Below are 112,129 nucleotides of genomic sequence, written 5' to 3'. Positions count from 1 at the left end.
GACGAGGGGGAAGTCGCCGGGCGAGTGGCCGCCCTCCTCCAGGGCGGCGAGCCCGGTGAGCGCGGCGTGGAAGTGGGTGCCGAGGGCGGTGATGTCGTCCTCGGTGAACCTGCCCTCGGCCCAGGAGACGGTGGTGACGAGCCGGTAGGCGCCGTCCTCGCCGGGTTCGGCGATCGCGTTGAACTCCAGGGCGCGCGGCAGCCGCATCCCCGGGTCCCGCTTCTCCCCCAACTGCCCGGTGCTGCTGGTCAGTTGCCAGTCGCCCGGGGTGCCCGCGTCGAAGCGGCCCAGGTAGTTGAAGAGGACCTGCGGGGCGGGGGCGGCGGGCAGGGCTCCGGTCAGATGGCACAGGACGCCGTAGGAGAGGCCGTTGCGGGGCACCGCGGCGAGCTGGTCCTTGACCGCCTTGAGGGCGGCGGCCAGCTGTCCGGGGTCGGTCGGGTCGGTGGCCGCTCCGGGGTCCACGGTGACCGGGAACAGGGTGGTGAACCAGCCGACCGTACGGGAGAGTTCGGGCTCGAATCCGGCGGCGTCGGCCACATGGCGGGCCTCGCGGCCGTGCCCCTCCAGCTCGATGCGGGCGAAGCTCTGGCCCTGGCCCAGGTCGCGGCGGAAGCGGGCGAGGGCGACGGCGAGGGCGGTCAGCAGTACGTCGTTGACGCCCGCGTGGAACGCCGCGGGGACGGGGCCGAGCAGGGCGGCGGTCGCCCCGGGGTCCAGGGTGAGGGTGCGGACGCGTTCCCGGGCCACGGTGTCGGCGGCCTCGGGCGCACGGCGGGCGAGGGGGGCGTCGGGGCCGGGCTGCGGGGTGTCGTAGTACGCGCGGTCGGCCTCGAATCCGGCCCGCTCCAGCAGCTGGGTCCAGCGGCGGAACGACGTTCCCGTGGGCGGGAGTTCGACGGCGGCGCCCTCGGCGTACTGGCGCCACGCGGTGGCCAGGTCGTCCATCAGGATGCGCCAGGACACCCCGTCGACCACCACATGGTGGGCGACCAGGACCAGTTGGCGTTCGGCGCGGCGCCACACGGCGCGCAGCATGGCACCGGCGTCCGGGTCGAGGCCGCCGGTGGCGAGCGCGACGCAGTCGGCGGCCGGGAGGTCGCTCTCCTGCCAGACGGGGTCGGCCGCCCGGGTGGGTCCGGGGATGTCGAAGCCCCAGTGCTCCCCGCGGACCAGCCGGGCGCGCAGCATGGGGTGCCGGTCCAGTACGGCGGCGAGGATCGCGTCCAGCGCCTGTCCGGTCAGCTCCGCCGGGGTGTTGAGGACGACCGACTGGACGAATCCGTCGATCGCGTCGGTGGTCTTGCCGAGCCACCGCACGATCGGCAGTCCGGCGACGGGCCCGGTGGCGAGGTCGCCGTGGTCGACGGCGGCGCTCTCCTCGCGGCTCGCCACCGCGGCGAGCGCCCCGAGGCGGCTGTGGGCGAAGATCTGCCGCGCGGTGACATGGAGGCCCCGCTCGCGCAGGGCGCTGAGCAGCGAGATGGCCAGGATGCTGTCGCCGCCGAGCTGGAAGAAGTCCTGGTCGGTGCCGGTCCGTTCCAGTCGGAGCACCTTCGCGGCGGCGGCGCACACCAGCCGCTCCTCCTCGGTGGCGGGCTCCGCCGCGCCGTCCGTGGCGATCACGGGTTCGGGCAGGGCGCCCCGGTCGAGCTTGCCGTTCGCGGTGAGCGGGAACTCGGTGAGGACCACGAGGTGGGCGGGGACCATGTACTCGACCAGGTGCCCGGCGGCCCACTCCTTGACGGCCTCGGCCCGCAGCCCCTCGTGGCCGGCGGCCGGGATCACGTAGCCGATCAGATAGGTGCCGCCCGCCGTGTTCTTCCTGGCGACGACGCAGCTGTGCCGTACGCCGGGGTGTTCGGCGAGGGACGCCTCGACGTCCTCGGTCTCCAGCCGCATGCCGCGGATCTTGATCTGGTTGTCGGCGCGGCCGAGGAAGTCCAGGGTGCCGTCCGGGGCGAAGCGGGCCAGGTCGCCGGTGCGGTAGAGCCGGGAGCCGTCGTCGGCGAAGGGGTTGGCGACGAACCGGGAGGCGGTCAGGGCGGGGGCGTTGACGTAGCCGCGGCCCAGCAGGAGGCCGCCCGCGTACAGTTCGCCGCCGACGCCGACCGGCACCGGGCGCAGTTCGTCGTCCAGGACGTACAGCTGGGTGTTGGGGTTGGCCCGGCCGATCGAGGTGGAGAGGCGTTCGGCCTCGCCCCGGTAGATGACGTGGGAGACGCCGATGGTCGTCTCGGCCGGCCCGTAGCCGTGGTAGAGCGGGATGTCGAGCCGGGCGCGGAACCGCTCGTACAGCTCGGGGGTGAGCACCTCGCCGCCGCACCAGACGTGCCGCAGGCTGTCCAGGCGGCCGGAGTCGCCGGCGATCTCCAGCAGGACGTCCAGCATGGAGGAGACCAGATAGGTGAAGGTGACGCGGTGTTCGGCGATCACGCCGAGGAGGTGGTGCGGGTCGCGTTCGCCGCCGGGGCGCAGGATCACCAGCCGGCCGCCGGAGACCAGCGGCAGGAAGATCTCGTTGATGGAGATGTCGAAGGAGAGCGGCGCCTTGAAGAGCGAGGCGTCGTCGTGGCCGAAGTGCAGGATCTCCTCGACCTGCCACAGGAGGCGTTCGCTGATCGCCTCGTGGCGGATCATGGCGCCCTTGGGGCGGCCGGTCGAGCCGGAGGTGAAGATCACGTAGGCCAGGGCGGTGCCGGGGACGGTGATGCCCGGCGCCCGGTCCGGCAGGTCCCCGTAGGCCCAGTCGTCGAGGTCGACGGCGACCGTCTCCGGCTCCCCGTCCGGGTGCTCGCCGGTCCTGCCGAGCTGGAGCGCGACCCCGGCGTCCTCGACGACGACGGCGCGCCGGGTGGCGGGCCACTGCGGGTCGAGCGGCACGAAGGCGCATTCGGCCTGGAGCACGGCGAGGAGCCCGATCACCATCTCGGCCGACCGGCCGAGCGAGATGCCGACGACCCGCTCGGCGGTGAGGCCGCGCCCGGTCAGATGGTGGGCCAGCTGGGCGGAGTACGCGGCGACCTGCCGGTACGTCAGGACGCGGTGCTCGTCGATCACCGCGACGGCGTCCGGCCGGGAGCGGGCCTGCTCGCGGAACATCTCCATGAGGGTCGGGCGGGGCCTCTCGGCCCGGTTGTCGTTCCACCGGGCCAGGGCTTCGAGCCGGGCCGCCGCGTCGGACGGGGCGATGGTGCCGAGGGGGCGGTCGGGGAAGTCGGCCAGGTCGTCAAGGGCGAGCTGCGCATCGGCGGCCGAGACGCCCTCGGGAGCGGTGACGGGGAGGCCGTCCGCCCCGGCCGGCCAGTCGTCCCCGTCGGACGGCCCATCGCCCGCGGCGTTCTTGTCGACCTGTCGGAGGAGGTCGGGGAAGAGGGTGCCCGGGGTGAGGTCCATGCCGTCGGGGCCGAGGCCGGTCGCCCAGTACGACAGCCCGATGGCACAGGCGGTGGCGACGGTCCGGTCGCCGTAGTCGCCGGTGCGGCGGCGCAGGCCGGCCAGGCGGGCGGGGGAGAGCAGTACGCGCGGGGCGCTCGGTTCCGTCATCGAAGACTCAGCATCCTTCCGAGGTATGCAAGTTAGCCTAGCCTAACTAAGGCTTACCTAACTACCTTCTCGCCAGGCCCGCCACAGGCGCGCGTACCGGCCGTCGAGCGCCACCAACTCCGCGTGCGTGCCCTCCTCCACGACCCGCCCCGCGTCCAGCACGGCGATCCGGTCCGCCGCCATGGCCTGGGTCAGCCGGTGCGCGACGAAGAGCGTCGTCCGGCCCTCGCAGGCGGCCAGCACCGCCCGTTCCAGCTCGGCCGCGCCCTCGCTGCCCGCCTCGGCGGTCGACTCGTCGAGCACCACCACGGGCGAGCGGCCCAGCACCAGCCGGGCCAGCGCGATCTGGGCGACCTTGGTGACGTCGAGGCGCTCACCGCCCTCGCCGACGGCGGTGCGCACCCCGTCCGGCAGCGACTCCGCCCAGCCCCCGGCACCCACCGTGCGCAGCGCGGCCAGCAGTTCGGCGTCGTCCGCGCCGGGGGCGGCCAGCCGCAGGTCCTCGGCGAGCGGCCCGGAGAACACATGCGTCTCCTGCGTCAGGATGGTCACCAGGGAGCGCGCGGCTGCCTCGTCCAGATCGGCGAGGTCGTGCGGCCCGATCCGGACCGATCCGGACCCCGGCCTTCCGATCCCGGCGATCAGCGCGGCCAGCGTCGACTTCCCGGCCCCGGTCGCCCCGACCAGGGCGAGCGAGCCGCCGGCCGGGATGGACAGGTCGACGTCCCGCAGAACGGGCTCCTCGGTGCCGGGGTAACGGAACGTCAGCCCGCGCACCTCCACCGGGAGGGGGCCGTCGTCGCCCCGCGCGGCGGAGGCGTCGCCCACCAGCCGCTCCTCGGCGGGCTCCCCCACCACCCCGACCAGCCGGGTCAGGCTCGCACCGGATTTCTGCGCCTCGTCGAAGGTGAACATGATGGCGCCCAGCGGGGTGAACAGCCGGTGGAACATCAGCGGGGCGGCCGAGACCTCGCCCAGACTCGCGGCCCCGGCCTCCAGCAGGACGTACCCGACGACGACGATCAGGGTCAGGCCGATGAACTCGGCGCGGTTCTCCCGGCCCACGAACCGGCCGAAGAACCGGAACACCTCGACGCCCAGTTCCCGCACCCGCCACGACTCCCGGTCGACCTTCCCCCGGAAGTCCTCCTCCAGCCGGTAGGCCCGGACGGTGTCGATCCCGTTCAATCCGCTGATCAGGGCCTGCGCCCGGTCGGCCTGGGCGACCCGCTGGCGGCGGTAGAGCGGTGCGGAGCGGGGCAGGTACCAGCGCAGGGCCAGCGCGTACGCGGGCAGCGCCCCGGCACCGGCGAGCCCCAGGCGCCAGTCCAGGCCGAACATTCCGGCCGTGGCGATGACCACCAGCACCCCCGCCGAGAACACCGTGGGGATGGCGGCCCGGATGCCCTTGGAGATCACCGCCACGTCGTCGCCGACCCGGGAGAGCACATCGCCCCGGCCGACCTCCTCGACGCGGGCGCTCGGCATGCCCAGCACCGCGCGGACGGCGCCCTCCCGCAGCCGGGCGAGCAGATCGGCACCCAGCCGCCCGATGAGATACGTGGACGCGGCGGTGACCACCGCGCCGAGCAGCGCGGCGGCCACCATCAGCCCGCCGATCCCGACCAGCACCGAGGACGGCTCACCCTCGGACACCCCGTCCACCACCCGGCTCAGCAGCAGCACCGGGAGGATCTGGAGCGCGGCACCGACGACCGTGGTGAGGACGGTGGCGGCCGTGAGCCAGGGGGCGCGGCGGCAGTGCGCCGCGACCCATCCGACGGCCTCGCGCCCCGTCGCCGTACGCAGGGTCGCCGGGGCGGGGACGGAAACGGGGGCGGGGACGGTACTCACACGCGAACCGAATCTCTGCGGGGACGGGAGGGTCCGAACGGCACGGCTACGAGGCCGACTTGACGAGTTCGTCGATCGCGTACGGCAGGGACAGCAGGGTTCCCTGGGACATCGCCGCGCCGACCGCCGGGCCCTCGCTGTCCAGCAGGTAGGAGACCTTGCCCTTCTTGACCGCGGACAGGTTGGCGAACAGCTCGAACTTCTTCAGCGCCTCGGTGTCGGCCTTGTCGTTGACGACGAAGATCCGGTCGACGTCGACCAGGTCGACCCGCTCCGGGGAGAGCGTGGTGTAGAACTTCCCGCCGGCCACCTCGTCGATCTTGGTCTGGTAGGCGAAGCCGGTGCCCGTCACCAACCGTCCCCGTACGTCGGTGGAGGTGAACGGCGCGACGGAGTCCTTGTACCAGGACAGGACGACGGCGGTCTGCTTCGCGAACTCCGGATGGGCCTTCTTCGCCGCGTCGAGCTTGCCCTGGATACCTTCGACCAGCTTCTCGCCCTCGGCCTCCTTGCCGAGCGCCTTGGCGATGTGCACCGCGTTGTCCTGCCACGGGGCGCTGAAGGGCTCCTTCTCCCCCTTGGTGCGGCCGACGGTCGGGGCGATCTTCGAGAGCTTGTCGTAGGCCGCCCGGTCGATCTCGGAGTAGACCGCGATGATCAGGTCCGGCCGGAGGGAGGCGATCTTCTCGTAGTTGGGGCCCGCGTCGCCGTTGCTCATGACGACCTCGGGGCGGGTGTCGCCCCACTTGTCCTTCACCCAGGGCCACTGGGTGTTGATGTCGGGGGATTTGCCCGCCGGGTTCGGGTACTGGTCGACCATGCCGACCGGCTTGACGCCGAGCGCCAGGATGGCCTGGTCGTCCGTGTAGCCGACCGAGACGACGCGCTTGGGCGCCTTGGTGATCTCCGTGGACCCGAACGCGTGCTCCACCGTGACCGGGAAGGCGCCGGTGGAGGCGGCCGGGGCGTCCTCGCCCTTCGACTCCGCCGTGTCGGAGCCGCAGCCCGTCAGGAGGCCGACGCCGAGCGCCGCGGCGGAGAGTACCGCCGCCGTCCGCCGCCAGGACCGCACACGCGTCGTTCGATGGAGAAGCATCCGGAATCCCTTGCTTTCATTCGGCCTGCCGCGCCTCACAACGAGGGCGGCCAGACCCTGTCCCACTTTAAGTGAGGGTAGCCTATCCTAAGTTCTTAATTCTCTTCCGCCGGACCCGAGTTGGGGCCCGTACGGCACCGTGGCGCGTGACGACCGGTCAGGGTCCGGTGTGCGTGCGGCCGATCGGCACGACGAGCGGCCGGCCGCCCACCGGGTCGTCGATCACCGCGGCGTTGAGCCCGAAGGCCTCCCGCAGCAGCTCGACGGTGACCACCTCGCGCGGGTGCCCCTGCGCGAGCACGGAGCCCGCCCGCATCACGACGAGGTGGTCGCTGTAGCGGGCGGCCAGATTGAGGTCGTGCAGCACCATGACCACGGTGCGGCCCGACTCGTGCAGGTCGTCCACCAGATCGAGTACGTCGACGGCGTGGGCGAGGTCCAGATAGGTGGTCGGCTCGTCCAGCAGCAGCAGGTCGGTCCCCTGCGCCAGGGTCATGGAGATCCAGACGCGTTGGCGCTGCCCGCCGGAGAGCGAGTCCACCGGGCGGTCGGCGAGGTCCGAGACCCCGGTCATGGCCAACGCGCGCGCCACCACTCCGGCGTCGTCCGACGACCACTGCCGCAGCCAGCTCTGGTGCGGATGGCGCCCCCGGGCGACCAGGTCGGCGACGGTCAGCCCCTCCGGCGCGAGCGGCGACTGCGGGAGCAGCCCGAGTTTCCTGGCCACGTCCCTGGTCCGGAGGCCGGCGATGTCCTCGCCGTCCAGCACGACCGTCCCGCCGTCCGGCCTGAGCAGTCGGCTCAGGGTGCGCAACAGGGTCGACTTCCCACAGCCGTTGGGGCCGATGATCGTGGTGATCACCCCGGTGGGGACCTCCACGTCCAGCCCCTCGATGACGGTGCGCCCGCCGTACCCGACGGTGACGCCCCGGGCCGCCAGTCGTGGCGCCGCGCTCCGCCGGTCCGCCGTTCCGGCCGGGGTGATGAACCGAGTGGCCACAGGGCCTCCTTGTCCGAGTCTTGTCCTCATGCCCGTGCGGCCTGTCTCAGGTTGGCCCGTACCAGCAGCCACACCAGGAACGGTCCGCCGATCGCCGCGGTCACCACACCGACCGGGAGGGAGACCGGCAGCGCGGTACGGGCGATCAGGTCCGAACCGGTCAGCAGCACCGCCCCCACCAGCCCGGAGGCCACCAACGGCGGGGTCGGGAACCGGGCCAGACGCATCGCCACCTGCGGCGCCACCAGCGCCACGAACGGCACGGGGCCCGCCGCGCTCACCGCCACCGCGGCCAGCAGCACCGCGCACAGCAGCAGGACCGCCCGCACCCTGCCGTACTGGACGCCCAGCCCGGCGGCGATGTCGTCGCCCAGGTGCATCGGCTTGAACGGGAACGCGGCCAGCGCCACCACCACGATCAGTCCGAGCACGCACCAGGCCGCCACCCGCACGGACTCCCACGACCGGCCGTCCAGCGAACCGACCAGCCACGCCTGGGCCCTGGCCACGTCCCGGATGTCGGCCGAGACCAGCAGCCAGGCCGTGACCGCCTCCATCACCGCGCTCACCGAGATGCCGATGAGGACGAGCCGGAAGCCGTCGATCCCGCGCCGCCAGGCCAGGAAGTACACCAGCAGCCCGGTGGCGAGACCGCCCGCCAGCGCGGCCAGCGGCAGCCCCACCGAACCGAGCACCGCCGTCGCGGCCCCGCCCGACACCGTCACCAGGAACACCGCGACCGCGCCCGCTCCCCCGGTGATGCCGAGGACGTCCGGGCTGGCCAGCGGATTGCGCGCAACGGACTGGGTGATCGCCCCGGAGATCCCGAGCGCGACCCCCACCACCAGCCCGGCCAGCGCCCGCGGCATCCGCAGGTCCATGACCACGAACGCGTCGACCGGATCGCCCCGGCCGAGCACCGTGGAGATCACCCGGGACAGTCCGATCGGGAAGTCCCCGACACCGATGGAGAGGCAGAAGAGCAGAAAGGCCCCCGCCGCCAGCACCAGGGTGACCAGGACGAGCCACGGCCGCCACACGAACGACACCCGGCCGAGCCGCACGCCCGCCGCCATCGGCGGGGTCGCCCGCGCCGCGTCCGTACGCCCCGTCCCGTTCATGGATTCCGTCGCGTTCATGCGTTCCTGAACTTTCCGCGCCACACCAGGACCGCGAAGAACGGGGCTCCGAGCAGGGCGACCACGATGCCCGCGTCCAGCTCGCCGGGACGCACCACGATCCGGCCCACGATGTCGCAGACCAGCAGGACGACCGCGCCGAGCAGACCGGCGTACGGGACCAGCCAGCGGTAGTCCGGGCCGGTCAGGTAACGGGCCAGATGGGCCACCATCAGGCCGAGGAAGGCGATCGGGCCGCAGGCGGCGGTGGCCGCGCCCGCGAGCAGGGTGACGGCGGCGATGCCGAGGGTCCGGCTGCGCGCGATGTTCACGCCCAGCCCGCGGGCCACGTCGTCGCCCAGGTTGAGCAGGTTGAGGGAGGGCAGGACGAACAGCGCGAGCACCAGCCCCACCGCGACGAAGAGCCCCACCGGCCCGATGACGTCGAAGCCGACCCCGGCGACCGAACCCGCGTTCCAGAACCGCAGCGCGTTCATCGACTTCTGGCTGGAGAGCGCCACGGCCGTGGTCATCGCCGCGAGGAAGACCGTGACCCCCTGCCCGGCCAGGGCCAGGGTCAGCGGATTGCCCGCGCCCCGGCCGATGCTGGCGAGTCCGAAGACGGCGACCCCGCAGAGCGCCGCCCCGGCGAAGGCGAACCAGACGTACTGGAACGGGTCGGCGAAGCCGAACACGGCGATCACCGACACCACCGCGAACGACGCCCCCGCGTTCACCCCCACCAGCCCGGTGTCGGCGATCGGGTTGCGGGTGAAGCCCTGGATCAGCGCGCCGCCCACGCCCAGCGCGACGCCGGCCACGACCGCGAGCACCGTCCGGGGCACCCGGACGGTCTCCACGATGAGCCGGATCTCGGTGAGCCGGTGGTCGGCCCCGGGGTCGGCGGACAGCCCGTGCCAGACCTCGGCGGGGGTCAGCGCCCGGGCACCGACGGCCAGGGACACCGCCGCCGCGACGGCCAGGACCGCCAGCAGCGCGGCGAGCCCGGCCCCCCGCCGGTGGCGGGGGGCCGAGGCGGGCCCGTTCGTCGGGCGCTCGACTGCGATGGTGCGCATCTCGGCGGTCGTTATCCCTTGGTTCCGGTGCCCTCGGCGACCGGACGGGCCGCCCCGGAGACGGATGTGACGCCCCGTTCGAGCAGCGAGTCCAGGATCTCGCCGACCCGGACCGCGGTGTTGGAGAGCAGGGAGGTGGTGATGCCGTGGGTGTGCTCCGTACCGCCCTGGAGATAGATCCCGCAGCGCAGCGCCGGGTCGGTGGAGACCCGGTAGTCGCGCTCGACGCGGACCCGGCCCTCGTCGTCGCGCAGGCAGAGGTCGGCGACCTCGCCGAGCAGGCCGAGCGGGTCGGCGGGGCGGTAGCCGGTGGCGAACACCACGACGTCGGCGTCCAGTCGGGTCTCCTCTCCGGTGACGAGCGAGACCACGTCGGCCCGGACCCCGTCGGGCGTCTCCTCGACGCCGCTGACCCGGGACACGTTGAGGAAGCGCAGCCGCTCGGTGCCGAGGACCTTCTCCTGGTACATCTGCCGGTACAGGTCGTCGATCAGGTCGATGTCCACCACGGAGTAGTTGGTGTTGCCGTGGTAGGCCATCAGCCGGCTCTTCACGCTGTCGGGCGCGGCGAAGTAGTCGTCGACCGCGCCCGGGTCGAAGATCCGGTTGGCGAAGGCGCTGTCGTCGGCGGGGCTGTAGCCGTAGCGGGAGAAGACCGCGCAGACCTCGGCCCGGGGGAAGCGCCGGTGCAGATACGCGACGTTCTCGGCGGCGCTCTGTCCGGCGCCCACGACGACGAAGCGGGTGGGCGCGGGCGAGGCGGACTCCAGGGCGTCGACCTTGCGCAGCAGGTCGGAGTTGTGCCAGACCCGCTCGCCGCGTTCGACGCCGGGCGGCATGACGGGGCGCAGCCCGGTGCCGACGACGAGGTTGCGGGCCCGGTGGACCGACAGCCCCTCGGCCGAACGGACCGTCACATCCAGGTACTCGACGGCGTCCTCGCGGACGACGGGGGTGACGGCGACGACCTCGTGACCGTAGGAGACCATGCTGTCGACCTTGGCCGCGGCCCACTCGAAGTAGTCGTGGAACTCCACGCGCAGCGGGAAGAGGTTCTTGTGGTTGATGAAGTCGATCAGCCGGCCCTTGCTCTGGAGGTAGCAGAGGAAGCTGAACTCGCTGGCCGGGTTCCGGAGCGTCACCAGGTCCTTGAGGAACGAGACTTGCATCGTGGCGTCGTCGATGAGCATGCCGCGGTGCCAGCCGAAGCTCGGCTGTTGCTCGAAGAAGCGGGCGGTGACCGGCCCCTGGCCGCCGGCGCGTGCGTTGTGCTCGCTCAGCGCAATCGCCATGGCCACGTTGGACGGGCCGAAACCGATGCCCATCAGATCGTGGACCACTGGTGTGTCGCCAGGAAGAACCGGTGACATGTCACTCCCATCGTGCGGGGAAGCCGCCTGTCGGGCGTCGGGGAACGTACGAAGGGTGGGCACGGCGACAACGCCGCCCACCAAGAACTTAGGTGAGCCTAAGCTAATCCTGACCGCCTGTCGATAGGGGAGCCCTCCCCGGGCATCGACATCGCGTCAACTGGGGCCCGAAATACCCCTGTTGCAAACTAAGGTAAGCCTTGCTTTACTTACGGCGCTTTGGTTACGGCACCGCGATCGCGGCCGAACCGCCCCTGCCCTGAGGAGGAACCCCATGCGGGTCGTCATGTTCGGTTACCAGACCTGGGGGCACCGCACCCTGCAAGCCCTCCTGGACTCCGAACACCAGGTGGTCCTGGTGGTGACGCACCCCAAGAGCGAGCACGCGTACGAGAAGATCTGGAGCGACTCGGTCGCCGACCTCGCCGAGGCCCACGGCGTCCCGGTGCTGATCCGCAACCGGCCGGACGACGAGGAGCTGTTCGAGCGGCTCAAGGAGGCCGATCCGGACATCATCGTGGCCAACAACTGGCGGACCTGGATCCCGCCGCGGATCTACGGACTGCCCCGCCACGGCACGCTCAACGTCCACGACTCGCTGCTGCCGAAGTACGCCGGGTTCTCCCCGCTGATCTGGGCACTGATCAACGGAGAGACCGAAGTGGGCGTGACCGCGCACCTGATGGACGAGGAACTGGACGCCGGCGACATCGTCCGGCAGGAGTCCGTCCCGGTCGGCCCGGCGGACACCGCCACCGACCTCTTCCACAAGACCGTCGACCTGATCGCGCCCGTCACCATCGGCGCGCTCGGCCTCATCGCCTCCGGGCGGACGGAATTCACCAAGCAGGACCGCTCGCAGGCCAGCTTCTTCCACAAGCGGTCCACCGAGGACATCCGCATCGACTGGAACTGGCCCGCCGAGGACCTCGAACGGCTCGTCCGCGCCCAGTCCGAGCCGTACCCCAGCGCCTTCACCCACCACCGGGGCAAGCGGCTGGAGATCCTCGCCGCGGTGGTCTCGCAGAACCGGTACGGCGGCACCCCCGGACGGATCTTCTACCGCGAGGGCGAGGGCGTGGTGATCGTCGCAGGGGCGGACGCCCGTACCGGACGCAACCACGGCCTGGCCGTCACCCGGGTGCGCACCGAGGACGGCCGCGAGCTGCCGGCCGCCGAGTACTTCACCGCCATGGGCGGCTATCTGACCGCCCGGCCCTGACGCCCTCCCCCTCGGGGCCCGCCCGGCCGGGGCACCCGGTCAGGGCGTGGCCGCGGAGACCACGTAGACGACCGGGTTCATCGGGTCGGTCATGTTGACCATGATGTCCTGGGTGGGCCGCGGCTTCCCGTTCACATGCCGGGTGCCCGCCCACTCGGTCCCGGCGGGGAACGACCAGTCCGCGATCTTCAGGTCGCGGGGACCGATGGTCTCCTTGCCGGGCTCCAGGTTCGAGCGCCCGCTGCCCAGCCGGCCCAGGAAGCGGTCCAGCCCGGCGGAGGTGGTCCGGAACTCCACGTACAGCCGGCTGGTCTTCCAGTTGTTGGTCTCGTAGTACCGCACGTCCAGGGAGTTGCCCGGCATCGGCAGCTCGTAGATCCGGCGCTGCATCCGCGAGGGCCAGCCCTCCCGCAGCCCCTGCGCGGAGGCCTCGGCCTCCTTGTTCGCTCCGGAGCGGCGGCTCTGGCCGGCGGAGATCAGCAGATAGCCGGCCGGGACGCCGATGAGCAGCACGATGATCGTCGCCGTGATCAGCCGGCGACGGATCGTCCGGCGCCGGTCCTGCGGCGGCCGGCCGTCGTCGGGCGGCGTCGACTGGCGCGGCAGGACGGGGTGCTCGGCTGCGGTCATGTCTCTCGGGGTCCCTAGGAGGTGCGGGTGGAGCGGGTGGAACGGATGGTGTTCGCGGCCTGGTCGTAGATCTGGGCGTAGCGCTCGTAGCGCTCCACCCGGCGCCGGTTGGCCCGGCGGAATCTGCGGGCCACCAGCCGGGCCAGGTCCGCGGCGCCGACCATACCGGCCTCGGGGCCGAGCTGGGCACGGGCGATCCGGGCCTCCGGCCGGTAGCCGCGGCCGGTGAGGTGGCGCCTGAAGGCGTCCCGGGCCGGGCCGATGAGCAGGTCGTCGGCGGCGCTGACCCCGCCCCCGATGACGAAGCAGGAGGGGTCGAGCGCGGCGGCCAGGTTGGCGATGCCCACGCCGAGCCACTGCCCGATGTCCTGGAGCAGCTCGACGCACATCGCGTCGCCCTCACGGGCCAGTTCGGTGATCAGGGGGCCGGTGATGTCCGGGACGTTGCCCTTCACCCGCTCGATGATGCCGTGCGCCACCGGGGAGTCCGCCGCGGCCAGCTCCCTGGCCTCCCGGACCAGTGCGTTGCCCGAGCTGTACTGCTCCCAGCAGCCCCGGTTGCCGCAGGGGCAGCGGTGCCCGCCGGGCACCACCTGCATGTGGCCGAACTCACCGGCCACCCCGTACTTGCCCCGCTTGACCTGGCCGTCCTCCAGGATCGCGCCGCCGATGCCGGTGCCGAGCGTGATCATGACGAGATGGTCCTCGCCGCGGCCCGCCCCGAACCGCCACTCCGCCCAGGCGGCGGTGTTGGCGTCGTTGTCGACCATGACGGGGACCGCGAGCCGGGAGGCGAGGGCGTCGCGCAGCGGCTCGTCGCGCCAGGCGAGGTGCGGGGCGAAGAGCACCTTGGAGCGGTCGGCGTCGACCCAGCCGGCCGCGCCGATCCCGACGGCGTGCACGTCGTGCCGGTCGGAGAGGTCCAGGACCAGCTCGACGATGGTGTCCTCGACGACCTTGGGGCTCTTGGACTTGTCCGGCGTCTCGGTGCGCAGCTTCTCCAGGATGGTGCCGTCGGCGTCGACGACGCCCGCCATCACCTTCGTACCGCCGATGTCGATGCCGACGGTGGGGACCCGCGGTGCCGTGAGGTGCGAGCGCCGCTCCCGGGTGCCCACGGTCCGCAGGACGGTGGCGCGGGCGGAGCCGCGGTGGGTGAAGTCGCGGTACGTGCTCATCGTCCCTGCGGGGTGTTGGGGAGCCGGGGGCGGTGCTCCCGGCGGCGGACTGCGCCCGTCGGGCTCGATTCTGCCACTGCCCAGGGACCGGGGCGGGCGGACCCGTGCGTACGGGGCCGCCCGCGGGTCCTCGCTACGCCGCGTCGTCCGGGCCGGGGCCGGTGGCCCGTTCCAGCTCGTGGCTGAGCTCCTCCAGCTCGCTGCCGCCCGCCATCTGGCGGGTCAGCTCGTCCAGCGTGATGGACTCCTTGGTGTGGCTGCCGGACATCGCGCCCCGCTTCAGCAGCACGAACCGGTCACCGACGAGATACGCGTGGTGCGGGTTGTGCGTGATGAGGACCACTCCGAGACCGGCGTCCCGGGCGGCCGCGACGTACTTCAGCACCACCCCGGACTGCTTGACGCCGAGCGCGGCGGTCGGCTCGTCCAGGACGAGGACCTTGGCGCCGAAGTGGACGGCCCGGGCGATGGCGACGCACTGGCGCTCGCCGCCGGACAGGGTGCCGATCGGCTGGTCGACGTCGCGCAGGTCGATGCCCATGCGCAGCAGCGCGGAACGGGTCGTCTCGCGCATCAGGCGGACGTCGAGGCGCTTGAAGGGGCCGGCGCCCAGCGTCGGCTCGGAGCCCAGGAAGAAGTTGCGCCAGACCGGCATCAGCGGGACCACGGCCAGGTCCTGGTAGACCGTGGCGATGCCGCGGTCCAGGGCGTCGCGCGGGTTGACCAGGGTGGTCTCCTCGCCGTCGATCAGGAAGCTCCCGGCGTCGTGCCGGTGCAGCCCCGCGATGATCTTGATGAGGGTGGACTTGCCCGCGCCGTTGTCGCCGAGGACGCAGGTGATCTCGCCCGCGTGGACCTCCAGCGAGACGTCGGTCAGCGCCTTGATGGAGCCGTAGAACTTGGACACGTGGTCGAGTTCGACCAGCGCCCGGCGGGGCTCCGGCGCCGCCGCCCCGGCCGGTTCCGTGGGGGCCGTCATGTCGTCGCCTCCGCGCGCTTGCGTACCCATGCGTTGAGCAGGGTGGCCAGGAGCAGCATGGCTCCGAGGAAGAACTTGAACCAGTCCGGGTTCCACTCCGCGTACACGATGCCCTTGCTGGTCATGCCGAAGATGACGGCACCGACCGCGGAGCCGATCGCGGAGCCGTAGCCGCCGGTGATCAGGCAGCCGCCGATGACGGCCGCGATGATGTAGATCAGCTCGTTGCCGACGCCCTCGCCGGACTGCACCACGTCGAAGGAGAACAGCAGGTGCTGCCCGGAGACCCAGGCGGCGAAGGCGACCCCCAGGTAGAGCCCGATCTTGGTACGGATCACCGGGACGCCGACCGCGCGGGCCGCGTCGGCCTCGCCGCCGACCGCGAAGATCCAGTTGCCGAAGCGGGTACGGAGCAGGATCCAGGTGGCGATCGCGACCAGCACCGCCCACCACAGGATGGTGACCTTGAACTCGACGCCGCCGATCGTCCACTGCGAGGCGAAGACCTTGCGGGCCGATTCGAAGCCCTCCATGTCGCCGATGCCCTTGGTGGACACGGTCCCGCTGATCAGTTTGGTGAAGCCCAGATTGAGCCCGGTCAGCATCAGGAAGGTGCCGAGCGTGATGATGAAGCTGGGCAGTTTCGTACGGGTCAGCATGAAGCCGTTGAAGGCTCCGACGGCCAGGGTGACCAGCAGCGACACGAAGACGCCGACCCAGACGTTGGCGGTCATCTGGTAGCTGAACATCGACGAGACCAGCGCGGAGCTGGTGACCAGCACACCGGCGGAGAGGTCGAACTCGCCGCCGATCATCAGCAGCGCCACCGGCGCGGCCATGATCCCGATCGTCGAGGCCGCGTAGAGCACCGTGCCCATGCTGGAGGCGCGCAGGAAGCTGTCGGCGACGATCGAGAAGAAGATGAAGACGGCGGCGGCGCCGACCACCGAGCCGAGCTCGGGACGGCCGAGGAGTCTGCGCAGCGTCGAGGTGCGCAGCAGCCGCTCGTCGGCCCCGGCCGGGGCGGACGGTCCGGCGGCCGCGCTCATCGGGTACCCCGCTTCGTGTACGGGGCCAGCGCGGCGGCGTCCTTCTCGGTGATGATCTGCGGCCCGGTGAGGACCGGGCGGCCGCCGCCGAGCACGTTGCCGTTGTAGCGGTAGAGCCAGATCAGGTCGACCGCCTCGTAGCCCTGGAGGTAGGGCTGCTGGTCGACGGCGAAGCCCAGGGTCTTGTCCTGGAGGGCCGTGGCGACCTTGGCGTTCAGGTCGAAGGTGTCGATCTCGGCGGAGCTGCCCGCGGTCTTCTTCGCCTTGACGGCGGCGTCCGCGAAGGGGGCGCCGAGGGTGACGACCGCGTCGATGCTCTTGTCGGCCTGGAGCTTGGCCTCGATGGACGCCTGGACGTCGGGCATGTTGGTGCCCTCGACGTACAGGTTCTGCATCTGGCCGTCGAAGGTCTTCTTCGCCCCGGCGCAGCGCTGCTCGTGGCCGACGTTGCCCTGCTCGTGCAGGATGCACAGCGCCTTCTTGCGGCCGCGGGCGTTCAGCTCCTCGCCGACCGCCTCGCCCGCGATGGACTCGTCCTGGCCGATGTGGGTGAGCGCGCCGAACCGCTTGGACTCCTCGGAGCCCGAGTTCACAGTGATCACCGGGATTCCGGCCCGGACGGCCTTGGCCACGACGTCCTTCATGGCGTCGGGCTTGGCGAGGCTGACGATCAGCCCGTCGACCTTCTGGTCGATGGCGGCCTGCACCAGCTGGGCCTGCTGCTGCGCCTCGTCGTTGTGCGAGTACAGGAACTTGATGTTGTCCTTGTCGGCCGCCTGCTGGGCGCCGCGCTGGACGATGTCCCAGAAGGTGTCGCCGTCGCCCGAGTGGGTGACCATGGCGACGGTCCAGCGGGGTGTGTCCACCGCGGGCCGGCCCTTGGCGGCCGCGGCCGCGCGTTCTTCCGCCCGCTTGCCGCCGGTGCTGCTGCATCCCATGAGGGAAACCCCGAGCACCGCCGCGAGCACGGCGCCCATCGCACGTACCCCTGTCCGAACCCTTGCCACGACGCCGTGCCCTTCTTGTGCTGCTCATTGTGCTGCTTCACGGGCCGGGAGTGATGTGCGCACACCGGGCCCGGCTGGCCAAGTATCCCCGAGCGGTCGGCGCCGCCGCCCGGCAGGGGCGGGGCGCGTGTGTCGCCGCCGTGGTACGGGGAGGGTCGCCGCCTTTCTCTCCCGGCCGCCGGAGTGCGACCGGTGGAGTCTTAACGGTGCGCGGACCGGACGTCAACGGGGCGGGACGGGGCGGTGTCGGGCCGGGTCAGCGGACGAGCAGCTGGAAGTCGAAGGTGTGGCGCGAGGCCCGGTAGAGGTGGGAGCCGTGCTCGACCACCCGTCCGGTGTCGTCGAAGGTGGTGCGCTCCATGGTCAGCAGGGCCGCCCCCGCCGGTTCGGCGAGCCCGGCCGCCTCCGCTTCGGTGGCGAGCCGGGCGCCGACGGTCTGGCGGGCGCTGTGCAGGGTGATGCCCGCACCGCGCAGGATCCGGTAGAGGCCGGTGGCCTCCAGACGGCCGGTGTCCAGATCGGCGATCCCGGCCGGCAGGTGGTTGCGGAGCAGGGCCAGCGGCTCGCCGTGCGCGTACCGCAGCCGCTCGACGCGGTGGACGTCGGCGCCCTCGGCGATGCCGAGCGCGGCGGCGGTGGCGGGGCCGGCGGGCTCGACGGTGTTGCGCAGGACCCGGGTGGCGGGGTGTGCGCCCGCCGCCTCCAGGTCGTCGTAGAGGCTGCTCAGTTCGAGCGGGCGGCGGACCGTGCTGTGCACGACCTGGGTGCCCACGCCCCGGCGGCGGACCATCAGCCCCTTGTCGACCAGGGACTGGATGGCCTGGCGGACCGTGGGCCGCGACAGCCCCAGCCGGGACGCGAGCTCGATCTCGTTGCCGAGCAGGCTGCCGGGGGCGAGCCTGCCCTGCTCGACGGCGGCCTCCAGCTGCTGGGCCAGCTGGAAGTAGAGGGGGATCGGGCTGGTGCGGTCCACGCCGAGTTCGAGTGCTGCGGGGTCGGTGGTGGGTTTGGGCACGCGTGGAGGGTATCCCCCGTGCCCGGGCCCCGGTAGTCCGGTCGTCCGGTTGCCCTGTCGTCGTGTTGCCCTGTTGTCCGGTTGTCCGGACAGCAGGCCGCCAGCGAACCCATGTTTGTCCTGACATTTGATTGACAGGGCAGAGGGCGGACGGCACGTTGGGTCCATGCGCATCGGACTCATCGGCACCGGCCGGATCGGCTCCTTCCACGCGGGCGTGCTGGCCCGCCACCCCGAGGTGGACGCCCTGGTGGTGGCGGACACCGACCGGGACCGCGCCGCTCTCCTGGCGCGGCGCACCGGCGCGCGGGCCGTCCCGGACGCGGCCGGGGTGTTCGCCGCGGGGGTGGACGCCGTGGTGATCGCCTCGGCCACCGCGGCGCACGCGGAGCTGATCGGCCGGGCCGCGCGGGCCGGGCTCCCGGCGTTCTGCGAGAAGCCGATCGCCCTGGACCTGCCGGGGACGCTGGACGCGCTGCGCGCGGTGGGCCGGGCCGGGACCGTGCTCCAGCTCGGCTTCATGCGCCGGTTCGACGCCGGGTACGGGGCCGCCCGCGCCGCCGTGCGCTCCGGTGCGCTGGGGCGGCTGCACACGGTGCGGACGGTGACGATGGACCCGGCCCCGCCGCCCGCCGCCTACCTGCCGCTCTCCGGCGGGCTGTACCGGGACTGCCTGGTCCACGACTTCGACATGGTGCGGTGGGTCACCGGCCGCGAGGTGACCGAGGTGTACGCGGTCGGCTCGGACGCCGGGCCCGCGATGTTCCGGACGGTCGGTGACGTGGACACGGCGGCGGTGCTGCTGACCCTCGACGACGGCACCCTCGCCACCGCGTCGGCCACCCGCTGCAACGGGGCGGGGTACGACGTCCGCATGGAGCTGGCGGGTGAGCGGGACCAGATCACCGTCGGCCTGGACGCCCGCACCCCGCTCACCTCCGCCGAGCCGCACGGCCCGTCCGCCCCGGCCGGGCCCTGGCCCGGGTTCCTGGAGCGGTTCGCCCCGGCGTACGAGGCCGAGCTGGACGCGTTCGTCCGGGTGGCGCGGGGCGAGCTGCCCAATCCGTGCGACGGCCGGGAGGCGTGGCGGGCACTGCTGATCGCGGAGGCGTGCGAGCTGTCGCGCCGCGAGCGGCGCCCGGTCACCGTCGAGGAGGTCGCCAAGGAGGCCGGGGGCGACCCCGGCCACGACCCGTCCGCCACGCCCTGAGCCCCGGCCGCACCTCCCCCGGTCAGGCCGGCAGGACGGTGCCCTGCGCGACGGCGCAGAGCCGTTCCTCCCCGTCCTCGGCGACGGCGAACAGCTCGCAGCGGACCACCGCCTGACGGCGTCCGGTGTGCGCGACCTCGGCCCGGGCCACCAGGGTGGCGCCGGTGCCGGGCCGGACGTACTGGATGGAGAACCCGCCGGTCAGCACCTGCGGGCCCAGGGTCGTACCGGCGGCGAAGGTGATCGCGTTGTCGGCCGCGTAGGCGAGGACCCCGCCGTGCAGGAAGCCGTTCTGCTGCTGGAGCTCGGGGCGGATGTCCACTTCGAGGGTGGCCGCGCCGTTCCCAAAGGCGGTGAGCCGGGCGCCCAGGAGGCCGCTGAACGGCTGGCTGTCGAGCACCTTCTGGGCCGCTGTCAGGTCGAGTCCGGTCATGTGTCGCTGCTCCTCGTTCCGTTGTCCTGTCCGTATGTCGTCCGCGCTCTCCCGCGCTCCCCCGCTCACCAGCGGACGGGCAGTCCGCGCGCGCCGCGGATCAGCATGCCCGGGATCCACTCCGGCTTCCGGTCCGCCTCCGTGTCCAGGGCCAGGCCGGGGCACCGCTCCAACAGGCTGCCGATCGCGATCCGGCCCTCCATCCGGGCCAGCGGCGCGCCCACGCAGAAGTGGAGGCCGTGCCCGAAGGCCAGGTGGCCCTGGGGCTCGCGGCGGATGTCGAAGGTGTCGGGCTCCGGATAGCGGGCGCCGTCCCGGTCGGCGCCCGCCAGCGAGACCAGCACCGGGGCGCCCGCCGGGATGGTCCGCCGCCCCATCGGGATGTTCTCGCGGGCGAACCGGAACGTGGTGTTCTCCACCGGGCCGTCGTAACGGAGCATCTCCTCGACGGCCCCGCCGATCAGCTCCGGGTCGTCCTGGAGGGCGGCGAGCTGGTCGGGGTGGTCGAGCAGGGCCCGTACCCCGTTGGCGATCAGGTTGACCGTGGTCTCGTGGCCGGCCACCAGCAACAGGAAGGCCATGCCCATGAGTTCGTCGAAGGAGAGCCGGTCGCCGTCCTCGTCGCGCGTCCTGACCAGGGCGCTCATCAGGTCGTCGCCGGGTGCGGCGCGCTTCTCCTCGATCAGCTCGCGCAGGTACACGCCCATGACGCGCACCGACTCGGTCTCCTGCTCCGGGGAGGTGGGGCTGACGACCCCGTTCGACAGCCGGCGGAACCGCTCGCGGTCCAGGTCCGGGACGCCTATCAGTTCGCAGATGACGGTCATCGGCAGCGGGAAGGCGAGGGCGTCGACGAGATCGGCGCGCCCGGCGGGCACCATCGCGTCGAGGAGCCCGTCGGTGATCCCCTGGACGCGCGGGCGCAACGACTCGACCCGCCGGGCGGTGAACTCCCGGGCGACGAGCTTGCGCAGCCGGGTGTGGTGCGGCGGGTCCAGCTCCAGCATGTTCAGGAAGACCGAATCGCCCTCGGGCGCGCCCGGCAGTCCGCGCCAGTCCTTGGTGAACCTGGGGTCGGTGAGGGCGGCGCGGGCCTCGTCGTACCCCACCACCAGCCAGACGAGGTCGAATTCGTCGGTGCGGACGGTGTGCACCGGTCCGGTGGCACGCAGCTTCCCGTAGTACGGGTACGGGTTCGCGGTGAATTCCGCCACCCCGCGCAGATCGACGTCGGCCTGACCACTGGCTTCGAACATGGGATCGCCCCTCCCGGTCGTGCGGCCCGTTTCCCGCGGGCCGGCCTCCTCACCCTATGCCGGTGGCGGTGTGCCGTCCTCGTCCAGGAGCCCCGCGTCGTGCACCAACAGAGCGATCTGGACACGGTTGTTGAAGCCGCACCGGGCGAGGATCCGGGAGACCTGGGTCTTCACGGTCGCCACGCTGAGGTAGAGGGCGGCGGCGATCTCGGCGTTGGAGCGGCCGCGTGCGACGGAGAGGGCGACCTCGCGTTCCCGCCCGGCCAGTTGGGCGAGGCGCCGCCGGGCCGCGCCGGCGCGCTCGTCGCGGCCGCGGGGGCCGGTCCCGGCGGCGCGGTCCATCAGCTGCCGGGTCACCGCGGGCGAGAGCACCGGGTCCCCGGCGGCGACCCGTCGTACCGCGTCGACGATCCGTTCCGCCGGGGTGTCCTTCAGGACGAATCCGGCCGCCCCGGCGCGGATCGCGCGCAGCACCTGTTCGTCGGCGTGGAAGGTGGTGAGGACGATGACCTCGGGGGCGTCGGGACGGGCGCGCAGCCGTTCGGTCGCGGTGAGCCCGTCCATGGCGGGCATCCGGAGGTCCATCAGGACCACGTCGGGGCGGAGCCGGTCGGCCAGCGCGGCGACCTCCGTGCCGTCCGCCCCCTCCCCGACGATCTCGATGTCGTCGGCGCCGCCGAGCATGAGGGCGAGTCCGGCCCGGACGAGCGGGTCGTCGTCGACGACGAGCAGCCGAATCCGCCGCGGGCCGGGCCCGTTCGGAGTGGGGGTGGTCATGTCCGCAACCGTATCGGGGCCCGGACGCGGCGGGCGCCGGGAGGCCGGGGTCCGGGCGCTCAGGTTGGCCACGGCAGTACGGCGCGGACGTGGAAGCCGCCGTCCGGCAGCGGCCCGTGCTCCAGTTTGCCGCCGGCCAGCGTGGCACGTTCGGTGAGGCCGATGAGGCCCTGGCCGGAGCCGGGGACCGGTCTGAACGGTTCGGTGGGCGCCGGGTTGCGCACCTCGATGGTGAGGCCCTCGCCCGGGGCGCCGGTGACGCTGACGGTGACCTCGGTGCCGGGGGCGTGCTTGCGGGCGTTGGTGAGGGTCTCCTGGGCGATGCGGTAGACGGTGCGGCCGGTGGCGGCGGGGGCCGAGGCGGGGTCGTCGACCCGGTTGTCGAGCACGACCGCCATGCCGGCCAGCCGGGACTCGGCGACCAGTTCGTCGAGGGTGGCGAGGGTGGGCTGCGGCCGGTCGCCGTCGCTCTCGCCGGGGCTGCGCAGCACGCCGATGATCTCGCGCAGGTCCTGGAGCGCCTCGTGCGCGCTGTCCCGGATGACCCCGGCGGCGCGGGCGATCTCGGCCCGGGGCGCGTCGGGGCGGAATTCGAGGGCGCCCGCGTGGACGCTGAGCAGGGTCAGCCGGTGGGCGAGGACGTCGTGCATCTCGCGGGCGATGGCCTCGCGGGCCAGCCGCTGGGCCTGTTCGGCGCGGAGTTCCGCCTCGGTCTCGGCCCGGCGGGCCCGCTCGCGCAGGGAGACGACGAGCTGGCGCCGGGACCGTACGGCCATCCCCCAGCTGATCACCAGCAGCGTCAGCAGCACCCCGATGATCGTGTCCACGAGGGAGGAGCTTTCCGGGTCGGGGCGCAGATACGGCTGTACGGGGGTGAGGACCAGGGCCAGCGCCCCGATGGCCGCGACCGGCCGGAAGGGCCGGTGCACCGCCAGCCCGAAGAGCGCGACGAGCATCGCCCCCGCCGCGGTGGGCTCGACCGTGGCGAGCAGCACCAGCCCCAGGGCCACGCCCACCGGCCACCGTCGCCGCACCCAGAGCACGGCGCAGGCCAGCACCCCGAGCACGACGTCGACGAGGAGGACGAGGTCGGAGGTGCTCCGGTCGGCTTCGATGGCCGCCGCGGCGATCAGGCCGATCCCGGCGGCGCAGAGGAAGGCGGTCGTGTCGACGATCCAGTCCCGCACCGTGCGGCGGGAGCGGCCGCGCCGGTCGCCGGACAGCTCGGGGTCGGCCATCGCCGACGGCAGCAGCCAGCGGTATTCCGTACGCGTCATGCCATAAAACTACCCAGGCCGGGCGGTGGGTCGGGCCGTACGGACGCGCCGGGAGACCAAAGTCGCGCGGGTGGAGACCTTCGGCCCTTCTCCGCGCCCGCCGTGCGGTTGGACGGCGGGCGCGGAGGGGAGGGCCGGTGCGCGGTCAGTGGCCGCGTGCGAGGAGCCGGCCGGTGGGAGCGCCGACTTCGCCGTCGGCCGCGATCCGTTCGCCGCGCAGCCAGGTCGAGCGGACGACGCCGTACAGGGTCTTCCCGGCGTAGGCGGTGACCTGGTTGCGGTGGAAGAGTTCGGCCGGGTCGACGGTGAAGGTCGCGTCGGGGGCCAGCACCGCGAAGTCGGCGTCGCGGCCGGCCTCGATGGCGCCCTTCCGGTCGAGTCCGGCCAGTGCGGCGGGGGCGGCCGACATCCAGCGGGCGACGTCGTCGAGCGAGTGGCCCCGCCTGCGGGCCTCGGTCCAGATGGCGGGCAGCCCGAGCTGGAGGGAGGAGATCCCGCCCCAGGCGGAGGCGAAGTCGGGGGTCTTGAGGTCGGTGGTGCAGGGCGAGTGGTCGGAGACGACGCAGTCGATCGTGCCGTCCGCCAATCCCTGCCACAGCGCGTCCTGGTTGGCCGCCTCCCGGATCGGCGGACAGCACTTGAACTCGGTGGCGCCGTCCGGGACCTCCTCGGCGGTGAGGGTGAGGAAGTGCGGGCAGGACTCGACCGTGATCCGTACGCCCTCGCGCCGGGCCGCGGCGATCATCGGCAGGGCGTCACTGGAGGACAGGTGGAGCACATGGACCCGGGCGTTCAGCCGCCGGGCGTGCGCGATCAGTCCCTCGATCGCGGTGTTCTCGGCGTCGCGCGGCCGGGAGGCGAGGAAGTCGGCGTACGCGGGGCCGCCGCGCTGCGGGGCGGCGGCCAGGTGGTGCGGGTCCTCGGCGTGCACGATCAGCAGGCCGCCGAATCCGGTGATCTCCGCCATGGACCGGGCCAGCTGCTCCTGGTCGAGTTCGGGGAACTCGTCGACGCCGGAGGGCGACAGGAAGCACTTGAAGCCGAACACCCCGGCCTCGTACAGCGGCCGCAGGTCCTTGACGTTGGTGGGGATCGCACCGCCCCAGAAGCCGGTGTCGATGTGCGCCTTCGGGGCGGCGACCTGCTGCTTGGTGCGCAGGTGGTCGACGGTGGTGGTCGGCGGCAGCGAGTTGAGCGGCATGTCGAGCAGGGTGGTGATGCCGCCCGCCGCCGCCGCGCGGGTGGCGGTGAAGAAGCCCTCCCACTCGGTGCGGCCCGGGTCGTTCACATGGACGTGGGTGTCGACGAGCCCGGGCAGCAGCACGTCGTCGCCGAAGTCCTCCAGCCGGGCCCCGGCCGGCACTTCGGCGTCGTACGGCAGGACCGCGTCGATCCTGCCGCCGGCGACGGCGACCGCGGCGGCGCGCGTCCCGTCCGGGGTGACGACACGCGTCGAGCGCAGTACCAGGTTCACGTCCGCACCGGACATCCGTGCTCCTCACTTCGGGCTTCGAACGCTGAAGAATTCAACGAACTGTTGAAGGAGTTTTCACTCGGGGCGCGGCCTCGTCAAGACCCTGCCGCGCCCGACCGGGGGCCGGACGGACACCCTCCATCCGCATCTGTATATTTCCACAAAGTAGAAGTCAACTTTCGCACCATGGAACGTAGCATGGGACCAGCAGGGCTCCGCCCCCTGGCCCCGCCCTCGGCCGACACCGGGACAAACGGTCTCTGACCGGCCAGGACGCCGGGCCCGGAGCAGTGCGTCGACCGGGAACCGCCCGGTAGGCTGCTGCGGGTGTCCGACCCTTGGGCGCGACGCCGCGGCAGGTGGTCGGACACTCCTGAGTGCCTCGCCGGGCGGGGCACCCGCTCATCCGCCTCGAAAGGACCGTTGACGTGCCGCCGTCCCACGCCAGCACAGCCGACTCCAAGCCCGCCGCTCCGAGCGGTGGTGTGCAGTCCCTTGAGCGCGCCTTCGACCTTCTGGAGCGGATGGCGGACGCGGGGGGCGAGGTCGGGCTGAGCGAGCTCTCCGCGAGCAGCGGGCTCCCGCTGCCGACCATCCACCGCCTGATGCGCACGCTGGTGCTCTGCGGATACGTGCGCCAGCAGCCCAACCGGCGCTACGCGCTGGGCCCCCGGCTGATCCGGCTCGGCGAGTCCGCGTCCCGGCTGCTGGGCACCTGGGCCCGGCCGTATCTGGCGCGGCTGGTCGAGGAGACCGGCGAGACCGCGAACATGGCGCTGCTCGACGGCGACGAGATCGTGTACGTGGCCCAGGTCCCGTCCAAGCACTCGATGCGGATGTTCACCGAGGTGGGCCGCCGGGTGCTGCCGCACTCCACCGGGGTCGGCAAGGCGCTGCTGGCGCACACGCCCCCGGAGGAGGTGCGCGCCCTGCTGGCCCGTACCGGCATGCCCGCCGCCACCGAGAAGACGATCACCACGCCCGAGGGCTTCCTCGACGCGCTGGAGCACGTCCGCCGGGTCGGTTACGCGGTCGACGACAACGAGCAGGAGATCGGGGTCCGCTGTCTGGCGGTCCCCGTGCCGGACTCCCCCACCTCGGCGGCGATCTCGATCTCCGGTCCGGCGGGCCGGGTGACGGAGGCGGCCACCGAGCGGATCGTCCCGATCCTCCAGCAGGCGGCGCGGGACCTCTCCGAGGCGCTGGCGAGCAGCGGCACCAACGGCTGAGTACGCGGGAGGGGGCGGCCGCCCGGGCCGCCCCCTCCTCCGTTCCCCGCCGGGTCAGACCGGCTCGGGCACGGTCAGCCGCCCGTCGTCCATCCGCACCGTGCGGTCCACCCGGTCCAGATGGGTCCGGTCGTGGGTGACCAGCACCGTCGCCGTGGACCGCTCCCGGACCAGCCGTACCAGCAGGTCCAGCACGGCGGCGCCCCGCTCGTGGTCGAGCGCGCTGGTCGGCTCGTCCACCAGCAGCACCCCGGGTTCGTTCATCAGGGCCCGCGCGATGTTGATCCGCTGCCGCTGCCCGCCCGAGAGCTGGTGCGGCCTGCGCCCGGCCTGGTCCGCGAGGCCCACCGCGTCCAGCAGTTCCAGCGCCCGCTCGCGGGAACGGCGTACCGCGCCGCCCGAGAGGTGGGTCATCACCTGGAGTTGCTCGGCGGCCGTGAGCGAGGGCAGCAGATTGGGCTGCTGGAAGACGATCCCGATGTGCGCGCGGCGCAGCTCCGCCTGCCCGGCCCGGTCCAGGCCGGAGGTGTCCCGGCCCGCGACCACCACCCGCCCGGAGTCCGGGGTGACCAGGGTCGCCGCCACCGCGAGCAGGCTGGACTTGCCGGAGCCGGACGGTCCGACCACCGCGGTGAGCGTGCCCGCGGGCACCTCCAGGGAGACCCGGTCGAGGGCGGTGAGCCGGCCGTCGCCGTCGGGATAGGTGAGGGTGACGTCGGAGAGGGTGAGGGTCATCGGGCACTCCCGAGTGCGGTGAGCGGGTCGACGGCGGTGATCCGCCGGATGGACAGGGCCGCCCCGAGCGCGCCGAGGACGATCATCACGGCGGCCGGGACCAGCACGGTCGCCGCGTCGAGGACGAACGGCACGGCGCCGCCGCTGATCAGGGCACCGATCCCGGCGGCGAGCGCGGTGCCCGCGCCGGTGCCGAGGGCGAGCATCACGACCGCCTGCCCGAGCGCGTCGCGCAGCAGGTAGCGGGTGGAGGCGCCGAGCGCCTTCAGGACGGCGACGTCGCCGCTGCGCTGGATCGTCCAGACGGTGAAGAAGGCGCCGATGACCAGGGCGGAGATGGCGAAGAGGAAGCCGCGCATCAGCTGGAGCGAGCCGTTCTCGGCCTGGTAGGAGCCGATGGCGGTGAGGGAGTCGTCCCGCGAGAGGGTGCTGGTCCCGGCCGCCTTGTCGCCCGCGGCGAGATCGGCGCCGTCGGTGGTCAGGGCGATCACGGTGGCGTGCCGGCCCCGGCCGTCGTCGCCCGCGAGGTGCTGCCAGTCGTCGAGCGAGGTCCACACGACCGAGGTGTGGCTGTAGGAGGCGTCGCCCGCGACGGCGGCGACGGTGACGGTGGTGGAGCCGAGCCGCACCCGGTCGCCGGGGGCGGCCGCCAGGTCCTCGGCGGCCTGCTCGGAGAGGACCACCCGCCCGGTGGCGACCCGGGTACCGGGCGGTGTGAGGCCCCCGTCCGGCTCGACCCCGAACGCGGAGACCGCCGAGGTGTGCCCGCCCCCGGCGGCGGCGTTGAGCGTACGGATGCCGAGCGGCTGGGCTGCCTCCACCCCCGGGCGCTCCGCCCAGCTCCGCCAGGCGCGCTCCTCGACGACCGAGTCGGTGAACGACACCGAGCGGCCGTCCGGCGGGGCGGCGAAGGCGAGGTGGTCGGCGGACAGCCCGGTGACGGCCGAGGTGTTCTCCCGGGCCAGCCCAGCGGTGAGTCCGGACAACAGCCCCACGAGCAGCGTGATCAGCACCACGACCGTGCCCATGAGCGCGAACCGGCCCTTGGCGAAACGGAGATCTCTCCATGCGACGAACATGGCTCCAGCCTCGCCGTCCGGGCCTCCGGAGACATCGCACCCGGGTGGGGCCCGACATCAACCTTTCGATTGACCGGCCCCCGTCTCCCCGCGTCTACGCTGGACGCACCATGGATCCCCGCCCCCACCCCCCGGTCGCCACCGCGCTGCGGCTCTGCCTGCACGCGCTGCTTATCGGGCTGCTGGCGCTCGTGGTCGTACGGGCCGTCGGCGACGGGGTGCCCCGGGCCGGTGCCGTCGTCACGGTCGCCGGTCTGATGGCCGCCGTGTACGCGGCGGGCGCGCTGCTGCCCGCCGTGCAGCCGCACACCAGGACGGCGGCGGTGTGGCTGGCGGCGCTGGGCGCGGTGTGGCTGGCGCTGCTCGTGCTGTCGCCGGACGCGCTGTGGGTGGCCTTCCCGCTCTACTTCCTGCAACTGCACCTGCTGCCGAACCGCTGGGGACTGCCCGCCGTCGCGGTCAGCGCGGCCGCCGCCATCGCCTGCTTCCTCTGGCACGGCCAGGCCGTCAACCCGGGCACCTTCATCGGACCGCTGCTCGGCGCGGCGGTCGCGGTGGCGACGGTCCTCGGCTACGAGGCGCTGTTCCGGGAGAGCGAACGGCGCCGGCGGCTCATCGAGGAGCTGATGTCGACCCGGGCGGAGCTGGCCGAGGCGGAGCGCACCGCGGGCACCCTCGCCGAGCGCGAGCGGCTGGCCCGCGAGATCCACGACACCCTCGCCCAGGGCCTGTCCAGCATCCAGCTGCTGCTGCGGGCCGCCGAGCGCACCCTGCCCGACGACGCCCCCGCCACCGCGCACGTGCGCCGGGCCCGCGAGGCCGCCCAGGAGAACCTGGCCGAGGCCCGCCGCTTCGTGCGCGCCCTGTCCCCGCCGGACCTGGCGAACGGCTCGCTGGCCGCCGCGCTGGAGCGCCTGACCGCCCGGACGACGGGCCCGGACCTCACCGTGCAGTTCGCGGTGAGCGGCACACCGGTGGAGCTGCCGACCCCGTACGAGGTGGCGCTGCTGCGCACCGCGCAGTCGGCGCTGGCCAACACGGTGCGGCACGCCGGGGCCCGGCGCGCGGAGATCACCCTGAGCTTCATGGACACCTCGGTCTCGCTGGACGTGGTGGACGACGGCCGGGGGTTCACCCCGGGGCTCGTCCCCGCCCCGGCGGACCGGGACACCGGGGGCTTCGGCCTGCCCGCGATGCGGGCCAGGGCCCGTTCGCTCGGCGGCACGCTCAGTGTCGAGTCGGCCCCCGGGCAGGGCACCGCGCTCGCCCTCACCCTTCCGCTCCCCCTCACCGACGGCCGGCCAGGACAGGACGCCGCATGAACACCTCCGACGACACCTCCCCGGTCCGGCTGCTGCTCGCCGACGACCACCCGGTGGTACGGGCCGGGCTGCGGGCCGTGCTCGACGCCGAGCCCGGCTTCCTCGTGGCCGGTGAGGCGGCCACCGCCGAACGGGCCGTCGAGATGGCGGCGGGCGGCGGCTACGACGTGGTCCTGATGGACCTCCAGTTCGGCGCGGGCATGCACGGCTCGCAGGCCACCGCGGAAATCACGGCCCGCCCGGACGCGCCCCGGGTGCTGATCCTCACCACGTACGACTCGGACGCCGACATCCTGGCGGCGGTCGAGGCCGGTGCCGCGGGCTATCTGCTGAAGGACGCCCCGCCGGAGGAACTGGCGGCGGCGGTCCGTACCGCCGCGGCGGGCCGCTCGGCGCTCGCCCCGGCCGTCGCGCACCGGCTGATGGACCGGATGCGCACCCCCGCGGAGGCGCTGACCAGGCGTGAGCTGGAGGTGCTGCAACTCGTCGGCGAGGGGCTGTCGAACCTGCAGATCAGCAAGCGGCTCTTCCTCAGCCAGGCGACGGTGAAGTCCCATCTGGTGCACATCTACGCCAAGCTGGGCGTGGACTCCCGCACCTCGGCGGTGGCGGCGGCGACGGCCCGTCGGCTCATCCGCCGCTGACCCCGCCGCACCCCGCCGGTCAGCGGCGCGGCGGCTCCCCGAAGAGGTCGACCGCGACCCGCACGTCCCGGAGCGCGGCGGCCAGCGCGCTCACCGACCCGATCGAGCCCGCGATGAGCAGCAGGGAGCAGCGCATCCGCGCGATCTCGGGGACGCCCTGCGCCGTCATCGCGTCCAGTGCCGCCAGCTCGTCCTCGGCGATGCTCCGGTCCGGGAACTCGGCGGGGTGGCCGGCCAGGGCTCGGCGGAGCCGGGAGACGGCCGTACGCAGCTCGCTCACCCTCGGATCGTCGACACTGCCGGTGACCCGCTTCTGTCCCACGCTTCGCAACAAAGCACTCCCCCTTGCACGTCTTTGTGCCGGTGATCCGACCGGCCCACGCAGCATGGTCAAGTATCCGGGTGTGCGCGCAAGTTAACGCCATGCCAGGTACCGTGCGCCACTCCACTGACGGAATTCGGGGTCTCCCGTAAGGGTGATCTCCATGTCGTCCGGTGGACACCGACCCGGTCCGCCCGGTTCCCCGCTTGCTCGCGCGAAGGGTGTGCGAGGGGTGTCGAAGCACGCGCGAGGGGTGCGCGGCCGGGTACGGGTGGGGTATCCAGACCGCATGACTGCGACAACGACACCGCCGCGCGTGGCCGGGCTGCTGCTCGCCGCGGGCGGCGGGCGGCGCCTCGGCGGGCGCCCCAAGGCCCTGCTGGAACACCGCGGCCGTCCCCTGGTGGAGCACGCGGTACGGGTGCTCCGGGACGGCGGCTGCGACCCGGTGCGGGTGGTCCTGGGCGCCGCGGCGGACACGGTGCTGGAACGGGCGGATCTCGGCGGCTGCGCGGTGACGGTGAATCCCGGGTGGGCCGAGGGGATGGGCTCCTCGCTGCGCGCCGGACTGGCCGCGCTGGCCGGCTCGGGGGCGGACGCGGCACTCGTCCTCCTGGTCGACCAGCCGGGGATCGGGGCCGGGGCGGTGGCCCGGGTGCGGGCGGCGTACCGCTCCCGGAGCGGGATCGCGGCGGCGGCGTACGGGGGTGAGCGCGGCCATCCGGTGCTGTTCGGGGCGGAGCTGTGGCCGGACGTCGCGGCGGGGGCGGTGGGCGACCAGGGCGCCCGGGGGTTCCTTCGGGCGCACCGCGATGCGATCACGCTCGTCGAGTGTTCCGATGTGGCCGAGGCGTACGACATCGACACGGTGGCGGATCTGGACCGCCTTCGGTGAGGGAACACCTCCTGTGACGGTCCCGGCACTCCGGGCCGTCACGGGGCCACTTCTGTCGACCCGGAGAATCTCGACATCAACAAACCATTGAACTTCCACCATGAGGAAACTAATATCCACTGATCAGAAGCCCTCTGCACCCCAGACGGCCTCCACACCCGTATTCCGGAGCCCTGGCACGCCGTGCCGTTCCCGGGCGCCCCGGCGGCCCGAGGCGCCGCCCGCACCGCCCGCTGAAGGAGTGACCGCTCATGTCCGCACCAGCGCCGTCCCCGCTGGCCATCGTCGATGCCGAGCCCCTGCCCCGGCAGGACGAGGTCCTGACCGACGCGGCCCTCGCGTTCGTGGCCGAACTGCACCGGCGGTTCACGCCCCGCCGTGACGAGCTCCTCGCCCGCCGCGCCGGGCGCCGCGCCGAGATCGCCCGCACCTCCACGCTGGACTTCCTGCCCGAGACGGCGGCGGTCCGCGCGGACGACTCCTGGAAGGTCGCCCCGGCCCCGGCCGCGCTGAACGACCGCCGGGTGGAGATCACCGGTCCGACCGACCGCAAGATGACCATCAACGCGCTGAACTCGGGCGCGCGGGTCTGGCTCGCCGACTTCGAGGACGCCTCCGCCCCCACCTGGGAGAACGTCGTCCTCGGCCAGCTCAACCTGATGGACGCGTACCGCCGCGAGATCGACTTCACCGACGCCAGGACCGGCAAGTCCTACGCCCTGAAGCCCGCCGAGGAGCTCGCCACGGTCGTGGCCCGCCCCCGCGGCTGGCACCTGAACGAGCGTCACCTCCAGCTGGACGGCGCCCCGGTGCCCGGTGCGCTGGTCGACTTCGGGCTCTACTTCTTCCACAACGCCCAGCGCCTGATCGACCTCGGCAAGGGCCCGTACTTCTACCTCCCGAAGACGGAGTCGCACCTGGAGGCCCGCCTCTGGAACGACATCTTCGTCTTCGCCCAGGACTACGTCGGCATCCCGCAGGGCACGGTCCGCGCCACCGTCCTGATCGAGACGATCACCGCCGCGTACGAGATGGAGGAGATCCTCTACGAGCTCCGCGACCACGCCTCGGGCCTGAACGCGGGACGCTGGGACTACCTCTTCTCCATCGTCAAGAACTTCCGCGACGGCGGCGCCAAGTTCGTCCTGCCGGACCGCAACGCGGTGACGATGACCGCCCCGTTCATGCGGGCGTACACCGAGCTGCTGGTGCGCACCTGCCACAAGCGCGGCGCGCACGCGATCGGCGGCATGGCCGCGTTCATCCCGTCCCGCCGTGACGCCGAGGTGAACAAGGTCGCGTTCGAGAAGGTCAAGGCCGACAAGGACCGCGAGGCGAACGACGGCTTCGACGGCTCCTGGGTCGCCCACCCGGACCTGGTCCCGATCGCCATGGCCTCCTTCGACGCGGTCCTCGGCGAGAAGCCGAACCAGAAGGACCGGCTGCGCGAGGACGTCTCGGTGGCCGCGGGCGACCTGATCGCCATCGACACCCTGGACGCCAAGCCCACCTCCGAGGGCCTGCGCAACGCCGTCGCGGTCGGCATCCGCTACATCGAGGCGTGGCTGCGCGGGCTGGGCGCGGTGGCCATCTTCAACCTGATGGAGGACGCCGCCACCGCGGAGATCTCCCGCTCGCAGATCTGGCAGTGGATCAACGCGGACGTGGTCTTCGAGAACGGCGAGCACGCCACGGCCGAGCTGGCCCGCACGGTCGCGGCCGAGGAACTCGCCGCGATCCGCGCCGAGATCGGCGAGGAGGCCTTCGCCGCGGGCAAGTGGCAGCAGGCCCACGACCTCCTGCTCCAGGTCGCGCTGGACCAGGACTACGCGGACTTCCTGACCCTCCCGGCGTACGAGCGGCTCGGCTGACCGGCCCGTACACCGACACGTCTCCGCCCCGGCACGCACAGCGCCGGGGCGGAGGTGCGTCCGGGGTCAGGAGGCGGATGCCGCCATGTCCGCCTTGACGGCGGAGGCGTCGAGCGAGGCGAGCACGGTCGCGGGGTCGCCGCCCCGCATCACCGCCCGCGCGGCCTCGGTACGGATGGTGCCCCGGACAGTGGGCCAGGAGCGCAGGTTGACCGGGGAGAACTCCGCTTCCGTGAGCTGCTGGATGAACGGGGCGAGCGGCTGGTCCTCCGCCTTGCCGGTCGCCGCGTCGGAGGCGGAGTACGTCACCGGCAGCGCGGACGCGCCGCCGCCGTAGGCCTCGGCGGACTTGCCGCCGTAGAGGTAGGAGAGGAAGGTGCCGCACTCCTTGCGGTGGCCGCCCCGCTTGAACGCCATCAGCCAGTCGCTGATCCCCACCGGCGGGGCCTCGCCGCCGTCCTTCTTGGGGAACGCGACGTGGGCGTAGGGGAGTTTCGCCTGGTCGGCGGCGCCCATCAGCATCGGGTGGCCGACCAGCATGCCCATCTGCCCCCGCATGAACTCCGCGTACGCGTCGGTCCGGTTGAGCTTCGACGGGTCGGCACCGGCCAGCCCCGGCGCGACCAGCTCGTCCCGCAGCCAGGTCAGCGCCTCGGCGTTCTCCGGCTTCTCGAAGTCGTACTCCCCCGACTCCCCGGTGAACCCGCCGCCGTTCCCGAGCACCCAGGTCAGCATCTCGTCCTCGGCGGCCTCGGGACCGAACTGGAGCCCGTACGGCGTCCGCACCCCGATCGCCTTCAGCCCCTCGGCGGCCTTCCGCAGCTCGGCCCAGGAGGTGGGGGCGGTGACGCGGGCCCGCCGGAAGAGCTCCTTGTTGTAGAAGAGCCGGGGCGTGCTGGCGAGGAAGGGGATGCCGTACGTGGCGTTGTCGACCGTGCCCGCCTCGGTGAAGGAGCGGATGAAGTCGGCCTGGGTGGAGATGTTGAACAGCTCGGCCATGCTGTAGAGGCGGCCGTCCTCGGCGTACGGCGCGAAGATGTTGGACTGCGCGATGTCGGGCGCCCGGCCCTCCTCGACCCGCTGGGCGAGCACCTTGTCGATCTTGGTGTACGAGACCCGCTCCAGCTCGATCCGGATCCCGGAGTTCTCCTTCTCGAAGGCGGTGACGACATCGTCCCACTGGTCCCCGAGCGAGGCGCCGATGCTCTTGTCGTAACTGGCCACGAGCAGACGGAGCTTCACGTCGCCGCTCGGCGAACAGCCGGTGAGCCCGAGCGCCGCCGTGGTACCGGCCAGGCCGGCCGTCTTCAGAAGGAACTGCCGCCGACGCACCGCTCTTGCCACCTCTTGCTCGTTCTGCCCATGTACTGCTGGCAGATTCTGCCACATGGGCAATATCTGCCTATCAGCTGCGGTGGCGTCAGGGCATAACCTGATCGCCATGCACGATGGCTCGTTGACTGAGCGGCGCAAGGCCGCGACCCGGCTGGACATCGCCCGTACGGCGGCGGCGCTCTTCGTGGAGCGGGGACTGCGCGACACGCGCGCGGAGGACATCGCGCGCGCCGCGGGCGTCGCCCCGCGCACCTTCTACCGCTACTTCGCGACCAAGGAGGAGGCCGTCTCCCCGCTCCTCTCGGTCGGGGCCCGGAGCTGGGTGGAGGCGGTGCGGGACGCCCCCGCGGAGCTGTCGGTGGCCGACGCGCTGCGGCACGCGGCGGCCCGCGCGCTGACCCCCGCCCCCGGCGACACGGCGGCCGCGGAGTCCCTGGAGTGGGTGCGGTCGCTGCTGCGGATGGGGGCGCGGAGCCCGGCCCTCCAGTCGGTGTGGAACGACGCCTGCCACGACGCGGACACCACCCTGGCCACGGTCCTCGCGGCGCGGGCCGGGCTGCCGGACGGGCCGGACCCGCTCTCGCTGGAGCTGCGGCTGGTCGCCGGGGTGGCCGGGGCGGCGGTGCGCGCGGCGGTGGAGACCTGGGCCGCGGACGACGCCCCGGCCACCGGCCCCCGGGGCCCCGCCGCGCTGGCCGAGCGCTGTCTGGTGGCCGCGGCGGACGTGCTGGGCAGCGCCTGACCCGGACGGTGGATGGCCGGTACGCGGACCCCGGGCGGGCTCCGCGTACCGGCGTGTACCGGCGGGCGGGTACCGCTACTTGAGGTTGCTGTCGATCGCGTTCATCAGGGTGCCCTGCGGGGTGTCCCCGGACATCTCCCAGATCATCGCCCCCAGCAGCCCCTTGGACTTCACGTAGTCCATCTTCTTGCCGATGGACCAGGTGTCGTCGAAGGACCACCACTGGTTGCCGGTGTAGCCGTACGTCGACACGGACTGCTCGTCGTGGTGGACCGCGATCGTCGGGAACGCCCCGATGAGGTTGTTGTAGCCGCGGGTGCCGGCCTCCTCCGCGAACTGGCCGGGTGCGGCGCCGCCCGCCGGCTGCCACTCACCGGCGGCCCCGCCGTCGGTGACGTTCTGCCAGCCGCGCCCGTAGAACGGGATGCCGAGGGTCAGCTTGCGGGGCTCGACGCCCGCGTCGGTGTACGCCTTGATGGCGGTGTCGGCGCTGAAGTGGAAGTCGTAGGGGTCCTGTTCGTCGGTGTAGAGGTTGGCCTGGTGGCCGGTGCGGTCCGGCTCCCAGGAGTTGTCGCTGCCGGAGCCGTGGAAGTCGTAGCCCTGGACGTTGGCCACGTCGAGGGAGTCGAAGACCTTGCCCAGGTCCCAGCCCTCGTCGATCTTCTGCGGGTCGGCGGGGGTGAAGGCGGTGAGCAGCCGGTGGCCGCCGCCGAGCGCGTCGAGCTGCTTGCGGAACTCGGCGAGCAGCAGGGTCAGGTTGTCCTTGTCGTCGGGCGAGTAGTGGTTGCCGGGGTGCCCGGTACCGGTGCCCGGCCACTCCCAGTCGATGTCGAATCCGTCGAAGATCCCGGCGGCGGTGCCGGGGCCGCCCGCGCCGTTGTACGCGGGCAGGTTGCCCTTGATGTACATGTCGATGCAGGAGGAGACGAACTTCTTGCGGGCGGCGTCGGTGGCCGCCACGTCGGAGAAGTACTTGGAGTACGTCCAGCCGCCGAGCGAGACCACGATCTTCAGCTTCGGGTGCAGCTTCTTGAGCTTCTTCAGCTGGTTGAAGTTGCCGCGCAGGGTGGCCCAGCCGTCGTCCGCGACACCGTCGACGGACTGGGCGGCACTGAACGGGCGCGCGTAGTCGGCGTCGGCGTCACCGGCGCCGGTGCCCTGCTCGGGGTCCTGCGGGTCGGCGGTGGTGCCCTTGGTGACGCCGTTCAGGCAGGTGAGGTTGTTGGGGTCGATGTTGGCGAAGGCGTAGTTGATGATGTCGAGCTTGTCGGCGGCACCCGAGTCGTGCAGGTTCTTCACGAAGTACTGGCGGCCGTAGATGCCCCACTGGACGAAGTAGCCGACCTTGGCGTAGTTGCCCGCGCCGACGATGTCGTCGGTCTTCACCGTGAGCGCGTTGCTCGCCGGGGACTCGTTGTCGGCGGCGTCCCGGGCCTTGACCGTGAAGGTGTACGAGGTCGAGGGCGACAGCCCGCCGATGGTGGCGGTGGTCGTGGTGCCGGAGACGGTGGTGGCCTTCGTCCCGCCCCGGTAGACGTCGTACGCGGCGACCCGCTGGTTGTCGGTGGCGGCGGTCCAGGCCAGGGTGACGGACGAGGAGTCGGCCGCCGTGGAGCGCAGCGTGCCCGGGGCGGTGGGCGGGGAGGTGTCGGTGGCCGGGTCGACGGTGGTGACGGTCAGCGGCGCGCTCTCGGCGGAGGTGTTGCCTCGGGTGTCCTTGGCCCGGACCGTGAAGGCGTAGGCGGTGGCCGGGGTCAGTCCGCTGACGGTGGCCGAGGTCGTCGCGGTGGCCGAGCCCACCTCCTTGCCGCCGGCCAGGATGTCGTACGACGCCACGGGGAAGTCGCCCGGCAGGGCCGCCGTCCAGGAGAGCGAGGCGGTGCGGGCGGTGACGTCGGTCTGCTTCAGCCCGCCGGGCGCGCCGGGCGGCACGTCGGCGGCGCCGTCGCACTTGTCGCCGTTGATCCGGCAGCCGGTCGGCTCGGCGATCGGCCCGTTGGCCACGAACCAGAAGCTGTACGGCTCGGTGGTGCTGTGCGCGCCCACGGTGCCGTTGTAGTGGGCGTTGACCGCGGTGACATGGCTGCCCTGGGTGGTGACGGTGCCGTTGTACGAGGTGTCGATGGTGACCCCGGCCGGCAGGTCGAACTCCAGGCTCCAGCCCGTCACGGCCGTGTCGGTGTCGTTGTGCAGGATGTAGGTGCCCTTCCACCACGAGCCGTTGTCGGCCGAGCTGAAGGTGGCCGTCAGCTTGCCCGCGGCGTGGGCGGGGACGGCCTGGAACGAGAGCAGGGCGAGGAGGAGACCGAGAACGGCGACGAGGGCGGTCGCCGTTCTCCGTCCGAGGGTCAGGTGCTCGAACATGGTGTTCTCCCTTGGGGAGGGACCGGTGAGGCGGTCCTGAGGGGGAGCCGGATGCTTCCTTGGTGCCATGGAGCACAGGGGAACCTAAAAGGTCTGGACCAACTCGTCAATAGGTACAGACCAATCCCGGGTAAAGTCCTCTACCCCCCGAGGACCACCGTGCGCTGGGCGGAGAAGTCCCCCCACTTCCCGTCCGGCAGCTTGGCGCGGATCTTCACCGAGTAGCGGGTGCCGCGCGGGTCGGGGACGGTGAACCGGTAGCTCGCCCGCCCCTTGGGCGGGGCGCCGCCCCAGACGATCGTCGTGGTCAGCTTCCCGCCCATGAAGAGCTGGTACGCGGGGATCTCGCCACCGGTCTCCGGCTGCTTCCAGTCCAGCTCGACGGCGTACTCCTTGCCCTCGGCCCGGTTGGTGATCCGCAGGTCGGTGGGGGCGGTGCTCGCGGGGGCGCCGGGGGCGGAACGGGTGGTCAGGTCGACGGCGCCGCTGTCCGGCGAAGAGGTGTCGGCGGCGTCGCGGGCCCGGACGGTGAAGGTGTAGACGGTGCCGGGGCGCAGACCGGTGAGGCGGGCCCGGGTCTCGGTGCCGGGCACGCTGTGGATGCGCGAGTCCTCCTGGTAGACGTCGTAGGCGGTGACGCCGACGTCGTCGGTCGAGGCGCCCCAGGTCAGGGTCACCGACCGGCTGCCGTCCACGGTGCCGCGCAGCCGGGTCGGCCGGGTGGGCGGCCGGTGGTCGGCGGGGGTCGGGGCGGGGGTGGTGACGCGCACGGCGGCGCTCGGCGCGGAGCGGTTCCCGGCGGCGTCCCGGGCACGCACGGTGAAGGCGTAGGCGGTCGAGGCCGTCAGCCCGCCGACATCGGTCATCACCTTGGCCGCCGGGACCGAGGCGGCCAGCCGCCCCTCGCGGTAGACCTCGTACCCGGTGACCCCCCGGTCGTCGGTGGACCGCTCCCACATGACGTGGACGGAGGTGGCGCTGCTCGCCTGCGCCGTCACCCCGTGCGGCACCGAGGGCTCGGCGGTGTCGGCCTCGGGGGCCGATCCGCAGGCGGTGAGCGAGGCGAGGAGCAGCGCGGCGACGGCGCAGGCCGACGCGGCGGTTGCGTGGGGGCGTTGCACGGTCGTGCCTTCCGTCCGGCAGCAATGGTCCAGACCTGTATCGCACGGTGCGGGGGCCGTCGACAAGAGGGTGGAGCCGAACCTTCCGCAATGTGCCGATGTGCGGGGGCCGTTCACCACCGGAGGCCGGTCCTGACGTACGGTCGACCGATGCTGTGCGTACGAGGTGTGGTGCTGCCGGAGCGCGAGGAGCGCACGTTCTGGATCGACGGGGAGGTGCTGCGCGCGGGACGGCCGCCCGGCGGGCGCGCCGGGCGGGACGCGCGGTGGCTCGTCGACGGCGGCTGGCTGCTGCCCGGACTGGTGGACGTGCACACCCATCCGGGCGCGCTGGAGCCGGGGTCGCCGTTCGACGAGGAACTGCTGCGCAGGCAGTTGACGGAGCACCGGGACGCGGGGGTGCTCGCGGTGCGCACCCCGGGGACGGCGCGGCGGATGCCCGCCTGGGTCGCCGACGACCCGGAGCTGCCCCGGGTGACCTCGGCGGGGCGGTGGCTGGCCACTCCCGGCCGGTTCTTCCCCGGCTTCGGCCGCGATGTGAGCGAGGCGGAGCTGGTGCGGGCGGCCGTGGAGGAGGCTGCGGCCTCCTCCGGCTGGTGCAAGGTCGTCGGCGACTGGGCGGCGGACGAACCCGCCGTACCGCTGCCGCTGCTGACGCGGGTGGTGGACGCGGTGCACGCGGCGGGCGGCAAGGTGGCGGTGCACTGCCAGACCGCCGAGGGCACCCGCAACGCCGTACTGGCGGGCGCCGACAGCCTGGAGCACGGCATGCATCTGGACCCGGCACTGCTGGACCGGATGGCGGCGCAGGGCACGGCGTTCGTGCCGACCCTGGCCGCCTTCGGCGCGAGCGCGGTCGCGATGCGGGCCCGGGAACCGGGGGTCCGCCGCGACCTGTGGCTGGCCGGCTGGGAGCACATGCTCGACCATGTGCGCGCGGCCCACGAGGCGGGGGTGACGGTGCTGGCGGGGACGGACTCCTTCCCCTGCGGGACGGTCGCGGGCGAGCTGGACTGGCTGGTACGGGCCGGGCTCCCGGCCCACGCCGCGCTCGGCGCCGCGTCCTGGACGGCACGGGCCTGGCTCGGGCTGCCCGGTCTCGCCGACGGCGCGCCCGCCGATCTCGTCGCGTACGCCACCGACCCGACGGTGGACCCGGGCGCGCTGAACCATCCGACCCGGATCGTGCTCCGCGGGCGGGTGGTGCGGTGAGCGCGGCGCGGGGCCGGCCGGCGGCGCGGCGATGAGTTCCGGGGCCGGGCGGAGTCACCAGGACATGGACATCGATACGACGACCGTTTCCCCCGTCGACCTGGAGCCCGCGGCCCGGCTTATCGCCGGCCTGCTCGACGGCATCGGCGAGCAGCAGCTGGACGGCCCCACCCCCTGCGCCGACTACGCGGTGCGCGAGCTGCTGGCCCACATCCTCGGGCTGTGCACCGCCTTCCGCGACGCCGCCCGCAAGGACCTCGGGCCGACCACCGACACCCCGCCGGACGCGGGGCTCCCGGTCCTCCCCGACGACTGGCGCACCGCCCTGCCGCCCCTGCTGGACGAGCTGGTGGCGGCCTGGCGCGATCCGGCCGCCCGGCAGGGCACGACCAGGGCGGGCGGGGTGGACCTGCCCGGCGGGGTGGCGCTGCTGGTCGTCCTGGACGAGCTGGTGATCCACGGCTGGGACCTGGCCCGGGCGACCGGCCAGGAGTACACCGGGGACGAGGCCAGCCTCCGGGCCGCCCTGGCGCTGCTGACCCCCGAGGAGGGCGGGACGAGGCCGGAGACGATCTTCGGCCCGCCGGTCCCCGTACCGGCCGGCGCCCCGCTGCTCGACCGGACCGTGGCGATGAGCGGCCGCCGCCCGGACTGGCGGCCGGGCGACTGAGCCCCGGGTCACGGCGCCCCGCCTCCGCTTCTCCTCCGGATGACCCGTACGGACGCGTGACCAGTCGGCGGACGGTCGCGTTGGGCCTGCGGACGGCCCGCACCGACGCGGGCCGCGTCAACGGAGGAGATTCGGATGAAGAGGACGACGACGCTGGCGGCCGCGGTGCTGACCGCCGCTCTCGGGCTGGCGATGAGCCCCGCCGCCCAGGCCGTGCAGCCGCCCGTGGCCGTGCGGTCCGCCCAGGCTCCGGCGGGGGTCTGCACCGTCAACGACAACGGGGTCAACTTCCGGGGCGGTCCGGGCGAGAACTTCCCGGTGCTCGGCAAGGTGAACAGCGGCCAGAACATCAACGCCCGGGGCCAGCAGGGCAACTGGATCATGGGCGACCTGTGGGGCGGTCCCACCGGTGTCTGGATCCACGTGGCCTACCTGAACTGCTGACGGCCCCGGCAGCCGGTTCCGGCCCCGTATCGCGCACTCCGCGCGGTGCGGGGCCTCACTCGTTCCGGTTGAACTCCGCTCCCGGTGTTCCGGAGGGCTGTACGTACGCCTAACATCCCGATAGGAAAGCTTCCTAACAGTCCGGTTCTCCGGACGGACCGGGGCTTTCCACGGACCGTCGGAACGACGAACTCCCTCTGGAGGACTGGTGCCCGCTCCCCATCAGCGCGCCGCACGGCGTGGCAGCCGCCCCGTGCGTATCACGGTCATCGCCGTCGGGCTGGCCCTCACGGTCATCCCCGTCACCGCCTACGCCGGTGGGTTCGCCCACCGGTCCACCCCCCACCCCGCGGCCGCGGCCCCCCGGGCCGCCGCCGCACCCGGACTGAACGACCCGGCGAAAAAGGAGATCGCCATGCAGTTGGTCTCCAGCGCCGAGAACTCCTCCCTGGACTGGAAGTCCCAGTACAAGTACATCGAGGACATCGACGACGACCGCGGTTACACCGGGGGCATCATCGGCTTCTGCTCCGGCACGGGCGACATGCTCGATCTCGTCGAGCTGTACACCGAGCGCAAGCCCGACAACGTCCTCGCCAAGTACCTCCCCGCGCTGCGGAAGGTCGATGGAACCTCCTCGCACGACGGGCTGGACCCGAACTTCACCAAGGACTGGGCGAAGGCGGCGTCCGACTCCGCCTTCCGCAAGGCACAGGACGACGAGCGCGACCGGGTGTACTTCGACCCGGCCGTCAAGCAGGGCAAGGCCGACGGCATCGGCGCGCTGGGCCAGTTCGCGTACTACGACGCCTTCGTCGTGCACGGCGACGGCGACGACAGCACCGGCTTCGGCGCCATCCGCGAGCGGGCCCTGTCGAAGGCGAAGCCCCCGTCCCGGGGCGGCGACGAGACGGCGTACCTCAACGCCTTCCTCGACGCCCGGGTCTGGGCGATGAAGCAGGAGGCGGCCCATGACGACACCAGCCGGGTGGACACCGCCCAGCGGGTCTTCCTGAAGAAGGGCAACCTCGCCCTGGACCCGCCGCTCGACTGGAAGGTCTACGGCGACAGTTACCACATCGGCTGACGGCCGGACCGCCGGCGAAGACGTGGCGCGTACGACGGACCTCGCGCGGTCCGTCGTACGCGCCGCCCCACCGTCCCGTACCGCCCCGAGCGGGACGGTACGGGCCCGGTCCACGGGTCAGTGCGCGACCACCGGGTCCGGGGCCGCCGCGCTCCGCCCGGGCTCCGGTGCCGGGGCGTCCGGCTTCCCGCGGCCCAGGTGGTTGAAGGCCAGGTTGAGCACGATGGCCACCACGCAGCCGGTGGAGATCCCGGAGTCGAGGACCACCAGGAGGTCCTTCGGGAAGGAGTGGTAGAACTCCGGCGCGGCGATCGGGATCAGGCCGACGCCCACGGCCGCGGCCACGATCAGCGCGTTCTCGCCCTTCTCCAGCGCGGCGGTCGCCAGGGTCTGGATGCCGCTGGCGGCGACCGTGCCGAAGAGCACGATGCCGGCGCCGCCGAGGACCGGCAGCGGGACGATGGCGATGACGGACGCGGCGACGGGGACCAGCCCGAGCACGATCAGGATGCCGCCGCTGACGGCGACGACGAAGCGGCTGCGGACCTTCGTCATCGCCACCAGGCCGATGTTCTGGGCGAAGGCGCTGCACATGAAGCCGTTGAAGAGCGGGCTGAGGGCGCTGCCCAGGGTGTCCGCGCGCAGGCCGCCCTCGATGGTCCGCTCGTCCGCCGGCCGGTCGACGATCTTGCCGAGCGCGAGCATGTCCGCGGTGGACTCGGTCATGCAGACCAGCATCACGATGCTCATGGAGACGATCGCGGCGACCTCGAACTGCGGCGCCCCGAAGTGGAACGGGGACGGGAAGCCGAAGAGACCGGCGTCCTTGATCGCGCCGAAGTCCGCGATGCCGACCGGGATCGCGATCAACGTACCGGCGACCAGGCCGAGCAGGATGGAGATCTGCTGGAGGAAGCCGCGCAGCAGCTTCCGCAGGGCCAGGACGATCACCAGGGTGACGGCGGCCATGATGATGTTGGTGGTGGAGCCGTAGTCGGCGGCCCGGGCGTTGCCGCCCTGCGCCCAGTTGAAGGAGACCGGCAGCAGCGAGACACCGATCAGGGTGATCACGGTGCCGGTGACCACGGGCGGGAAGAAGCGGACCAGTTTGCAGAAGTAGGGGGCCAGCAGGAAGCCGAGCAGGCTGGCGACGATGATCGCGCCGAAGATGACCGCGATGCCGTCGTGCCCCCGGTCCTTGCCGATCGCGACCATCGGGGTGACCCCGGCGAACGAGACCCCGTTGACGAACGGCAGCCGGGCTCCGATCCGCCAGAAGCCGAGGGTCTGGAGGAGGGTGGCGATGCCCGCGGTGAACAGGCTCGCCCCCATGAGGAACGCGGTCTCCTTGGCGGTGAGGCCCACGGCGGGCCCCACGATCATCGGCGGGGCCACCACGCCCGCGTACATCGCGGCCACGTGCTGGAGGCCGCTGGTGAACATCTTCAGTGGGGGGAGGGTCTCGTCGACCGGGTGCTTCCCGCCTGCCGGGGCGGCGGGTTCGGGGCCGGAAGGGGATACGGGCGATGCGGCGGATGCTGCGGATGCGGGGGCTGCTTCGTTGCGAAACCTGGGCGTGGCTGCCACGGCGGTTCCTCCGGTCGGTTACACGTCTGCGGTGACGTGGGTGTCAGGGAGGTGGTGCAAGAGGGGCATTTGATCTGGTGGGGCAGGTCGTGCAGCTGGTGCGGGCAGCTCCGTGCGCCGGTGCGGGGGCGCGTACTCGTGGGTACGCGCCCCCGCACCGGTTGCCGCGGACCCGTCTCGGGTCCACGGCGGCCGGCCGAGGGCCGTCCCCCTCGGCCGGCGGTATGGGGATACCGCGGGAGGGTCAGGCTCCGGCGGCGATCCGGGCCAGCCGGCGGGCCTCGTCGCGGGTCGCGCGGGCGATGGTGTCCTCGTCGGCGGTGACCAGGTGGTTGTCCTCGACGACCGGCTTCCCGTCGACGAGGGAGAGGGTGACGGGGGCCGCGGCGCCGAAGACGAGCGCGGTCACCGGGTCGGCGATGGAGGCGTGGGCGAGGGTGTCGAGCTTCCAGAGGACCAGGTCGGCGAGTTTGCCCGGCTCCAGGGAGCCGATCTCGTCGGCCCGGCCGAGTACCCGGGCGCCGCCATGGGTGCCCAGGCGCAGGGCCTGACGGGCGTTCAGGGCCTTCTCGCGGTGGGCGCCGAGGCGGTTGATGAGGAGGGCGTTGCGCAGTTCGGTGTGGAGTTCGCCGGACTCGTTGGAGGCGGTGCCGTCGACGCCGAGGCCGACCGGGACCCCGGCGGCGAGCATGTCGGGTACCCGGGCGATGCCGGCGGCGAGCCGGGCGTTGGAGGAGGGGCAGTGCGCGACGCCGGTCCCGGTGCGGGCGAAGGCGGCGATGTCGGAGTCGTTCATGTGGACGCAGTGCGCCATCCACACGTCCTCGCCGAGCCAGCCGGTGGACTCGAAGTAGTCGGTCGGGCCCATCCCGAACAGCTCGTGGCAGAACTTCTCCTCCTCCACGGTCTCCGAGCCGTGGGTGTGCATGCGCACGCCCTTGCGCCGGGCCAGTTCGGCGCCCTGCCGCAGCAGTTCGGTGGAGATCGAGAACGGGGAGCAGGGTGCGGCGGCGACCTGGGTCATCGAGCCGAACGACGCGTCGTGGTGGGCGTCGATCGTCGCCTCGGTGCCGGCCAGCGCGCCGTCGAGGGACTCCACGGCGAAGTCCGGCGGCAGCCCGCCGTCCGCGGCGCCCCGGTCCATGGAGCCGCGGGCGAGGGTGAAGCGTACGCCCATGTCGCGGGCGGCCCCGATGATGGCGCCGGACAGGTCGCCCGCACCGCGCGGGTAGACGTAGTGGTGGTCCATGGCGGTGGTGACGCCGCCGCGGGCCATCATGGCGAGCGAGCCCTGGGCGGCGGCCCGGACCATCGGTTCGTCGATGCGCGCCCAGGTCGGGTAGAGGGCGACCAGCCAGTCGAACAGGTTGTGGTCGGTGGCCAGTCCGCGGGTGATCCACTGGTAGAAGTGGTGGTGGGTGTTGACCAGGCCGGGGGTGGCCAGGTGTCCGGTGCCGTCGACGCGGCGTACGACGTTCTCCAGGTTCCTCGGGGCCGGTCCGGCTCCGATGGACTCGATCGTGTTGCCCGCGACGACGATGTGTCCGTCGGCGTACTCGGTGTCGTGGGCGTCGACCGTGGCGATGGCGACGTTCTCGATGACGGTGCGGGAAACGGGGGCTGCCGAAGGTGCCATGGGGCTTCCTTCCGGTGTGGGTGGCGGTACGGGCACGGCAGGACCCTAGGAGGATTTGAGTGCCGCGGCGGAGGTGGCGCCACGGGTGCCGAGATGGTGGAAGAACAGGTTCAGCACCACGGCGGCGAGAGCGCCCGCGCTGATGCCGGAGCCGAGTACGGTCTGCGCCCAGGCCGGGAATCCCGCGTAGAAGGCGGGAGAGGCGAGCGGGATGATGCCCGCGCCGAGCGAGACGGCGACCAGGATGATGTTGGAGCTGTCGTCGAGCCCGGCCTCGGAGAGCGTCCGGATGCCGCTGACCGCGATGGAGCCGAAGAGGACGATGCCCGCGCCGCCGAGGACCGGCATCGGCACGGTGGAGACGACCGCGCCGAGGACCGGGAAGAGCCCGAGGACCAGGAGCGCGCCCCCGGCCGCGGCGACGACGTAGCGGCTGCGGACCCGGGTCAGCGAGACGACTCCGACGTTCTGGGCGAAGGCCGAGGTGGGGAAGCCGCCGAAGACGGGGCCGAGGAAGGTGGCCAGTCCGTCGGTGCGCAGCCCTCGGGTGATGGTCCGGCCGTCGGTCTCGCGCTCGCAGATCTCGCCGATGGCGAGCATTCCGGCGCTGGACTCGGTCATCAGGACGAGCATCACCAGGCAGAGCGAGATGATCGCGGCGGGCTGGAACTGGGGGGCGCCGAACGCGAAGGGGGCGGGCAGCGCGGCAACGGGGGCGCTGCCGAGCGCGCCGAAGTCCGCCATGCCGAACGGGATCGCCGCCAGGGTGCCGATCAGCAGGCCCAGGAGGAGGGCGACCTGCTTGACGAAGCCGCGGCCGAAGCGCTGGATCAGCAGGATGACGACGAGGGTGAAGGCGGCGAGCGCCAGGTTCCGCATGGTGCCGAAGTCGGCGGCGCTCTTGTCGCCGCCCTGGGCCCAGGCGACCGGTACCGGCATCAGCGTCACCCCGATGAGGGTGATGACGACGCCCGTGACCAGGGGCGGGAAGAAGCGCAGCAGCCTGCCGAAGAAGGGGCCGACGGCCAGGCAGAAGAGCCCGGCGACCATGACCGCCCCGTAGATCGCGGGGAGTTGGTCGCCCGGGGCGTTGGTCTCGGCGATCGCGAGCATCGGCGCGATGCCGGCCGAGGAGGCGGCGTTGACGAAGGGCAGCCGGTTGCCGGCGAAGCCCTTGACGCCGAGGGTCTGCAGGAGGGTGGCCACACCGGCGATGAGCAGGCTCGCGGCGATGAGCCGGGTCTGGCCCGCGGTGTCGAGGCGGACGGCCTGGCCGATGATGAGCGGGGGTGTGACCACTCCCGCGTACATGGCGGCGATGTGCTGGAGCGCGGCCGGGACGAGCCGCGAGGGGTGGAGCTTCTGGTCGACCGGGTGGACCTCGGGTCCGTCCGGTGCGGTGGAACAAGGGCCTTCTGTCGGCCGCTTTGCAGGCGTTGCCATGGCTGTTCCCTCCGGTGGCGCACCCCCGCCGGCTACCGGCGGCGGGGGTGCGCGCCCCGCGTCAGAGGTTGGTCATGTCGACCGGGATGTGCGGCTCGCAGCCGTCACGCAGGATGGTGGCCTCGATCAGGCCGTAGGGGCGGTCGGCGGCGTAGTACACGGCGCCGTCCTTGGCTTCGTTCTCCAGGCCGAAGGCGGAGAGGTCCTGCCGGAAGTGGTGCTTGTTGGGGGCGGAGAAGCGGATCTCGTCGATCTCGCTGCGGTTGTTGATGACCCGCGAACCCATCTGGTACAGCGTCTGCTGGAGCGAGAGCGAGTACGTCTCCACGAAGGCGTGCAGGATGTGCTTCTTCGCCTGCTCGTAGGACTTCTCCCAGTGCGGCATGCGCTGCTCGTCACTGGTCCAGTTGTGCCGCCACCAGGTCGACAGGGAGGTGGCGAGGATCCGGTCGTAGTCCTCCTGGAGCGTGGTGTACTTGTCCTTGATGTAGCCCCAGAACTCCGAGTGGGTGGAGTTCATCACGGTCAGGTCCTTCAGCCCGGACAGGACCTCGAACTTCTCGCCGTCGTAGGTGATCTGCGCGAGCCGGGTCTCCTGGCCCTTGCGGACGAAGGAGTGCTTGACGTCGTCGGCGCCGATGAACCTGGAGTTGCTGTCGGAGCCCGCGATGCGCTCCCAGGCGTACTCCTCGATGCGGATGCGCGCGCGGTGGATCGACGGCTGGCTGTCCACGAAGTGCCGGGCGAGGTGGATGCCGTACTGCTCGGCCGACTCGATGCCGTACTCCTTGGCGAACGCGAAGCAGGTGTTCTTCGTGGTGTCCGTGGGGAGGCAGTGGGCGTTCGAGCCGTTGTAGTGGACGTCGGCCAGGTCGCCGGAGAGGGCGACGGAGACGTTCAGGTCCTTGATGTGGTGGGTGTCGCCGTCCCGGGTGATCTTGACGACGCGGTTCTCTGCTTTGCCGTACTGGTTCTGGCCGAGAATCGTGGGCATGTCTGCTAGCTCCCTCGGTATACGGAGTAGCCGAACGGGTTGAGCAGCAGCGGTACGTGGTAGTGCTCGCCCGGAGTGACGGCGAAGGCGATGGTCACCTCCGGGAAGAACGCACCGCTGTCCCTTACGCGGGGGGCGTCCTGCTGCGCCTCGGCTTGCTTCTTGCTGGCGAAGTACGTCTCGGTGTCGAAGTCGAGGCGTACGTGGGTGGTGCCCTCCGGCAGTGCCGGCAGGTCCTTGCAGCGCCCGTCCGCGTCGGTGGCCGATCCGCCGAGCGCGGTCCAGGGCGCGTCGCCGCCGCTGCGGGCGGCGAGCGTGACGGCGACGGACGCGGCGGGACGGCCGATGCTGGTGTCCAGGATGTGGGTGGACACCGATGCGGTGGTGTCGGTGCTCAAGACCGTCACTCTCCTTCGGTTGCGAGACGGGTCAGCCGGATACGGTTGATCTTGCCCAGCTCGGTGCGCACGATTCCGCGCTCCTGCTCGGGCGAGTTCCCGATCCGGGACTTCACCGCATCGCGCATCTGCTCACCGGTGGCCCCGGTGGCGCAGATCAGGAAGACATGTCCGAACCGCTCCTGGTAGGCCAGGTTGAGTTCGAGCATCTCGGCCTTGAGTTCCTCCGTGGCGTCGGCCATGCCCCGCTGTTCGCGGGAGGAGGTCGGGTCCTGGGGCTTCGGGCGGCCGATCGGCGGGTGGGCGGCCATCGCCTCGGCCAGATCCCGCTCGTCCAGCGCCGCCGTGGCGGTGTCGGAGGCGAGCAGGAGGGCCTCGGCGGAGGCGTACGGTCGTCGGGAGAGGATCGCTCTTCCCCAGGCCGCACTGGCACACACCTCGTGCAGGGTGGTGGTGGCCTCGTCGTCCGCCAGGGTGTTGAACCGGGCCAGGCCCGGCGTGGAGCTCGAAGTCACGGGAGCCTCCGTGGCTGGTGTGCGCTGTGCGTTGTCGCTTCGCGTCGGTCGGGCTGCGGATAGCTAACGCCCTCCGGAACACAACGTCAACACTTTGTTGAAATTCCGCGAACGAAGAGGGCCGCCGCCCGGTTCCCCGAACGACGGCCCGCCCCTTGACGCCTCAACTACTCGGCTTTGGCGCCATTTTCCCTGTTCAGGTAGTTGTAAACGGTGAAGCGGCTGACGCCCAGCGCGCCCGCCACCGTCTCCACCCCGTGCCGCACGGAGAAGGCGCCACGCGCCTCCAGAGCGCGCACCACCGACTGCTTGGTCCGCCGGTCCAGCTCGGCGAGCGGCATACCGTGCCGCCGTTCCATGGCGGCCAGGATGTGGTCGAGCGACTCCGAGAGCTGGGGCAGCCGTACGGCTATGACGTCCTCGCCCTCCCAGGCCAGCACGACGTCGTCGCCCTCCGCCTGGTCGGGGCCGAGCAGCTCGGCCCCCATGGCGTCGACGAGCGGCTTGACCGCGGTGACGAGCGGGTGGTCGGCCGGTTCGGTCACTGGGAACCCTCCCCGATCACGTTGACCTGGAGGGAGACCCGGGTGGCACCGGACGCCAGGGCCTGGCGCAGCAGCGCGTCCACCGCGGTCAGCACTTCGTCGGCGCGGCCCTCCGCCGTGTTGCCGAAGGGGCCGACGTCCACCGAGTCCAGGTCGGCCGCCTGGATGACCTCGCGGGCCACGACCGCATGAGCGGGTGCCTCGTCGAGATCGAAGGGTTCGGTGGTGAACTCCACTCTCAAACGCACTGTCTCTCCTCATGCGCCGGCCGCGCGGCCGCGGCCCGGTTCCGCGGGTCAGACCTTAACGGACCCCGGGTGCGGCCGTACGCGAACGGCGACCGCGACGGGATCGGGCACCGGCGCGGCCGCCACCGCCGGACCCCCTGCCCGGCTCCGCGCTCGCGGCCTCGCCGCCGTCGATCCGCGGGCGGAGCTCCCGGGACCGAATTCCGGGCACCCCCTTGACAGCTTCCGGACCTCCGGGCAATCTTCCGTTACGTAGAAACTAACTTCCGCAATACGGAAGGAGCGCCGAACCCTCATGGGCTACCCGGACCAGCGCTTCGATGTGAACCTGTCGATCCTCTTCACGGAACTCCCGCTCCTGGAGCGCCCCGCGGCAGCCGCCGCGGCCGGCTTCACGGCGGTCGAGCTGTGGTGGCCCTGGATCGAGACCCCCACCCCTCCGCAGGCCGAGCTCGACGCCCTCAAGAAGGCGCTCGACGACGCGGGCACCCGGCTGGTGGGGCTGAACTTCTACGCCGGACGGCTGCCCGGCCCGGACCGCGGCGCGCTCTCCGTGCCGGGCACCGAGTCGGACCGGTTCCGCGCCAACATCGAGGTGGCGGCCGACTTCGCCGCCTCGGTCGGCTGCGGGGCGCTCAACGCGCTGTACGGCAACCGGGTCGACGGCGTGGACCCGGCGGAGCAGGACGAACTGGCCCTGGAGAACCTGGTGCTCGCCGCCCGCGCCGCCGACCGGATCGGCGCGGTGCTCCTGATCGAGACCCTCAACGCCCCGGAGTCCCCGCACTACCCGCTGGTCAGCGCCCCGGCCGGGGTCGCCGTCGTCGACAGGGTCAACGCGGCCACCGGGCTCGGGAACGCGAAGTTCCTGCTGGACCTGTACCACCTGTCGATGAACGGCGAGGACCTGAGCCGGGTCGTCGCGGCGTACGCCGACCGGACCGGCCACGTCCAGATCGCCGACAACCCGGGGCGCGGCGCGCCCGGCACCGGCACGCTCCCGCTGGAGCAGCTCCTCGACGAGCTGGCGAAGGCCGGCTACGACGGCTGGGTCGGCCTGGAGTACAAGCCCGGCGACCGGCCGAGCGCCGACGCCTTCGACTGGCTCCCGGCCGCCGCGCGCCCCGCCCGCTGAGCCGGCGCGTCCCCCTCGTACACACGCATATCGGAAGGCACCCTCATGAGCAACACCCTCCCCAAGGTCGCGTGGATCGGGCTCGGGATCATGGGCTCCCCCATGTCGGAGAACCTGATCAAGGCCGGGTACGACGTCACCGGGTACACCCTGGAACAGGCGAAGATCGACCGGCTGGCGGCGGCCGGCGGCACCGGCGCGGCCTCCATCGCCGAGGCGGTCCGGGACGCGGATGTCGTCATCACGATGGTGCCCGCCTCCCCGCAGGTCGAGGCGATCGCCTACGGCCCGGACGGCATCCTGGAGAACGTCCGCCCCGGCACACTGCTGATCGACATGTCCTCGATCACCCCGCAGACCTCCGTGGACCTCGCGAAGAACGCGAAGGACAAGGGCGTACGGGTGCTCGACGCCCCGGTCTCCGGCGGTGAGGCCGGTGCGATCGAGGCAGTGCTCTCGATCATGGTCGGCGGCGAGCAGGGCGACTTCGACGCGGCCCTGCCCCTCTTCCAGGCCCTCGGGAAGACGATCGTGCTGTGCGGTCCGCACGGCTCCGGCCAGACGGTGAAGGCCGCCAACCAGCTGATCGTCGCGGTCAACATCCAGGCCTGCGCCGAGGCCGTGGTCTTCCTGGAGAAGTCCGGGGTGGACCTGGCCGCCGCACTGGACGTCCTGGGCGGCGGACTGGCCGGTTCGACCGTGCTGGCCCGCAAGAAGGACAACTTCCTCGAGCGGGACTTCGCCCCGGGCTTCCGGATCGACCTGCACCACAAGGACATGGGCATCGTCACCGACGCCGCCCGCAACGTCGGTGCCGCGCTGCCCGTCGGCGCCGTGGTCGCCCAGCTCGTCGCCTCACTGCGTGCGCAGGGCGACGGCGGACTGGACCACTCCGCGCTGCTGCGCGCGGTCGAGCGGCTGTCGGGCAGCCCCGTCCAGGACTGACCGCCCCACCCCAGACTTCCGGACGGCGTCGGCGCTGACACCTGTCCTGTCGCGCCCAGGCGTCGGCGCCGTCCGGAACACCCCTTCACCTCACCCTCTCCAGAAATTCAACAAACTGTTGACGTCGGGTTCGGGGCGTACTTACGCTCCTGGAGCCCCAAGGGCGTCGTAGTTCAGCAGCTCCCGTACGGAAGGTCGCCCCGACACCATGACGCAGCGTGTGCTTACGACCGAGTCCGGCGCTCCGGTCGCCGACAACCAGAACTCCGCCACCGCAGGCGTCGGTGGCCCGATCCTCCTCCAGGACCAGCACCTGCTGGAGAAGCTGGCCCGCTTCAACCGCGAGCGCATTCCGGAGCGCGTGGTCCACGCCCGCGGCTCCGGCGCGTACGGCTACTTCGAGGTGACCGACGACGTCACCGGCTTCACCCGGGCCGACTTCCTCTCCGGCATCGGCAAGCGCACCGAGACGTTCATCCGCTTCTCCACCGTCGCCGACTCCCTCGGCGGCGCGGACGCGGTGCGCGACCCGCGCGGCTTCGCCCTCAAGTTCTACACGGACGAGGGCAATTACGACTTGGTCGGCAACAACACCCCGGTGTTCTTCATCAAGGACCCGGTCAAGTTCCCCGACTTCATCCACTCGCAGAAGCGCGACCCCTTCACGGGCCGTCAGGAGCCGGACAACGTCTGGGACTTCTGGGCCCACGCGCCCGAGGCGACGCACCAGGTCACCTGGCTGATGGGTGACCGGGGCATCCCCGCCTCGTACCGTCACATGAACGGCTACGGCTCGCACACGTACCAGTGGACGAACGCCGCGGGCGAGGCCTTCTTCGTCAAGTACCACTTCAAGACGAACCAGGGCGTGCGCTCCCTGTCCAGCGAGCAGGCCGCCGAACTGGCCGGCAAGGACGCCACCTCGCACCAGACGGACCTGCTCCAGGCCATCGAGCGCGGTGTGAACCCGTCCTGGACGCTGTACGTGCAGGTCATGCCGGCCGCCGAGGCGGCGGACTACCGCTTCAACCCGTTCGACCTGACCAAGGTGTGGCCGCACGGCGACTACCCGCTCCAGCGGGTGGGCCGGCTGGTCCTGGACCGCAACCCGGACAACGTCTTCGCCGAGGTCGAGCAGGCCGCTTTCTCGCCGAACAACTTCGTGCCCGGCATCGGCCCTTCGCCGGACAAGATGCTCCAGGGCCGGCTGTTCGCCTACGCGGACGCGCACCGCTACCGGCTGGGCGTCAACCACACCCAGCTCCCGGTGAACGCGCCCCGCACCGCCGTCGTGGACAACTACGGACGCGACGGCCTGCACGCCACCCGTAACGGCTCCCGCCACGACAAGAACTACGAGCCCAACTCGTACGCGGGCCCGGCCCAGACCGACGCCGCGCTCTCCGCCCCGCTCGCGATCCACGGCTGGACCGGCACCCACGCGGCGCCCGCCCACACCAAGGACGACGACTTCTTCCAGGCGGGCGAGCTCTACCGGCTCATGTCCGAGGAGGAGAAGGGGCGCCTGGTCGCGAACATCGCCGGCGGGCTGTCCCAGGTGGGCCGGGACGACGTGATCGAGAAGAACCTCGCCCACTTCCACGCCGCCGACGCCGACTACGGCCGGCGCGTCGAGGAGGCCGTCCGCGCCCTGCGCGAGGACTGATCCCTCCTCCCCCGAGCCCTGCCCGTGCCGCGCACCTGGATGAGGGGTGCCGCGTGGCGCGGGCAGGACGAGGCCGCGGCGGTGTGCGACGCCAGTGCGGTGGCGAGGCCCGGAGGCCTTCCGTCCCCTGACCTGAAGCGGACGGGAGCTCCCGGGCCGGTCGCCACCGCCGCGGCCCCTGTTGTGTCTGCTGTTGTGTTTTTTGTTGTGTCCGTGTTGTGTCCGTCGGTACGCCGGTTCAGACCGTGACCCGCGGATGTGCGGGACCGAGGCGGTGGACGGCGCTCCGGTCGCAGTGCCCGGCGAGCAGTTCCCGCAGCTCGCCGACGGCGGCCTCGACGAGGTGGCCGTCCCGGCCCGCGTGGAGGGTTTCGAGGATGAAGGCGACGCGGGTGGAGTCCTCGGTGACGCGGGTGCGGTGGGCGTCGCGGTGGTTCCAGTGGCGGGTCAGTACGCCGGTGGTGTCGGTGTAGACGATCTCGCCGGCCTTGGGCGTCTCGACCGTGCCGGGTTCGCCGAGCGGGGTGAAGGCCTCGGTGCCGTGGGCGTACCGGATCCCGACGTCACCGGTGACCCGGTCGAGGTCGAAGGCCCCGGCGGGCAGACCGTGGCGGACGGAGACCGCGTTGTAGGTGTCGACGGCCGGATTGATCCGGGGCAGCGCGCCCTTCTTCGCCAGGCGGCGGCCGAGCGCGTCGACACTGGGCCGGATCCGGCGGGGGTTGGTGCCGAAGGAGCGGTAGGCGGTGTGCCACGCCTCGATGCGCGGGTCGCTCTCGTCGGCGGGCCGCCACTCACCGGCGGCGAGGCGTCGCTCCAGCTCGTCGACGGCGGCCCCGGTGGCGGGCCAGGGCTCGTGGCCGCGCAGGCCGGTGGCGGTGACGACGGCGACAAGGGTGTCGGGAAAGGCGTTCGCGACGGCGGGGTCGATACCGAAGGTGGTCACAGGGATCCGTTCCTGGGTGGTGCGGGCGTGGGGTCAGGCGAGGGCGAGGAGGCCGACGGCGACGGCGGCGGTGCCCAGACCGATCAGCTGTCCCCGGTGGACGCGTTCGGCGAGGACGCCGCGGGCGAGCAGGACGGTGCCCGCCGGGTACAGGGCCGTGATCACGGCGACGACGGCCAGGTCGCCGCCGCGGGCGGCGAGCAGGAACAGCAGGTTGGCGACCGAGTCCAGCACACCGGCCCCGGCCGCCATCGCGTACGCGGGCCTGCCCGGCCCGAGCCGCCGGTACATCACGGCGGCCGCGGCCAGGGTGACGGCGGAGGAGACGGCCCGGCCGGTGATCAGCGGGCCGACGCCGCTGTCCGGCGGAGCCTGGTGCAGGCAGACCAGTTGCAGGGCGATCGCCGCCCCGGCGCCGAGGGCCAGCAGCAGCGCGGTGCGCGACGGGCGCACGCCTCCCGCGCCGTGCCCGGCGCTGACCAGCACCACCGCGGCCAGCGCCAGCGGCAGACCGATCAGCCCGGCCGGCCCCAGCCGCTCGCCCTGGGTCAGCCCGACGCCTACCGGCAGCATCGCCGAGACCAGCGCGGTGACGGGGGACAGCACGTTCATCGGCCCGATCGCCAGCGTGCGGTACAGCAGGGCGAACGCCGCCGCCGACGCGACACCGGACGCCGCGCCCCACGCGAGGGCGGCGGGCGCGAAGGAGGCGCCGAGGAAGGGCCACAGCAGCAGCTCGACGGTGAGCGAGGCCGGTGCGGCGATCATCACGGTGCGCAGCACATGGGCCCGGCGGCTGCCGAGGCCACCGAGGAAGTCGGCACATCCGTAGGCCAGGGAGCTGCCCAGAGCCAGCAGCAGAGCGATCACGGCTCACGCATCCCTTACTATCAATAGAACGACCACACCGTACAACGCACCGACCATGGCGTGTCAACCGAACGACCGCACGGTGCATCGTGGCGACCGACCACCGAAGGGGCGAGTGCGATGGCCGAGACCGAGGCGGCGCTGCGGACGCTCGCGCACAACGTCCGCGCGGCCCGCGTCCGCGCCGGACTGTCCCTGGACGAGCTCGGCCGCCGCGCCAAGGTCAGCAAGGGGGCCCTGGTCGGCCTGGAGAAGGCCCAGGGCAACCCGAACTTCGCCACCCTGGTCCGCCTCGCCGACACCCTGGGCGTCCCGGTGTCCGCGCTGGTGGAGGGGCCGGCCGAGGCGCGCGTCCGGGTCGTGGCCGCCGACGACGTCGCTCCTCTGTGGACCGGGGAGCGGGGCGGCGAGGCGCGGCTCGTCCTGACCACCCCGGGGCCCGCCCCGGTCGAGGTCTGGCGGTGGCGGCTGGAACCCGGCGAGACGTACCCCAGCCACCCCCACCAGGCGGGCGTCGTGGAGACCGTCAGTGTCACCGCCGGGCGGATGGTGCTCGTCGTCGACGGCGCGGAGCACACCGTCGAGGCCGGGCAGACCGCCACCTTCGCCGCCGACACCGCTCACGCCTACCGGGGTTCCGGAACCGGGACCTGCCACCTGATCATGACCGTCCATCTGCCCCCCGGCCCCGCGTAACGCCCCCGCCCCCGGACGCGACGGGGGCGGGGGCGACGGGGCGTGCGGGCGTCAGGAGGCGGCCAGCGGGCGGACGGCGGTCGGCGCGTGGGCCGGTTCCGTCGCCAGCTCCTCGAACTCGTTGACGGACGCGATGTCCGTACCGCTCATCGCGATGTTGGTGACCCGCTCCAGGATCGCCTCGACGACCACCGGCACCCGGAACTCCGCGGCCAGCTTCTTGGCCTCCTCGAAGGCGGGCAGCAGTCGGTCGGGCTCGGTGACCCGGATCGCCTTGCACCCCAGCCCCTCGACGACCTTGACGTGGTCCACGCCGTACACGCCGAGCTCCGGCGAGTTGATGTTCTCGAACTCCAGGTTGACCTGGAAGTCGATGTCGAAGTTGCGCTGCGCCTGGCGGATCAGCCCCAGGTAGGAGTTGTTCACCAGGACGTGGACGTACGGGATGCGGTGCTGCGCGCCGACGGCCAGCTCCTCCAGCATGAACTGGAAGTCGTAGTCGCCGGAGAGAGCGACGACCGAGCCCTCCGGGTCGGCGGTGGCGACGCCCAGCGCGGCCGGGATCGTCCAGCCCAGCGGGCCCGCCTGGCCGCAGTTGATCCAGTGGCGCGGCCGGTAGACGTGCAGCATCTGCGCACCGGCGATCTGGGAGAGGCCGATGGTGGTGACGTAGCGGGTCTCGGGACCGAAGGCCCGGTTCATCTCCTCGTACACCCGCTGCGGCTTCAGCGGCACGTTGTCGAAGTGCGTGCGGCGCTGGAGGGCGGCGCGGCGCTCCTGGGTGGACGCGGCCCACTCCGAGCGGTCCTTGAGCCGTCCGGCCGCCTTCAGTTCGCGGGCCACCTCGATGAACAGCTCCAGGGCGGCGCCGGCGTCGGAGGCGATGCCGAGGTCGGGGGCGAAGATCTTGCCGAGCTGGGTCGGCTCGATGTCGACGTGGACGAACGTCCGGCCCCGGGTGTAGACGTCGAGCTTCCCGGTGTGGCGGTTGGCCCAGCGGTTGCCGATGCCGAGGACGAAGTCCGACTCCAGGAAGTTCGCGTTGCCGTAGCGGTGCGAGGTCTGGAGGCCGACCATGCCCGCGTTCAGCCCGTGGTCGTCGGCGATCGTGCCCCAGCCCATCAGGGTCGGGACGACCGGGACGCCGGTGAGCTCGGCGAACTCCACCAGGAGTTCGGAGGCGTCGGCGTTGATGACGCCGCCGCCCGCGACGATCAACGGCCGCTCGGAGGCGTTCAGCAGCTCCAGGGCGCGCTCGATCTGCTTGCGGCTCGCGGCGGGCCGGTGCACCGGCAGCGGCTCGTACAGCTCGGGGTCGAACTCGATCTCGGTGAGCTGGACGTCGATCGGCAGGTCGACGAGGACCGGGCCGGGGCGGCCGCTGCGCATCAGGTGGAAGGCCCGCTGGAGGACGCCGGGGACCTGCGCGGCCTCCAGGACGGTCGTGGCGGCCTTGGTCACGGGCGCCGCGATCGAGGCGATGTCGACCGCCTGGAAGTCCTCCTTGTGCAGCACGGCGGTCGGGGCCTGGCCGGTGATGCAGAGGATCGGGATGGAGTCGGCGATGGCCGAGTACAGGCCGGTGATCATGTCGGTGCCGGCCGGCCCCGACGTACCGATGCAGACGCCGATGTTGCCCGGGCGCGCCCGGGTGTAGCCCTCCGCCATGTGGGAGGCGCCCTCGACATGGCGGGCGAGCGTGTGGTGGACCCCGCCGGCCGCCTTGAGGGCCGCGTAGAACGGGTTGATCGCCGCACCGGGCACACCGAACGCGTTGCTGACGCCTTCGCGCTTGAGGATCTCAACTGCCGCTCGGGCGGCGGTCATTCGAGGCATGGGAGCTCCTGGTCGGACCTGGTGGAGTCGGGCTCTGTCGCGCCGGCCTGAGAGCACCAATTCCGCATTACGGAAAATTGATTCTGTTATACGGAAGTCAATGTAAAGCGCGCCCCAGCGGCCGTCAAGAGACGGCGCACGGCGCCGCCGGGGCACGCCGGAAGGCCGGAAACACGCCGGTGCACTCCCCCGCGACGGCACTCCTGGTGGACGATGGGGGCCGAGACGGAGCCGGCCGGAGGGGAAGCCGGGCGGCGGAGGGAGACCATGGTGGAACCCGTGCCGGTACGCTGCCCGGCCTGCCGCCGCGAGCACGGCTACCGACCGCCCTCCCGCCCCTGCCCCTGCGGGGCGCGGACCACCCCGCGGGTACTGCCCGGCACCCCGGCCGTCCGGATCACCCGCCCGACCGGGGAGGACGACCGGGTGACGGTGCGCTGCGAGACCTGCGGGCGCCGGGACCGGTGGCCCCGGCCGGAGCTGCACTGCCCCTGCGGAACGGTGCTGCGCGTCCCGGTCCGCCCGGCCCCGGACCCCGGCCCCGACGCGGCACCCGAAGCCCCGCCCCGGCCCGCCGCGCCCGCCCACATACCGCTGCCGCGCACCGCCCCGGCCCCGCGCCCCGCCTTCCCGGCCACCGCCATCCGCGACGCGGGCGACGCCCTCGCCACCGCGGCCCGGTACCTGGGCTGGCTGGGCTACCACGACGTGGCCCGGCCCACGCGCCCCTCGGCCGCCCGGATCGACCTGCGGGCCACCGGGGTGATGGCCCAGGTCGACACGGTCTCCCGGCCGACCGCACCGCGCGACGTCGAGTGCCTCTGGCTGAACGCGCTCAGCGCCCAGGTCACCGGCGTCCTCTTCTCGCTCTCCGGGTACGCGCCGCACGCGGTGGCCCGGGCGGACGCACTGGGCGTACCCCTGTTCACGATGGACGCGGCAGGCACCCCTCGGCCGGTCAACGGCCCGGCCGACGAGCTGCTCAGCACCGGGGGCTAGCTTCCAACTACCGCTCACGGAAAGGGAGTTGTCGGAGATTCTCATCCCCGACACGAGCCCAAACGACTGTCATGGCCTCGACATGCTCGATACGCTGCGGTGCTTTCCGCCTCCACGACCAGGAGTACTCATGCCCAGACGATTATCGACAGCAGCCGGAATCCGCACGGCAGTGCTGGCCGTCGCCGTCGCCGCCGCCCTGTCCACGACCGGGCTCCAGGCCACCGCCGCCGCCCCGTCGCGGGACCGCGCCCCGGTGAACACCGCCTTCGCGCAGGCGGCGGAGAAGTACGACGTCCCCCGGGACCTGCTGGCCGCGGTCGGCTACAGCGAGACCCATCTCGACGGCCATGACGGCAAGCCGAGCCAGGACCTCGGATACGGCGTCATGCATCTGGTCAGCAACCCCGTCAACCACTCCCTGGAGAAGGCCGCCAAGATCACCGGCCGCTCCTCCGCCGAACTGCGCCGCAGCACCGCGGCGAACATCGAGGGCGGCGCCGCCGTACTGCGCGCCCACGCCGACGCGCTGGGCCTCGACCGCGCCGAACGACGCGACGTCAACGCCTGGTACCCGGTCGTCGCCCGCTACAGCAACGCCGGGGGAGCCACCGCCGCCCTCTACGCGGACACCGTCTACGAGTTCCTCGCCAAGGGCATCGCCGCGGTGGCCGAGGGCGAGAAGGTGACCGTCACCGGCCGCAGCGTCGCCCCGGACAAGGGCGCGTACAAGGACAGCGGCAGCCGCAACGGCTTCGGCACCACGAGCACGGACTACCCGCCCGCGCTCTGGGTCCCGGCCTCCCCCAGCAACTACGACTCCGGGCGCACCGAGGCGATCCGCGCGATCGTCATCCACGTCACCGAGGGCTCGTACGCGGGCACGGTCAGCTGGTTCCAGAACCCGGCCTCGGAGGTGAGCGCCCACTACGTGGTCCGCTCCTCGGACGGCGAGGTCACCCAGATGGTGCGGGACTCCGACACGGCGTGGCACGCGCGTTCCGGCAACCCCTACTCCGTGGGCATCGAGCACGAGGGCTTCATCGCCGACCCGAGCTGGTTCACCGACACGATGTACCGGTCGTCGGCCGCGCTCACCAAGCACCTGGCCGACCGCTACGGGATCCCCAAGGACCGCGCCCACATCGTGGGCCACGTCGAGGTTCCCGGCAACGACCACACGGACCCGGGCCCGAACTGGAACTGGGACTACTACATGCAGCTGGTCGGAGGCTCCGGCGGCAACCCGCCCCAGCCGGGGGACCGCTACTGGGTCGACACCTTCGCCGACGCACCCGGTTACCCCTCCCCGACCAGCACGGCACAGACGGGCGTCCTCAAGCAGGGCACCAACTACGTCTTCTGCAAGGTCCTGGGGCGTGAGATCCGCGACTCCGCCGGGAACTACAACCACTGGTGGCTGCTCACCGACCTCGACGAGGGTCCGGCCAGGCAGTACGTCTCCGCGTACTACCTCTCGCGCTGGGGCAACGACGAAGCCCGTGACAACACCGGAGCCGAGATCCCCACCTGCAAGGACGCCTGACCCGACGCCGGTCCTCCCGCGGTCCGCCCACGGCGGGGACCGGCGCCGTCCGGAGAACACCACCACCCGTGCCCGTGCCCGCGCCCCGTCACCGCCAGGCCGTCCGGCCACTCGGAACGCGGCCTCCCCGGGCTACATACTGGGCGCATGCACATCCGTACCGCCCGCCGCGCCGACCTTCCCCTGCTCCAGGAGATCGAGCGTGCCGCCGGTGAACCCTTCCGCACACTCGGCATGGACACCATCGCGGACGACGACCCGCCCCCGCTCGACCTGCTCGACACCTACCGGCGGGCCGGCCGCGCCTGGGTCGCCGTGGATCCGGCGGACCGCCCGGTCGGCTATCTGATCGCCGACCCGGTCGACGGCGCGGTCCACATCGAGCAGGTGTCCGTGCACCCGTCGGCCGCGCGCCGCGGAGTGGGCCGCGCACTCATCGACCACGTCGCCGGCTGGGCGGGCGGGCGCGGCACGGCGGCGCTCACGCTCACGACGTTCGCGGAGGTGCCCTGGAACGCGCCGTACTACGCCCGCCTCGGATTCCGCGTACTGGACGAGGACGAACTCACCGACGGGCTGCGGCGGATCAGGGCACAGGAGGGCCAACACGGCCTGGACCGCTGGCCACGGGTCTGCATGCGGCGCGCCGTCCCCCGTCCCACCGGCCCCACGGACCCCCGGCAGCTCACCGGAGCCGACCGGCAACAGTGAGTGCAATCGGTCACGTTCGGCTCTGAGGGGCCACAAATGTTCGGCCGGTGTCAGTGGCCACCTCTAAGGTAGTGGTCATGGCTTTAACTCCACGTCACACACCGTCCGGCGACCGCCCGCGCACGTCCGGGCCGGCCACCTCGTCCGCCGCGCGGGCGAACGAGGCGATCCGCGCGTTCGTCGACGCGCAGGCGACCCAGGAGTGGTCCCCCGTGGAGTCGGCCGCCGCCTATGAAGTACTGCTGATCGAGTGGGCGGCCGCGACCCGGGATGCCGGCGGCGGCATCATCGAGGCCGCCTGACGGCCCCGGGAGCGGCCCCCTCGCGGGGCCGTCTACTCCCCGTACCCCTCCCGCAGTTCGATCTTCCGGACCTTCCCGCTGACCGTCATCGGGAAGGCGTCCAGGATCCGCAGCCGCCTCGGGATCTTGTAGTGCGCCAGCTGCTCGCGGCAGAAGTCCGCGATCTCCTCCAGGGTCGGCGGCAGCGCCGGGTCCCTCGGGATGACACAGGCCAGGATCTCCTCGCCGTAGGTCTCGTCCGGAACGCCCACCACCTGCACATCGGCGATCTTCGGATGGGCGTAGAGGAACTCCTCGATCTCCCTGGGGTAGACGTTCTCGCCACCCCGGATGATCATGTCCTTGATCCGGCCGACGATCTGTACGTAGCCGTCCTCCCGCATCACCGCGAGGTCGCCGGTGTGCATCCAGCGGCCGGCGTCGATGACCTCGGCGGTCCGCTCCGACTGCTCCCAGTAGCCGAGCATCACGCTGTAGCCGCGGGTGCACAGCTCACCCGGTACGCCGCGCTCCAGCGTCACCCCGGTCACCGGGTCGACGACCTTCACCTCGATGTGCGGCATGACCCGGCCGACGGTGCCGGTGCGGCGCTCCAGGTCGTCGTCGCGGCGGGTCTGGGTGGAGACCGGTGAGGTCTCCGTCATCCCGTAGCAGATGGACACCTCGTCCATGTGCATCTCGGCGACGACCCGCTTCATCACCTCGACCGGGCAGGGGGATCCTGCCATGATCCCGGTGCGCAGCGAGGAGAGGTCGTACGCGGCGAAGTCCGGGAGGTTCAGCTCCGCGATGAACATGGTGGGCACCCCGTAGAGCGAGGTGCACCGTTCCCGCTGCACGGCGGCGAGCACCGTTCCGGCCTCGAAGGCCGGGGCGGGTATGACGATGCAGGCGCCGTGCGAGGTGGCGGCGAGGTTCCCCATGACCATGCCGAAGCAGTGGTAGAAGGGGACGGGCAGGCAGATCCGGTCCTGCTCGGTGTAGGCGACCTGCTCCCCCACGAAGTACCCGTTGTTGAGGATGTTGTGGTGGGAGAGGGTGGCGCCCTTGGGGAAGCCGGTGGTGCCGGAGGTGTACTGGATGTTGATCGGGTCGTCGCAGGACAACTCGGCTTCTCTGGCTCCGAGTTGCTCCACCGTCACGGCCTGCGCCCCGGCCAGCAGCTCCTCCCAGGACGGGTCGCCGATGTAGTGCACGGCGCGCAGCTCCGGGCAGTCGGCGCGGACCTGGCCGACCAGGGCGCGGTAGTCGCTGGTGCGGTGCGCGAGCGAGGAGGCCAGCAGGGATATCCCGGCCTGCTTCAGGACGTACGCCAGCTCGTGGGCGCGGTAGGCCGGGTTGATGTTGACCATGACGGCGCCGATGCGGGCGGTGGCGTACTGCACGAGTACCCACTCCGGGCAGTTGACCGCCCAGATGCCGACCCGGTCGCCCTTGGCCACGCCGGACGCCATCAGGGCGCGGGCCAGCTCGTCGACGGCGGCGCCGAACTCCGTGTACGTCCAGCGCCGTCCGGAGGCGACGTCCACGAGCGCCTCGCGGTCGCCGTACGCCTCGATCGCGCGGTCCAGGTTGCGGCCGATGGTGTCACCGAGCAGCGGGGTGGCGCCGGTGCCGTGGGCGTAGGAGAGTCCGGTCATCGCAGATCGCCCTCGTCGTACTCGGTGCCGGTGCCTCGGGCGGTGCGCTCGCGCAGCTCGATGCGGCGGATCTTGCCCGAGACGGTCTTGGGCAGCTCGGCGAACTCCAGCTTGCGGACGCGCTTGTACGGGGCGAGGACCGCCCGGGAGTGCTCGAACAGCGCCTTCGCCGTGTCCGGGCCGGGCTCCCAGCCCTCCGCGAGGACCACGTACGCCTTCGGGACGGCGAGCCGGACCGGGTCGGGCGCCGGTACGACGGCGGCCTCGGCCACCGCCTCATGCTCCAGCAGCGCGCTCTCCAGCTCGAAGGGACTGATCTTGTAATCACTGGCCTTGAACACGTCGTCGGCCCTGCCCACATAGGTGATGTAGCCGTCGGCGTCGCGCGAGCCGATGTCGCCGGTGCGGTAGTAGCCGCCGGCCATCGCCTCGGCGGTGCGGTCCGGGTCGCCGTGGTAGCCGGTCATCAGGCCGAGCGGGCGGGCGGACAGGTCGAGCGAGATCTCGCCCTCGGCGGCGCCGGGCTCGCCGGTGACCGGGTCCAGCAGCTCCACCTTGAAGCCGGGGCTGGGCCGCCCCATCGAACCGGCCTTCAGCAGCTGGCCGGGGGTGTTGGCGACCTGGACGGCGGTCTCGGTCTGGCCGAAGCCGTCCCGGATGGTGACGCCCCAGACGCGCCGGACGGTCTCGATGACCTCCGGGTTCAGCGGTTCACCGGCCGCGACGACCTCGCGCGGCGGGGTCTTCAGCTGGCCGAGGTCGGCCTGGATCAGCATCCGCCAGACGGTGGGCGGGGCGCAGAAGCTGGTGACGCCCGAGCGGTCCATCTCGGCCATCAGCCGGGCCGCGTCGAACCGGGTGTAGTTGAAGATGAAGACGGTCGCCTCGGCGCTCCACGGCGCGAACAGGTTCGACCAGGCGTGCTTGGCCCAGCCGGGCGAGGAGATGTTGAGGTGGACGTCCCCCGGCTTCAGGCCGATCCAGTACATCGTCGCCAAGTGGCCGATGGGGTACGAGACATGGGTGTGCTCGACGAGCTTGGGGCTGGCGGTGGTGCCGGAGGTGAAGTAGAGCATCAGCGGCTCGTCGGCGTCGGTCTCCCGGTCCGCCTCGAAGCTCTCCGGCTGCTCGTCGGCCCCGGCGTACGCGAGCCAGCCGGGCACCTCCGCGCCGACCGCGATCCGGGTGTAGTCGCCGGGCACCTCGTCGAACTTGGCGGTGTCGGCGTCCCGGACCAGGACGTGCCGGACCCGGCCGCGCTCCACCCGGTCCCGCAGGTCGACCGGACCGAGCAGCGGGGTGGCGGGGATGACCACGGCGCGCAGCTTCATCGCGGCGAGGGCGGTCTCCCACAGCTCGACCTGGTTGCCGAGCATCACGAGGATCCGGTCCCCGGCCCGTACGCCCTGGGCGCGCAGCCAGTTCGCGGCCCGGTTGGAGCGGGCGGACATCCGGGCGAAGGAGACCTCGGTGCGGCCGCCGTCCTCCTCGACGATGTGCAGGGCGGTGCGCTCGTTGTTCTCCGCGATGGCGTCGAACCAGTCGAGCGCCCAGTTGAAGTGATCGGTCCTGGGCCAGCTGAAGCCCTCGTACGCCGCTTCGTAGTCCTCGCGGTGCTTCAGGAGAAAGTCCCGGGCGGCCCGGAACGTCTCCGTCGCACTGGTTGCCGACATGTGCCCTCCTCAATTGCGGACCGGACCGGTCACTTAGCATCATTCAAACAGTGACCCAGGTCTCACCACCCCCGAACGGGGGTACGGCGGGGTGGCCGAGCCCCCCGCCCCGGGCCCGGGTGGAAGGACGTCAGCGTGCCGGAATCCGTCGATGTGGTCGAAATGCAGACAGCGCTGCTGCGGTTGCGCCGGACCAGTGGCCTGCCGGTGGCCTTCGGCGGGCTGCTCTCGGACGCCCGCCATGCCCGGATCGCCGAGCTGAACGGGGCGCAGACCGCCGCCCTGCGCGGGCTGGTCATCTCGGCGGGCAGCGGGCTCGGCGGCAAGGCGATCGCCCTGTCCCGGCCGTGCGCGGTGACCGACTACCACTCCTCGCGCCACATCAGCCACGAGTACGACCTGGCGGTCGCGGCGGAGGGGCTGCGCTCGGTGGTCGCGGTCCCGGTCGTGGTGCGGCGCAAGGTGCGCGGGGTGCTGTACGGGGCGCTGCGCGCGCCGGTCACGCTCGGCGACCGCACCTTCGACGCGGCGGTGGCCGCCGCCCGCGACGTGGAGCAGGCGCTGGTCGTACGGGACGAGGTGCAGGACCTGCTCACGGCGGCCCGGGAGCAGGTCACGGACCCGCGCACGGCCCCGGAGGCGTGGGAGGACGTCCGCGAGGCCCACCGCGAGCTGCGGGCCCTGGTCCCGAAGGTGGACGATCCGGCGCTCCGCGACGAGCTGCTCGGGGTGTGCGGGCGGCTCGCCTCGGCGGCCGGGGCGCGTACGCCGACGCCCTGCGGGGTGCGGCTGGCGCCGCGCGAGCTGGACGTGCTGGCCTGCGTCGCGGCGGGGGCGACCAACGCGGCGGCGGCGAAGCGGCTCGGGCTGCGGGCGGAGACGGTGAAGGGGTATCTGCGTTCGGCGATGCGGAAGCTGGGCGCGCACACCCGGCTGGAGGCGGTGGTGGCGGCGCGGCGCGCGGGGCTGCTTCCGTAGCGCCCCGCACGTCCGGAGTGCCGTCAGCCGCCGAAGTCGACGAAGGTGGCGAACCGGATGTCGCAGGTGTCGGCGGCGCCCGGCTCCGCCATGACGGAGAGCATCCGCCGGGCCTCCCCGGCGACCGCGTCGCGCTTTTCCGGGCCGAGGGTGCCGAGCGGCTGCACGGTCAGCACCGACGGGTGGGCGCCCGGCCGGCCGGGGCCGTCCTGCCGCCAGATCGCCGCGAGGAAGCCGTCGACGAGGACCGTGCCGTACGCCTGGTTGCCGTTGCCGTTGCGCCCGTGGAACCGGGGCGGGATCACCCGGCTCCGGTCCGCGTGGCCGAGCAGGACGTTGTCGAACTCGGGCAGGAAGCGCGGCGGGGCGGGGGTGTCCTCGGCCGGGCGCGGCGCGTCCGGCAGGTCGAAGAGTTCGGCCCCGTGCTCGTCCCGGAAGGTGACGAGGCCGGGGCGCAGCCGCTCGAACACCTCCCGCATCCGGGTCAGCCCGGCCCAGACCTGCATGTCCTTGACCGAGGCCGGTCCGAAGGCGGCGAGGTAGCGCAGCACCACGGCGTCCGGCGTGGTGGCCCGCCGCGCGGCGGTGCCCAGCCAGTGCTCGGCGGTGGTCAGCGCGACCTGCCCGCTGCGGCCCCACACCCCGCGCGGGGTGGTCTGGACCAGCGGGAGCAGGCAGCGGGCGGCCGTGCCCAGCGCCCGCGGATCGGCCCCGGGCCACTGCGCGCCCAGTGCCTCGCGGAGCTCCTTGGGCGTCCGGGGCCGTTCCCCGACCAGGCCGGCGGCGAGGGACCGCAGCCGGTCGAGGTCCACCCCGGTGAGTCCGGCGCGGAACATCCGCAGCTCCCGGTCTCGGGCCGGCTGGACGAGCGGGCGCAGGCCCAGCACGTCGTCGGCGGTGTGCAGATGGATGGTGGAGCGCAGGGTGACGATGCGGGCCACCTCGCGGGACTCCATCAGCGCGGCCAGCTCGGCGGGGGCGAAGCCGTCGAGGCGGGCGCAGAGCTGGTAGTAGGGCGGCCGGGTGTTCTGCGCCTGGAGGCCGACCAGATGGGCCACGGCGTCCTTGGCGGGCATCGCGGTACGGCGCAGCAGCAGCTGGCGCTCCAGGGTGGCCCGGTTCAGCGCGCGGGCGGAGAGCACGGCGGGCGAGTTCTTCGTGGCAGCCATGACGGGCACGCTACGCACCCTTGCGGACAGGTCCGGTCCGCAAGGGTGGTCGCGCCGGGTCCGGTGCGTGACCCGTGGCGCGGGACCGGGGATCGCGGGGCGGGCGCCCGCATGATGGGGCGGGTGATCAGTGTGCTGTTCGCCCTCCTCACCGCGTTGAGCAACGGCTCCGCCTCCGTGCTCCAGCGCCGTGCCGCCCGTACCGTCCCCGACAGTGAGGCGATGCGCCTGTCGCTGATCGGGCATCTGCTGCGCCGGCCGCTCTGGCTGGCCGGGATCGGGCTGGTGGTCCTCGCGGCCGTCTTCCAGGCCGTGGCGCTGGCCACCGGTCCGATCGCCGTGGTCCAGCCGATCTTCGTGATCGAGCTGCCCGCCACCCTGCTGATGGCCGCCTCCATGATGCGGGTCCGGCTGCCCCGGCGTACCTGGTACGGGGTGGCGGCCGTGACGCTGGGGCTGGCGCTGGGCATGGCGTCGGCGGCCCCCGGCGGCGGGTCGGCGTCGGTGCACACGCTGGCCTGGGTCCCCGCACTGCTGCTGACCGGGCTCTTCGAGGCGGCGCTGATCGCCGCCGCGCTGGGCACCCGCGGGGACACCCGGGGCGCGCTGCTCGGCCTCGCCGCCGCCTGCGGGTACGCGCTGACGGCGGCGCTGATGAAGGACGCGATGGCCCGGCTGACGGACGGCGGGGTGGGGGCGCTGTTCTCGGCCTGGCAGCTGTACGCGATGGCGGCGACCGGGGTGGGCGCGCTCTTCCTGCTCCAGAACGCCCTCCAGGCGGGCACGCTGGTCGCCGTGCAGCCGATGCTGACCCTGGGGGACGCGCTGATCAGCGTGGCGTACGGGGTGACGCTGTTCGGCGAGGACGTGCGTACCGGCTGGTGGCTGGTTCCGGTGGCGGCGGCGCTCGTCCTGATCGCGGTGGGCTGTGCGGAGCTGGCCCGCTCCCCGCTGGCGGCCGGAGATCCCCGGCCGCCGGCCCGCCGGGTGCGGTGAGCCGCCCACGTGACCGGAATCCGGTGCACCGGTCGCGCCGCCCGTCCTCTCGGCGCTATCCTCCCGATCTGGACATCTGCGGTGGTACGGGCAAGGGGCCCGTGTTCTTCTTGGGGGTTGGTGTGGTTTCTGGTCGCGTCGTACGGTTCGACGGAGCTCGGGGGTACGGGTTCATCGCACCCGACCACGGCGGTGAGGACGTGTTCCTCCACGTCAACGACATGCTGATCCCCGAGTCGTACGTGCACACGGGCACGGCGGTCGAGTTCGAGATCGAGGACGGGGAGCGCGGGCTGAAGGCGTCGTCCGTGCGGCTCGCCGAGGGGGCCACGCCCGCCCCGCCACGGGCCGTTTCCCAGGCCGTCGCCGACGACGACGCCCTGTGCGACGTGCTGAGCGCGGCCGAGTTCACCCGGGCCGTGACCGATGTCCTGCTGGATTCCGCGCCGACGCTGACGGGCGCACAGATCCTCCAGGTCCGGCGCAGCCTGCTCCAGTTCGCGAAGAAGCACGGCTGGACCGAGGGCTGACCGTTCCCCGTCCGGGGCCGCCCGGCCCCGGACGGATTCATCCGCCTTGCTCGCGCACCACCAGCGGGGTACCGAGGACCTGGTGTCCGCCGCTGGCCAGCATGCGCACCTCTCCCCGGTCGCTGATCTCCGCGCGCACGATGCCGGTCTCGTCCTCGTAGACCGGGAATCCGCCCGCCCCCGACTGCTCGGTGCGGTGGACGGTCACCGTGTCGTCCTCGACGGCCGACGCCTGAAACACCAGTTGGTAGCTCTCCGGGTAGTCCATATCCTCGTCTCCGATGCGGACGGGGCAGGGCTGTTTCCGCCCGCACCTTCCATGGTCCCTCCGTCCGGCCGGTGGCGCCCGGCCGGACCGTCACGGCTGCGGGTCCGCACTCCGGACATTTATCCTGAAACCGTACGGGCGGTTCGACCGCACTCGGGCGCGTATCGCAGGCCCGGCCCCCCTTTTTCCCGGCCGGGAAGGGAGACAGCACGATGGATGCCGACAGGGGAGACGACGTCTACCAGCCGCAGCCGCCGGAGGCCGCCGACCTCACCGAGCAGCTCGATGTCGAGGACATGCTGGACGGCCGGGGGCTGACCGACGCGCTGGACGAGGGCTACTCGCCGCCCGAGCGGCCATGGGCGGTGGAGGACCGGGGCACCACCGCGGCCGAGCAGCACGACGGCGAATCGCTGGACGGCCGGCTCGCCCGTGAGCTTCCCGACCTCTCGGACACCGTCGGCGACGGGGTGGGCGATCTGCCGGACGGCGACGGCGAGCCGTGGGACGAGGAGGTCGGTACGGCCCGGGCCGGCCGGCTCACCCGGCAGCTGGACATCGACGAGCCGGACACCATGGCGGGCGAGGACGTCGGCATCGACGGGGCGGGCGCCTCCGCCGAGGAGGCCGCGATGCACGTGGTGTCGGACACCCCCTGAGACGGCCCGCCCCCGCCTGACCAGCATGACCCCGGAGGTAATCGACGCTTTCCCCGGCGTCGGACATCGTGTTCCTCACCGGGCCGGCCGAGAGCCGGCCCCCGAGGAGAGGACTCCACGATGACCAGGTACGACGACGCGGTCGAGCGCTACTTCACCGCCTGGAACGCGACCGGCGCCGAGGAGACGGCGAAGGCCGTCGCGGCCGCCTTCACCGAGGACGCCACGTACACCGACCCACTGGCCGAGGTGAGCGGGCACGACGGACTGGTCGCGCTGATCGGCGGCGCCCAGCAGCAGTTCCCCGGCTTCTCCTTCCGGCCCGCCGGAACGCCGGACGGGCACCACGCGCTGGTGCGGTTCGGCTGGGAGCTGGTCTCGGACGCCGACGGCTCGGCGCCCGTCGCCGGGTTCGACGTGATCGTGCTCGCCGACGACGGGCGCATCTCCTCGGTCAGCGGATTCCTCGACCGGGTGCCGGGCGCCTGAGACCCCGGCGGGGAGGGCGGGCCGATCGCCGCTCAGGCGGGCTCGTCGAGGAACTTCCCGCCCTCCAGCAGGGTCTTGAGCGTGGACACGATCGCCACCCAGCCCTCGCTGACGCCCTCCAGCATCCTGCTGTCCGGGCCGTCGAAGCCGTCGTGGGTGAGGGTCAGCCGGATCCCCAGTTCGGGTTCCGCGGCCGGTTCGATGTCGAAGGAGACCCTGGACCGCTCCTGGACGGCCCGCTCCCACTCCTCGTCCGAGGCGAAGTCGAACATCTGGCGGTGCATGGGCTGGAGGGTGTGCCAGCTGTACGCGAGCCGCCTTCCGGGCTCGGCCGCCAGGACCCGCTGGCCGACCTCCTCGAAGTCGCCGTCCGGGTCCATCTTCCAGCGGACCGGCGCTCCCGGCTCCCAGGTGGAGTCGGGGCCGTGGTCGCCCATGTAGATCCTGATCAGCTCGGGGTCGGTCAGTGCCCGGTAGAGCTGGTCGGCGGTGGTCTGGATGTAGATGCGGTAGACGAACTCGGGCTTCTCCATGACCGTTTCTCCGGGTCTGGTCGGTTCACTGGGCGTCGGCCCGGGGCGGGCCGGCCGGTGCGCGGAGGGCCCGGCCCTGCGCGGGCAGGGCGGCGAGCCCCGGGGACGGTTCCAGCGGGCTATCGGTGAAGAAGCGGGCCATCAGGTCCGCGACGTCGTCCGGGCGCTCCAGGACGACCCAGTGGTCGGACTCGCCGATCGTCAGGAACCGGCTGCCCTCGATCGTGGCGGCGAAGGCCCGCTGCCGCTCCGGCGAGGTCACCGTGTCATGTTCGCCCGCGAAGACCAGCGTGGGCACGCCGGTCAGCCCGCCGGAGAAGTCCGGCCGCTGCTCCAGCGCCCGGTGCAGCGAACGCACCGCGTGCGGGGAGTGGGTGAGCGCGTACAGGAAGGAGCGCCGCACATAGCGGCGCGCCAGCTCGCGCCGGTGGACCGGGCGTTCGGGGTCCTGGCACATCAGCACCTCGGCGGCCAGCCCGGCCAGCCCGGCCAGGTCCCCGGTGTCGAGCCGGGCGACGGCGCGGGCCCAGTGGGCGCGCTGCTCCCCGGTGATGTGGGCGGGCACCCCGCCGAGCGCCAGCCGGGCGACCCGGCCGGGGTGGCGGCGGGCGCAGCCGAAGGCGATCGACGTTCCGTACGAGAAGCCGAACAGGTTGACCCGCTCGACGCCCAGGTCGTCGACGATCCCGATGACGGCGTCCTGGAGGAGCTCCGCGCCGGTGCCCGGCGGCAACGGGTCCGCCCCGCCCATGCCGGGCAGATCGGCGGTGACCACGGAGGCCAGGGGCCCGAGGTGGTCGTCCATCTGCGGCCAGCCGTACATGCCCTGGAGTGCGCCGCCGAGGACGATGACCGGTTCGGTGCGCGGCGCGGGCTGCCGCAGCAGCCGGTAGCCGTAGCGCAGACCGCCCACCGACAGGGTCCGGATGATCTCGTCGGCCATGGATCGCGTGCCTCTTGGTTTCCGGGTCAGGCCCTGGTGAGAACGAGTGCGGCGTTGTGTCCGCCGAAGCCGAGCGAGGTCTTGACGGCCGCGTCGAGCACCGCGGGCCGGGCCTCCTTGCTCACCACGTCGACGGGGATCTCCGGATCGGGGGCGTCGAGGTTCACGGTGGGCGGTACCAGCCCGTGCTGGAGCGTCAGGACGGTCAGCGCGGTCTCGATGCCCCCGGCGGCGCCCAGGGTGTGCCCGGTCATCGCCTTCGTCGAGGTGACCAGGGGGCGGTCGCCGAGGACGCGGTGGAGCATCGTTCCCTCGATGAGGTCGTTGGAGACCGTGGACGTGCCGTGGGCGTTGACGTGGCCGATGTCCCGGGGCTCGACACCGGCGTCGGCGAGCGCGGCGCGCAGGGCCCGCTCGATGCCGAGGCCGCCGGGGTCGGGGGCGACGGCGGAGTGGGCGTCGCTGGAGGCGGCGTAACCGGCGAGGTGGGCGCGGACGGTGGCACCGCGGGCCCGCGCGTGTTCCGGGCGCTCCAGCACCAGCAGGCCGGCGCCCTCGCCGACGACGAAGCCGTCCCGGTGTGCGTCGAAGGGGCGGCAGGCCGCCGCGGGGTCCTCGCGCCGGGTGGAGACCGCCTTGAGCCGGCAGGCGCTGGCGATGAGGAGCCGGGAGCAGACCGATTCGGCGCCGCCCGCCACGACGATGTCGCAGGCACCGGTGCGGAGCATCTGGTGGGCGGTGCCGAGGGCGACGGTCCCGGAGGAGCAGGCGGTGGAGACGGCCTGGCTCGGGCCGAGGGCGCCGAGGTCGGTGGCGACGCTGCTGGCGGCGCCGTTGACGACGGTGAGCGGGGCGAGCTTCGGGGAGACCCGGCGGGCGCCGCGCTCGGTGAGGAGGGCGTGCTGTTCGTCGTAGAAGGGCAGCCCGCCATGGGCGGAGCCGATGACGACGGCGACCCGTCCGGCGTCCCAGACCCCGGGGCCGAGTCCGGCGTCGGCGACGGCCTCGCGGGCCGCGAGGACGGCCAGTTGGGCGAAGCGGTCCATAAGCCGCGCGGCCGCCACGCCGAGCACGGCGCGCGGGTCGAGCCCGGCGACCGTGTACATGAAGTCGCAGGGCAGACCTTCGAGTTCGGGCCGGTGCGGGACATGGGGCGGGTCCGTGGGCCCGGTGACCGCGCGCCAGGTCGCCTCCGTACCGACGCCCGCGGCGGTGATCAGGCCGATGCCGGTGACGGCGGCGGCGAAGGGCTCCGGGCGGTACGGACGGGGCGTCACGCGGCGACCCGGTGGTGCACCGCGTCCACGAGCCGGCCGACCGTGTCCCGCGAGCTCAGCTGCACGTCGTCGAGGTCCACGCCGAGCCGGTCCTCGATGAGCAGCCGCAGCTCCTCCAACGCCAGTGAGTCGAGCTGGAGATGACGGAGCGACACATCCAGCCGGATGGCGTGGGGGTCGGTGCCGAAGTTCGCCACCAGCAAGGTACTGATCTCTTCTGCCGTGCTCATGGTGCGGCGCTCCTGCGCTCTCGTACGCGGTGACGCCCTGCCGCGTGAGGTGTGCGTGCCATCGGGGGACGCCGGCTGGTCCGGAGAAACCATTTATACGCCTTCGCGACGGTAGAACCGGTCCGCGTTCGCTCGTGCGATGGACGGCGTCCAGGTGTGCGAATCCAAGGGGATGACGGCGCGACACACCGGGGCAGATCATTGTCATGCCCTGAACAGAAAGATAATCTGATCGCGCTTCGCGGCCCTCGGCCCACCCCACCCGGGCCCGGGGCCGCGCCCACTCCCCCACCGAGCAGGAGCAGGTATGCCCAGCCGCGCCGCGATCCACACCCGGGGCCGCGCCACCGTCCTGGCGGCCCTCACCGCCACCGTCCTCACCATGACCGGATCGCCGTCCCTCGCCGCCCCGGGCGACGGCCACCCGATGGAGCGGGCGTTCGAGCGGGCCGCGGCGGAGTACGACGTACCGCGCGATCTGCTCGCCGCCGTCGGCTACGGCGAGACCCATCTCGACGGCCACTCCGGGCGCCCCAGCCAGGCCAACGGCTACGGCGTGATGCACCTGGTGAGCAATCCCGCCGACCGGACGCTGGAGCGGGCCGCGGCCCTCACCGGCGAGCCGCTCGCCCGGCTCCGCGCCGACACCGGTACCAACATCCTGGGCGGCGCCGCCGTGCTGCGCGCCTACGCCGACAAGCTGGGGCTGGACGCCCGGGACCGCGACGACATCGACGCCTGGTACCCGGTGGTGGCCGCGTACGGCGGCGCCCGGGGCCCGGCCGCCGCGCTGTACGCCGACACCGTGTACACCTTCCTGGCCGACGGGATCACGGCGGACGTCCCCGGCGGCGAGCGCATCACGGTGACGAGCCGTCCGGTCACCCCGCAGAAGGGCGCGCTCGCCGCCACCGAGGTCCGCGCGCAGAGCCCCGACTACCCGTCGGCGCTGTGGGTGGCGGCCAACGCGAACAACTTCGCCCAGGGCCGGTCCGCGAAGATCGACAAGGTGGTCGTCCACGTCACGCAGGGCTCGTACGCGGGCTCGATCAGCTGGTTCCAGAACCCCGCCGCGGAGGTGAGCGCCCACTACGTGGTGCGGTCGTCGGACGGCCAGATCACCCAGATGGTGCGGGACAGCGACACCGCCTACCACGCGCGCAGCGCCAACTCCTCCTCACTGGGCATCGAGCACGAGGGGTTCATCGACGACCCGTCCTGGTTCACGGACAGCATGTACCGCGCCTCCGCCGCGCTGACCGCGTACCTCTGCGACCGCTACGGCATCCCCAAGGACCGGGCGCACATCATCGGGCACAGTGAGGCACCGGGCAACGACCACACCGACCCGGGTCCCTACTGGGACTGGAACCGCTACATGCAGCTCGTCGGCGGGGACACCGGCGGCGACGGCTCCGACGGACTGAGCTTCGCCTCCTACGCCACCCAGCAGAGCGGCTCGGCCGGCGCCCAGGTCAAGGCCGTCCAGCGGCTGCTGAGCGAACAGGGCTTCCCGGTCGGCCAGGTGGACGGCGACTTCGGCGCGGCCACCAAGGCCGCGGTGATCGCGTACCAGGCCGCGCGCGGGCTGGACGCGGACGGTGTGGTGGGGGCCCGGACCTGGACCGCGCTGCTGTCGGCAGGCCCCGCGACCAGCCTCCAGCAGGGCGCCACGGGCGACGCGGTGAAGCGGCTCCAGCGCGCGCTGACCGCGGCGCTGGGCTCGACGGTCGGCGTCGACGGCAGCTTCGGCCCGGAGACGGCGACCGCGGTGCGCGGCTACCAGACGAGCCGGGGCCTGACGGCCGACGGCATCGTGGGGGCGAACACCTGGGCGGCGCTGCAGTCCGGGCGCTGACCCCGTTCGCGCGGGGCGGGGCGGGGTGCGACCGCCCCGCCCCGCGTCCGCCGCCCCGCCCGCCGGGGCCGTGTCACGTTCCGGAAACCTTCCGGAAACCCTTGACGTCCCTCCTGACTCGTTCTTAACCTCACTGCGTAGTTCGCATTCCTTGCAGTTCACGTGCTGCGGCGCTTTCCGCAGTGTTTTGACAGGCACAGACACAGACCACCTGTCGGTGGCTTCGTCGTGCCTGTTTCTCTGTGCTCCCGTACCGCCGATGGGTCTTCCTCGAAGGCGGATTCATGGCACAACGTCCGAGCGTCAGAGGCGTCGGCGACGTCGTTGCGCTCATCGATGGGCTGGGCAAGATCACCGGCCGGGCGCAGGTCATCTGGTTTCTCGTGTTCGGCGGGCTCTTCCTCGACGCCTATTCGAACGCCGCGCTGAGCGCCGGCCTGGGGCCGATGACGTCCCAGATGGAGCTGAGCAGCACGCAGGTCTCGATCCTCACGGCCACCGCTCCGGCCCTGGCGATCATCTTCAACCCGTTCGGCGGCTGGCTCGCCACCCGGATCGGCCGTGTTCCCCCGCTGCTGCTGGCGAAGGTGTTCGCCATCGCGGGCGCCCTGCTGGCCGCCTTCGCCGGTGACTTCACCGTCGTCTGGCTCGGCCGGGTGCTGGTGGGCGTCGCGTACGGCATCGACTTCGCCGTCGCCATGGCGCTGCTCGCCGAGTACACGCCCGCGAAGCTGGGCGGGCGGCTGAACCTGTGGCAGGCCGTCTGGTACGTCGCCACCACCAGCAACCTCGCGCTCGCCCTGGTCTTCTTCAACCTGGACGTCGGTGCGGACATCTGGCGCTGGTCGGTCGGATCGGCCGCGGTCGTTGCCGTCGCACTGCTGCTGGGCCAGTGGCTGATGCTCAAGGAGAGCCCCACCTGGCTGGCGAGCAAGGGCCGGCTGGCGGAGTCCGTCGCCAACCTGGACCGGATCTACGGGATCAAGGCCGTCGCCGGTGAGCCGGACGGGGCCGCCCGGGCCGCCACCGAGGCGCCCGCCATCGGGTTCCGCCAGGCCGGGGTGCTCTTCAAGGGCGACTACCTGCCGCGCACGGTCCTCTCCTCGGTCATCTCGCTCGGGCAGTCGATGCAGTACTTCGCGGTCGGCTGGTACCTCCCGCTGATCAGCCTGACGATCTTCGGCGAGAGCTTCGAGAAGGCGACGGTCGGCTCGATGGTCTTCAACGCCTTCGGCATAGCCGGCGGGCTGCTCTCCGCCTACTTCGGCCGCCGCCTGGGGCTGCGGCTCAGCTCCGCGGCCGGTTTCGCCGGGGTGTTCGTGGCGCTGCTCGCGATGGGGCTGACCTTCGAGAAGGTGCCCACGGCGGTGGCCTTCCTGCTGCCGGTGCTGTTCATCCTCTGCCACTCCGCGGGCCCCGGCGCCAACGGCAAGTCGATCGCCGCGCTCTCGTACAGCAGCGACGTCCGTGCGCTCGGCACCGGGGTCACCGGGATGGTCGGCAGTTTCGGCAGCGTCGTCGGGCTGTACGTCTTCCCGCAGATCAAGGACTCGCTGGGGCTCGCCGACACCTTCCTGGTGCTCTCCGTCGTGCCGCTGCTCGGGCTGATCACCTGCCTGGCGATCAAGTGGGACCCGACGAAGGCCGCCTCGCCCGACGAGACCGCCGCCCGGGCGGGATCCCCGGATCCCGCGGCACCCGCCGCCGCGCGCTGACCCGCCTCCGGTCCCGCCGCACCACACGATGGTGCCCTCTCCCCTCCCCCGTCCCCATCCTCCCGAAAGGGCCGCAATGACGCAGTCGCTTCCCGGCGCCGCCGCCCGGCTCGGTGTGCTCGCCATCGACGAGGGCACCACGGGCACCCGGGCCGGAGTCGTCCTGGACTCCGGCACCGCCCACGAGGTGTTCTACCGGTCGATCAAGGTCGGCCATCCGGACGACCTCTCGGTCGAGCAGGATCCGATGGAGATCTGGACCGCCACCGTCGAGGTGGCGCGCCGGGCCGTGGCCGGGGCCCGTGCCGAGGGCATCGGGATCACCGCGGTCGCCCTGTCCACGCAACGCGCCACGGCGATGCTCTGGGACCGGGTGACCGGGCGGCCGCTGCTGCCCGCGGTGGTGTGGCAGGACCGGCGGTACGCGGCCGATCTCACCGCGTACGAACCGGAGTGGGACGACGCCCTGCTGGCCCGGCAGGGCCGGCCGGTCGGTGCCCGCTCCCCGTTCCTCTGGGCCGCCCGGCAGATCGCCGGCCACCCGGACGTGGCCGCCGCGTACCGCGAGGGCCGGCTGCTCTTCGGCACCGTCGACACCTGGCTGATCTGGCGGCTCACCGGCGGTGCCGTGCACGCCACGACACCGACCAACGCCGCCTCCACCGGCGGCTACCTGCTGGCCTCGCACGCCTGGGACGAGGAGTGGATCGGCCATCTCGGCTTCCCGACCGAGCTGCTGCCGGAACTCTGCTCCGACGACGCGGGCTTCGGCACCACCGACCCGGCCGCCCTCGGCATCTCCGTACCGCTGGCCGCCTCCATGGGCGACCAGCACGCCGCGCTCGTCGCGCTCGGCGGACTCGCCGCCGGGCAGGGCATGTGCGTCTACGGGACCGGCGCCTTCGTCGACGCGGCGACCGGCACCACCCCCGCCCTGCCCCGGCCGGACATCTCCGGGGTGCTCGCCCAGCCCGGCCGGCGGCAGGGATCCACCAGCCACTACAGCCTGGAGGCGTACACCTCCACGGCGGGTTCGGCGCTGCGCTGGCTCTGTGACGACCTGGGCCTGTTCGCGTCGCCGAAGGAGCTCGGTGAGGAGGCGGGCCGGGTCCCCACCCGGCCGGGCCGCACCCCGCGTTTCGTCCCGGCACTCGCCGGGGTCCGTACGCCGGTCTGGCACCCGGAGGCCACCGCCGCCCTCACCGGGCTCACCCTCGCCACCACCCGCGCCGACCTGGCGCGCGCCGTGCTCGACGGGATCGCGCACTCGGTGTGCGACCTGATCGACGGGGTCGCCGCCACCATGGGCACCCCGTTCACCCGGCTCCGAGTGGGCGGCGGGGTCTCCGGCAGCGACCCGCTGATGCGCATCCAGGCCGACCTGACCGGGCTGCCGCTGGAGCGGGTCTCCGACTCCGCCACCGCCAGCCTGCGCGGCACCGCCTACCTCGCCGGGGTCGCCCGGGGTCTGTGGTCCTCGCTGGAGGAGGTCGTCGAGGCACAGCCGGTCGGCCGGGTCTTCGAGCCCTCCACCACCGCGGCCGAACGCGCCGCGCAGCGCTCCGCCTGGCGCGACGTGCTCGTCGCCCACCTCGGCGATCCCGCGCTGCTCCCCCTGAAAGCCCCCGAACCGCACACCCCCCACTGACGTCGCGCCGACGGCACGCACGTCGCACCGGCGGCCCGCACGCGATGGGCCGGCCGCCGTACCGGAACACCAGGAGTTGATGTTGTGATCACCATGCCCGCCCGGAAGCCGAGGCGCAGCGCCGCGGCGACCCGCCGCACGCCCCTGCTGCTCGACCGGGCAGCCCTCAAGCGCCGGCTGGCCGACGACACGTACGACGTGCTGGTCATCGGTGGCGGCGTCACCGGCGCGTACGCCGTGCTGGACGCGGCCTCCCGGGGGCTGCGCGCGGCGCTGGTCGAGAAGGACGACTTCGCCTCGGGCACCTCCTCGAAGTCCTCGAAGATGGTGCACGGCGGCCTGCGCTACATCGAGCAGGGCAACGTCAACCTGGTCCGCCACTCGCTGCTGGAGCGGCACCGGTTCCGGAAGAACGCCCCGCACCTGGTGCACCGGCTGCCGTTCCTCTTCCCGATCCTGGAGAAGGAGGGGGTCTTCGACGCCCGCCTCGCCAAGGGCTTCGAGGGCCTGCTGTGGACGTACGACCTGGTCGGCGGGTGGCGGATCGGCAAGCTGCACCAGCGGCTGACCGTCCCCGAGGTGCTGGCGCAGGCGCCGACGCTGCGCGCGGACGACCTGAAGGGCGGGCTGATGTACTTCGACGCCCGCACCGACGACGCCCGGCTCGTGCTGACCATCGTGCGGACCGCCGCCGCGCTCGGTGCGACGGTCCTCAACGGGGCGAAGGCCGAGGGTCTGCTGATGCAGATGGGCAAGGTGTCCGGTGCCCGGGTCTCGGCGGACGGCGACAGCTTCGACATCCGGGCCCGCGCCGTCGTCAACGCCACCGGGGTGTGGACCGACGAACTGGACGCCAAGGCGGACGACGGCCACCGGCCGCAGGTGCGCCCCGCCAAGGGCGTGCACATCGTGGTGCCGTGGGAGAAGGTGCGGATCAACTGCACGGTCACCGTGCCGATCCCCGGCCGGGCCCGCCGCGCCACCTGCACCCGCTGGGGCAACAGCGTGGTGCTCGGCACCACCGACGAGGACTACCAGGGCTCCCCCGACGACGTGCACTGCACCCGTCAGGAGATGGACTTCCTGCTGGAGGGCGCCAACACCGCCTTCGAGGGGAAGCTCACCCCGGACGACGTCGTCGGCTCCATCGGCGGTCTGCGCCCGCTGGTCGGCGGCAAGGAGGGCGCCACCCTCGACATGCGCCGCGACCACCACATCACCATCGGCCGCACCGGCATGGTGACGGTGACCGGCGGCAAGCTCACCACCAGCCGCCACATGGGCGAGCTCGTCATCGACAAGGTGATGACCGTGCTCGGCCGGAAGGCGCGGAGCCGCACCAGCGACCTTCCGCTGCTGGGCGGTGCCGGCTACGACTCCGAGGCGGTGGCCGCGTCCGGCGGCCTCGCCGCCCACCTGGGCGAGCGCTTCGGCACCGAGGCCCGGTTCGTCGGCGATCTCGTCCAGGAGGACCCGTCGCTGGCGGAGCCGGTCGTCGCCGGGCTCCCGTACACCCGCGCCGAGGTCGTCTACGCGGCCCGGGCCGAGCTGGCCCGTTCGGTCGACGACGTCCTCTCCCGCCGGACCCGGGCCCGGCTGTTCGCCCGGGACGCGTCCGTGGACGCCGCCGAGGCCGTCGGCGCGATCCTCGGGCGGGAACTGAACCTCACGGAGGCGCAGGTCGAGCGCTCGGTCGCCGAGTACCTCGCAGCCGTCCGTCACGAAAAGTCCGTACTCCTCGAAGGGGCAGCAGCATGATCAGCCGTCAGACCATCACCCACCCGTTCAACCGGGGCGACTACACCGTGGGCGCGCCCAGCTTCGCCAAGTGGGCCCGCAACACGCCGATCGGCGACGGGGCGGCCGCGCTCCAGGCGGACCCGGTGGAGGTCCCCGCGTCCGTGGTGGAGGCGCTGCGCGGGGCCGCGCACGCGGTGCACACCGCCCGCGAGGAGGTCGTCACCCGCACCCGCGACTGGTGGGCCGGTTCGATGATCGGTGAGACCGAGGGCCGTCCGGCGACCCCGGACGCGGTGGTCGTCGAGGCCGCCGACGCCGACCAGGTCGCCGCCGTGCTGCGGATCTGCCACGAGGCGGGCATCCCGGTCACCCCGTCCGCGGGCCGCTCCAACGTGACGGGCGCGGCGCTGCCGGTCTTCGGCGGGGTGGTCCTGGACGTGTGCGGGCTGAACCGGATCACCGGCTTCGACGCGGAGTCGAACATCGTGGACGTCCAGGCCGGCATGTTCGGCGACCTCTTCGAGAAGCAGCTCCAGGAGGAGTACGGCGTCACCACCGGCCACTGGCCGTCCGCCTTCGCCGTCTCCACGGTCGGCGGCTGGATCGCCTGCCGGGGCGCCGGTCAGCTCTCCACCCGGTACGGCAAGATCGAGGACATGGTCGTCGGCGTGGACGTCGTGCACGCGGACGGGACCCGGGCCACCTACGGCGACTACGCCCGCGCCGCGGTCGGGCCGGACCTGCGCCAGCTGTTCGTCGGCTCCGAGGGGACCCTCGGCGTGATCGTCTCGGCCCGGCTGCGGGTGCACCCGCTGCCGGAGTACGCCTCGGCCGCCGCGTACGGTTTCACCAGCTTCGCCCAGGGCCTGGAGGCCTGCCGCCGGATCATGCAGCGCGGCGCCACCCCGGCCGTCCTGCGGCTCTACGACGCCCTGGAGTCGGGCACCCACTTCGGGCACCCGGAGACCAATCTGCTGCTGATCGCGGACGAGGGCGACCCGGCCCTCGTGGACGCCTCGCTGAAGATCGCCCGGGAGGTCTGCGAGGAGTACGGCCCCGAGCTGGACAGCCAGGCGGTCTTCGAGCGCTGGCTGGACGAGCGGATGCTGGTCGGCAAGTCCGCCGACGGCTTCAAGCCCGGCCCCGGCTTCGTCGCCGACACCCTGGAGATGGCCGCGTCCTGGACCGACCTGCCGGTGATCTACGACGAGGTGGTCGCCGCGATCCAGGCGGTGGACGGCACCCTGGCCGCCTCGGCCCACCAGTCCCACGCGTACACCGACGGCGCCTGCGTCTACTTCTCGCTCCGCGGCGACGTGGCTCCCGAGTCGCGCCGCGACTGGTACCGCTCGGTGTGGGACGCCGCCAACGGCGTACTGATCAAGCACGCGGCGGCGCTCAGCCACCACCACGGCTGCGGGCTGCTGCGCGGCCCCTACCTGGAGGAATCCCTCGGGGCGGGCTTCGCGACCTTCGTCGCGGTGAAGAAGGCCCTGGACCCGGCCGGCATCCTCAACCCTGGCAAACTGGGCCTTCCCAGCCGATTCGGTACGTCTCCGCTGAACTGACGCGGGGAGCCTCGCAGTCACGCTCCCCGCGGTCGCGTTCCCGACGGTCACGCACCCCCTCCTCACAGGCAGGTCCTGCCATGACCCCTTCCTCCTCCCGGTCCGGCGCCCCGCTCGACCCCCGGCTCACCGCGGCGTTCGCCGAGGTGCCGGTCGTCGCGTCGGTCGTCGGCACCCAGCCGCTGCGCCAGTTCCTGACCGCACCGGCCAGGGTGGGCATCCTCGCGTCGTTCGCGGTGGGGCAGCTGCCCCAGGTCGTGCCGGCGCTGGGCCGGGCGGGGAAGACGGTGTTCGTGAACGTGGACAGCAGCCCCGGTCTGGCGCAGGACCGGGGCGCGCTGGAGTTCCTCAAGGGCCTGGGCGCGCACGGCGTGGTCAGCACCAGGCTCTCGCTCATAGAGAAGGGCCGCCCGCTCGGCCTGCTGACCATGATGAAGGTGTTCGTCACCGACCGGTCCAATCTGCGCCGCTCCACGGACGCGATCTCGCGCGGGGCGCCGGACCTGGTCGAGATCATGCCCGCCCCGATCGTCGCCCGGATGAGCGCGCAGGCACAGCGCGCGATGTCCCCGTCGGTGGCCGCGGGCTTCGTGGAGACCCCCGCGGACGTCGCGCTGGCGCTGGCCCTCGGCTCGGCCGCCGCCGCGACGTCCGACCCGCGCCTCTGGAGTCTGCGCCGGGACCAGCTTCCGCCGGTCCCGCCCGCCGCGCTGAAGAGGCCCGCCCCACCTCAGGAGTAACAACCCATGACGTACGTGGTCATAGCCCGCTACCGCACCAAGGAGGGCGCGGAGGACACCGTCCTCCCGCTGCTCGACACGATGGCCGCCGCCTCCCGCCGCGAGCCCGGCAACCTGGCCTACCGGGTCCACCAGGGCACCGAGGACCCCCGGACGGTGGTGCTGTACGAGGAGTACGCCTCCGAGGCCGATTTCACCGCCCACTGCGCCACCGAGCACTTCCGGGAGATCGTGCTCGGCCGGGTCGTCCCGCTGCTGGACAGCCGGGACGTGCTGCGCTGCGCCCCGCGCGCGGAGGTGGGCGCGTGAGGACCCGGGCGGTGGTGCTGCGCGGTACGTCGACGGCCCGGCCCTACTCCGCGACCCGCCCGGTCGAGGTGGAGGAGCTGGAGCTGGGCGCCCCGCGCGAGGGCGAGGTGCTGGTCCGGATCGCGGCCGCCTCGCTCTGCCACTCGGACCTCTCGGTGGTCAACGGCGACCGGGTCCGCCCGCTGCCGATGGCACTGGGGCACGAGGCGGTGGGGATCGTCGAGGAGACCGGGCCGGGCGTCCACCGGTTCTCCCCCGGCGACCACGTGGTGCTGGTCTACGTACCGAGCTGCGGGTTCTGCGGCGACTGCGCGGCGGGCCGGCCGGCCCTGTGCGCCCAGGCCGCGGCGGCGAACGGGGCGGGGGCGCTGCTGCACGGTCCGTCGCTGCTGACCGACGCCGCCGGCGAGCCGGTCCACCACCAGCTCGGCGTCTCCGCGTTCGCCGAACACGCCGTGCTGGCGCAGGAGTCGCTGGTCCCGATCCCGAAGGACGTCCCGTTCGAGGTGGCGTCGATGTTCGGCTGCGCGGTCCTCACGGGAGCGGGTGCGGTGATCAACACGGCGGCGCTGCGCCCGGGGCAGTCGGCGGTGGTCTACGGGCTGGGCGGCGTGGGGCTCTCCGCCGTGCTGGGCGCCCGGGCCGCGGGGGCGTACCCGGTCGTGGCGGTCGACCCGGTCGCGGAGAAGCGGGAGCTGGCCCTGCGGCTGGGCGCCACGCACGCCCTCGCGCCCGACGACGCGGTCCGGGAGATCCGCGAACTGACCTCCGGCGGCGCCGAGTTGGCGGTCGAGGCGGTGGGCAGCCCGAAGGTGATGGGCGCGTGCCTGGAGGCGGTGGCGCGGGGCGGCCGGGTCGTCTCGGTGGGCCTGCCCGCGCCGGACCGGATGCTGGAGGTGCCGGCCCTGGCCTTCGCGGGCGAGGGCAAGTCCCTGCTGGGTTCGTACATGGGCGACGCGGTGCCGCGCCGGGACATCCCGAGGTTCCTCGACCTGTGGCGGGCCGGGCTGATGCCGGTGGAGCGGATGCACACGGGCACCCTGCCGCTGACCGGCATCAACACGGCGATGGAGGAGCTGGCCTCGGGCCGGGCGATCCGTCAGGTGCTGGACACCTCGGGGCTGCTGGGGAGGTGAGACCGGTCGGAGCGGTGGGTTCCGGGCGGGTCGACGTGCGGCCGGGCGGCGTACGGGGCCTCTCCGCCCGGCACGCCGTGCGGGACGATCCGGCGCCGGCCGATCCGCCAGCCCCGCTCGCTCCGCACGATCTCGTCCTCGAAGGTCACGGTGCCGCACCCGCCGTCGACGGCGACTCCGATGCCCTTGGACCGCGCGTGCACCCGTCCGTCCCCGGCCTCGGTGAGGACGATGTTGGTGACGTGGTGGCCGACGGGGCCGTGGGCCGCACCGGCGCGGGCCCGCGCCATGTCGCGGAAGGCCTCCAGCCCGCGCAGCTCCCCGTGGCCGAGCCGCGACGCGTCGTAGACGACGTCCTCGGTGACCAGCTCGTCCAGCCGGTCCAGCTCTCCGTCGTCGACCACGTGCCCGTGCAGGGCGAGCAGTTCGTGGATGGCCAGCCGTTCGTCGGCTCCGAGTGTCATCGCCGGTCCTTTCCCGAGGTCTCGCGACAGCCCCCGGCTACGGGTATACGGGGCGGGCGCGCCGCAGGGCGCGGTACGGCACCGGTCGCGGCGTCCCCGACGTGCGAGTTCATCCCGGTGGAGCAACCGCGCGGCGCTCGCGCCGGGGAAACGCCCCCCGGCGCGAGCATCCCGGTCAGTAGTGGCCGGTCCGGCCGTCCAGGATCTCCCGGACGGCGTCCAGGTGGCCCGCGTGCCGTGCGGTCTCCTCGATCATGTGGAGCATGATCCAGCGCAGGCTGGCGCCCGACGCCTCGAAGTCGGGGTGGCGCCCCGTCTCGTCGAGCGACCGTCCGGCGACGATCCCGTTGGACACCTCGACCTGCCGGTCGTAGTCGTCCAGCAGCTTCGCGAGCGGCACCCCGTCGACCATCATGTCGGCGTCCTCGGGGCCGTCGAACACCGGACCGGTCGCCGGGCAGCCCATCAGGACGACCTCGAACCAGAGGTGCTCGGCCCAGCGGAGGTGGGACAGCACACCGGCCGCCGTCATGAGCGGCGAGGACGGCAGGACGGCGCGGTGCGCGTCCGCCTCCGACAGCCCTTCGCACTTCCAACGGACCACCGCCCGCTGGGAGTCGAGCCAGCCGGTGAGCTGGGTCCGTTCGTCGGCGTCGAAGGCGGGGCGGTCGCGCGAAGGGTAGGAGGACATGACCGCCGAGGCTACCGGGCCGGTCGGCACCCCCTCCACCGGGACGGGTCCGCCTGCTACCTTGGCCGGATGTTCCTCCTCCGTGCGTAGGGCCCGCCACGGCCGCACCCCGTTCCGACCGGGTGCGGTGCTCCGGTGTCCCCGCACGCCCGCGGCGCCCTCCCGTGCGCCGCCCTCACGAGGAACGTCCTCATGTCTCCCTCTTCGCCCGCGCCCTCGTACGCGGCCGTCCTGCGTACCCCGTACGCCTCCCGCACCTTCGGGGCCGCCCTGCTGGGGCGGCTCTCGTACGGGATGGTCTCCCTCTCCCTGATGCTGGCGGTGCGCGCCGCCACCGGCTCGTACTCCGTCGCCGGCACCGTCATGGCGCTGTTCGGCGCGACCAGCGTCTCCCTCTCGCCCGCCCGGGCCGGGCTGATCGACCGGTACGGGCCGCGCCGGGCCCTGCCGCCGATGGCCGGTCTCTACGCGGTGCTGCTCGCCGCCCTGGCGTACGCCACCTGGCGGCCGGGCGGCTCACCGTTCCTGATCGGGGCGCTGGCCACGGCGGCGGGGGCCTGCACCCCGCCGCTGGGGCCGGTGATGCGGATGCTCTGGAGCGAGCTGGTCGCCGACCGCGAGCTGCTGCAACGTGCCTACAGCCTGGACGGTGTCGCCGAGGAACTCCTCTTCGTCAGCGGGCCGTTGCTGGTCGGGGTGGTGATCGCGGCGGCCCCGCCGTCGGCCGGTGTCGCGGTCAGTGCCGCGCTGGTCCTCACCGGGACGCTGGCGCTGGTGACCTCGCCGGCGGTGCGCGGGGCGCGGGTGGCGCGGCCGGCCGGTACGGGGAAGGCGCGAGGCGGCCCGGTGGCCGGGCGGCGGCTGCTCGGTGTGGCCGCGCTGCGGCAGGCGGTGCTGGTGACGGGCACCGTGGGACTGTGCCTGGGGGCGCTGGATCTGCTGGTGGTGGCGTTCACCGAGCAGCGTCACCAGGGCGCGGCCGTCTCCTGGGTGCTGGCCGCCCTCTCGGCGGGCAGCGCGGTCGGGGGGCTGGCCTATGGCGCGGTGTCGTGGCGGACGCCGAACCGGGTGCGGCTGCCGCTGCTGGGTGCCGGGCTGGGCGCGGCGGTGGCCGTGGCGGGGCTGTCGCCCCGGGTGTACGTGCTGGTGGTGGTGGCCGCGGTGGCCGGGCTGTTCGTCGCCCCCGCGCTGACCACCGCGTATCTGATCGCGGACGAGTCGGTGGAGGCGGCCGCCCGGACCCGGGCGGGGGCGTGGGTGAACAGCGCCGTGAACGCCGGGGCATCGGTCGGTACCGCGGTGGTGGGTCTGCTGGTGGACCGGCTGTCACCGGCGCTGTGCTTCGCGCTCGCGGGGGCGCCCGCGCTGCTGTGCGCGGCGGTGGTGGCGCGGGGCGTCCTGGCGCGTGCGTCCGTGGAGGCGGGTGGCGCGGTCAGCCGGTCGTGACCGCGCGCCACTCCTCCCAGACGGCGGCCAGGTCCGCCTCGATCGCCGGTGCCACCGTGTCCAGCAGCCGGATCTGGGCGCCCGGCCCCGCCAGTGCCGTCCGGTACGGGTGGGGCGGGCCGCCCGGGTCGGCGCCGAGCGCGGTGACCGAGCCGATCACCCGGTGCGGGCCGAGGACCCCGGGCAGTTCGCGCAGGTCCGCGTCGCGCAGGTCCAGGTCCTCGACGAGGAGTTCCCGGCCGTCGTAGGTGGCGTGCGTGGTGGCCCGGACCGCGCCGCCGCGTTCGCCGGAGCGGCCCAGGACCAGGGTGTCGCGCCAGAGCATGCGGGCCCCGGCCGCCAGCACGACCGTCATCGAGCGCTCGACCCGGGCACCCTCGGATATCACGAACGGCCGGGCGTCCCAGTGGAGTTCGCCAACCTCCTCGATCTCTACGCGGGCCCGCCAGCTCGATGTGCCGCCCCGGTGGTCGTAGGCGACCAGCCCGGAGGGTTCGGTCAGTTCCAGCCGGGCGCCGGGGCCGACCCTGATGTGCAGCCGCAGGTCGTCGCCGGCGAGGAGTCCGGCCCGGGTGCCGACCAGGGCGAGGCGCAGCCGGTCGGGGGCGGGGCGCAGCGGCCGGGGCGCGAGGAAGGCGCCCGGCCGCAGTTCGCGGGCGATGTGCCGGCCCGCGCCGTCGCGTTCCACGGCGACGGCGGTGGGCTCGGCGGCCTGCCGGGTCATGAGTGGCTGTGGGGGTGCGGGTGGTCGTGGTCGCCGCCGTGGCTGTGCGGGGCCATCGGGCCCGGGTCGGTGGGGACCAGGGTGCCGTCGCGGTGCCGGGCGAGTACGGACCGTACCCAGTCGGCGAGTCCGGCGACCGAAGCGGCGTCGTGCTTGGAGAGGGCGAGGACGGGCAGGCCGTCGCGGGCGGCCGAGGCGTCGGCGACCATGGCGGCCACGTCGACCTCGACGTGCGGGGCGAGGTCGGTCTTGTTGATGATCAGCAGGTCGGCGCCGGTGATGCCGGGACCGCCCTTGCGGGCCACGTCGCCGCCGCCCGCGACGTCGATGCAGAAGAGCTGGGCGTCGGCGAGGGCCGGGCTGAAGGTGGCGGTGAGGTTGTCGCCGCCGCTCTCCACGAGCACCAGGTCGAGCGGGCCGAACTCCTCCTCCAGGTCCTCGACGGCGTCGAGGTTGGCGCTGACGTCGTCCCGGATCGCGGTGTGCGGGCAGGCGCCGGTCTCCACGGCCCGGATGCGCTCGGTGGGCAGGACGCCCGCCGAGCGGAGGAAGCGGGCGTCCTCGTCGGTGTAGATGTCGTTGGTGACGACGGCCATGGCGAGTTCGCCGGCCAGTTCGCGGCAGAGGGTCGCGAGGATGGAGCTCTTGCCGGTGCCGACCGGTCCGGCGACGCCGAGGCGCAGGGCGCGCGGGCGGGGGTGGTGCGGGTGGGTCTGCTCGTCGGTGTGCTGGTCAGGCAAGGAAGAGTCTCCGTTCTCGTCGTGCGTGTTCCAGTGCCCACTGTTCGGTGAGCGGGGGTGTGCGGGCGGGCAGTGCGGCCGGGTCCGGTACCGCCAGGGCCTCGGCCACCGCGGCCGCGGCGTGCGGCTCGGCGTCGAGGATCCAGGCGACGGAGTCGAGCGGGTCGCCGGGCAGCAGTTTGAGCGCCGCGGAGGTGAGGGTCTGCAGTTCGTCGTAGACGACGCCGCGGGCCAGTTCCTCCTCGGTGACGCGCATGACGGCGCCGAGCGCGCCGAGCGCGACCGGCCGCAGCGGGCGGGTGTCGAGGGCGGTCAGCGCGGTGACCGCCGGGTGGTCGGGGGCGAGCCGCCGGGCGAGGCGGCGCACCCCCCGGCCGAGCGTCGCCGACGCCTCGCGGAGCGGGGCGGCCGGGGTGCGGGCGGCCAGTGCGTGCTGTACGGGGGCGTAGTCGACCGGGTCCTGTGCGGCGGCGCGCAGGGCGAGCACGGCGGCGGCGGCCTCGGTGACGGCGGCGGTGTGCAGCCGGGCCCGCAGCAGGGCGGGTATCCGGTCGCGGGTGAGGCCCGCGGCGACGGCCGGTTCGAGTCCCGCGCTGTAGGTGTACGCGCCGACCGGGAGCCGTCCGTCGCCGAGCAGCAGGGGTGCCAGGCCCGCCATCAGAACATGGCGTACCGCTGGGCCAGCGGCAGTTCGGTGGCGGGTGCGGGCTCCACGAGTTCCCCGTCGATGCGGATCGCGAAGGTCTCCGGGTCGACGTCGATGTCGGGGAGCGCGGTGTTGTTCGGCAGGTCCGCCTTGGTGAGGTGGCGAGTGGGCCGTACAGCGACCAACTCCCTTTGCAGGCCCAGGCGTTCGGCGAGTCCGTCGTCGAGTGCCGCGGGGGCGACGAAGCTGACCGAGAGGTGCGGGGCGGCGTCGGCGGCGGCGGTGGCGCGCAGCAGGACGGGCTGGGTGGTGGGGATCGCGGCGTTGGCGTCGCCGAGCGGGGCGTGGACCACCATGCCGCCCTTGAGGACGGCGGCGGGCCGGATGCCGAAGAAGGCGGGGTCCCAGAGCACCAGGTCGGCGAGCTTGCCGGGTTCGACGGAGCCGACGACATGGTCGATGCCGTGGGCGACGGCCGGGCAGATCGTGTACTTGGCGACGTAGCGGCGGGCGCGTTCGTTGTCGGCGGGCAGCTCGCTGCCCCGGTCCCCGAAGCGCTGCTTCATGCAGTGGGCGACCTGCCAGGTGCGGCAGACGACCTCGCCGATGCGGCCCATGGCCTGGGCGTCGGAGGAGGTGATGGAGAGGGCGCCGATGTCGTGCAGGACGTCCTCGGCGGCGATGGTGGTGGCGCGGATGCGGGACTCGGCGAAGGCGAGGTCCTCCGGGACGCGCGGGTTGAGATGGTGGCAGACCATCAGCATGTCGAGGTGTTCGGCGACGGTGTTGACGGTGTGCGGCAGTGTCGGGTTGGTGGACGCCGGCAGGACGTGGGGGTGGGAGGCGACGGTGATGATGTCGGGGGCGTGGCCGCCGCCCGCGCCCTCGGCGTGGAAGACGTGGATGGAGCGTCCGGCGATGGCGTCGAGGGTGCCTTCGACGTATCCGGCCTCGTTGAGGCTGTCGGCGTGCAGGGCGACCTGGAGGCCGTGTTCCTCGGCGGCCCTGAGTGCCGCGTCGATGGCGGCGGGGGTGGCGCCCCAGTCCTCGTGGACCTTGTAGCCGCCCGCTCCGGCGAGGGCCGCCTCGCGCAGGGCCTCGGCGCCGACGGTGGAGCCCTTGGCGAAGAGCATCACGTTGAGCGGGACGCGGTCCAGCGCGCGGTGCATCATCGCCAGGTTCCAGGCGCCGGGGGTGACGGTGGTGGCCTTGGAGCCCTCGGTGGCGCCGGTTCCGCCGCCGATGACGGTGGTGGTGCCGGTGGCGAGGGCCTCGTGCAGGGCTTCCGGCATGAGGAAGTGGACGTGGGTGTCGACGGCTCCGGCGGTGAGGATGCGGCCCTCGCCGGAGACGACGTCGGTGCCGGGGCCGATCACCAGGTCGGGGTGGACGCCGTCGCTGATGTCCGGGTTGCCGGAGCGGCCGAGGGCGACGATGCGGCCGTCCCGTACGCCGACGTCGGTCTTGACGATGCCCCAGTGGTCGAGGATGACGACGTTGGTGATGACGAGGTCGAGGGCGCCGTCGGCGCGGGAGGCGGTGGACTGGGCCATGGACTCGCGGATGGACTTGCCGCCGCCGAAGACCGCCTCGTCGCCGCCGAAGCAGCGGTCCTCCTCGACCTCGATCCAGAGGTCGGTGTCGGCGAGGCGTATCCGGTCGCCGGTGGTGGGTCCGTAGAGCGACGCGTAGGCGTCACGGGTCATCTGTGCCATGTCACATGTCGTCCGTTCGTGCGGGCCGGGTGCCGGGCACGACGATGCCGGGCACCCTCCGGTGGCCTCCGAGTTCGACGAGGGCGACCTCGGCGCCGACTCCGGGTTCGAAACGGAGGGAAGTACCGGAGGGAATATCGAGCCGGAACCCCTCGGTAATGGCCCGGTCGAAGGAGAGCGCGGGATTCGCGTCCGGGAAATGCAGATGCGAGCCTATTTGAATGGGGCGGTCGCCGTCGTTCACCACGGTCACGGAAATCTGCGTACGACCGTCGTTTATCTTCAGTTCACCGGACCCGGTCCGGATCTCGCCCGGGATCACGGGATCGGCGAGGTGATCGTGACGAGCTTGCGCCCGTCCGGGAAGGTCGCCTCGACCTGGACGTCGTGCAGCATCTCGGGAACACCTTCCAGCACGTCGGCGCGGGTGAGGACGTTCCGTCCCGCGGTCATCAGATCACTGACGAGGGCGCCTTCCCGAGCGCGTTCCATCGCCCAGCAGGAAAGCAGCGCGACCGCCTCGGGGTAATTGAGGAGCACCCCCCGTTCCCTGCGGTCACGGGCGACCATTCCGGCGACGCTCAACAGCAATTTCTCCGTGTCGGACGGAGTGAGAAACATTGGGAAACCTCCATGCCAGCATTCCCCGGGATTCCCGGAATCGCTCGCTCTTCTTATAAGCCTCCCGAGCGCTCCCTGGCAACTCGATCCGTGCCGCGATAAGTCTGTTTCTAGCCTTATCGCCCACCATATACGGGCAAAGTAGACAAATTTTATTCATCAAGAAACAGCAAAGAGAGGCGGCCGCGCACCCGGTCGGGGGGTGCGCGGCCGCCTCAAGAAGGCGCCGGATCAGGTCACTTCGGTGCGGTCCGGCGGACCCTGGCGGATCACTTCAGGCCGAAGGCCCGGATGATCTCCTGGTCGATGCCCAGCCCGCCGGGCGCCTCGGCGTGCGCCTTCAGCGAGACGAACGAGCCGGCCTTCGCCGCGGTCTTGAACCGGGCGGTCCAGGAACCGGCCGCGTCCTTGCGCAGCTGCACCGGCTCCCAGCTCTTGCCGTCGTCGTAGCTGACCGACAGCGAGGCCCCGGTGGCCTTCACCGCGCCGTCCAGCCACTCCTGCGTACCGGCGGAGAGACCGACCTCGGTCCAGCCCTTGGCCTTCACGTCACCGGCCAGGTCGGTGTCGACCCGGTAGTCCAGCTGGAGCAGCGGGATGTCCGCCTGGGAGGGACCGTTCTCGTCCATGGCTCCGGAGACGAAGTTCCACTCGGTGTGGGTGCGTACGGAGGTCTTCCACTCGTCCGCGTCCCGGGCGGAGTCGAGCACGAAGCGGTACGGCAGCTTCTCGGGCGTGAGGTCCCAGGCGTAGCCGGCCCGGCCCGCGACCTTCTTGATCAGGGTGTCGCCCTGGTAGAAGGCCGTGCTGGTGGTGTCGTACTCGTCCGACGGCATGGCGCCCGAACGTCCGGCCCCGGAGTCCGTCCACGGGGTGAAGTTGAACTGGATGTCGTTGTAGACGGACCGGAACGGACCCCAGTAGCCGGTGCCCAGGCGCGGCCGGGCGATCGGGGCGAACCACTGGGCGGGGTAGGTGCGGCCCGCCGTGTAGTCCAGGTCGCCGCTGCGCATCTCCAGGGCGGCCTCCCCGTCGTCGCCGAGGACCGAGTGGTTCTCGTACCAGAAGGAGGCGCCGGGCAGCGGGGTGACCCACTCCTCGCGGCTGCCGGGGAACTTCTCGTACTCCTCGAAGCCGACGCCGGGGCCGTAGTCGGGGATGTCGTAGCGGTAGCCGCCGCCGAGCCGGTCCTTCTCGCCGTAGAAGGTGTTCTCCACCTTCGCCAGGTCACGGGCGGACGGGGCGTACGCCAGCGAGCGGTCCGGGACGGTGCCGTCGTGGCGGTCGACCAGGTCGTAGAGGTAGCGGGCGAACTTGCGCTGGGCGACCGTGGCCTTCGCGCCGTGCCGGACCGAGTCGATCAGCTTCTCGCCCGCCAGGCGCTGGACGGAGGCGACCGGGATCGCGGTCTGGGTGCCGTACGGGGCGTACGACTCCAGCAGGACGCCGTCGCCGTCGTTGACCACGAACAGCGCCCGCGCACCGGCCGCCACCGCGGCGGCGACCCGGTCCTCGGGGGAGACCGCGTCGCTGCGGCGGACGACGACCGCCTTGCCCTTCGCGTTCAGGCCCCGGTAGTCGGCGGTGGCGCCGTTGCCCGCGAAGACGGTGGCGAGCTTCTGCGTACCGCTCTCGGCGACCGGGGAGCCGCCCTGCACCGTCACGGGGACGTCCCGGCCGTCGGCCGACAGGTCGATCAGCTTCTCGCCCTGCCGCCAGCGGGTCAGGAAGGAGAAGCTGCCCTCGGTGACCTTCTCGGTGGGGCTCGCCCACAACTGGTCGTAGATCAGCGGGATCTGGTAGGCGTCGCGCTGGACCACGCCGTTCGGTGCGGTGCGCGCCATGTCGTAGCGCAGCTGCCGGGTCTCGGTCTCCTTGGGGGTGCGCACCGAGACCTTGCGGGCCTTGGAGGCGTCGAGGGTGACCGTGGCCGACTTGCCGAGGACGATCTCGGGGGCGGCGAGGAAGGCGAGCGCCTTGGAGTCGGCGCGGTCACCGGCGACGTCCGCGGCGGTCCAGGCCGTGTAGTTGCCGGGCGGCAGCCGCAGCGTGGTCTCGCCGGAGACCGCGACGGGCTGGAGCTGCTCGTCGCCCAGCACGCCCAGGACGACGAAGCCGTCCATCGGCTTGCCGTCGCGGTCGCGGAGCTTCAGCGTGAGGTCGTACAGCTCCTGCTCCTTGTTCAGGGCGAAGCCGGTGTGGGCGACGACGGTGCCCGCCGCGTCCGTGGCGAGGACCTGGCCGGAGAACTGCGTGTTGTTCGCGACCTTCGACGGGTCCAGCGAGAGCACGGCCTCGGCGGTACCGCCTGCCGGGACGGTGATCCGCTTCGTGGAGAGCGTGTACGCGTCGGAGCCGGTGTCCGTGGCCAGGTCGAGCGTGACGTCCTTCGCACCGGTGTTGCGGTACGTGATGGTCCGCTCGGCGACCGGGTCGGACGGGGAGTGCGGCCAGTCGTACGAGGCGACCGCGACGGAGCCGGTGGCCTCGATCGTGGTGTCGACCGCCGCCTTCACGTCGAGCCGGCCGGTGCCCTGCTCGTACGGGGTGTACTCGGGCAGCCGCTTGGACGAGCTCATCAGCGCGTCCTTGATCCGCTGGCCGGACCAGTCGGGGTGACGCTGCTTCAGGATGGCGGCGGCGCCCGCGACGTGCGGGGTCGCCATGGACGTACCGGACATCGACTGGTACATGCCCTCGATGCCGGGGACCGACTGCGAGGCGGCGGCGTTGATGTCGACGCCCGGTGCGGAGAGGTCCGGCTTCAGGCCGTAGGACCTGACCAGCGGGCCCATGGAGGAGAAGGCCGCGCGGTTGTCCTGCTTGTCGACGGCGGCGATGGTGAGCGCCTTCTCCGCGGAGCCGGGCGAGCCGATGGTGCCCGCGCCGTACGCGTTGCCCGCGGCGATCACGAAGAGCGGGCCGCCGTCGGCGGACAGCGCGTCCACCGCCAGCGACATGGGGTCGGAGCCGTCGTCCGGGACGCTGGAGCCGAGGCTCATGGAGACGACGTCGGCGCCCTCGGCCTTCGCCCACTCCATCGCCTCGATGATCCCGGAGTCGGCGCCGCTGCCCTCGTTGCTGAGCACCTTGCCGACGATCAGGTCGGCGGCCGGGGCGACGCCCTTGTTGACGCCGTCGGAGGCGGCGCCGGAGCCCGCGATCGTGGAGGCGACGTGGGTGCCGTGCCCGTTCTTGTCGTCCACCTCCTCGCCGGGTACGAAGCTCCGGGACTCCAGGACGCGGTCCTTGACGTCCGGGTGGTCGGCGTCGATCCCGGTGTCCAGGACGGCGACCTTGGTGCCCTTGCCGTCGTAGCCCTCGGCCCACGCCTGCGGGGCGTTGACCTGCGGGACGGAGTCCTTGAGCGACGCCTCCACCCGGCCGTCGAGCCAGAGCTTGGCGATCCCGGCGTCCAGCGAACGGGATTCGGGGGTGCGGGTGACGCCGTTCCAGAAGGTGCGGGCGGTGTCCTTGCCGGCCTTCAGCGCGGCGCCGTGGATGCTGGAGAGGGTGCGGACCTTCTTCGCGCCGCGCGGGGCGGCGGGCAGCGTGCGGGACTTCGCCGCCGGGTAGGTCGCGATCAGCGGGATGCCGCCGGACCGCTTGTCGTCGTAGCCCATCTTCACGAGCGCGGAGACGTTGAACAGCCTGCGGTCCAGCTTCCCGGCGGCGAGCAGCGCGGTGGCCTCGTCGGGCAGTACGTAGAGGTCGTCGCCGGCCTGCTGGACGTGGACCCCGCCGCTGGCGCCGTCGGGGCGGTCCACGGTGACGGTGTCCTGCTTGCCGACGCCGTCGGTGTAGTGCACGACATCGCCCGTGACCAGGGTGATGTCGTACTCCTTGACGGGAGCGGCGGCCTGGCGGCCGGCGGCGTGGGGGGTGTCCTGCGCGGCGGTGGCGGCGCCCGCCGCGGGGAGCAGGGCGCCGCTCACGAGGGCGACCGAGGTCGCTATGAGCAGGGCTCTGCGACCCGCACGCGCGGGTCTCGCCCGGCCGGAGGCGGAGGAGGAAGTCGAAGTCATGCAGCAGATCTAAGGGCCAAAACCCCGGCTACGGTCCGGTACACCCCTGGCGTGAAGCCGCCGTGGCGGCAACCCGCCCGGCGTGGACGGGAACCGGAAAGGGTTCAGGCCACCGCGGGGATCGATCCGGCGGGCGGGGACGCCTCGTGGTGGATCGGGGTGTGCGCGCCGGTGAGCGGTACGCCGCTGCCGCCGCGCCGCTCCGCGACGATCTCCGCGACGATCGACAGCGCGGTCTCCTCCGGGGTACGGGCCCCGAGGTCGAGGCCGATCGGCGAGTGCAGCCGGGCCAGTTCCAGCTCGGTGACGCCGGCCCGGCGCAGCCGTTCGTTGCGGTCCAGATGGGTGCGGCGCGACCCCATCGCGCCGACGTACCCGACCGGCAGCCGCAGCGCCAGTTCCAGCAGCGGAATGTCGAACTTGGCGTCGTGGGTGAGGACGCACAGCACGGTGCGGGCGTCGACCTCGGTGGCCGCGAGGTAGCGGTGCGGCCAGTCGACGACGAGTTCGTCGGCCTCGGGGAAGCGGGCCCTGGTGGCGAAGACCGGTCGGGCGTCGCACAGGGTCACGTGGTACCCGAGGAACTTGCCCGCCCGGACCAGGGCCGAGGCGAAGTCGATGGCCCCGAAGACGATCAACCGGGGCGGCGGGACGCTCGATTCGACGAGCAGGGTGAGCGGCCGGCCGCAGCGCGAGCCGTCGGCGCCGATGGTGACGGTGCCGGTGCGGCCCGCGTCGAGCAGGGCGCGGGCGTCGGCGGCGGCGGTGCGGTCCAGTTCGGGGTGTCCGCCGAGCCGGCCCTCGTAGCTGCCGTCGGGGTGGACGAGCAGGGGGCGGCCGAGGAGTTCGGCCGGTCCGTCGGTGATCCTCGCGACCGCCGCCGCCGTCCCCCGTGCGGCGGCGGCGAGCGCGGCGGCGAACACCGGCCGCGCGGGGTCGTCCGCGCGGACCGGTGTCACCAGGATGTCGATGACGCCACCGCAGGTCAGCCCCACGGCGAAGGCGTCGTCGTCGCTGTAGCCGAACCGTTCGAGCACGGTGACGCCGTCCTCCAGCGCCTGCCCGCACAGTTCGTACACCGCACCCTCCACGCACCCGCCGGAGACCGAGCCGATCGCGGTGCCGTCGCGGTCGACGGCGAGCGCGGCCCCGGGCTGCCGGGGCGCGCTGCCGCCGACCGCCACGACGGTGGCGACGGCGAAGTCACGCCCCTGCCCGATCCAGCGGTCGAGTTCCTCGGCGATGTCCAGCACGGCGTTTCTCCTTACTACGGGTGCGCGGAGGGAGGTGGGGAGCCGTCGGCCGCTACTTGGCGCCGATCCAGCTCTCGATCGGGCTGAGCGCGAAGTACACGACGAACACGCCGGTCAACACCCACATGAACGCGCCCACTTCACGGAACCTTCCCTGCGCCGCCTTGATCGCGGCGAAGGCGATCACCCCGGCACCGACACCTGCGGTGATCGAGTACGTGAACGGCATCAGGGCCACGGTCAGGAAGACCGGTACGGCGACGGAGCGGTCGCCCCAGTCGACGTGCCGGGCGTTCTGCATCATCATCGCGCCGATCACGACCAGCGCGGCGGCGGCGATCGGCCCCGGCACGATCTGGGCGAGCGGGGTGAAGAAGAGCCCGGCCGCGAAGAGCATTCCGGTGACCACGGAGGACAGGCCGGTGCGGGCGCCCTCGCCGACCCCGGTCGCCGACTCGATGAAGACGGTCTGTCCGGAGGCCCCGGAGACACCGCCGATCGCACCGCCCGCGCCGTCGATGAACAGCGCCTTGGACAGGCCCGGCATCCGGCCCTTGTCGTCGGCGAGCCCGGCCTCGGTGCCGACGCCGATGATGGTCGCCATCGCGTCGAAGAAGCCGGCCAGCACCAGGGTGAAGACGATCATGCCGACGGTCATCGCGCCGATCTGGCCCCAGCCGCCGAACTCGACATGGCCGAAGAGTCCGAAGTCGGGCAGGGAGACGGCGCTGCCCTGGAGTTCGGGCGCGCTGCCGCCCCACGCCTTGGGGCTGATGTCGGTGACCGCGTTGACGACGACGGCGAGGACCGTGCCGACGACGATGCCGATCAGGATCGCGCCGGGCACGTTGCGGGCCTGGAGCATGAAGATGAGCAGCAGGGTGACGCAGAAGAGCAGGACGGGCCAGCCGGTGAGCTGTCCGCCGGTGCCGAGGGTGACGGGGGCGCCCTTGCCGACGAACCCGGCGTTGACCAGGCCGATCAGCGCGATGAACATGCCGATGCCGATGGTGATGCCGTGCTTCAGGGCCAGCGGGATGGCGTTCATGATGATCTCGCGCAGCCCGGTGACGACCAGCAGCACGATCACCACCCCGTACATCACGCACATGCCCATGGCCTGCGGCCAGGTCATGTGGGGTGCCACCTGGGTGGCGAGCACCCCGGAGACGGAGAGCCCGGCGGCCAGGGCGAGGGGGACCTTGCCGATGAAGCCCATCAGCAGGGTGGAGACGGCGGCGGCCAGCGCGGTCGCCGTGATCAGCGCGGCGTGGTCGAGCCGGTTGCCCGCCGCGTCCGGGCCGGAGAGCAGCAGCGGGTTGAGCAGGAGGATGTAGCACATCGCCATGAACGTGGTGATGCCGCCGCGTACTTCGCGGGCGACGGTGGAGCCGCGTTCGGAGATGTGGAAGTACCGGTCGAGCCAGGATCTTCCGGCCGGGACGCGCGAGCCTGGGCCCGCGTCCGGTGCACTGGTCCTGGGTTCCACTGAATTCTGGGTCATGATGCCTGACTCCCAAGGTTCACAGGGGCACCCGCGACGCGTCGGTGTGACGCGGGATTTGGGATGTCTGCGCCGGCGGCACGACCCGGGGGACGGCCCGAGACGAACGATGCGTGCAGAGTGGGGTGTGACACCGTACGGATCGGCGGGCGTCCGTACCTGCCACGGAGGTACGGCGGGCCCGCGCGTACGGGTACTGCCGGTGTTACGGGTACTGCGGACCCCGGGCGGTGCGGCCGGCGGGAGTGTGACGTTCCCGGTGGGCGCACCGCCCGGAGGGTTCGGAGGGAGCCGCGGCCCCCGGCCTCGGGGTGCCAGGGGGTGTCTGACACATGCCTGCGGTGTCGCGGGGTCCGGCACGCACGCTCGCGGCGGACCCCGCTCCTTCACCCGCACTCATTCATCAGACACCCCCTAGGCACCGGTGAGGTGTTCGGGGCGGACCGGCGTCCGGTTGAGCTCCAGCCCGGTCGCGTTCCGGATCGCCGCGAGGACGGCCGGGGTGGACGACAGGGTGGGGGCCTCGCCGATGCCGCGCAGCCCGTACGGGGCGTGCTCGTCGGCGAGTTCGAGCACGTCGACCGGGATGGTCGGGGTGTCGAGGATGGTGGGGATCAGGTAGTCCGTGAAGGACGGGTTGCGCACCTTCGCGGTCTTCGGGTCGACGATGATCTCCTCCATGACGGCGACGCCCAGTCCCTGGGTGGTGCCGCCCTGGATCTGCCCCTCGACGGAGAGCGGGTTGAGCGCCTTGCCGACGTCCTGCGCGCAGGCCAGTTCGACGACCTTGACCAGGCCGAGTTCGGTGTCGACCTCGACCACGGCGCGGTGCGCGGCGAAGGAGTACTGGACGTGGCCGTTGCCCTGTCCGGTGCGCAGGTCGAACGCCTCGGTGGGCCGGTGGCGCCACTCCAGCTCGATGTCGACCGCCTCGTCCTCCAGTACGTCGACCAGGTCGGCCAGCACCTCGCCGCCGTCGGTGACGACCTTGCCGCCCTCCAGGAGGAGTTCGGCGGTGGCCCACACGGGGTGGTACGAGCCGAACTTGCGGCGCCCGATCTCCAGGACCCGTTCCCGGACGGCCTCGCAGGAGTGCTTCACGGCGCCGCCGGTGACGTAGGTCTGCCGGGAGGCGGAGGTGGAGCCGGCCGAGCCGACCTGGGTGTCGGCCGGGTGGATCGTCACCTGGGCGACGCCGAGTTCGGTGCGGGCGATCTGGGCGTGGACGGTGACGCCGCCCTGCCCGACCTCCGCCATCGCCGTGTGCACGGTCGCCACCGGCTCACCGGCGATCACCTCCATGCGCACCCGGGCGGTGGAGTAGTCGTCGAAGCCCTCGGAGAAGCCGACGTTCTTCAGGCCGACCGCGTAGCCGACGCCGCGCACGACGCCCTCGCCGTGAGTGGTGTTGGAGAGCCCGCCGGGCAGGGCCCGTACGTCGGGCTGCTCACCGGCCGCCTCCCACTGGCGCTCGGGCGGCATCGGGCGGGCCTTGACCCGGCGCAGCAGCTCGGCGACCGGGGCGGGCGAGTCGACGACCTGCCCGGTCGGCAGCAGACTGCCCTGCTCCATGGCGTTGATCTGCCGGAACTCGACCGGGTCCATGCCCAGTTCGGCGGCGAGTCTGTCCATCTGGGCCTCGTAGGCGAAGCAGGCCTGGACCGCGCCGAAGCCGCGCATGGCACCGCACGGCGGGTTGTTGGTGTAGAGCGCGACGGCCTCGATGTCGACGTCGTCGACGACGTACGGGCCGACGGCGAGCGAGGAGGCGTTGCCGACCACGGCCGGGGAGGCGGAGGCGTAGGCACCGCCGTCGAGGACGATGCGGCACTTCATGTGGGTGAGCTTGCCGTCCCGGGTGGCGCCGTGCTCGTACCAGAGCTTGGCCGGGTGACGGTGGACGTGCCCGAAGAAGGACTCGAAGCGGTTGTAGACCATCTTCACCGGCCGGCCGGTGCGCAGGGCGAGCAGGCAGGCGTGGATCTGCATCGACAGGTCCTCGCGTCCGCCGAACGCGCCGCCGACGCCGGAGAGCGTCATGCGGACCTTCTCCTCGGGCAGGCCGAGGACGGGGGCGATCTGGCGCCGGTCGGAGTGCAGCCACTGGGTGGCGATGTACAGGTCGACGCCGCCGTCCTCGGCGGGCACCGCGAGTCCGGACTCGGGCCCGAGGAACGCCTGGTCCTGCATGCCGAAGACGTACTCGCCGCTCACCACGACATCGGCGCGGGCCGCCGCCGCGGCCGCGTCGCCGCGGACGATGGGCTGGCGGTGGACGATGTTGGGGTGCGGCACGTGCCCGGAGTGGTGGTCGTCGCGGTTCTCGTGGACCAGGACCGCGCCGGGGCCGGTGGCGGACGCCTCGTCGGTGACGACGGGGAGTTCGCGGTAGTCGATCCGGATCTTCGCGGCGGCGCGGCGGGCCGTCTCCGGGTGGTCGGCGGCGACGAGGGCCACCGGTTCGCCGTGGTGGCGGACCTTGCCGTGGGCGAGGGCCGGGGTGTCCTGGATCTCCAGGCCGTAGTTCTTCACCGTGCTCGGCAGGTCGTCGTAGGTGAGCACGGCGTGGACGCCGGGGGTGGCGAGGGCCTCCGCGATGTCGATGGAGACGATCTCGGCGTGGGCGACGGTGGAGCGCAGGGTGTGGCCCCAGAGCATCTCCTCGTGCCACATGTCGGAGGAGTACGCGAACTCTCCGGTGACCTTGAGGATGCCGTCGGGGCGCAGGGTGGACTCGCCGATGCCGCCCCTGGTGCGGCTGCCCTGGTTGATGCTGGTGGGATTGCCGGTGACGCCCATGGTCAGACCGCCTCTTCCGCTCGGGCGGCCGCCAGGCGGACCGCGTCGAGGATCTTCTCGTAGCCGGTGCAGCGGCAGAGGTTGCCGGAGAGCGCCTCGCGGATGTCCGCGTCGGAGGGCTCCGGGTTGCGTTCGAGCAGTTCGTCGGCGGCGACCAGCAGGCCGGGGGTGCAGAAGCCGCACTGGACGGCTCCGGCGTCGATGAACGCCTGCTGGATCGGGGAGAGTTCGCCGGTCGCCGGGGTGTCCTCGCCGGTCGGCCGGGCCTGCCACTGCCGGGCCCGGTCGAGCGCGGTGCCGCAGGCGCCGGGGGCGCAGCCGCCGCCCGGGTGCTGCTCGGCGCGGTGGGCGGCGAAGTCGGCGAGGCCCTCGACGGTGACGACCTCGCGGCCCTCCACCTGGCCCGCCGCGACGAGGCAGGAGCAGACCGGCACGCCGTCCAGCCGGACCGTGCAGGAGCCGCATTCGCCCTGTTCGCAGGCGTTCTTCGAGCCGGGCAGGCCCATCCGCTCACGGAGCACGTAGAGCAGGGACTCGCCCTCCCAGACGTCGTCCGCCTGGTGCCTGCGGCCGTTGACGGTGAAATTGACGCGCATGATCAGGCGGCTCCTTCGGTGCTGCGGCCGTTGCCGCGGTACGACTCCCAGGCCCAGCCGAGGGTGCGGCGGGCCATGATCCCGACGGCGTGGCGGCGGTAGCTCGCGGTGCCGCGCACGTCGTCGATCGGGTTGCAGGCGCCGGCGGCGAGCGCGGCGAACTGCTGGGCGACGGACGGGGTGATGATCTTCCGGTTGTCCCAGAAGCCGCCCTCCTCCAGCGCGGCGTTCAGGAACGCCTCCGCCTCCTTGGCCCGTACGGGGGTGGGGGCGGCCGAGCCGATGCCGGTGCGCACCGTGCGGGTCCCGGGGTGCAGGGCGATGCCGAAGGCGCAGACGGCGATGACCATCGCGTTGCGGGTGCCGACCTTGGAGTACTGCTGCGGGCCGTCGGCCTTCTTGATGTGCACGGCCCGGATCAGCTCGTCCGGTTCGAGGGCGTTGCGCTTGACGCCGGTGTAGAAGGCGTCGATGGGGATCATCCGGGTGCCGCGTACGGACACGGCCTCGACCTCGGCGCCGGCGGCGAGCAGGGCCGGGTGGGCGTCCCCGGCGGGCGAGGCGGTGCCGAGGTTGCCGCCGACGCCGCCCCGGTTGCGGATCTGCGGCGAGGCGACGGTGTGCGAGGCGAGCGCCAGTCCGGGCAGCTCGGCGCGGAGGTGCTCCATGATGCGGCTGTACGGCACGGAGGCGCCCAGGCGTACGTTCTCCCGGCCCACCTCCCACGCGGACAGCTCGTCGATGCGGTTCAGGTCCAGGAGGTACTCCGGCCGCCGGTGGTCGAAGTTGATCTCCACCATCACATCGGTGCCACCCGCGATGGGCACAGCCGTCGGGTGCTCGGCCTTGGCGGCGAGCGCCTCCTCCCAGCTGGCGGGGCGAAGGAAGTCCATGAGTGGCTCTCTTCTTCTCAATCGGGTCGTTCACTGGGGCGGGTGCGGCCGGCCCCCGGGCTGCCGCCGTCGGCAGTCGGCGGGCCGACGGCGGGCCCCGGGTGCGGCCGGCCCCCGGCAGGGCGTTCCTGCTGTGTCGACGCGGTGTGTGACCCAGTACACAAGGCGTGTCCGGCCCGGTGCAGTCACCGAAACCATGAAGGAGTTGGCTGGCCGATCTCCTCGTCTTGTAGATTCGAACGAATGGCGGAGGTCGGCGACCTCGCCGTAATACCCAGTTTTCACCCGCACCAACGAAAGAGATCGGCGGCGACGAGATGCGGCTGCGCGCACTGCTGGAGACCGACGCGCTGGGCCTGCGGCTGCTCGGCGGCGAGGACGAGCTGGACCGTCCGGTCCGCGGCGTGATGACCACCGACCTGCGGGATCCCAGCCGCTACCTGTCGGGGGGCGAGCTGGTCCTGACCGGCCTGGCCTGGCGCCGGGACGCGGCGGACTCGGAGCCGTTCGTCCGCATCCTGGCGGGTGCCGGGGTGTCCGGGCTCGCGGCGGGCGAGGCGGAGCTGGGCGACATCCCGGGCGACCTGGTGGAGGCGTGCGCGCGGCACCGGCTGCCGCTCTTCGCCGTCCATGAGACCGTCGCGTTCGCAACGATCACCGAGCATGTGGTGCGGCAGGTGTCCGGGGAGCGGGCGGGCGACTTGGCCGCGGTCGTGGACCGGCACCGCAGGCTGATGACCTCCGGTCCGGCGGGCGGCGGGCCGGAGGTGGTGCTCGATCTGCTCGGCTCCGACCTCGACCTGCACGCCTGGGTCCTCTCCCCCACCGGCCGGCAGATCGCGGGCGCGGGCGGTACGCCGCTGCCCGGGCCGGTCGGCGCCGCCCTGGCGGGCCACCATCTGGCCGCCACCCGCACCGGCCGCCGCGCCCCGCACCGGGCCGTGGTCGACGGCGCCACGTATTCGCTCTTCCCGATCCGGAACACCGGCCGCGGCGCCCAGCCGGCGTCCGGGGACGTCCGGGAGTCGGTGCTCTCGGACTGGCTGCTGGCCGTCGAGGCGGACGCCGGGGACTGGCCGCCGGCCCGGCTGGACCTGCTCCAGGGCGTCACCCAGCTGATCGCCGTCGAACGGGACCGGCGCGACGCGGCCCGTACCGTGCGCCGCAGGCTCGCCCAGGAGGTCCTGGAGCTGGTCCAGACGGGCGCCCCGCCCGCCGAGATCGCCGCCCGGCTGCGGGTCGCGGCCCCGGTGCTGCTGCCCGGCCTCGGCTCCGCGCCGCACTGGCAGGTGGTGGTGGCCCGGGTCGAGTGGGGCGGGGCCCAGGAGCGGCCGGGCGCGGGCACCCCGGCGGGCCCGGACCACACCGTCGCGGGCGGCCCGGTCGCCCAGGCGCTGCTGGAGGAGATCCTGGTCGACCCGGCGGTCACCGGCCCCGATTCGGCCGACCGGATCGCGGTGGCCCATACGGGTGAGGAGGCGGTGGCGCTCGTACCGCTGCCCGCCCTCCCGGCCGCCCAGGACGCCGGTCCGGACGCGGCGCACGACGGGGCACCGGCCGATCCCGCGCTCCACGCCGACGCGCTGCTGGCCACCGTCCGCGAACCGCTCGCGGCCGGTCTCGCCGACGACGGGCGGCTGACCCTGGGCGTCAGCGCGGCGGTGCACTCGCCCGAGGGGCTGCGCGGCGCCCTGGAGGAGGCCCGGCACGCGCGCCGGGTGGCGGCGGCCCGCCCCGGCCGGGTCTGCGCGGCCGGCCACCACGAGCTGGCCTCGCACGTGCTGCTGCTGCCGTTCGTCCCCGACGACGTGCGCCGTGCGTTCACCGCACGCCTGCTCGATCCGCTGCGGGACTACGACCGGCGCCACCGCGCGGAGCTGATCCCCACCCTGGAGGCGTTCCTGGACTGCGACGGTTCGTGGACCCGGTGCGCGTCCCGGCTGCATCTGCACGTCAACACGCTGCGCTACCGGGTCGGGCGAATCGAGCAGTTGACGGGGCGCGACCTCGCGCGCCTGGAGGACAAGCTCGATTTCTTCCTCGCCCTGCGTATGAGCTGATTCCGGGCCCCGTCGCGGCAGTTGGGCCCTCCCACCGTTTGTGAAAACTTTCACCTGAGATCGAACGACCTCTTGGCCGGGCGCCCCGATCCGTGCTGAGATTCCGCCCAGACCCAACACAGCTCGATGGCGCGCTCGGGGAGGGCAACGGTGGCGCATACCGCCAGGTCTGGTTCCGGAACGACAGCAGATGACGATCCGCCGCTCCAGACAGCGGTATGGCGGCTGCGGTCACGCGCCTGCTGGACGGATGCCGCGGCCCTGCTCGAACCCGCCGCCGCCACCGATCCGGCCGCGGCCCTCCAGCGCACCGCCCTGCTGACCGAGCGGTGCCTGTACACCGGCCAGGGCTGGACGGACGCCGAGGACGCGCTGCGCGGCGCGGAGGCGCTGGCCCGCGAGGACGACGAGCGCGGCGCCGCCGCCTGCGAGCGCGGCCATCTGGCCTACGCCTCGACCCTGCTGGGGGTACGCGACCGGGCCGACGAGGCCAGTGTCGCGCTGAGCAGGGCGGCCGCCCTGCTCGCCCCGTCCGCGCCCGCCCGTCCGCTGCTGGACTTCCGGCGGGGCCTGATCGCGCAGAACATCGCCGACTCCCCGCAGGCCGCCCGCGCCGCGTACCGCAGGGCGCACGCCGGGGCCGCCGCCCGGGGGGACGCGCTGCTGCTCTCCTCGACCTGGCGCCATCTGGCCCTGCTGTCACTGCGCGAGGGCGAGCTGGCGGAGGCCCGGCACGGCTTCGCGGAGTGCCTGCGGATACGGGAGGAGCTGGGCTATCTCATCGGTACCGCCCCGGCCCTGGTCGCCCTCGCGGACACCGAGCCGGAGCCGGAGCTGGCGGGCCGGCTGCGCGTCGAGGCGGGCCGCCTGTTCCGGCTCCTGGGGGGCGTGCCGACCTGGCTGGCACCGCATCTGGACCCGCCCCCGCCCGAGGCCGCCGAGGCGAACTGAGCGCGGGGCCGGGGCGCCGGGTCAGCCCCCGGCGCCGGTGAAGTGCTCCCGGACGAGCGACTGCACGACGGTCAGGTCCTGGGCGATCAGCGCGTCGAGCAGCGCGGTGTGCTCGGCGGCGTCGGCGAGCAGGTCGGCCCGGCGGGTGGCGGGATTGTCCCGCAGCGGCCACTGGGATCGGCGGTGCAGGTCGTCGGCGACGGCCACCAGCTGCTCGTTCCCGCAGAGCGCGAGGACGGCGCCGTGGAAGGCCCGGTCGGACTCGGCGTAGCCCGCCCGGTCGCCGACCGCGGCGGCGGCCACCGTGGCGTCGGCCAAGGGCCGCAGGGAGCACCAGGCGCCGGGGGGCACGGTACGGGCCAGCCGCAGCATCACCGGGACCTCGATCAGGGCCCGCACCTCGGCCAGCTCGGCGAGCTCGCGCGGCTCGCGCCGGGCGACCCGGAACCCCCGGTTCGGCACGACCTCGACGGCCCCCTCGACGACGAGCCGCTGCATCGCCTCGCGCACCGGCGTGGCGGAGACCCCGAACCGGGCGCCGAGGGCCGGGGCGGAGTAGACCTGGCCCGGCTCCAGCCGGCCATCGACCAGGGCCGCGCGCAGCGCCTCCAGGATCTGGCCGCGCACCGAGTGGCGCCGTACCGCCGGACGGGGGGCGGGCGGCTCGTCGTGGTCGTGGGTGTGCTCGCCGCGCGCCTGCTCGGGGACGCGGAGGGCCGCCGGTCCGGTCGCGGGCACGGCGGTTCCGTGCGCCGCCCCGCCTGCGCCGCCCTGCTCCACTCGGACCTCCCCGGCCGTGCCGTTCGGCACGGCTCGCGCGAGCCGTGCCCGGTGTGCACGATAGGCGCAGGGAGCCGCAGTTCAAACATCGTTCCGGTCGGGTAAGGTAAGGCTAACCTGCAAACGATCGTGATTCGGTGGTCCCTGCATGACCCTCCCCACCCTGCTCCCCGGCACCGCGGCATCGGCCGTGACGGACGCGTACGCCCGTCTGACCGAGGTCTTCCCCGGCCTGCGCGCGCAGGTGCTGGCCGACGGCGAGAGCGCACCCGGCGGAGCGGGCTGGGTGGGTGCGGCCGAGCTCGCCCGGGGCGGCACGGCGCTGGACGCCTTCCTCTCCTGGGACCACGAGCAGGTCGTGCGGGACTACGGCCAGGAGGCCCGGCCGGACGTGGTGGCCAGCTTCGGACTGCACCGCTACGCCTGGCCCGCCTGTCTTCTGGTGACGGTGCCGTGGTTCCTGCACCGGCGGGTGCCGCGGATCCCGGTGGCGGACGTGGCGTTCCACCGGGCGCTGGGCCGGATGACCCTGCGGGTACGGGAGTTCGCCTGCCTGCCCGACGACCCGGCCGCCGCGCTGCCCGGTGCCCGGGTGGTCGCCGACGAGGCGGCGCTGCGGGCCGAGGTCCTCGCCGCGGTGGCCGGCCATCTCGGCCCGGTGCTCGACGGCTTCGGCCCGCGGATGCGGCGCGGCCGGCGCGCCCTGTGGGGCATGGCGACCGACGAGGTCGTCGAGGGGCTCTGGTACGTCGCCCATCTGCTCGGCGAGGAGCGGCGCGCCATGGCCGAGCTGGAGGCGCTGCTGCCGGGCACCACGAAGCCGTTCGTCGGCACGGCCGGGTTCCGCGAACTGACCGGTCCGGATGGCGAGTCACTGCCCACCCGCGACCGGGCGAGCTGCTGCCTCTTCTACACGCTGCGCCCCGAGGACACCTGCGTCACCTGCCCGCGCACCTGTGACGCCGACCGGGTACGGAAGTTGACGTCGGCCCCCTGAGCGGCATCCCCCGCAAGCGTGGTGGAATTCGAACCCGATTCCCCTTTCTCATAAGGGAGTTCGATTCGGTCCCGGTCATCCGTGCGCAGCGCCGACCCGATGGCGTTCTCTTGGCCCGAAACCCCCTGTAAGCGAACGGGTTTGGGCAATCATGGCGCCCGAAATGCCCTAACGCTACGCAAGGGACCGCGCATGAGACTGACCGACATATCGCTGAACTGGCTGCTTCCGGGCGCCGTGCTGCTCGTGGGAGTCCTGGCGGCGATGGCGGTGGTCGCACGCGGTAAACGCGCCACTGACGCATCCGCGGCCGACGACACCTGGGAACGCAGCGAGGAACGGCGCCGACGCAAGGAAGCCCTGTACGCCACCGCTTCGTACGTCCTGCTGTTCTGCTGTGCGGCGGTCGCCGCCGCACTCTCCTTCCACGGGCTCGTCGGCTTCGGCGAGCAGAACCTCGGCCTCTCCGGGGGCTGGGAGTACCTGGTCCCCTTCGGCCTCGACGGCGCGGCCATGTTCTGTTCCGTGCTCGCGGTACGGGAGGCCAGCCACGGCGACGCGGCACTCGGCTCCCGGCTGCTGGTGTGGACGTTCGCCGGCGCCGCCGCCTGGTTCAACTGGGTGCACGCCCCGCGCGGGATCGACCACGCGGGTGCCCCGCACTTCTTCGCGGGCATGTCGCTCTCGGCGGCCGTGCTCTTCGACCGGGCCCTGAAACAGACCCGCCGGGCCGCGCTGCGCGAACAGGGCCTGGTGCCCCGTCCGCTGCCGCAGATCCGGATCGTACGGTGGCTGCGCGCCCCCCGGGAGACCTTCGGCGCCTGGTCGCTGATGCTCCTGGAGAACGTGCGCACCCTCGACGAGGCGGTCGACGAGGTGCGCGAGGACCGGCGGGAGAAGGAGCAGAACCGTCTCCGCAGGAAGGACCAGGAGAAGCTGGACCGGGCCCACATCAAGGCCCTGAACCGGCAGAACCGGGCCTGGCACCGGGTCGGCCGCGCCGCGCCCGCCCCGGTGGACGTCCAGGCCATCACCACCACGGCGGGCTCCGGGCCGCCGGCCGTGGAGCCCGCCATATCCGAGCCGGGACAACTGCCCCTGCGTCCCCGGCCTTCCCTGCAGGCCGTGGCGGGTACGGGCCCGGGTACGGGTCCGGCCCCGGATCGGAGCAAGGATGAGCCCGTCACCGTCGACCTCACCGCCGAGGACGACACCCAGGCACTGCCCCGGCTCGACACGCTGGAGCAGAAACTGAAGGACCTGGAGCAGCAGTTCGGCTGATTCCCCGGCCGATCCGCCACCGGAAGGCCCTGATGGCCCGGCCCCGCCGGCCCGTCAGGGCCTTCCGCCGTCCAGTTCGAACCAGACGACCTTGCCCAGGGCCTGGGGGCTGACCCCCCAGGCGTCCGCGAGGGCCTTCACCAGGAGCAGCCCCCGGCCGTGCGTACCGTCGTCGGCGTCCGGTACGTACGACAGGGGCAGTCCGGGCACGAAGTCCCGCACTTCCACGCGCAGCCCGGTGGGGGCCACGCTCGCGGTGACGACCGCGCCGTGCGCCGTGTGGATCAGCGCGTTGGTCACCACCTCGCTGAGCAGCAGCTCGGCCACTCCGGCCGGCTCGTCGCTCCATCGGTAGCGCAGGAACTCCCGCAGGGCCCCGCGTACTTCGCTGACGGCCGCCAGATCGGCGTGGGCCAGTCTGCGGCGTAAGGTGACCGGACCGCGGCCCTTCGTCACCGGGTCCCCCGGCGCCCCGCCCGTCATGGAACCCGACTCTCCCTGACATCCCATCGGCTCCCCCGCCCGCACAGTGAATCGCCTCCTGTTTCCTTGTCGGCGGTCGTTGGTCGTCGACCGCCGCTCCTCGTCCTTGCCCGGAACATGTCCACGGGATGCATGCCCCGCTGACAGGCCGTCACGCTTGTCGATTCATCAACAAGTGAACAGAGGGTCGCAGTCGACCGGAGAGACCTCGGACATTCGATCGACACAATTCCTCCTCCCGGGTTAACTCCCAAAAAATTCACATCGGTCGCCGTTGACGCCGCCCTGTCTACGCGCGTCATCATGGTGGCCATGCGAATCCCCCCACGGATCACCACGCTCGGCGGCGCCGCCGCCCTTCTGTCCGTCCTCCTCGTCGGCGCCCCGGCCGCCACGGCCGGCGCCACGACCGCCGCACCGGTCGCCGCCTCCTCGCTCTCCTCCGTCGCCTCGGTCGGCAGCGTCTGCTACTCGACACTGCCCTCGCAGGCCCACGACACCATGAACCTGATCGCCAAGGGCGGTCCGTTCCCCTACTCGCAGGACGGTGTCGTCTTCCAGAACCGGGAAGGCGTCCTGCCCAGCCAGAGCACCGGCTACTACCACGAGTACACCGTCATCACCCCCGGCTCCTCGACGCGCGGCGCGCGGCGGATCGTGACCGGTCAGAAGACGCGGGAGGACTACTACACCAGTGACCACTACGCCACCTTCCGTCTGATCGACCAGGGCTGCTAGGGGGTGTCTGATAAATGAGTGCGGGTGAAGGAGCGGGGTCCGGTGCGTGCGGTCGCAAGGCGCCGGGGCGTCCGCGTGGCGGAGCCACGTGGGCGGTTCGGCAACGCCGCGAGCGTGCGTGCCGGACCCCGCGACGCCGCGGGCATGTGTCAGACACTCCCTAGGGGAGGGTCCGACACATGAGCGCGGGCGACGCCGCGGGCATGTGTCGGACACCCCCTGAGCCCCGGACCTCGGGACCGATCCGCGCCGCAGCCCCCACCTGCGGCGCGGATCACGTGTGCGGTGCGGCGGGGCGGGCCGTGCGTCCGGCGGCTTGTACGCTCCCCCCATGACCGTGACGTATGTGATCGACGGCGCCCGGATCACCGGTCTGGACCGGTTCTGGGACGTGATCGGCGAGGCCGTGAACGGCACGGGCGGGTACTTCGGCCGCAATCTCGACGCCCTCGCGGACTGTCTGCACGGCGGCATGGGTACCCCCGACGACGGCGACTACGTCTTCGAGTGGCGGGACCACACCGCCTCCGCGCGGGCCCTGGGCCACGAGGAGACGGCCCGGCAGCTGCGGCAGAGCCTCCAGCGGGCCGACCCCACCCACCGCGCGGCACTGCGCCACCGGCTCGACGAGGCCCTCGCGGGCCGCGGGCCGACGCTCTTCGACCGGATCGTGGAGATCCTCCGCGACGAGGGGCCGGGGGACGTACGGCTGCGGTGAACCCCGGCCGCGCCCCCGGGAAGCGCGACGGCGCCGGTCGGCCGAGCGGGAACATCACTCGGCCGACCGGCACCGCGGGGGTCGTGGGGATCAGAACTCGGTGGTCACCTTGGCCCCGTCGAAGGCCTCGTTGCCGTAGAGGCTGATGTAGTGGTACCCGGGCGCCGGGTTGTTGACGGTCAGGGTGTGCTCGTTGCCCGCACCGGCGGCCTTGTCGGTGTAGGCCCCGGTGGTCGCCCACCCCGTCGAGCTGTAGTAGAGGTCGGCGTCGCCCGTGCCGCCGGAGGCGGTGATCTTCAGCTGGGTGGTGCCGGCCGGGATGAGGACGGCCAGGTAGGCGTAGTCGCCCTTGACGGCCTTCAGCCCGCTGCGCATGCAGTTCTGGCCCAGCATCCGGGCGTCGGCGTCCTTGCACTCGGTGATGTCACCGGGCGGGTTGGTGGAGCCGCCACCGCAGGCACCGGCCGCGCAGGCGGTCAGCCAGGTGTCCCAGTCGGAGTCGTACCGGCTGCCGATGGTCGAGGTGAGCAGGGTGCGGGCGCCGTTCCAGTCGCCCTTGCGGTAGAGGCCGAGCAGGGTGTCGAGGTCCCCGCGGTGCGACTCCAGCATGTAACGGACGGCCAGGTAGCCCCAGTTGTAGACCCGGGTCTGGTCGGCGTTGTCGTAGGTGGTGTCGAAGAGGGTGCTCAGGCGGTAGGTGCGGTTGGCGGCCTGGGCGATGGCGTCGTCGTAGGCGACCTTGCGGTACGAGTAGGAGACGTACTCCGCGAAGCCCTCCACCCACCAGACGGTCGGCGTGGTCATTCCGGCCTCGAAGTCGCCGTACATGTCGAACCGGCCGTCGAGGTAGTGCGTGTACTCGTGGTTGAGGTTCCAGATCTGGAAGTCGGGGCGGGCCCACTCGGCCTCGTAGGCGATGAACCGGGGGGTGTTTCCGGCGGCCTTGGGGTCGCCCTCCAGGTACATGCCGCCGTTGTTGGTGTCGATGCCGAAGATGACGCCGGCGTAGGTCTGGTAGTCGCTGCTGGAGTTGAAGACCACGACCTCGATGGTCTTGTTGTTGTCGTCGGCGACCGGGCCGTTGTCCCGGGCCACCTCGTGGAAGTACGCGTCCTGGTTGCGCAGACTGGTACAGCTCGCGTCGAGCTCCGCCTGGTTCATGTCCTGCGCCCGGATGGTGATGCTGTCGCTACAGGTGAACCGCACCGGCAGGACGGCCTTCTCCAGGCGCTCCGCGAGGTTGCAGGCGCCGTACGTGGCGCAGTTGGCCTTGTCGAAGGCGTCGACCATCATCGCCAGGTTGACCCAGAGCGGGGCGGTGGCGTTGTCGAGGGAGCTCTTGCCCATCAGGTCGACCACGAGCGGGCTCGCCTTGGCGCGCAGCGAGTCCTCCTTGAGGAAGCGGCCGAGTTCAAGTCCCGCGTTGGCGGCCAGGAACGAGTTCTTGGTGCCCAGCAGGTCGAGGTGGTTCGCGGCGAAGTCGCGCAGGGAGTTCAGCACGCTGGAGTCGGCCTCGATGGCGCTGACGAACTCCGGCACCTGGTGGCCGCGGAACATCACCGTGTACACGCTGTTCACGGCGTTGACCATGTACCACGAGCCGTCGTACGACGCGTTGTAGTCGGCCAGCATCTTCTTGACGACGTTCAGATAGCGGGCGTTCTGCTCGGCGCTGTCGATCAGGATGATCGCCTCGGACAGGCTCTCGCCGTTGGCGTCGGTGACGTCGTAGGCGTGCGAGGAACCGAAGAAGCCGTCGAGCGCGCCCTGGATGGCCGTCTTCAGACGCGGGCCGTACTGGCCGACGGTGTCGGGGTCGTAGTACTGGACGTAGTAACCGGCCCGGAGGAAGAGGATCAGCTGCGGCATCCCGGTGCTGCCGTCACCGGGGTACGAGGCCGAGGCGTCGCGCATCGCGTCGGCGACGGTGACCATCTGGTCCTCGCGGAAGGCGTTGTAGCCGTCCTGGCCCTGGAGCTTGAAGAGCGTGTTGACGCAGTCGGTGGTCGCCGCCTTGACCTTCGTGACCAGGGCGCTTCCGGTGTTGTTGGTGAAGTCGGTGACGTCGCACGCGGCGGCAGCGGCCTTGCCGGACGCCTTGAGGCCGGCCCGCTTCGCGGCCTTCATCGACGGTGCCAGGTGGCTCGGGAGCGCGGCGGCCGGGTCGTCGTAGTCCCGCCTGAGCGCGTCCTTGGACGCGGACTGCGGAGGCCGGTCGGCGGCCTTGAGCGCCGAGCGGTCGGTGTGGGCGGGATCGCCGACGGGTGCGGTCAGCGACTCGGCGGTGGGACCGCCGGGGGCCCCGGTGCGGGGTTCCGCCTGCCGCCCGGCGGCCTTCGAGGCGTGGGGGGCCGTGGCCGAGGCCACGGGGGGCTGTCCTGCGGCCTGACTCGGCGCGGAGAGCATGCCCACGCCCAGGCATGCCGCCAGGACCGCGGTGGACAGTCCAGCTATTTTCTGACGAACCCTCAGGTTCTTCACGTGCCGCCTCCCAGCGGAGTGGTGACCGCGCGACAAGGCGCGGCTGTGGGGGAATGCGAGGGTGCCGGTGGGGCCCGGCCCGGACCGCCCACGTCGTGACATGGACACAGCTTCCGTTCCCTTGCGCGCTGTACAATGGCACATGTCACATGTCCTTCGGAAGCCCTCTCACGCACATTCATCTGCGCGACAACTTCCGCCCCCAGCACGGACCCAGGGATGCGGCACCGCACGAGCCGGTCGCCACCACCGTTCTTCCGGCCGGGTCCCGCCTCCCGACAGCACCCGGCGCCCCGTACCCGGGCCCCGGCCGAGCCCCGAGGAGCCATGCCCGTGTCCCGTTCCTTCTCCGCGCCCAGCACCGGAAGCCACGATCTGCCGGTCTCCGCCGCCCTGGACGCCTTCATGAGCACGGCCTGGGCGGACACCCCCGCGCGGCCGGACTCCCGCGTCCCCTCCCACGGGCTGACCCCCGCCCGCCGCGCCCGGCTGGCCGCGCGCTTCCCCGGCGAGCGGCTGGTCGTCCCGGCCGGGGCGCTCCGGGTCCGCTCCAACGACACCGACCACCGCTTCCGGCCGCACACCGGGTACGCCTGGCTCACCGGCCTCACCGGCGAGGACCAGGCCGGACACGTCCTGGTCCTGGAACCGGACGGCGACGAGCGGCACGAGGCGGTGCTCTACCTGCGGCCCCGCTCGCCCCGTACCGGCCGGGAGTTCTACCAGGACCGCAGGTACGGGGAGTTCTGGGTGGGCCGCCGGCCGGA

At 72.6% G+C, this 112,129-nt stretch carries 101 protein-coding genes (2 of these 101 cut by a window edge); 41 read left to right on the top strand and 60 right to left on the bottom strand.

Translation table 11 applies throughout. The features are described 5' to 3' along the window. From ACIQGQ_RS18155 to ACIQGQ_RS18125, 7 genes are all read right to left on the bottom strand, one after another. On the bottom strand, positions 1–3,546 hold the 5' portion of the coding sequence (locus ACIQGQ_RS18155; protein WP_402396743.1) for an amino acid adenylation domain-containing protein. 7,374 nt of this gene lie to the left of the window's left edge; 3,546 of the gene's 10,920 nt are visible here — the first part of the coding sequence; it begins with the start codon at positions 3,544–3,546; its stop codon lies beyond the left edge, outside the window. Positions 3,547–3,603: 57 nt separating this feature from the next. Beyond that, entirely contained in the window at positions 3,604–5,400 is a 1,797-nt protein-coding gene (locus tag ACIQGQ_RS18150) for an ABC transporter ATP-binding protein (RefSeq protein WP_402396741.1), read from the bottom strand. A gap of 46 nt (positions 5,401–5,446) precedes the next feature. Beyond that, positions 5,447–6,496 carry an iron-siderophore ABC transporter substrate-binding protein gene (locus tag ACIQGQ_RS18145; protein WP_402396738.1) on the bottom strand — a complete coding sequence of 350 codons (1,050 nt, stop codon included), beginning with the start codon at positions 6,494–6,496 and terminating at the stop codon, positions 5,447–5,449. A gap of 157 nt (positions 6,497–6,653) precedes the next feature. Next, positions 6,654–7,496, bottom strand: coding sequence for an ABC transporter ATP-binding protein (locus tag ACIQGQ_RS18140; RefSeq protein ID WP_402396735.1), 843 nt, complete (start codon positions 7,494–7,496; stop codon positions 6,654–6,656). A 26-nt stretch (positions 7,497–7,522) separates the two neighbouring features. After that, positions 7,523–8,617, bottom strand: a complete 1,095-nt coding sequence (locus ACIQGQ_RS18135) for a FecCD family ABC transporter permease (protein WP_402396923.1) — start codon at positions 8,615–8,617, stop codon at positions 7,523–7,525. 14 nt (positions 8,618–8,631) lie between these two features. Further along, positions 8,632–9,690 (bottom strand): FecCD family ABC transporter permease, encoded by a 1,059-nt coding sequence (locus ACIQGQ_RS18130; RefSeq protein ID WP_402396733.1) that lies wholly within the window; start codon positions 9,688–9,690, stop codon positions 8,632–8,634. 11 nt (positions 9,691–9,701) lie between these two features. Then, positions 9,702–11,060: a lysine N(6)-hydroxylase/L-ornithine N(5)-oxygenase family protein gene (locus ACIQGQ_RS18125; protein ID WP_402396730.1), complete on the bottom strand. Its 1,359-nt coding sequence runs from the start codon at positions 11,058–11,060 to the stop codon at positions 9,702–9,704. Positions 11,061–11,334: 274 nt separating this feature from the next. Between ACIQGQ_RS18125 and ACIQGQ_RS18120 the strand changes: the two genes are divergently transcribed. Continuing rightward, positions 11,335–12,282 (top strand): methionyl-tRNA formyltransferase, encoded by a 948-nt coding sequence (locus tag ACIQGQ_RS18120; protein WP_402396727.1) that lies wholly within the window; start codon positions 11,335–11,337, stop codon positions 12,280–12,282. Between the two features lie 39 nt (positions 12,283–12,321). Here ACIQGQ_RS18120 and ACIQGQ_RS18115 read toward each other — a convergent pair whose 3' ends face one another. The 6 genes from ACIQGQ_RS18115 to ACIQGQ_RS18090 all read right to left on the bottom strand — a co-directional run bounded on the left by ACIQGQ_RS18115 (position 12,322) and on the right by ACIQGQ_RS18090 (position 18,140). Continuing rightward, positions 12,322–12,912, bottom strand: a complete 591-nt coding sequence (locus ACIQGQ_RS18115; protein WP_402396724.1) for a hypothetical protein — start codon at positions 12,910–12,912, stop codon at positions 12,322–12,324. A gap of 14 nt (positions 12,913–12,926) precedes the next feature. Continuing rightward, positions 12,927–14,090, bottom strand: a complete 1,164-nt coding sequence (locus ACIQGQ_RS18110; RefSeq protein WP_402396721.1) for an ROK family glucokinase — start codon at positions 14,088–14,090, stop codon at positions 12,927–12,929. A 133-nt stretch (positions 14,091–14,223) separates the two neighbouring features. Then, on the bottom strand, positions 14,224–15,069 hold the full coding sequence (locus ACIQGQ_RS18105; RefSeq protein ID WP_402396718.1) for an ATP-binding cassette domain-containing protein: 846 nt from the start codon (positions 15,067–15,069) through the stop codon (positions 14,224–14,226). Further along, on the bottom strand, positions 15,066–16,118 hold the full coding sequence (locus ACIQGQ_RS18100; protein WP_402396715.1) for an ABC transporter permease: 1,053 nt from the start codon (positions 16,116–16,118) through the stop codon (positions 15,066–15,068). The genes ACIQGQ_RS18105 and ACIQGQ_RS18100 overlap by 4 nt, the downstream gene beginning before the upstream one ends. Beyond that, positions 16,115–17,095 carry a sugar ABC transporter substrate-binding protein gene (locus tag ACIQGQ_RS18095; protein WP_366297848.1) on the bottom strand — a complete coding sequence of 327 codons (981 nt, stop codon included), beginning with the start codon at positions 17,093–17,095 and terminating at the stop codon, positions 16,115–16,117. Before ACIQGQ_RS18095 ends, ACIQGQ_RS18100 begins: the two co-directional genes overlap by 4 nt. A 286-nt stretch (positions 17,096–17,381) precedes the next feature. After that, a complete protein-coding gene (locus ACIQGQ_RS18090) occupies positions 17,382–18,140 on the bottom strand; it encodes a GntR family transcriptional regulator (RefSeq protein ID WP_402396712.1) in 759 nt (252 codons plus the stop codon). 166 nt (positions 18,141–18,306) lie between these two features. Here ACIQGQ_RS18090 and ACIQGQ_RS18085 point away from each other — a divergent pair, with 166 nt between their 5' ends. After that, positions 18,307–19,350 carry a Gfo/Idh/MocA family oxidoreductase gene (locus tag ACIQGQ_RS18085; protein WP_402396709.1) on the top strand — a complete coding sequence of 348 codons (1,044 nt, stop codon included), beginning with the start codon at positions 18,307–18,309 and terminating at the stop codon, positions 19,348–19,350. A 22-nt stretch (positions 19,351–19,372) separates the two neighbouring features. Here the strand turns inward: ACIQGQ_RS18085 and ACIQGQ_RS18080 are convergent, their stop codons facing one another. From ACIQGQ_RS18080 to allB, 5 genes are all read right to left on the bottom strand, one after another. Continuing rightward, positions 19,373–19,783, bottom strand: a complete 411-nt coding sequence (locus ACIQGQ_RS18080; RefSeq protein ID WP_352280189.1) for a PaaI family thioesterase — start codon at positions 19,781–19,783, stop codon at positions 19,373–19,375. A 65-nt stretch (positions 19,784–19,848) separates the two neighbouring features. Continuing rightward, on the bottom strand, positions 19,849–21,039 hold the full coding sequence (locus ACIQGQ_RS18075) for a cytochrome P450 (RefSeq protein WP_402396707.1): 1,191 nt from the start codon (positions 21,037–21,039) through the stop codon (positions 19,849–19,851). A 54-nt stretch (positions 21,040–21,093) separates the two neighbouring features. Further along, a complete protein-coding gene (locus tag ACIQGQ_RS18070) occupies positions 21,094–21,816 on the bottom strand; it encodes a response regulator (protein ID WP_402396704.1) in 723 nt (240 codons plus the stop codon). A 59-nt stretch (positions 21,817–21,875) separates the two neighbouring features. Further along, positions 21,876–23,093, bottom strand: coding sequence for a sensor histidine kinase (locus ACIQGQ_RS18065; RefSeq protein ID WP_402396701.1), 1,218 nt, complete (start codon positions 23,091–23,093; stop codon positions 21,876–21,878). 145 nt (positions 23,094–23,238) lie between these two features. Beyond that, positions 23,239–24,582, bottom strand: a complete 1,344-nt coding sequence (gene allB / locus ACIQGQ_RS18060; protein WP_402396699.1) for an allantoinase AllB — start codon at positions 24,580–24,582, stop codon at positions 23,239–23,241. 413 nt (positions 24,583–24,995) lie between these two features. Between allB and ACIQGQ_RS18055 the strand changes: the two genes are divergently transcribed. Then, on the top strand, positions 24,996–25,796 hold the full coding sequence (locus ACIQGQ_RS18055) for an IclR family transcriptional regulator (RefSeq protein ID WP_402396696.1): 801 nt from the start codon (positions 24,996–24,998) through the stop codon (positions 25,794–25,796). Between the two features lie 54 nt (positions 25,797–25,850). Here the strand turns inward: ACIQGQ_RS18055 and ACIQGQ_RS18050 are convergent, their stop codons facing one another. Together ACIQGQ_RS18050 and ACIQGQ_RS18045 are read right to left on the bottom strand one after the other, a co-directional pair. Continuing rightward, positions 25,851–26,531 (bottom strand): ABC transporter ATP-binding protein, encoded by a 681-nt coding sequence (locus tag ACIQGQ_RS18050; protein WP_402396693.1) that lies wholly within the window; start codon positions 26,529–26,531, stop codon positions 25,851–25,853. Continuing rightward, positions 26,528–27,610, bottom strand: coding sequence for an ABC transporter permease (locus tag ACIQGQ_RS18045; protein WP_402396690.1), 1,083 nt, complete (start codon positions 27,608–27,610; stop codon positions 26,528–26,530). Before ACIQGQ_RS18045 ends, ACIQGQ_RS18050 begins: the two co-directional genes overlap by 4 nt. 110 nt (positions 27,611–27,720) lie before the next feature. Between ACIQGQ_RS18045 and ACIQGQ_RS18040 the strand changes: the two genes are divergently transcribed. Both ACIQGQ_RS18040 and ACIQGQ_RS18035 read left to right on the top strand, forming a co-directional pair. Then, positions 27,721–28,932 (top strand): sensor histidine kinase, encoded by a 1,212-nt coding sequence (locus ACIQGQ_RS18040; protein ID WP_402396687.1) that lies wholly within the window; start codon positions 27,721–27,723, stop codon positions 28,930–28,932. Beyond that, the gene (locus ACIQGQ_RS18035) at positions 28,929–29,576 is read left to right on the top strand and encodes a response regulator (RefSeq protein WP_402396685.1); all 648 of its coding nucleotides are present in this window, start codon (positions 28,929–28,931) and stop codon (positions 29,574–29,576) included. The genes ACIQGQ_RS18040 and ACIQGQ_RS18035 overlap by 4 nt, the downstream gene beginning before the upstream one ends. 19 nt (positions 29,577–29,595) lie before the next feature. Here the strand turns inward: ACIQGQ_RS18035 and ACIQGQ_RS18030 are convergent, their stop codons facing one another. Beyond that, positions 29,596–29,898, bottom strand: coding sequence for a DUF5955 family protein (locus tag ACIQGQ_RS18030; RefSeq protein WP_402396683.1), 303 nt, complete (start codon positions 29,896–29,898; stop codon positions 29,596–29,598). 289 nt (positions 29,899–30,187) lie between these two features. On the opposite strand from ACIQGQ_RS18030, the gene ACIQGQ_RS18025 reads away from it, so the two are divergent. Both ACIQGQ_RS18025 and aceB read left to right on the top strand, forming a co-directional pair. Continuing rightward, on the top strand, positions 30,188–30,793 hold the full coding sequence (locus ACIQGQ_RS18025) for an NTP transferase domain-containing protein (RefSeq protein WP_402396681.1): 606 nt from the start codon (positions 30,188–30,190) through the stop codon (positions 30,791–30,793). Positions 30,794–31,044: 251 nt separating this feature from the next. Next, complete coding sequence (gene aceB, locus ACIQGQ_RS18020; RefSeq protein ID WP_402396678.1) at positions 31,045–32,664, top strand: malate synthase A; 1,620 nt, start codon at positions 31,045–31,047, stop codon at positions 32,662–32,664. A gap of 66 nt (positions 32,665–32,730) precedes the next feature. Here aceB and ACIQGQ_RS18015 read toward each other — a convergent pair whose 3' ends face one another. Further along, complete coding sequence (locus ACIQGQ_RS18015; protein WP_402396676.1) at positions 32,731–34,008, bottom strand: ABC transporter substrate-binding protein; 1,278 nt, start codon at positions 34,006–34,008, stop codon at positions 32,731–32,733. A 97-nt stretch (positions 34,009–34,105) separates the two neighbouring features. Here ACIQGQ_RS18015 and ACIQGQ_RS18010 point away from each other — a divergent pair, with 97 nt between their 5' ends. After that, positions 34,106–34,741 carry a TetR/AcrR family transcriptional regulator gene (locus tag ACIQGQ_RS18010; RefSeq protein WP_402396673.1) on the top strand — a complete coding sequence of 212 codons (636 nt, stop codon included), beginning with the start codon at positions 34,106–34,108 and terminating at the stop codon, positions 34,739–34,741. 75 nt (positions 34,742–34,816) lie between these two features. Here the strand turns inward: ACIQGQ_RS18010 and ACIQGQ_RS18005 are convergent, their stop codons facing one another. Both ACIQGQ_RS18005 and ACIQGQ_RS18000 read right to left on the bottom strand, forming a co-directional pair. Next, positions 34,817–37,105: a glycosyl hydrolase family 18 protein gene (locus ACIQGQ_RS18005; protein ID WP_402396670.1), complete on the bottom strand. Its 2,289-nt coding sequence runs from the start codon at positions 37,103–37,105 to the stop codon at positions 34,817–34,819. A gap of 140 nt (positions 37,106–37,245) precedes the next feature. Beyond that, the gene (locus ACIQGQ_RS18000) at positions 37,246–38,226 is read right to left on the bottom strand and encodes a fibronectin type III domain-containing protein (protein ID WP_402396667.1); all 981 of its coding nucleotides are present in this window, start codon (positions 38,224–38,226) and stop codon (positions 37,246–37,248) included. A gap of 150 nt (positions 38,227–38,376) precedes the next feature. Here ACIQGQ_RS18000 and ACIQGQ_RS17995 point away from each other — a divergent pair, with 150 nt between their 5' ends. The 4 genes from ACIQGQ_RS17995 (at position 38,377) to ACIQGQ_RS17980 (ending at position 41,639) form a co-directional block, all read left to right on the top strand. Further along, a complete protein-coding gene (locus ACIQGQ_RS17995; protein WP_402396664.1) occupies positions 38,377–39,438 on the top strand; it encodes an amidohydrolase family protein in 1,062 nt (353 codons plus the stop codon). A 64-nt stretch (positions 39,439–39,502) separates the two neighbouring features. After that, on the top strand, positions 39,503–40,108 hold the full coding sequence (locus ACIQGQ_RS17990; protein WP_402396661.1) for a TIGR03086 family metal-binding protein: 606 nt from the start codon (positions 39,503–39,505) through the stop codon (positions 40,106–40,108). A 135-nt stretch (positions 40,109–40,243) separates the two neighbouring features. Then, positions 40,244–40,552, top strand: a complete 309-nt coding sequence (locus tag ACIQGQ_RS17985; RefSeq protein WP_402396658.1) for an SH3 domain-containing protein — start codon at positions 40,244–40,246, stop codon at positions 40,550–40,552. Between the two features lie 208 nt (positions 40,553–40,760). Next, on the top strand, positions 40,761–41,639 hold the full coding sequence (locus ACIQGQ_RS17980; protein ID WP_402396655.1) for a chitosanase: 879 nt from the start codon (positions 40,761–40,763) through the stop codon (positions 41,637–41,639). 117 nt (positions 41,640–41,756) lie between these two features. Here ACIQGQ_RS17980 and ACIQGQ_RS17975 read toward each other — a convergent pair whose 3' ends face one another. The 8 genes from ACIQGQ_RS17975 to ACIQGQ_RS17940 form a co-directional block, all read right to left on the bottom strand. Next, the gene (locus ACIQGQ_RS17975; RefSeq protein ID WP_402396920.1) at positions 41,757–43,088 is read right to left on the bottom strand and encodes a nucleobase:cation symporter-2 family protein; all 1,332 of its coding nucleotides are present in this window, start codon (positions 43,086–43,088) and stop codon (positions 41,757–41,759) included. 382 nt (positions 43,089–43,470) lie between these two features. Further along, positions 43,471–44,862 (bottom strand): 8-oxoguanine deaminase, encoded by a 1,392-nt coding sequence (locus ACIQGQ_RS17970; protein WP_402396652.1) that lies wholly within the window; start codon positions 44,860–44,862, stop codon positions 43,471–43,473. 45 nt (positions 44,863–44,907) lie between these two features. Beyond that, positions 44,908–46,305 carry a nucleobase:cation symporter-2 family protein gene (locus ACIQGQ_RS17965; RefSeq protein ID WP_402396650.1) on the bottom strand — a complete coding sequence of 466 codons (1,398 nt, stop codon included), beginning with the start codon at positions 46,303–46,305 and terminating at the stop codon, positions 44,908–44,910. 61 nt (positions 46,306–46,366) lie between these two features. Beyond that, positions 46,367–47,299, bottom strand: a complete 933-nt coding sequence (gene pucL / locus ACIQGQ_RS17960; protein ID WP_402396647.1) for a factor-independent urate hydroxylase — start codon at positions 47,297–47,299, stop codon at positions 46,367–46,369. 5 nt (positions 47,300–47,304) lie between these two features. Further along, positions 47,305–47,697, bottom strand: a complete 393-nt coding sequence (gene uraH, locus ACIQGQ_RS17955; protein ID WP_352272873.1) for a hydroxyisourate hydrolase — start codon at positions 47,695–47,697, stop codon at positions 47,305–47,307. 5 nt (positions 47,698–47,702) lie between these two features. Then, positions 47,703–48,212 (bottom strand): 2-oxo-4-hydroxy-4-carboxy-5-ureidoimidazoline decarboxylase, encoded by a 510-nt coding sequence (gene uraD / locus ACIQGQ_RS17950; protein ID WP_402396645.1) that lies wholly within the window; start codon positions 48,210–48,212, stop codon positions 47,703–47,705. 167 nt (positions 48,213–48,379) lie between these two features. After that, the gene (locus ACIQGQ_RS17945) at positions 48,380–48,757 is read right to left on the bottom strand and encodes a helix-turn-helix domain-containing protein (protein WP_402396643.1); all 378 of its coding nucleotides are present in this window, start codon (positions 48,755–48,757) and stop codon (positions 48,380–48,382) included. Next, on the bottom strand, positions 48,754–49,005 hold the full coding sequence (locus ACIQGQ_RS17940; RefSeq protein WP_366300107.1) for a thiamine-binding protein: 252 nt from the start codon (positions 49,003–49,005) through the stop codon (positions 48,754–48,756). The genes ACIQGQ_RS17945 and ACIQGQ_RS17940 overlap by 4 nt, the downstream gene beginning before the upstream one ends. A 295-nt stretch (positions 49,006–49,300) precedes the next feature. Between ACIQGQ_RS17940 and ACIQGQ_RS17935 the strand changes: the two genes are divergently transcribed. The 3 genes from ACIQGQ_RS17935 (at position 49,301) to ACIQGQ_RS17925 (ending at position 52,751) form a co-directional block, all read left to right on the top strand. After that, on the top strand, positions 49,301–50,140 hold the full coding sequence (locus tag ACIQGQ_RS17935; RefSeq protein ID WP_402396640.1) for a TIM barrel protein: 840 nt from the start codon (positions 49,301–49,303) through the stop codon (positions 50,138–50,140). A 45-nt stretch (positions 50,141–50,185) separates the two neighbouring features. Next, positions 50,186–51,085: a 2-hydroxy-3-oxopropionate reductase gene (locus ACIQGQ_RS17930; RefSeq protein ID WP_402396637.1), complete on the top strand. Its 900-nt coding sequence runs from the start codon at positions 50,186–50,188 to the stop codon at positions 51,083–51,085. A gap of 208 nt (positions 51,086–51,293) precedes the next feature. Beyond that, complete coding sequence (locus ACIQGQ_RS17925) at positions 51,294–52,751, top strand: catalase (RefSeq protein ID WP_402396634.1); 1,458 nt, start codon at positions 51,294–51,296, stop codon at positions 52,749–52,751. A gap of 238 nt (positions 52,752–52,989) precedes the next feature. Here ACIQGQ_RS17925 and ACIQGQ_RS17920 read toward each other — a convergent pair whose 3' ends face one another. Next, positions 52,990–53,697 carry a B3/4 domain-containing protein gene (locus ACIQGQ_RS17920; protein ID WP_402396631.1) on the bottom strand — a complete coding sequence of 236 codons (708 nt, stop codon included), beginning with the start codon at positions 53,695–53,697 and terminating at the stop codon, positions 52,990–52,992. 33 nt (positions 53,698–53,730) lie between these two features. Beyond that, the gene (locus ACIQGQ_RS17915; RefSeq protein WP_402396628.1) at positions 53,731–54,567 is read right to left on the bottom strand and encodes an EamA family transporter; all 837 of its coding nucleotides are present in this window, start codon (positions 54,565–54,567) and stop codon (positions 53,731–53,733) included. A gap of 120 nt (positions 54,568–54,687) precedes the next feature. Here ACIQGQ_RS17915 and ACIQGQ_RS17910 point away from each other — a divergent pair, with 120 nt between their 5' ends. After that, the gene (locus ACIQGQ_RS17910; RefSeq protein WP_402396626.1) at positions 54,688–55,263 is read left to right on the top strand and encodes a helix-turn-helix domain-containing protein; all 576 of its coding nucleotides are present in this window, start codon (positions 54,688–54,690) and stop codon (positions 55,261–55,263) included. 51 nt (positions 55,264–55,314) lie between these two features. On the opposite strand, the gene gcl is transcribed toward ACIQGQ_RS17910, so the two are convergent. Further along, positions 55,315–57,099 carry a glyoxylate carboligase gene (gene gcl / locus ACIQGQ_RS17905; RefSeq protein WP_402396623.1) on the bottom strand — a complete coding sequence of 595 codons (1,785 nt, stop codon included), beginning with the start codon at positions 57,097–57,099 and terminating at the stop codon, positions 55,315–55,317. 270 nt (positions 57,100–57,369) lie between these two features. Between gcl and ACIQGQ_RS17900 the strand changes: the two genes are divergently transcribed. The 4 genes from ACIQGQ_RS17900 (at position 57,370) to ACIQGQ_RS17885 (ending at position 60,657) form a co-directional block, all read left to right on the top strand. Further along, positions 57,370–58,098, top strand: coding sequence for a hypothetical protein (locus ACIQGQ_RS17900; protein WP_402396917.1), 729 nt, complete (start codon positions 57,370–57,372; stop codon positions 58,096–58,098). 130 nt (positions 58,099–58,228) lie between these two features. After that, positions 58,229–59,644 carry an N-acetylmuramoyl-L-alanine amidase gene (locus ACIQGQ_RS17895; protein WP_402396621.1) on the top strand — a complete coding sequence of 472 codons (1,416 nt, stop codon included), beginning with the start codon at positions 58,229–58,231 and terminating at the stop codon, positions 59,642–59,644. A 147-nt stretch (positions 59,645–59,791) separates the two neighbouring features. Continuing rightward, on the top strand, positions 59,792–60,355 hold the full coding sequence (locus tag ACIQGQ_RS17890) for a GNAT family N-acetyltransferase (protein ID WP_402396619.1): 564 nt from the start codon (positions 59,792–59,794) through the stop codon (positions 60,353–60,355). Between the two features lie 77 nt (positions 60,356–60,432). After that, positions 60,433–60,657, top strand: a complete 225-nt coding sequence (locus ACIQGQ_RS17885) for a hypothetical protein (RefSeq protein WP_385206301.1) — start codon at positions 60,433–60,435, stop codon at positions 60,655–60,657. A 32-nt stretch (positions 60,658–60,689) separates the two neighbouring features. On the opposite strand, the gene ACIQGQ_RS17880 is transcribed toward ACIQGQ_RS17885, so the two are convergent. Next, positions 60,690–62,297, bottom strand: coding sequence for an AMP-binding protein (locus ACIQGQ_RS17880; RefSeq protein WP_402396616.1), 1,608 nt, complete (start codon positions 62,295–62,297; stop codon positions 60,690–60,692). Beyond that, positions 62,294–63,970, bottom strand: a complete 1,677-nt coding sequence (locus tag ACIQGQ_RS17875) for an AMP-binding protein (RefSeq protein ID WP_402396613.1) — start codon at positions 63,968–63,970, stop codon at positions 62,294–62,296. Before ACIQGQ_RS17875 ends, ACIQGQ_RS17880 begins: the two co-directional genes overlap by 4 nt. Before the next feature lie 135 nt (positions 63,971–64,105). Here ACIQGQ_RS17875 and ACIQGQ_RS17870 point away from each other — a divergent pair, with 135 nt between their 5' ends. Beyond that, positions 64,106–64,948, top strand: a complete 843-nt coding sequence (locus ACIQGQ_RS17870) for a helix-turn-helix transcriptional regulator (protein WP_352272890.1) — start codon at positions 64,106–64,108, stop codon at positions 64,946–64,948. Positions 64,949–64,971: 23 nt separating this feature from the next. On the opposite strand, the gene ACIQGQ_RS17865 is transcribed toward ACIQGQ_RS17870, so the two are convergent. Continuing rightward, positions 64,972–66,117 carry a winged helix DNA-binding domain-containing protein gene (locus ACIQGQ_RS17865; protein WP_402396610.1) on the bottom strand — a complete coding sequence of 382 codons (1,146 nt, stop codon included), beginning with the start codon at positions 66,115–66,117 and terminating at the stop codon, positions 64,972–64,974. 123 nt (positions 66,118–66,240) lie between these two features. Here ACIQGQ_RS17865 and ACIQGQ_RS17860 point away from each other — a divergent pair, with 123 nt between their 5' ends. Further along, a complete protein-coding gene (locus tag ACIQGQ_RS17860) occupies positions 66,241–67,113 on the top strand; it encodes a DMT family transporter (RefSeq protein ID WP_402396608.1) in 873 nt (290 codons plus the stop codon). Between the two features lie 122 nt (positions 67,114–67,235). Beyond that, the gene (locus ACIQGQ_RS17855; RefSeq protein ID WP_402396605.1) at positions 67,236–67,643 is read left to right on the top strand and encodes a cold-shock protein; all 408 of its coding nucleotides are present in this window, start codon (positions 67,236–67,238) and stop codon (positions 67,641–67,643) included. Between the two features lie 37 nt (positions 67,644–67,680). Here ACIQGQ_RS17855 and ACIQGQ_RS17850 read toward each other — a convergent pair whose 3' ends face one another. Further along, entirely contained in the window at positions 67,681–67,911 is a 231-nt protein-coding gene (locus ACIQGQ_RS17850; RefSeq protein ID WP_366300129.1) for a DUF6296 family protein, read from the bottom strand. Positions 67,912–68,123: 212 nt separating this feature from the next. Here ACIQGQ_RS17850 and ACIQGQ_RS17845 point away from each other — a divergent pair, with 212 nt between their 5' ends. Together ACIQGQ_RS17845 and ACIQGQ_RS17840 are read left to right on the top strand one after the other, a co-directional pair. Continuing rightward, a complete protein-coding gene (locus tag ACIQGQ_RS17845) occupies positions 68,124–68,570 on the top strand; it encodes a DUF5709 domain-containing protein (RefSeq protein ID WP_402396602.1) in 447 nt (148 codons plus the stop codon). Positions 68,571–68,690: 120 nt separating this feature from the next. Continuing rightward, on the top strand, positions 68,691–69,059 hold the full coding sequence (locus ACIQGQ_RS17840; protein ID WP_402396599.1) for a nuclear transport factor 2 family protein: 369 nt from the start codon (positions 68,691–68,693) through the stop codon (positions 69,057–69,059). A 32-nt stretch (positions 69,060–69,091) separates the two neighbouring features. Here the strand turns inward: ACIQGQ_RS17840 and ACIQGQ_RS17835 are convergent, their stop codons facing one another. The 4 genes from ACIQGQ_RS17835 to ACIQGQ_RS17820 are packed head-to-tail and all read right to left on the bottom strand — an operon-like array spanning position 69,092 to position 72,042. After that, positions 69,092–69,592, bottom strand: coding sequence for an SRPBCC domain-containing protein (locus tag ACIQGQ_RS17835; RefSeq protein ID WP_402396596.1), 501 nt, complete (start codon positions 69,590–69,592; stop codon positions 69,092–69,094). A 25-nt stretch (positions 69,593–69,617) separates the two neighbouring features. Next, entirely contained in the window at positions 69,618–70,535 is a 918-nt protein-coding gene (locus ACIQGQ_RS17830) for an alpha/beta fold hydrolase (RefSeq protein ID WP_402396593.1), read from the bottom strand. A 26-nt stretch (positions 70,536–70,561) separates the two neighbouring features. Continuing rightward, positions 70,562–71,812 carry a beta-ketoacyl-[acyl-carrier-protein] synthase family protein gene (locus ACIQGQ_RS17825; RefSeq protein ID WP_402396590.1) on the bottom strand — a complete coding sequence of 417 codons (1,251 nt, stop codon included), beginning with the start codon at positions 71,810–71,812 and terminating at the stop codon, positions 70,562–70,564. After that, complete coding sequence (locus ACIQGQ_RS17820; protein ID WP_402396587.1) at positions 71,809–72,042, bottom strand: acyl carrier protein; 234 nt, start codon at positions 72,040–72,042, stop codon at positions 71,809–71,811. The genes ACIQGQ_RS17825 and ACIQGQ_RS17820 overlap by 4 nt, the downstream gene beginning before the upstream one ends. Before the next feature lie 307 nt (positions 72,043–72,349). On the opposite strand from ACIQGQ_RS17820, the gene ACIQGQ_RS17815 reads away from it, so the two are divergent. The 8 genes from ACIQGQ_RS17815 (at position 72,350) to ACIQGQ_RS17780 (ending at position 82,756) form a co-directional block, all read left to right on the top strand. Further along, complete coding sequence (locus ACIQGQ_RS17815; RefSeq protein ID WP_402396584.1) at positions 72,350–73,900, top strand: N-acetylmuramoyl-L-alanine amidase; 1,551 nt, start codon at positions 72,350–72,352, stop codon at positions 73,898–73,900. A gap of 284 nt (positions 73,901–74,184) precedes the next feature. Next, positions 74,185–75,615 carry an MFS transporter gene (locus ACIQGQ_RS17810; RefSeq protein WP_402396582.1) on the top strand — a complete coding sequence of 477 codons (1,431 nt, stop codon included), beginning with the start codon at positions 74,185–74,187 and terminating at the stop codon, positions 75,613–75,615. Positions 75,616–75,691: 76 nt separating this feature from the next. Continuing rightward, a complete protein-coding gene (locus ACIQGQ_RS17805; protein ID WP_402396579.1) occupies positions 75,692–77,263 on the top strand; it encodes an FGGY family carbohydrate kinase in 1,572 nt (523 codons plus the stop codon). An 84-nt stretch (positions 77,264–77,347) separates the two neighbouring features. Next, complete coding sequence (locus ACIQGQ_RS17800) at positions 77,348–79,021, top strand: FAD-dependent oxidoreductase (protein WP_402396576.1); 1,674 nt, start codon at positions 77,348–77,350, stop codon at positions 79,019–79,021. Beyond that, entirely contained in the window at positions 79,018–80,571 is a 1,554-nt protein-coding gene (locus tag ACIQGQ_RS17795; RefSeq protein ID WP_402396573.1) for an FAD-binding oxidoreductase, read from the top strand. The genes ACIQGQ_RS17800 and ACIQGQ_RS17795 overlap by 4 nt, the downstream gene beginning before the upstream one ends. 80 nt (positions 80,572–80,651) lie before the next feature. Further along, on the top strand, positions 80,652–81,311 hold the full coding sequence (locus ACIQGQ_RS17790; protein WP_402396571.1) for a glycerol-3-phosphate responsive antiterminator: 660 nt from the start codon (positions 80,652–80,654) through the stop codon (positions 81,309–81,311). Between the two features lie 6 nt (positions 81,312–81,317). Beyond that, positions 81,318–81,620: a putative quinol monooxygenase gene (locus tag ACIQGQ_RS17785; protein ID WP_402396568.1), complete on the top strand. Its 303-nt coding sequence runs from the start codon at positions 81,318–81,320 to the stop codon at positions 81,618–81,620. Then, entirely contained in the window at positions 81,617–82,756 is a 1,140-nt protein-coding gene (locus ACIQGQ_RS17780; protein WP_366300153.1) for a zinc-binding dehydrogenase, read from the top strand. Before ACIQGQ_RS17785 ends, ACIQGQ_RS17780 begins: the two co-directional genes overlap by 4 nt. Here the strand turns inward: ACIQGQ_RS17780 and ACIQGQ_RS17775 are convergent. Continuing rightward, positions 82,720–83,220: a nuclear transport factor 2 family protein gene (locus ACIQGQ_RS17775; RefSeq protein WP_402396565.1), complete on the bottom strand. Its 501-nt coding sequence runs from the start codon at positions 83,218–83,220 to the stop codon at positions 82,720–82,722. The genes ACIQGQ_RS17780 and ACIQGQ_RS17775 overlap by 37 nt on opposite strands. A gap of 175 nt (positions 83,221–83,395) precedes the next feature. Further along, positions 83,396–83,911 (bottom strand): DinB family protein, encoded by a 516-nt coding sequence (locus ACIQGQ_RS17770; protein WP_402396563.1) that lies wholly within the window; start codon positions 83,909–83,911, stop codon positions 83,396–83,398. 192 nt (positions 83,912–84,103) lie between these two features. Between ACIQGQ_RS17770 and ACIQGQ_RS17765 the strand changes: the two genes are divergently transcribed. Beyond that, positions 84,104–85,357, top strand: a complete 1,254-nt coding sequence (locus ACIQGQ_RS17765; protein WP_402396560.1) for an MFS transporter — start codon at positions 84,104–84,106, stop codon at positions 85,355–85,357. On the opposite strand, the gene ACIQGQ_RS17760 is transcribed toward ACIQGQ_RS17765, so the two are convergent. The 12 genes from ACIQGQ_RS17760 to ACIQGQ_RS17705 all read right to left on the bottom strand — a co-directional run bounded on the left by ACIQGQ_RS17760 (position 85,344) and on the right by ACIQGQ_RS17705 (position 100,873). After that, the gene (locus ACIQGQ_RS17760; RefSeq protein WP_402396557.1) at positions 85,344–86,081 is read right to left on the bottom strand and encodes an urease accessory protein UreD; all 738 of its coding nucleotides are present in this window, start codon (positions 86,079–86,081) and stop codon (positions 85,344–85,346) included. The genes ACIQGQ_RS17765 and ACIQGQ_RS17760 overlap by 14 nt on opposite strands. After that, the gene (ureG, locus tag ACIQGQ_RS17755) at positions 86,078–86,821 is read right to left on the bottom strand and encodes an urease accessory protein UreG (protein WP_402396554.1); all 744 of its coding nucleotides are present in this window, start codon (positions 86,819–86,821) and stop codon (positions 86,078–86,080) included. The genes ACIQGQ_RS17760 and ureG overlap by 4 nt, the downstream gene beginning before the upstream one ends. After that, positions 86,814–87,479 (bottom strand): urease accessory protein UreF, encoded by a 666-nt coding sequence (locus ACIQGQ_RS17750; protein ID WP_402396551.1) that lies wholly within the window; start codon positions 87,477–87,479, stop codon positions 86,814–86,816. The genes ureG and ACIQGQ_RS17750 overlap by 8 nt, the downstream gene beginning before the upstream one ends. Beyond that, positions 87,479–89,182: an urease subunit alpha gene (locus ACIQGQ_RS17745; RefSeq protein WP_402396548.1), complete on the bottom strand. Its 1,704-nt coding sequence runs from the start codon at positions 89,180–89,182 to the stop codon at positions 87,479–87,481. Before ACIQGQ_RS17745 ends, ACIQGQ_RS17750 begins: the two co-directional genes overlap by 1 nt. A gap of 1 nt (position 89,183) precedes the next feature. After that, entirely contained in the window at positions 89,184–89,504 is a 321-nt protein-coding gene (locus tag ACIQGQ_RS17740) for an urease subunit beta (protein ID WP_402396545.1), read from the bottom strand. After that, positions 89,501–89,803, bottom strand: a complete 303-nt coding sequence (locus tag ACIQGQ_RS17735) for an urease subunit gamma (protein WP_402396543.1) — start codon at positions 89,801–89,803, stop codon at positions 89,501–89,503. The genes ACIQGQ_RS17740 and ACIQGQ_RS17735 overlap by 4 nt, the downstream gene beginning before the upstream one ends. 269 nt (positions 89,804–90,072) lie before the next feature. Beyond that, a complete protein-coding gene (locus tag ACIQGQ_RS17730; RefSeq protein WP_402396540.1) occupies positions 90,073–93,828 on the bottom strand; it encodes a S8 family serine peptidase in 3,756 nt (1,251 codons plus the stop codon). A 104-nt stretch (positions 93,829–93,932) separates the two neighbouring features. Further along, positions 93,933–95,081, bottom strand: a complete 1,149-nt coding sequence (locus tag ACIQGQ_RS17725; protein ID WP_402396537.1) for an XdhC family protein — start codon at positions 95,079–95,081, stop codon at positions 93,933–93,935. 52 nt (positions 95,082–95,133) lie between these two features. Continuing rightward, the gene (locus tag ACIQGQ_RS17720; protein WP_402396534.1) at positions 95,134–96,585 is read right to left on the bottom strand and encodes an NCS2 family permease; all 1,452 of its coding nucleotides are present in this window, start codon (positions 96,583–96,585) and stop codon (positions 95,134–95,136) included. 414 nt (positions 96,586–96,999) lie between these two features. Then, a complete protein-coding gene (gene pucD, locus ACIQGQ_RS17715) occupies positions 97,000–99,384 on the bottom strand; it encodes a xanthine dehydrogenase subunit D (protein ID WP_402396531.1) in 2,385 nt (794 codons plus the stop codon). 2 nt (positions 99,385–99,386) lie between these two features. Continuing rightward, positions 99,387–99,980 carry a (2Fe-2S)-binding protein gene (locus tag ACIQGQ_RS17710; RefSeq protein WP_402396528.1) on the bottom strand — a complete coding sequence of 198 codons (594 nt, stop codon included), beginning with the start codon at positions 99,978–99,980 and terminating at the stop codon, positions 99,387–99,389. A 2-nt stretch (positions 99,981–99,982) separates the two neighbouring features. Beyond that, a complete protein-coding gene (locus ACIQGQ_RS17705) occupies positions 99,983–100,873 on the bottom strand; it encodes an FAD binding domain-containing protein (RefSeq protein WP_402396525.1) in 891 nt (296 codons plus the stop codon). Between the two features lie 317 nt (positions 100,874–101,190). Between ACIQGQ_RS17705 and ACIQGQ_RS17700 the strand changes: the two genes are divergently transcribed. Together ACIQGQ_RS17700 and ACIQGQ_RS17695 are read left to right on the top strand one after the other, a co-directional pair. Then, positions 101,191–102,933: a PucR family transcriptional regulator gene (locus tag ACIQGQ_RS17700; RefSeq protein WP_402396522.1), complete on the top strand. Its 1,743-nt coding sequence runs from the start codon at positions 101,191–101,193 to the stop codon at positions 102,931–102,933. A gap of 150 nt (positions 102,934–103,083) precedes the next feature. Continuing rightward, positions 103,084–103,884 (top strand): hypothetical protein, encoded by an 801-nt coding sequence (locus ACIQGQ_RS17695; protein ID WP_402396519.1) that lies wholly within the window; start codon positions 103,084–103,086, stop codon positions 103,882–103,884. Positions 103,885–103,905: 21 nt separating this feature from the next. Here the strand turns inward: ACIQGQ_RS17695 and ACIQGQ_RS17690 are convergent, their stop codons facing one another. Next, positions 103,906–104,664: a GntR family transcriptional regulator gene (locus ACIQGQ_RS17690; RefSeq protein WP_402396516.1), complete on the bottom strand. Its 759-nt coding sequence runs from the start codon at positions 104,662–104,664 to the stop codon at positions 103,906–103,908. Between the two features lie 148 nt (positions 104,665–104,812). On the opposite strand from ACIQGQ_RS17690, the gene ACIQGQ_RS17685 reads away from it, so the two are divergent. Beyond that, positions 104,813–105,661 (top strand): (2Fe-2S)-binding protein, encoded by an 849-nt coding sequence (locus tag ACIQGQ_RS17685; protein WP_402396513.1) that lies wholly within the window; start codon positions 104,813–104,815, stop codon positions 105,659–105,661. Between the two features lie 192 nt (positions 105,662–105,853). Further along, positions 105,854–106,942 (top strand): DUF2637 domain-containing protein, encoded by a 1,089-nt coding sequence (locus ACIQGQ_RS17680; RefSeq protein WP_402396510.1) that lies wholly within the window; start codon positions 105,854–105,856, stop codon positions 106,940–106,942. A 54-nt stretch (positions 106,943–106,996) separates the two neighbouring features. On the opposite strand, the gene ACIQGQ_RS17675 is transcribed toward ACIQGQ_RS17680, so the two are convergent. After that, positions 106,997–107,359: an ATP-binding protein gene (locus ACIQGQ_RS17675; RefSeq protein WP_402396915.1), complete on the bottom strand. Its 363-nt coding sequence runs from the start codon at positions 107,357–107,359 to the stop codon at positions 106,997–106,999. A gap of 378 nt (positions 107,360–107,737) precedes the next feature. On the opposite strand from ACIQGQ_RS17675, the gene ACIQGQ_RS17670 reads away from it, so the two are divergent. Beyond that, on the top strand, positions 107,738–108,163 hold the full coding sequence (locus tag ACIQGQ_RS17670; RefSeq protein ID WP_366298966.1) for a ribonuclease: 426 nt from the start codon (positions 107,738–107,740) through the stop codon (positions 108,161–108,163). Positions 108,164–108,494: 331 nt separating this feature from the next. After that, on the top strand, positions 108,495–108,881 hold the full coding sequence (locus ACIQGQ_RS17665; RefSeq protein ID WP_402396506.1) for a barstar family protein: 387 nt from the start codon (positions 108,495–108,497) through the stop codon (positions 108,879–108,881). A gap of 90 nt (positions 108,882–108,971) precedes the next feature. On the opposite strand, the gene ACIQGQ_RS17660 is transcribed toward ACIQGQ_RS17665, so the two are convergent. Beyond that, positions 108,972–111,362 carry a collagenase gene (locus tag ACIQGQ_RS17660; protein ID WP_402396503.1) on the bottom strand — a complete coding sequence of 797 codons (2,391 nt, stop codon included), beginning with the start codon at positions 111,360–111,362 and terminating at the stop codon, positions 108,972–108,974. Between the two features lie 327 nt (positions 111,363–111,689). Between ACIQGQ_RS17660 and ACIQGQ_RS17655 the strand changes: the two genes are divergently transcribed. Next, on the top strand, positions 111,690–112,129 hold the start of the coding sequence (locus ACIQGQ_RS17655; protein ID WP_402396500.1) for an aminopeptidase P family protein. It continues 1,039 nt past the right edge of the window; only the first 440 of its 1,479 coding nucleotides appear in the window; it begins with the start codon at positions 111,690–111,692; its stop codon lies beyond the right edge, outside the window.

It is taken from the genome of Streptomyces sp. NPDC092952 (genome assembly GCF_044754785.1).
In the GTDB taxonomy this organism is placed as follows: domain Bacteria; phylum Actinomycetota; class Actinomycetes; order Streptomycetales; family Streptomycetaceae; genus Streptomyces.
The sequence above is the reverse complement of the archived record's forward strand: the minus strand, read 5'-3'. Positions and strand labels throughout refer to the sequence as shown.

What these genes read in the sequence shown, in the direction of transcription:
- ACIQGQ_RS17830 (WP_402396593.1), bottom strand. Translation starts at nt 70,535, where the DNA reads ATGGCCGACGAGATCATCCGGACCCTGTCGGTGGGCGGTCTGCGCTAC.
- ACIQGQ_RS18095 (WP_366297848.1), bottom strand. Translation starts at nt 17,095, where the DNA reads ATGGGCGCCGTGCTCGCGGCGGTGCTCGGGGTTTCCCTCATGGGATGC.
- ACIQGQ_RS17745 (WP_402396548.1), bottom strand. Translation starts at nt 89,182, where the DNA reads ATGGCACAGATGACCCGTGACGCCTACGCGTCGCTCTACGGACCCACC.
- ACIQGQ_RS18010 (WP_402396673.1), top strand. Translation starts at nt 34,106, where the DNA reads ATGCACGATGGCTCGTTGACTGAGCGGCGCAAGGCCGCGACCCGGCTG.
- ACIQGQ_RS18085 (WP_402396709.1), top strand. Translation starts at nt 18,307, where the DNA reads ATGCGCATCGGACTCATCGGCACCGGCCGGATCGGCTCCTTCCACGCG.
- ACIQGQ_RS18080 (WP_352280189.1), bottom strand. Translation starts at nt 19,783, where the DNA reads ATGACCGGACTCGACCTGACAGCGGCCCAGAAGGTGCTCGACAGCCAG.
- ACIQGQ_RS17845 (WP_402396602.1), top strand. Translation starts at nt 68,124, where the DNA reads ATGGATGCCGACAGGGGAGACGACGTCTACCAGCCGCAGCCGCCGGAG.
- ACIQGQ_RS17820 (WP_402396587.1), bottom strand. Translation starts at nt 72,042, where the DNA reads ATGAGCACGGCAGAAGAGATCAGTACCTTGCTGGTGGCGAACTTCGGC.
- ACIQGQ_RS17785 (WP_402396568.1), top strand. Translation starts at nt 81,318, where the DNA reads ATGACGTACGTGGTCATAGCCCGCTACCGCACCAAGGAGGGCGCGGAG.
- ACIQGQ_RS17985 (WP_402396658.1), top strand. Translation starts at nt 40,244, where the DNA reads ATGAAGAGGACGACGACGCTGGCGGCCGCGGTGCTGACCGCCGCTCTC.
- ACIQGQ_RS18005 (WP_402396670.1), bottom strand. Translation starts at nt 37,105, where the DNA reads ATGTTCGAGCACCTGACCCTCGGACGGAGAACGGCGACCGCCCTCGTC.
- ACIQGQ_RS18050 (WP_402396693.1), bottom strand. Translation starts at nt 26,531, where the DNA reads ATGACCCTCACCCTCTCCGACGTCACCCTCACCTATCCCGACGGCGAC.
- ACIQGQ_RS17885 (WP_385206301.1), top strand. Translation starts at nt 60,433, where the DNA reads ATGGCTTTAACTCCACGTCACACACCGTCCGGCGACCGCCCGCGCACG.
- ACIQGQ_RS17970 (WP_402396652.1), bottom strand. Translation starts at nt 44,862, where the DNA reads ATGGCACCTTCGGCAGCCCCCGTTTCCCGCACCGTCATCGAGAACGTC.
- ACIQGQ_RS17840 (WP_402396599.1), top strand. Translation starts at nt 68,691, where the DNA reads ATGACCAGGTACGACGACGCGGTCGAGCGCTACTTCACCGCCTGGAAC.
- ACIQGQ_RS18075 (WP_402396707.1), bottom strand. Translation starts at nt 21,039, where the DNA reads ATGTTCGAAGCCAGTGGTCAGGCCGACGTCGATCTGCGCGGGGTGGCG.
- ACIQGQ_RS18035 (WP_402396685.1), top strand. Translation starts at nt 28,929, where the DNA reads ATGAACACCTCCGACGACACCTCCCCGGTCCGGCTGCTGCTCGCCGAC.
- ACIQGQ_RS17750 (WP_402396551.1), bottom strand. Translation starts at nt 87,479, where the DNA reads ATGGCGGGCCTGGCACCCCTGCTGCTCGGCGACGGACGGCTCCCGGTC.
- ACIQGQ_RS18070 (WP_402396704.1), bottom strand. Translation starts at nt 21,816, where the DNA reads ATGACCACCCCCACTCCGAACGGGCCCGGCCCGCGGCGGATTCGGCTG.
- ACIQGQ_RS17775 (WP_402396565.1), bottom strand. Translation starts at nt 83,220, where the DNA reads ATGACACTCGGAGCCGACGAACGGCTGGCCATCCACGAACTGCTCGCC.
- ACIQGQ_RS17730 (WP_402396540.1), bottom strand. Translation starts at nt 93,828, where the DNA reads ATGACTTCGACTTCCTCCTCCGCCTCCGGCCGGGCGAGACCCGCGCGT.
- ACIQGQ_RS18120 (WP_402396727.1), top strand. Translation starts at nt 11,335, where the DNA reads ATGCGGGTCGTCATGTTCGGTTACCAGACCTGGGGGCACCGCACCCTG.
- ACIQGQ_RS17685 (WP_402396513.1), top strand. Translation starts at nt 104,813, where the DNA reads ATGACCCTCCCCACCCTGCTCCCCGGCACCGCGGCATCGGCCGTGACG.
- ACIQGQ_RS17805 (WP_402396579.1), top strand. Translation starts at nt 75,692, where the DNA reads ATGACGCAGTCGCTTCCCGGCGCCGCCGCCCGGCTCGGTGTGCTCGCC.
- ACIQGQ_RS18110 (WP_402396721.1), bottom strand. Translation starts at nt 14,090, where the DNA reads ATGAGCACGTACCGCGACTTCACCCACCGCGGCTCCGCCCGCGCCACC.
- ACIQGQ_RS17850 (WP_366300129.1), bottom strand. Translation starts at nt 67,911, where the DNA reads ATGGACTACCCGGAGAGCTACCAACTGGTGTTTCAGGCGTCGGCCGTC.
- ACIQGQ_RS17735 (WP_402396543.1), bottom strand. Translation starts at nt 89,803, where the DNA reads ATGTTTCTCACTCCGTCCGACACGGAGAAATTGCTGTTGAGCGTCGCC.
- ACIQGQ_RS18100 (WP_402396715.1), bottom strand. Translation starts at nt 16,118, where the DNA reads ATGAGCGCGGCCGCCGGACCGTCCGCCCCGGCCGGGGCCGACGAGCGG.
- ACIQGQ_RS17710 (WP_402396528.1), bottom strand. Translation starts at nt 99,980, where the DNA reads ATGCGCGTCAATTTCACCGTCAACGGCCGCAGGCACCAGGCGGACGAC.
- ACIQGQ_RS17810 (WP_402396582.1), top strand. Translation starts at nt 74,185, where the DNA reads ATGGCACAACGTCCGAGCGTCAGAGGCGTCGGCGACGTCGTTGCGCTC.
- ACIQGQ_RS17790 (WP_402396571.1), top strand. Translation starts at nt 80,652, where the DNA reads ATGACCCCTTCCTCCTCCCGGTCCGGCGCCCCGCTCGACCCCCGGCTC.
- ACIQGQ_RS17680 (WP_402396510.1), top strand. Translation starts at nt 105,854, where the DNA reads ATGAGACTGACCGACATATCGCTGAACTGGCTGCTTCCGGGCGCCGTG.
- ACIQGQ_RS17875 (WP_402396613.1), bottom strand. Translation starts at nt 63,970, where the DNA reads ATGTCGGCAACCAGTGCGACGGAGACGTTCCGGGCCGCCCGGGACTTT.
- ACIQGQ_RS18125 (WP_402396730.1), bottom strand. Translation starts at nt 11,060, where the DNA reads ATGTCACCGGTTCTTCCTGGCGACACACCAGTGGTCCACGATCTGATG.
- ACIQGQ_RS17965 (WP_402396650.1), bottom strand. Translation starts at nt 46,305, where the DNA reads ATGGCAACGCCTGCAAAGCGGCCGACAGAAGGCCCTTGTTCCACCGCA.
- pucD (WP_402396531.1), bottom strand. Translation starts at nt 99,384, where the DNA reads ATGGGCGTCACCGGCAATCCCACCAGCATCAACCAGGGCAGCCGCACC.
- ACIQGQ_RS18065 (WP_402396701.1), bottom strand. Translation starts at nt 23,093, where the DNA reads ATGACGCGTACGGAATACCGCTGGCTGCTGCCGTCGGCGATGGCCGAC.
- ACIQGQ_RS17880 (WP_402396616.1), bottom strand. Translation starts at nt 62,297, where the DNA reads ATGACCGGACTCTCCTACGCCCACGGCACCGGCGCCACCCCGCTGCTC.
- ACIQGQ_RS17935 (WP_402396640.1), top strand. Translation starts at nt 49,301, where the DNA reads ATGGGCTACCCGGACCAGCGCTTCGATGTGAACCTGTCGATCCTCTTC.
- ACIQGQ_RS17815 (WP_402396584.1), top strand. Translation starts at nt 72,350, where the DNA reads ATGCCCAGCCGCGCCGCGATCCACACCCGGGGCCGCGCCACCGTCCTG.
- ACIQGQ_RS17795 (WP_402396573.1), top strand. Translation starts at nt 79,018, where the DNA reads ATGATCAGCCGTCAGACCATCACCCACCCGTTCAACCGGGGCGACTAC.
- ACIQGQ_RS18145 (WP_402396738.1), bottom strand. Translation starts at nt 6,496, where the DNA reads ATGCTTCTCCATCGAACGACGCGTGTGCGGTCCTGGCGGCGGACGGCG.
- ACIQGQ_RS17910 (WP_402396626.1), top strand. Translation starts at nt 54,688, where the DNA reads ATGGCCGAGACCGAGGCGGCGCTGCGGACGCTCGCGCACAACGTCCGC.
- ACIQGQ_RS17930 (WP_402396637.1), top strand. Translation starts at nt 50,186, where the DNA reads ATGAGCAACACCCTCCCCAAGGTCGCGTGGATCGGGCTCGGGATCATG.
- ACIQGQ_RS18135 (WP_402396923.1), bottom strand. Translation starts at nt 8,617, where the DNA reads ATGAACGGGACGGGGCGTACGGACGCGGCGCGGGCGACCCCGCCGATG.
- ACIQGQ_RS17705 (WP_402396525.1), bottom strand. Translation starts at nt 100,873, where the DNA reads ATGGACTTCCTTCGCCCCGCCAGCTGGGAGGAGGCGCTCGCCGCCAAG.
- allB (WP_402396699.1), bottom strand. Translation starts at nt 24,582, where the DNA reads ATGTCCGGTGCGGACGTGAACCTGGTACTGCGCTCGACGCGTGTCGTC.
- ACIQGQ_RS17760 (WP_402396557.1), bottom strand. Translation starts at nt 86,081, where the DNA reads ATGACCCGGCAGGCCGCCGAGCCCACCGCCGTCGCCGTGGAACGCGAC.
- ACIQGQ_RS18025 (WP_402396681.1), top strand. Translation starts at nt 30,188, where the DNA reads ATGACTGCGACAACGACACCGCCGCGCGTGGCCGGGCTGCTGCTCGCC.
- ACIQGQ_RS17995 (WP_402396664.1), top strand. Translation starts at nt 38,377, where the DNA reads ATGCTGTGCGTACGAGGTGTGGTGCTGCCGGAGCGCGAGGAGCGCACG.
- ACIQGQ_RS17865 (WP_402396610.1), bottom strand. Translation starts at nt 66,117, where the DNA reads ATGGCTGCCACGAAGAACTCGCCCGCCGTGCTCTCCGCCCGCGCGCTG.
- ACIQGQ_RS18105 (WP_402396718.1), bottom strand. Translation starts at nt 15,069, where the DNA reads ATGACGGCCCCCACGGAACCGGCCGGGGCGGCGGCGCCGGAGCCCCGC.
- ACIQGQ_RS17895 (WP_402396621.1), top strand. Translation starts at nt 58,229, where the DNA reads ATGCCCAGACGATTATCGACAGCAGCCGGAATCCGCACGGCAGTGCTG.
- ACIQGQ_RS17890 (WP_402396619.1), top strand. Translation starts at nt 59,792, where the DNA reads ATGCACATCCGTACCGCCCGCCGCGCCGACCTTCCCCTGCTCCAGGAG.
- ACIQGQ_RS17720 (WP_402396534.1), bottom strand. Translation starts at nt 96,585, where the DNA reads ATGACCCAGAATTCAGTGGAACCCAGGACCAGTGCACCGGACGCGGGC.
- ACIQGQ_RS17670 (WP_366298966.1), top strand. Translation starts at nt 107,738, where the DNA reads ATGCGAATCCCCCCACGGATCACCACGCTCGGCGGCGCCGCCGCCCTT.
- ACIQGQ_RS18115 (WP_402396724.1), bottom strand. Translation starts at nt 12,912, where the DNA reads ATGACCGCAGCCGAGCACCCCGTCCTGCCGCGCCAGTCGACGCCGCCC.
- pucL (WP_402396647.1), bottom strand. Translation starts at nt 47,299, where the DNA reads ATGCCCACGATTCTCGGCCAGAACCAGTACGGCAAAGCAGAGAACCGC.
- ACIQGQ_RS17990 (WP_402396661.1), top strand. Translation starts at nt 39,503, where the DNA reads ATGGACATCGATACGACGACCGTTTCCCCCGTCGACCTGGAGCCCGCG.
- gcl (WP_402396623.1), bottom strand. Translation starts at nt 57,099, where the DNA reads ATGCCTCGAATGACCGCCGCCCGAGCGGCAGTTGAGATCCTCAAGCGC.
- ACIQGQ_RS18045 (WP_402396690.1), bottom strand. Translation starts at nt 27,610, where the DNA reads ATGTTCGTCGCATGGAGAGATCTCCGTTTCGCCAAGGGCCGGTTCGCG.
- ACIQGQ_RS17925 (WP_402396634.1), top strand. Translation starts at nt 51,294, where the DNA reads ATGACGCAGCGTGTGCTTACGACCGAGTCCGGCGCTCCGGTCGCCGAC.
- ACIQGQ_RS17665 (WP_402396506.1), top strand. Translation starts at nt 108,495, where the DNA reads ATGACCGTGACGTATGTGATCGACGGCGCCCGGATCACCGGTCTGGAC.
- ACIQGQ_RS17700 (WP_402396522.1), top strand. Translation starts at nt 101,191, where the DNA reads ATGCGGCTGCGCGCACTGCTGGAGACCGACGCGCTGGGCCTGCGGCTG.
- ACIQGQ_RS18130 (WP_402396733.1), bottom strand. Translation starts at nt 9,690, where the DNA reads ATGCGCACCATCGCAGTCGAGCGCCCGACGAACGGGCCCGCCTCGGCC.
- ACIQGQ_RS17835 (WP_402396596.1), bottom strand. Translation starts at nt 69,592, where the DNA reads ATGGAGAAGCCCGAGTTCGTCTACCGCATCTACATCCAGACCACCGCC.
- aceB (WP_402396678.1), top strand. Translation starts at nt 31,045, where the DNA reads ATGTCCGCACCAGCGCCGTCCCCGCTGGCCATCGTCGATGCCGAGCCC.
- ACIQGQ_RS17765 (WP_402396560.1), top strand. Translation starts at nt 84,104, where the DNA reads ATGTCTCCCTCTTCGCCCGCGCCCTCGTACGCGGCCGTCCTGCGTACC.
- ACIQGQ_RS17770 (WP_402396563.1), bottom strand. Translation starts at nt 83,911, where the DNA reads ATGTCCTCCTACCCTTCGCGCGACCGCCCCGCCTTCGACGCCGACGAA.
- ACIQGQ_RS18040 (WP_402396687.1), top strand. Translation starts at nt 27,721, where the DNA reads ATGGATCCCCGCCCCCACCCCCCGGTCGCCACCGCGCTGCGGCTCTGC.